This is a genomic window from Streptomyces sp. NPDC088733 (assembly GCF_044751185.1).
Classification (GTDB): Bacteria; Actinomycetota; Actinomycetes; order Streptomycetales; family Streptomycetaceae; genus Actinacidiphila.
This window is the reverse complement of sequence record NZ_JBIVLH010000026.1, coordinates 1-115,343: the sequence shown is the minus strand read 5'-3', so window position 1 is coordinate 115,343 and position 115,343 is coordinate 1. Positions and strand designations below refer to the sequence as shown.

94 protein-coding genes are annotated in these 115,343 nt (G+C 72.1%); 59 read left to right on the top strand and 35 right to left on the bottom strand.

Going from position 1 to position 115,343, the window contains the following annotated elements; translation table 11 throughout:
* Nucleotides 1–45: 45 nt before the first annotated feature.
* Nucleotides 46–342 carry a WXG100 family type VII secretion target gene (locus ACIP64_RS34105; protein WP_360905839.1) on the bottom strand — a complete coding sequence of 99 codons (297 nt, stop codon included), beginning with the start codon at nucleotides 340–342 and terminating at the stop codon, nucleotides 46–48.
* A 40-nt stretch (nucleotides 343–382) separates the two neighbouring features.
* Nucleotides 383–5,548: a hypothetical protein gene (locus ACIP64_RS34100; protein ID WP_401594567.1), complete on the bottom strand. Its 5,166-nt coding sequence runs from the start codon at nucleotides 5,546–5,548 to the stop codon at nucleotides 383–385.
* A gap of 154 nt (nucleotides 5,549–5,702) precedes the next feature.
* Between ACIP64_RS34100 and ACIP64_RS34095 the strand changes: the two genes are divergently transcribed.
* Nucleotides 5,703–7,217: a hypothetical protein gene (locus ACIP64_RS34095; RefSeq protein WP_401594564.1), complete on the top strand. Its 1,515-nt coding sequence runs from the start codon at nucleotides 5,703–5,705 to the stop codon at nucleotides 7,215–7,217.
* 46 nt (nucleotides 7,218–7,263) lie between these two features.
* Here the strand turns inward: ACIP64_RS34095 and ACIP64_RS34090 are convergent, their stop codons facing one another.
* Entirely contained in the window at nucleotides 7,264–8,046 is a 783-nt protein-coding gene (locus ACIP64_RS34090; protein ID WP_401594562.1) for a VOC family protein, read from the bottom strand.
* Nucleotides 8,047–8,172: 126 nt separating this feature from the next.
* On the opposite strand from ACIP64_RS34090, the gene ACIP64_RS34085 reads away from it, so the two are divergent.
* Nucleotides 8,173–9,015 (top strand): sulfurtransferase, encoded by an 843-nt coding sequence (locus tag ACIP64_RS34085; RefSeq protein WP_401594559.1) that lies wholly within the window; start codon nucleotides 8,173–8,175, stop codon nucleotides 9,013–9,015.
* Between the two features lie 153 nt (nucleotides 9,016–9,168).
* Here the strand turns inward: ACIP64_RS34085 and sepH are convergent, their stop codons facing one another.
* The 3 genes from sepH to ACIP64_RS34070 form a co-directional block, all read right to left on the bottom strand.
* The gene (gene sepH, locus ACIP64_RS34080) at nucleotides 9,169–10,245 is read right to left on the bottom strand and encodes a septation protein SepH (protein ID WP_401594557.1); all 1,077 of its coding nucleotides are present in this window, start codon (nucleotides 10,243–10,245) and stop codon (nucleotides 9,169–9,171) included.
* 341 nt (nucleotides 10,246–10,586) lie between these two features.
* Entirely contained in the window at nucleotides 10,587–11,909 is a 1,323-nt protein-coding gene (locus tag ACIP64_RS34075; protein WP_401594554.1) for a D-arabinono-1,4-lactone oxidase, read from the bottom strand.
* Nucleotides 11,866–13,113: an MFS transporter gene (locus tag ACIP64_RS34070; protein ID WP_401594610.1), complete on the bottom strand. Its 1,248-nt coding sequence runs from the start codon at nucleotides 13,111–13,113 to the stop codon at nucleotides 11,866–11,868. Before ACIP64_RS34070 ends, ACIP64_RS34075 begins: the two co-directional genes overlap by 44 nt.
* Nucleotides 13,114–13,298: 185 nt before the next feature.
* Here ACIP64_RS34070 and ACIP64_RS34065 point away from each other — a divergent pair, with 185 nt between their 5' ends.
* Nucleotides 13,299–14,432 carry a ferrochelatase gene (locus ACIP64_RS34065; protein WP_401594551.1) on the top strand — a complete coding sequence of 378 codons (1,134 nt, stop codon included), beginning with the start codon at nucleotides 13,299–13,301 and terminating at the stop codon, nucleotides 14,430–14,432.
* Between the two features lie 35 nt (nucleotides 14,433–14,467).
* Nucleotides 14,468–15,268, top strand: coding sequence for an inositol monophosphatase family protein (locus ACIP64_RS34060; protein ID WP_401594549.1), 801 nt, complete (start codon nucleotides 14,468–14,470; stop codon nucleotides 15,266–15,268).
* A gap of 78 nt (nucleotides 15,269–15,346) precedes the next feature.
* Here ACIP64_RS34060 and ACIP64_RS34055 read toward each other — a convergent pair whose 3' ends face one another.
* The gene (locus tag ACIP64_RS34055) at nucleotides 15,347–15,520 is read right to left on the bottom strand and encodes a hypothetical protein (protein WP_319659104.1); all 174 of its coding nucleotides are present in this window, start codon (nucleotides 15,518–15,520) and stop codon (nucleotides 15,347–15,349) included.
* A 446-nt stretch (nucleotides 15,521–15,966) separates the two neighbouring features.
* Between ACIP64_RS34055 and ACIP64_RS34050 the strand changes: the two genes are divergently transcribed.
* From ACIP64_RS34050 to ACIP64_RS34035, 4 genes are all read left to right on the top strand, one after another.
* Nucleotides 15,967–16,620 carry a response regulator transcription factor gene (locus ACIP64_RS34050; protein ID WP_384287224.1) on the top strand — a complete coding sequence of 218 codons (654 nt, stop codon included), beginning with the start codon at nucleotides 15,967–15,969 and terminating at the stop codon, nucleotides 16,618–16,620.
* A 6-nt stretch (nucleotides 16,621–16,626) separates the two neighbouring features.
* Nucleotides 16,627–17,916: a sensor histidine kinase gene (locus tag ACIP64_RS34045; protein WP_401594545.1), complete on the top strand. Its 1,290-nt coding sequence runs from the start codon at nucleotides 16,627–16,629 to the stop codon at nucleotides 17,914–17,916.
* Nucleotides 17,917–18,324: 408 nt separating this feature from the next.
* Nucleotides 18,325–18,624 (top strand): DUF4193 domain-containing protein, encoded by a 300-nt coding sequence (locus ACIP64_RS34040; protein WP_319659100.1) that lies wholly within the window; start codon nucleotides 18,325–18,327, stop codon nucleotides 18,622–18,624.
* A gap of 15 nt (nucleotides 18,625–18,639) precedes the next feature.
* On the top strand, nucleotides 18,640–19,398 hold the full coding sequence (locus tag ACIP64_RS34035; protein ID WP_401594542.1) for a hypothetical protein: 759 nt from the start codon (nucleotides 18,640–18,642) through the stop codon (nucleotides 19,396–19,398).
* A 16-nt stretch (nucleotides 19,399–19,414) separates the two neighbouring features.
* On the opposite strand, the gene ACIP64_RS34030 is transcribed toward ACIP64_RS34035, so the two are convergent.
* Nucleotides 19,415–19,867: a DUF3093 domain-containing protein gene (locus tag ACIP64_RS34030; RefSeq protein WP_401594539.1), complete on the bottom strand. Its 453-nt coding sequence runs from the start codon at nucleotides 19,865–19,867 to the stop codon at nucleotides 19,415–19,417.
* A gap of 26 nt (nucleotides 19,868–19,893) precedes the next feature.
* On the bottom strand, nucleotides 19,894–20,778 hold the full coding sequence (locus tag ACIP64_RS34025) for an SDR family oxidoreductase (RefSeq protein ID WP_401594537.1): 885 nt from the start codon (nucleotides 20,776–20,778) through the stop codon (nucleotides 19,894–19,896).
* Between the two features lie 96 nt (nucleotides 20,779–20,874).
* Between ACIP64_RS34025 and ACIP64_RS34020 the strand changes: the two genes are divergently transcribed.
* The 14 genes from ACIP64_RS34020 to ACIP64_RS33955 all read left to right on the top strand — a co-directional run bounded on the left by ACIP64_RS34020 (nucleotide 20,875) and on the right by ACIP64_RS33955 (nucleotide 36,578).
* Entirely contained in the window at nucleotides 20,875–21,477 is a 603-nt protein-coding gene (locus tag ACIP64_RS34020) for a PaaI family thioesterase (protein WP_401594534.1), read from the top strand.
* Nucleotides 21,474–21,998, top strand: coding sequence for a dUTP diphosphatase (gene dut, locus ACIP64_RS34015; protein WP_401594531.1), 525 nt, complete (start codon nucleotides 21,474–21,476; stop codon nucleotides 21,996–21,998). The genes ACIP64_RS34020 and dut overlap by 4 nt, the downstream gene beginning before the upstream one ends.
* Before the next feature lies 1 nt (nucleotide 21,999).
* Nucleotides 22,000–22,767, top strand: a complete 768-nt coding sequence (locus ACIP64_RS34010) for a DUF3710 domain-containing protein (RefSeq protein WP_401594528.1) — start codon at nucleotides 22,000–22,002, stop codon at nucleotides 22,765–22,767.
* Nucleotides 22,768–22,900: 133 nt separating this feature from the next.
* Entirely contained in the window at nucleotides 22,901–23,056 is a 156-nt protein-coding gene (locus ACIP64_RS34005; protein WP_401594525.1) for a hypothetical protein, read from the top strand.
* Nucleotides 23,053–23,142, top strand: coding sequence for a K(+)-transporting ATPase subunit F (gene kdpF, locus ACIP64_RS34000; RefSeq protein ID WP_401594522.1), 90 nt, complete (start codon nucleotides 23,053–23,055; stop codon nucleotides 23,140–23,142). The genes ACIP64_RS34005 and kdpF overlap by 4 nt, the downstream gene beginning before the upstream one ends.
* A 9-nt stretch (nucleotides 23,143–23,151) precedes the next feature.
* Nucleotides 23,152–24,813, top strand: coding sequence for a potassium-transporting ATPase subunit KdpA (kdpA, locus tag ACIP64_RS33995; protein ID WP_401594519.1), 1,662 nt, complete (start codon nucleotides 23,152–23,154; stop codon nucleotides 24,811–24,813).
* A gap of 35 nt (nucleotides 24,814–24,848) precedes the next feature.
* Complete coding sequence (kdpB, locus tag ACIP64_RS33990; RefSeq protein ID WP_401594515.1) at nucleotides 24,849–26,954, top strand: potassium-transporting ATPase subunit KdpB; 2,106 nt, start codon at nucleotides 24,849–24,851, stop codon at nucleotides 26,952–26,954.
* Between the two features lie 5 nt (nucleotides 26,955–26,959).
* Nucleotides 26,960–27,589, top strand: a complete 630-nt coding sequence (gene kdpC, locus ACIP64_RS33985) for a potassium-transporting ATPase subunit KdpC (protein WP_401594513.1) — start codon at nucleotides 26,960–26,962, stop codon at nucleotides 27,587–27,589.
* 348 nt (nucleotides 27,590–27,937) lie between these two features.
* Nucleotides 27,938–29,221, top strand: a complete 1,284-nt coding sequence (locus ACIP64_RS33980; protein WP_401594510.1) for a hypothetical protein — start codon at nucleotides 27,938–27,940, stop codon at nucleotides 29,219–29,221.
* 170 nt (nucleotides 29,222–29,391) lie between these two features.
* Nucleotides 29,392–31,935, top strand: coding sequence for an ATP-binding protein (locus ACIP64_RS33975; RefSeq protein WP_401594507.1), 2,544 nt, complete (start codon nucleotides 29,392–29,394; stop codon nucleotides 31,933–31,935).
* A gap of 147 nt (nucleotides 31,936–32,082) precedes the next feature.
* Nucleotides 32,083–34,626, top strand: coding sequence for a DUF4118 domain-containing protein (locus tag ACIP64_RS33970; protein ID WP_401594503.1), 2,544 nt, complete (start codon nucleotides 32,083–32,085; stop codon nucleotides 34,624–34,626).
* Nucleotides 34,627–34,699: 73 nt separating this feature from the next.
* Complete coding sequence (locus ACIP64_RS33965) at nucleotides 34,700–35,383, top strand: response regulator (RefSeq protein ID WP_319659086.1); 684 nt, start codon at nucleotides 34,700–34,702, stop codon at nucleotides 35,381–35,383.
* A gap of 31 nt (nucleotides 35,384–35,414) precedes the next feature.
* On the top strand, nucleotides 35,415–35,813 hold the full coding sequence (locus ACIP64_RS33960) for an OB-fold nucleic acid binding domain-containing protein (RefSeq protein ID WP_360905814.1): 399 nt from the start codon (nucleotides 35,415–35,417) through the stop codon (nucleotides 35,811–35,813).
* 3 nt (nucleotides 35,814–35,816) lie between these two features.
* Entirely contained in the window at nucleotides 35,817–36,578 is a 762-nt protein-coding gene (locus tag ACIP64_RS33955) for a DUF3159 domain-containing protein (protein WP_360905813.1), read from the top strand.
* Between the two features lie 92 nt (nucleotides 36,579–36,670).
* Here the strand turns inward: ACIP64_RS33955 and ACIP64_RS33950 are convergent, their stop codons facing one another.
* Together ACIP64_RS33950 and ACIP64_RS33945 are read right to left on the bottom strand one after the other, a co-directional pair.
* Nucleotides 36,671–37,339 carry a potassium channel family protein gene (locus tag ACIP64_RS33950; protein WP_401594499.1) on the bottom strand — a complete coding sequence of 223 codons (669 nt, stop codon included), beginning with the start codon at nucleotides 37,337–37,339 and terminating at the stop codon, nucleotides 36,671–36,673.
* On the bottom strand, nucleotides 37,336–38,004 hold the full coding sequence (locus ACIP64_RS33945; protein WP_360905811.1) for a TrkA family potassium uptake protein: 669 nt from the start codon (nucleotides 38,002–38,004) through the stop codon (nucleotides 37,336–37,338). Before ACIP64_RS33945 ends, ACIP64_RS33950 begins: the two co-directional genes overlap by 4 nt.
* Nucleotides 38,005–38,141: 137 nt before the next feature.
* On the opposite strand from ACIP64_RS33945, the gene ACIP64_RS33940 reads away from it, so the two are divergent.
* From ACIP64_RS33940 to ACIP64_RS33930, 3 genes are all read left to right on the top strand, one after another.
* Nucleotides 38,142–40,193 (top strand): APC family permease, encoded by a 2,052-nt coding sequence (locus ACIP64_RS33940; RefSeq protein ID WP_401594496.1) that lies wholly within the window; start codon nucleotides 38,142–38,144, stop codon nucleotides 40,191–40,193.
* Nucleotides 40,194–40,267: 74 nt separating this feature from the next.
* Nucleotides 40,268–41,602, top strand: a complete 1,335-nt coding sequence (locus ACIP64_RS33935; protein WP_401594493.1) for a class I SAM-dependent RNA methyltransferase — start codon at nucleotides 40,268–40,270, stop codon at nucleotides 41,600–41,602.
* A gap of 50 nt (nucleotides 41,603–41,652) precedes the next feature.
* Nucleotides 41,653–42,231, top strand: coding sequence for a TetR/AcrR family transcriptional regulator (locus ACIP64_RS33930; RefSeq protein WP_401594491.1), 579 nt, complete (start codon nucleotides 41,653–41,655; stop codon nucleotides 42,229–42,231).
* Here the strand turns inward: ACIP64_RS33930 and ACIP64_RS33925 are convergent.
* From ACIP64_RS33925 to ACIP64_RS33910, 4 genes are all read right to left on the bottom strand, one after another.
* Complete coding sequence (locus tag ACIP64_RS33925; RefSeq protein ID WP_401594607.1) at nucleotides 42,195–42,662, bottom strand: DUF6924 domain-containing protein; 468 nt, start codon at nucleotides 42,660–42,662, stop codon at nucleotides 42,195–42,197. The two genes, ACIP64_RS33930 and ACIP64_RS33925, sit on opposite strands and share 37 nt — an antisense overlap.
* A 26-nt stretch (nucleotides 42,663–42,688) precedes the next feature.
* On the bottom strand, nucleotides 42,689–43,258 hold the full coding sequence (locus ACIP64_RS33920; RefSeq protein WP_401594488.1) for a carboxymuconolactone decarboxylase family protein: 570 nt from the start codon (nucleotides 43,256–43,258) through the stop codon (nucleotides 42,689–42,691).
* A 59-nt stretch (nucleotides 43,259–43,317) separates the two neighbouring features.
* The gene (locus ACIP64_RS33915) at nucleotides 43,318–43,689 is read right to left on the bottom strand and encodes a nuclear transport factor 2 family protein (protein ID WP_401594485.1); all 372 of its coding nucleotides are present in this window, start codon (nucleotides 43,687–43,689) and stop codon (nucleotides 43,318–43,320) included.
* A gap of 224 nt (nucleotides 43,690–43,913) precedes the next feature.
* Nucleotides 43,914–44,591, bottom strand: coding sequence for a TetR/AcrR family transcriptional regulator (locus tag ACIP64_RS33910; RefSeq protein WP_401594483.1), 678 nt, complete (start codon nucleotides 44,589–44,591; stop codon nucleotides 43,914–43,916).
* 241 nt (nucleotides 44,592–44,832) lie between these two features.
* Here ACIP64_RS33910 and ACIP64_RS33905 point away from each other — a divergent pair, with 241 nt between their 5' ends.
* The 5 genes from ACIP64_RS33905 (at nucleotide 44,833) to ACIP64_RS33885 (ending at nucleotide 51,686) form a co-directional block, all read left to right on the top strand.
* Nucleotides 44,833–46,221, top strand: coding sequence for an MFS transporter (locus ACIP64_RS33905; RefSeq protein ID WP_401594481.1), 1,389 nt, complete (start codon nucleotides 44,833–44,835; stop codon nucleotides 46,219–46,221).
* Between the two features lie 195 nt (nucleotides 46,222–46,416).
* On the top strand, nucleotides 46,417–47,028 hold the full coding sequence (gene wrbA / locus ACIP64_RS33900) for an NAD(P)H:quinone oxidoreductase (protein WP_401594479.1): 612 nt from the start codon (nucleotides 46,417–46,419) through the stop codon (nucleotides 47,026–47,028).
* A 182-nt stretch (nucleotides 47,029–47,210) separates the two neighbouring features.
* Nucleotides 47,211–48,410 (top strand): EfeM/EfeO family lipoprotein, encoded by a 1,200-nt coding sequence (locus ACIP64_RS33895; RefSeq protein WP_401594476.1) that lies wholly within the window; start codon nucleotides 47,211–47,213, stop codon nucleotides 48,408–48,410.
* Nucleotides 48,407–49,654, top strand: a complete 1,248-nt coding sequence (efeB, locus tag ACIP64_RS33890; RefSeq protein ID WP_401594473.1) for an iron uptake transporter deferrochelatase/peroxidase subunit — start codon at nucleotides 48,407–48,409, stop codon at nucleotides 49,652–49,654. The genes ACIP64_RS33895 and efeB overlap by 4 nt, the downstream gene beginning before the upstream one ends.
* Nucleotides 49,655–49,868: 214 nt before the next feature.
* Nucleotides 49,869–51,686 carry a phospholipase C gene (locus tag ACIP64_RS33885; protein ID WP_401594604.1) on the top strand — a complete coding sequence of 606 codons (1,818 nt, stop codon included), beginning with the start codon at nucleotides 49,869–49,871 and terminating at the stop codon, nucleotides 51,684–51,686.
* 80 nt (nucleotides 51,687–51,766) lie between these two features.
* Here ACIP64_RS33885 and ACIP64_RS33880 read toward each other — a convergent pair whose 3' ends face one another.
* Together ACIP64_RS33880 and ACIP64_RS33875 are read right to left on the bottom strand one after the other, a co-directional pair.
* On the bottom strand, nucleotides 51,767–52,207 hold the full coding sequence (locus ACIP64_RS33880) for a Fur family transcriptional regulator (protein WP_401594471.1): 441 nt from the start codon (nucleotides 52,205–52,207) through the stop codon (nucleotides 51,767–51,769).
* Nucleotides 52,204–52,671: an ATP-binding protein gene (locus tag ACIP64_RS33875; protein WP_401594468.1), complete on the bottom strand. Its 468-nt coding sequence runs from the start codon at nucleotides 52,669–52,671 to the stop codon at nucleotides 52,204–52,206. Before ACIP64_RS33875 ends, ACIP64_RS33880 begins: the two co-directional genes overlap by 4 nt.
* A 238-nt stretch (nucleotides 52,672–52,909) precedes the next feature.
* Here ACIP64_RS33875 and ACIP64_RS33870 point away from each other — a divergent pair, with 238 nt between their 5' ends.
* Nucleotides 52,910–53,575, top strand: a complete 666-nt coding sequence (locus tag ACIP64_RS33870) for a hypothetical protein (RefSeq protein ID WP_401594465.1) — start codon at nucleotides 52,910–52,912, stop codon at nucleotides 53,573–53,575.
* Here the strand turns inward: ACIP64_RS33870 and ACIP64_RS33865 are convergent.
* The 4 genes from ACIP64_RS33865 to ACIP64_RS33850 form a co-directional block, all read right to left on the bottom strand.
* Entirely contained in the window at nucleotides 53,560–54,084 is a 525-nt protein-coding gene (locus tag ACIP64_RS33865) for an SRPBCC family protein (RefSeq protein ID WP_401594462.1), read from the bottom strand. The two genes, ACIP64_RS33870 and ACIP64_RS33865, sit on opposite strands and share 16 nt — an antisense overlap.
* Before the next feature lie 169 nt (nucleotides 54,085–54,253).
* Nucleotides 54,254–54,646, bottom strand: coding sequence for a PPOX class F420-dependent oxidoreductase (locus ACIP64_RS33860; protein ID WP_401594460.1), 393 nt, complete (start codon nucleotides 54,644–54,646; stop codon nucleotides 54,254–54,256).
* 153 nt (nucleotides 54,647–54,799) lie between these two features.
* Nucleotides 54,800–55,594 carry an SDR family NAD(P)-dependent oxidoreductase gene (locus ACIP64_RS33855; RefSeq protein WP_401594458.1) on the bottom strand — a complete coding sequence of 265 codons (795 nt, stop codon included), beginning with the start codon at nucleotides 55,592–55,594 and terminating at the stop codon, nucleotides 54,800–54,802.
* A 104-nt stretch (nucleotides 55,595–55,698) separates the two neighbouring features.
* Nucleotides 55,699–56,274, bottom strand: coding sequence for a TetR/AcrR family transcriptional regulator (locus ACIP64_RS33850; RefSeq protein ID WP_401594455.1), 576 nt, complete (start codon nucleotides 56,272–56,274; stop codon nucleotides 55,699–55,701).
* 227 nt (nucleotides 56,275–56,501) lie between these two features.
* Between ACIP64_RS33850 and ACIP64_RS33845 the strand changes: the two genes are divergently transcribed.
* The gene (locus ACIP64_RS33845) at nucleotides 56,502–57,497 is read left to right on the top strand and encodes a PHB depolymerase family esterase (protein WP_401594452.1); all 996 of its coding nucleotides are present in this window, start codon (nucleotides 56,502–56,504) and stop codon (nucleotides 57,495–57,497) included.
* 15 nt (nucleotides 57,498–57,512) lie between these two features.
* Here ACIP64_RS33845 and ACIP64_RS33840 read toward each other — a convergent pair whose 3' ends face one another.
* A complete protein-coding gene (locus tag ACIP64_RS33840) occupies nucleotides 57,513–58,052 on the bottom strand; it encodes a DUF1697 domain-containing protein (protein ID WP_401594450.1) in 540 nt (179 codons plus the stop codon).
* Nucleotides 58,053–58,154: 102 nt separating this feature from the next.
* Between ACIP64_RS33840 and ACIP64_RS33835 the strand changes: the two genes are divergently transcribed.
* The 12 genes from ACIP64_RS33835 to ACIP64_RS33780 all read left to right on the top strand — a co-directional run bounded on the left by ACIP64_RS33835 (nucleotide 58,155) and on the right by ACIP64_RS33780 (nucleotide 73,794).
* Entirely contained in the window at nucleotides 58,155–59,381 is a 1,227-nt protein-coding gene (locus ACIP64_RS33835) for an AAA family ATPase (protein ID WP_401594448.1), read from the top strand.
* A gap of 11 nt (nucleotides 59,382–59,392) precedes the next feature.
* On the top strand, nucleotides 59,393–59,797 hold the full coding sequence (locus ACIP64_RS33830) for a nucleotide pyrophosphohydrolase (RefSeq protein WP_401594446.1): 405 nt from the start codon (nucleotides 59,393–59,395) through the stop codon (nucleotides 59,795–59,797).
* Nucleotides 59,798–60,016: 219 nt separating this feature from the next.
* Nucleotides 60,017–60,478 (top strand): DUF6099 family protein, encoded by a 462-nt coding sequence (locus ACIP64_RS33825; protein WP_401594443.1) that lies wholly within the window; start codon nucleotides 60,017–60,019, stop codon nucleotides 60,476–60,478.
* A 166-nt stretch (nucleotides 60,479–60,644) separates the two neighbouring features.
* A complete protein-coding gene (locus ACIP64_RS33820; protein ID WP_401594441.1) occupies nucleotides 60,645–61,568 on the top strand; it encodes an LLM class F420-dependent oxidoreductase in 924 nt (307 codons plus the stop codon).
* A 47-nt stretch (nucleotides 61,569–61,615) separates the two neighbouring features.
* On the top strand, nucleotides 61,616–62,518 hold the full coding sequence (mmuM, locus tag ACIP64_RS33815) for a homocysteine S-methyltransferase (RefSeq protein ID WP_401594438.1): 903 nt from the start codon (nucleotides 61,616–61,618) through the stop codon (nucleotides 62,516–62,518).
* Nucleotides 62,519–62,570: 52 nt separating this feature from the next.
* Nucleotides 62,571–64,043, top strand: a complete 1,473-nt coding sequence (locus ACIP64_RS33810) for a 3' terminal RNA ribose 2'-O-methyltransferase Hen1 (protein ID WP_401594436.1) — start codon at nucleotides 62,571–62,573, stop codon at nucleotides 64,041–64,043.
* Nucleotides 64,040–66,586, top strand: a complete 2,547-nt coding sequence (locus ACIP64_RS33805; RefSeq protein ID WP_401594433.1) for a polynucleotide kinase-phosphatase — start codon at nucleotides 64,040–64,042, stop codon at nucleotides 66,584–66,586. The genes ACIP64_RS33810 and ACIP64_RS33805 overlap by 4 nt, the downstream gene beginning before the upstream one ends.
* 75 nt (nucleotides 66,587–66,661) lie before the next feature.
* Nucleotides 66,662–67,885 (top strand): arginine deiminase, encoded by a 1,224-nt coding sequence (locus ACIP64_RS33800; RefSeq protein ID WP_401594430.1) that lies wholly within the window; start codon nucleotides 66,662–66,664, stop codon nucleotides 67,883–67,885.
* A gap of 303 nt (nucleotides 67,886–68,188) precedes the next feature.
* A complete protein-coding gene (locus tag ACIP64_RS33795) occupies nucleotides 68,189–69,355 on the top strand; it encodes an alanine--tRNA ligase-related protein (RefSeq protein ID WP_401594601.1) in 1,167 nt (388 codons plus the stop codon).
* 239 nt (nucleotides 69,356–69,594) lie between these two features.
* The gene (gene argF / locus ACIP64_RS33790; protein WP_401594427.1) at nucleotides 69,595–70,620 is read left to right on the top strand and encodes an ornithine carbamoyltransferase; all 1,026 of its coding nucleotides are present in this window, start codon (nucleotides 69,595–69,597) and stop codon (nucleotides 70,618–70,620) included.
* 76 nt (nucleotides 70,621–70,696) lie between these two features.
* Nucleotides 70,697–71,524, top strand: coding sequence for an enoyl-CoA hydratase family protein (locus ACIP64_RS33785; RefSeq protein WP_401594424.1), 828 nt, complete (start codon nucleotides 70,697–70,699; stop codon nucleotides 71,522–71,524).
* Nucleotides 71,525–71,526: 2 nt separating this feature from the next.
* Nucleotides 71,527–73,794, top strand: a complete 2,268-nt coding sequence (locus tag ACIP64_RS33780) for a bifunctional salicylyl-CoA 5-hydroxylase/oxidoreductase (protein ID WP_401594421.1) — start codon at nucleotides 71,527–71,529, stop codon at nucleotides 73,792–73,794.
* Nucleotides 73,795–73,800: 6 nt separating this feature from the next.
* Here ACIP64_RS33780 and ACIP64_RS33775 read toward each other — a convergent pair whose 3' ends face one another.
* The 3 genes from ACIP64_RS33775 to ACIP64_RS33765 form a co-directional block, all read right to left on the bottom strand.
* Nucleotides 73,801–74,382: a Uma2 family endonuclease gene (locus ACIP64_RS33775; RefSeq protein ID WP_401594419.1), complete on the bottom strand. Its 582-nt coding sequence runs from the start codon at nucleotides 74,380–74,382 to the stop codon at nucleotides 73,801–73,803.
* 95 nt (nucleotides 74,383–74,477) lie between these two features.
* Nucleotides 74,478–75,290, bottom strand: coding sequence for a PaaX family transcriptional regulator C-terminal domain-containing protein (locus ACIP64_RS33770; RefSeq protein ID WP_401594416.1), 813 nt, complete (start codon nucleotides 75,288–75,290; stop codon nucleotides 74,478–74,480).
* Between the two features lie 4 nt (nucleotides 75,291–75,294).
* On the bottom strand, nucleotides 75,295–76,905 hold the full coding sequence (locus ACIP64_RS33765) for an AMP-binding protein (RefSeq protein WP_401594414.1): 1,611 nt from the start codon (nucleotides 76,903–76,905) through the stop codon (nucleotides 75,295–75,297).
* A gap of 95 nt (nucleotides 76,906–77,000) precedes the next feature.
* Here ACIP64_RS33765 and ACIP64_RS33760 point away from each other — a divergent pair, with 95 nt between their 5' ends.
* Together ACIP64_RS33760 and ACIP64_RS33755 are read left to right on the top strand one after the other, a co-directional pair.
* Complete coding sequence (locus ACIP64_RS33760; RefSeq protein WP_401594411.1) at nucleotides 77,001–78,110, top strand: acyl-CoA dehydrogenase family protein; 1,110 nt, start codon at nucleotides 77,001–77,003, stop codon at nucleotides 78,108–78,110.
* Nucleotides 78,107–78,505, top strand: a complete 399-nt coding sequence (locus ACIP64_RS33755) for a RidA family protein (protein WP_401594409.1) — start codon at nucleotides 78,107–78,109, stop codon at nucleotides 78,503–78,505. The genes ACIP64_RS33760 and ACIP64_RS33755 overlap by 4 nt, the downstream gene beginning before the upstream one ends.
* Before the next feature lie 51 nt (nucleotides 78,506–78,556).
* On the opposite strand, the gene ACIP64_RS33750 is transcribed toward ACIP64_RS33755, so the two are convergent.
* The 10 genes from ACIP64_RS33750 to ACIP64_RS33705 form a co-directional block, all read right to left on the bottom strand.
* On the bottom strand, nucleotides 78,557–79,069 hold the full coding sequence (locus ACIP64_RS33750) for a hypothetical protein (protein ID WP_401594598.1): 513 nt from the start codon (nucleotides 79,067–79,069) through the stop codon (nucleotides 78,557–78,559).
* A gap of 58 nt (nucleotides 79,070–79,127) precedes the next feature.
* Complete coding sequence (locus tag ACIP64_RS33745) at nucleotides 79,128–80,348, bottom strand: RNA polymerase sigma factor (RefSeq protein ID WP_401594407.1); 1,221 nt, start codon at nucleotides 80,346–80,348, stop codon at nucleotides 79,128–79,130.
* An 8-nt stretch (nucleotides 80,349–80,356) separates the two neighbouring features.
* Nucleotides 80,357–80,737, bottom strand: a complete 381-nt coding sequence (locus ACIP64_RS33740) for a YciI family protein (RefSeq protein WP_401594404.1) — start codon at nucleotides 80,735–80,737, stop codon at nucleotides 80,357–80,359.
* 226 nt (nucleotides 80,738–80,963) lie between these two features.
* On the bottom strand, nucleotides 80,964–83,882 hold the full coding sequence (locus tag ACIP64_RS33735) for a hypothetical protein (protein WP_401594402.1): 2,919 nt from the start codon (nucleotides 83,880–83,882) through the stop codon (nucleotides 80,964–80,966).
* Nucleotides 83,882–85,738 carry an HSP90 family protein gene (locus ACIP64_RS33730; RefSeq protein ID WP_401594400.1) on the bottom strand — a complete coding sequence of 619 codons (1,857 nt, stop codon included), beginning with the start codon at nucleotides 85,736–85,738 and terminating at the stop codon, nucleotides 83,882–83,884. Before ACIP64_RS33730 ends, ACIP64_RS33735 begins: the two co-directional genes overlap by 1 nt.
* A 79-nt stretch (nucleotides 85,739–85,817) precedes the next feature.
* Nucleotides 85,818–86,840, bottom strand: a complete 1,023-nt coding sequence (locus ACIP64_RS33725) for a hypothetical protein (protein WP_401594398.1) — start codon at nucleotides 86,838–86,840, stop codon at nucleotides 85,818–85,820.
* A 229-nt stretch (nucleotides 86,841–87,069) separates the two neighbouring features.
* The gene (locus tag ACIP64_RS33720) at nucleotides 87,070–87,318 is read right to left on the bottom strand and encodes a hypothetical protein (protein ID WP_401594396.1); all 249 of its coding nucleotides are present in this window, start codon (nucleotides 87,316–87,318) and stop codon (nucleotides 87,070–87,072) included.
* 164 nt (nucleotides 87,319–87,482) lie between these two features.
* Nucleotides 87,483–89,012, bottom strand: coding sequence for a helix-turn-helix domain-containing protein (locus ACIP64_RS33715; RefSeq protein WP_401594394.1), 1,530 nt, complete (start codon nucleotides 89,010–89,012; stop codon nucleotides 87,483–87,485).
* Nucleotides 89,013–89,026: 14 nt separating this feature from the next.
* The gene (locus ACIP64_RS33710; protein WP_401594391.1) at nucleotides 89,027–89,527 is read right to left on the bottom strand and encodes a methylated-DNA--[protein]-cysteine S-methyltransferase; all 501 of its coding nucleotides are present in this window, start codon (nucleotides 89,525–89,527) and stop codon (nucleotides 89,027–89,029) included.
* A 9-nt stretch (nucleotides 89,528–89,536) separates the two neighbouring features.
* Nucleotides 89,537–91,036: an AlkA N-terminal domain-containing protein gene (locus ACIP64_RS33705; protein WP_401594389.1), complete on the bottom strand. Its 1,500-nt coding sequence runs from the start codon at nucleotides 91,034–91,036 to the stop codon at nucleotides 89,537–89,539.
* Nucleotides 91,037–91,157: 121 nt separating this feature from the next.
* On the opposite strand from ACIP64_RS33705, the gene ACIP64_RS33700 reads away from it, so the two are divergent.
* The 13 genes from ACIP64_RS33700 (at nucleotide 91,158) to ACIP64_RS33640 (ending at nucleotide 115,247) form a co-directional block, all read left to right on the top strand.
* Entirely contained in the window at nucleotides 91,158–91,985 is an 828-nt protein-coding gene (locus ACIP64_RS33700; protein WP_401594386.1) for an isocitrate lyase/phosphoenolpyruvate mutase family protein, read from the top strand.
* 490 nt (nucleotides 91,986–92,475) lie between these two features.
* Nucleotides 92,476–98,091 carry a GH92 family glycosyl hydrolase gene (locus ACIP64_RS33695; protein WP_401594384.1) on the top strand — a complete coding sequence of 1,872 codons (5,616 nt, stop codon included), beginning with the start codon at nucleotides 92,476–92,478 and terminating at the stop codon, nucleotides 98,089–98,091.
* Between the two features lie 421 nt (nucleotides 98,092–98,512).
* On the top strand, nucleotides 98,513–101,227 hold the full coding sequence (gene acnA / locus ACIP64_RS33690; RefSeq protein ID WP_401594382.1) for an aconitate hydratase AcnA: 2,715 nt from the start codon (nucleotides 98,513–98,515) through the stop codon (nucleotides 101,225–101,227).
* A gap of 266 nt (nucleotides 101,228–101,493) precedes the next feature.
* Nucleotides 101,494–102,882: an N-acetylglucosamine/diacetylchitobiose ABC transporter substrate-binding protein gene (gene ngcE / locus ACIP64_RS33685; protein WP_360905853.1), complete on the top strand. Its 1,389-nt coding sequence runs from the start codon at nucleotides 101,494–101,496 to the stop codon at nucleotides 102,880–102,882.
* 100 nt (nucleotides 102,883–102,982) lie between these two features.
* Complete coding sequence (locus tag ACIP64_RS33680; RefSeq protein WP_360905627.1) at nucleotides 102,983–103,915, top strand: sugar ABC transporter permease; 933 nt, start codon at nucleotides 102,983–102,985, stop codon at nucleotides 103,913–103,915.
* A gap of 14 nt (nucleotides 103,916–103,929) precedes the next feature.
* The gene (locus tag ACIP64_RS33675; RefSeq protein WP_401594379.1) at nucleotides 103,930–104,862 is read left to right on the top strand and encodes a carbohydrate ABC transporter permease; all 933 of its coding nucleotides are present in this window, start codon (nucleotides 103,930–103,932) and stop codon (nucleotides 104,860–104,862) included.
* A gap of 213 nt (nucleotides 104,863–105,075) precedes the next feature.
* Complete coding sequence (locus tag ACIP64_RS33670) at nucleotides 105,076–106,272, top strand: ROK family transcriptional regulator (RefSeq protein WP_360905625.1); 1,197 nt, start codon at nucleotides 105,076–105,078, stop codon at nucleotides 106,270–106,272.
* Between the two features lie 144 nt (nucleotides 106,273–106,416).
* Nucleotides 106,417–107,523, top strand: a complete 1,107-nt coding sequence (locus ACIP64_RS33665; protein ID WP_401594376.1) for a sugar ABC transporter substrate-binding protein — start codon at nucleotides 106,417–106,419, stop codon at nucleotides 107,521–107,523.
* Nucleotides 107,524–107,708: 185 nt separating this feature from the next.
* On the top strand, nucleotides 107,709–108,497 hold the full coding sequence (locus ACIP64_RS33660) for an ATP-binding cassette domain-containing protein (protein WP_360905623.1): 789 nt from the start codon (nucleotides 107,709–107,711) through the stop codon (nucleotides 108,495–108,497).
* Nucleotides 108,494–109,798 (top strand): sugar ABC transporter permease, encoded by a 1,305-nt coding sequence (locus ACIP64_RS33655; RefSeq protein ID WP_401594372.1) that lies wholly within the window; start codon nucleotides 108,494–108,496, stop codon nucleotides 109,796–109,798. Before ACIP64_RS33660 ends, ACIP64_RS33655 begins: the two co-directional genes overlap by 4 nt.
* A 135-nt stretch (nucleotides 109,799–109,933) precedes the next feature.
* Nucleotides 109,934–111,883 carry a 1-deoxy-D-xylulose-5-phosphate synthase gene (gene dxs / locus ACIP64_RS33650; RefSeq protein ID WP_401594370.1) on the top strand — a complete coding sequence of 650 codons (1,950 nt, stop codon included), beginning with the start codon at nucleotides 109,934–109,936 and terminating at the stop codon, nucleotides 111,881–111,883.
* Between the two features lie 136 nt (nucleotides 111,884–112,019).
* A complete protein-coding gene (locus tag ACIP64_RS33645) occupies nucleotides 112,020–113,555 on the top strand; it encodes an amino acid permease (RefSeq protein WP_401594367.1) in 1,536 nt (511 codons plus the stop codon).
* A gap of 45 nt (nucleotides 113,556–113,600) precedes the next feature.
* Nucleotides 113,601–115,247: a glycosyltransferase family 39 protein gene (locus ACIP64_RS33640; protein ID WP_401594364.1), complete on the top strand. Its 1,647-nt coding sequence runs from the start codon at nucleotides 113,601–113,603 to the stop codon at nucleotides 115,245–115,247.
* Nucleotides 115,248–115,343: the final 96 nt, after the last annotated feature.

Here is a 115,343-nt window from a genome sequence, read left to right as displayed (position 1 = left end):
GGGCCGGACCGCAGGCATGTCCGGCCCGTCCGCCCCTTCGGGATGTCAGTGGGGGAGGCTGTTGCCGAGCTGGTTGTCGGTCTCGGTGAAGCCCTCGCCGACGCTCTTGACGTACTGGGAGATGCCGGGGAGGCCCTCGATGACGTCGTTGTAGCCCTTGTGGAAGGACTCGAAGAAGGGGCGGAACTTCGTCTCGGCGGCGGGGGTGCGGTAGCCGTCGGCGAGGAGGTTGTCGATATCGGTCTTGATCTTGCGGAGCTGGGCGATGGCCTGGTCGTACTCGTTGGTGACCGTCGCCGACGTGGAGTCGGTGATCTCGGTCTTGACGTCGAACTGGGGCATGGGGGCTGGTCCTCTCCTGTGGTGCGGGCTGGTGGGTCGGTCAGTGGCCCGGGGGCTGACCGCTCTGCTCGGCCCGGATGTGGGCGAGTTCCTCGGGGGTGAGCAACACCGGGCCCTCCGGCTGCGGGGGGTTGAGCAGTTCCCGGTTCTGGTTGTCGTTGGCGGTGTTGATGAACTTCACCGGGATGTCGGTGTAGAGGACCTCCGGGCCCTTGGTGTTGAAGATGTGGCTGTTCTCCAGCTGCTTGTTGGTGACACCGTTGGCGACCGAGGTGCCCACCCCGAGGCCGGCGTTCTCCAGCGCGGTCGTGGGGTCCGCGCCCAGGCCGATCTGGACACCGGCGACGGAGAAGTTCTGGATGACGCCCTTGAGCGCGCCGCGGGCGGCCTCCCAGGCGAACTCCCGGTAGTCGTCGGGCTTCAGGGTGCTGCCCACGTTGAAGTCGTAGTCGTCCACGGCCGAGTGCTGCTCGGTGAAGCCGCCGGCGCCGTCGATGCCGGCCACCTTGGTGCCGCCGGCGTCCCGGACGGTGACGGCGCTGCTGTCGCCCGCGGTGAAGGTGTGCGTGGTGCCGTTGCTGTCCACCGACCCGGTGACCCCGCTGTGGCCGACGTGCAGCGTGGTGGTCTCGCCGTTGCCGGTGTACCGGAAGTCGGCCGAGCCGTGTGGGTTCTGGGTGATGGTCACACCGCCGGCGGGGTCGGTGGTGGTGGCGGTGCCGTGGTCGACGGTGGTGCCGGGGGCCCCGCCGGGCGGGGTGAAGGCGGCGGGACCGCCGAGGGTGGTGACCGTGGTGCCGTCGCTGAGCGCGGCCGTCTGGTGGGCGGGGACCGACGGCCCCTGCTGTCCGGGCGGCGGGGTGACGGCGGGGTGGTCGGTGACATGGACGCCGGGGCCGCCGACGAGGCTGTTGTCGGGCCGTACGGTGACGGAGTCGCCCGCGCCGCCCGGGCCGCCCACCTGGAAGGTCCCGTTGCCGGTGTGGCCGACGTGGAGGCCGCCGCTGGTGACGCTTGAGCCGCCGCCCCAGATCGGCACCTGCACGGTCGGGCCGCCCGGGTGGTTCGCGCCGACGGTGAAGGTCGCGGGCGGTCCCTGCGGGGCGAAGGGGCTGTCCTTGCCGGGCAGGACACCGGACTTCTCGGCCGGGGTGGTCGCGTTGGGGAAGCCGCTGTCGGACTTGGTGACCGTGACGTTGCCGGTGTCCACCGTGGACCGGCCGCCGAAACCGCCGGTGTGATGGATGGCGGGACCCCCGCCGGGCGTCCGCACGGTGATGCCGCCCTGGCCGTCGCCGGTCACGGTGGACACGGGCGTCTGACCCGGTCCGTTGCCGATCGGGGTGCCGCCGGTGTCGACGGGACTGCCGTGCGCGTCGACCGGGCCGTTCGGGTTGGGACCCAGGTGCGTGACACCGCCGGGGCTGTAACTCCCGGTCCCCGCGCCGTGTTCGACGGTCACGTGCCCGTCGCCGTTGTGGGTGACGGTACTGCCGGGCGCGGCGTACGGGTGGGCGCCGTGGGTGGTGACGGTGGTGCCGGCCGCTCCGTTGGTCAGCGTGTTGTCGCCGCCGACGAGCGGGGGGCCGCCGACGTAACCGGGGCCCTTGCCCGGCGGGGTGTGGACCGCCCCGCCGTCGTGCGTGGCCGTGATCGTCGCCCCGCTGGGTGAATTCTCCACGCTGAGCTGCCCGTTGCCGTCGACGGTGTGGCCGGTGCCGGACCTGTCGTCGACCGTCCGCGTGGTGAAGTGGCCGTTCCCGTCCGGGGTGAGCGTGGTGGTGTGGCCGTTGCCTGCCGCCGTGACCGTGCCGTGGGCGCTGCTGACGCTCTGCCCGGAGGCGTTGGTGACGGTGACGGACTGCCCGCCGACCTCGACGGTGCCGTCGGGTCCGGTCACGTGCACCGAGCCGTCGGCGGAGGAGGTCGTGGTGGTGGTCCCGCTGTTGCCCTGCTGGCTGAAGCTGACGCCGTTGCCGCCCGGCCCGCTCTGCACGGTGACGCCCTGTGAGCTGATCCCGTTCGCGCCCACCTGGGCCCGGACCGGGGCGCCCTGACCGTCGGGGTGGGTGATGTCGGCGGTCGGGTGGTGGGCGCCGTCCGTGCCGGGGCGGACGGTGAACGCGCCGCCCTGGCCGTCGTTCACGGTCGCGGCCGCGCCGCCCGCGCCGCTGTCGACGGTGGTGCCCTGCCCGACCGGCGCGCTGGAGACCGTGCCGTCGCCGGTGGCCACCAGGCCGCCGTTGACGTGCGTCGTGGCGCCGTTCGGGCCGAGCGTCGTCGTGCTGCCGCCGACGGCGACCGTGGCCCCGCCGTTGTGGCCGAGCGTCACCGACACCGCGGGCGGCCCGCCGGGAGCCCCCGCCGTGATGCCGCCGGGGCCGCTGTGGGCGGTGAACCCGGGCCCGGTGGCGGTCGTGCCGTTCGGGCCGGTGGTCACGTGGAAGCCGCCGGAGTCGAGGGTCGTGGTGCCGCCGGAGACCGAGGCCGTCGTGGTGACGACATGCCCGCCGCCGTCCACGGTGCTCGTTCCCTGCACGCCGACCGTCGGCGTTCCGTGGCCGTCCACGGAGACCGTGAGGTTGCCGTGGGTCACCGGGTGGCCGGGAGCCGCCTGGGCCGGCGGCGGGGGCTGGGTGGGGACGCCGTCCGGCCCCGGAGGGCCGATCTGGCCGGGGACAGGGGTGATCGCACCGTCCGGGCCGACGTGGTACTGGAACCCGCCCTGGGTGAAGTCGGCGGTGCCGTCCGCGTGGACGGTGGTGCCGCCCGCCGTGATCGTGCCGTCCGCGCCCCGGTCGATGCCGCCGGCGGTGAAGGCACCGTCCTGGCCGACGGTGAAGTGGGCGCCGTCGGCACCGGTGAGCGTGACGCCGTCCGGGGTGAAGAACGCCGTGCCGCCGTCCCCGCCCGGGCCGCCCTGCACGGTCACGATGCCGTCGCTGTCCGTGCTGACGGACGGGCCGTCCTGCGTTGTCACGTGCACCGCGGAATCGAGTCCGTAGTGCCCGGCGCTGCTGTCGAACTGCACGGTGGTGTGCGGGGAATGGGGGTCGGGGACGACCGTGAAGCCGTCGCCGCTCAGGTGCGTGGCCGGTCCGCCGATCGAGCTCACCGTTGCGGTACCGTCCGGATGGAGCGTGCCGGTCACCCCGTTGTCCTGGACCGGGACACCGCCGTCGGCCTGCGGCGGTGCGACGTGCTGGTGGCCCGGCAGGTCGACACCGCCGCCGATGCCGTTCGCGGGAGCCGTCACGTGGTGCCCGGCGAGACCGACGTCGACCGTCCCGCCCGGCCCGGCCCCGGTGTCGTGCGTGACCACCGGGGGATTGCCGGGGGCGCCGTGGAACACCGAGGTGACCTGGCCCTGGTGCTGGACCGAGACCCCGTCCCCGGACACCGTGGTGGTGCCGCCCGCGTCGTGGACCGTGAGGCCCCCGGTGTGGATGTCGCCGCCCGCGCCGACCGTGAAGGCGGGCGGGTTCGGGCCGTGCGTCCCTGCCTCCACGGTTCCGCTGAAGGCGACCGTGCCGTCGGCGCCCTGGGTGACGCCCCCGCCGAACGGGCCGTTGGCGGTGCTGAACCCGTGGTCGGTCAGCGTGGTGGTGAGGTGCGAGCCGTTCCCGGCCGGGGTGTCCACACTGGTCCGGGTGCCGTTGTACGTCACCTTGTCGCCCTGCGGGCTCTCGATCGTGTTGGTGCCGCCCGAGGTCTTGGAGGTGAAGCCGTCCGGGGTGGTGGTCTTCGTCGTGGTCTTCGGATCCGGCGGCGGGTTGCCGTCCGCGGTCGCGGCCGGCTTGGGCGTGGGCGGCTCGGTCTTGGTCTCGGTCGTCGTGCCGTCCGGCGTGGTGACCTTGGTCTTCAGCGCGCCGGTCGTCTGGTCGCCCTCGGTCTTGCTCGTGATGCCGTGGAAGCCGGTCTTCTGCGGCATCTCCCGGCCGTTGACGTGCAGGAGGCTGCCCGGGGTGAAGCTCGACGCGGAGAACGCCTTGCCGATGTTGCTCTTGAACTTGCCTTCCGTGGTGAAGGCGTCCTTGAGGTTGTTGGCGAACTTGGTGCCTCCGAGCACGGCGAAGCCGCCGCCGACGGCCGCGCCCACCGCGGCGCCGGCGAGGATCCTTCCCGCGTCGAGCTGCTTGCCCGCGGCGAGGTCCGAGATGACCGTCGCGGTCGCGCCGAGCGCGAACTCGGTGGTTCCCTCCGCGACCGCCTTCTGCGTCACCACGAAGGCCGGTCTGACCTTGAGTCCGTCGTAGTTGACACCCCGGCCCAGCGGGGTGAGCACCTTGCGGGTGAAGGTCGAGGTCTTCATCCAGCCCTTGACCGCGGCCGACATGGTGCCCGCGCCCCGGCCCGCCGTCGCCAGCGCCTTGCCCAGCGGCGCGAACTTCGAGACGACGTTGCCGAGCCTGCCCAACTGCCCCAGCAGTACCCCGCCCGGGACGATGGTGAGCAGGCCGACGATCAACTCGCCTATCTCCAGATGGCCCTGGGAGACCATCCGGATCACCGACAGGCCGAAGGCGAGGGCGCCGATGAGGATGCCCACCACCGGGAAGAAGATCGCGACGAGACCGGCGAAGATGCCGATGATGATCTCGAAGATGGGATGGTCGGCGAGCCAGTCGCCGATCTTCTGGAAGATGTTCCGTGCCGGAATGGCCTGGTCCGCCGCCTCGTCCAGGGCCCGGGACGCCGCGGCGGACCCGTCCGCGCGCATCTGCTGGGCCTGCTGGGCCAGCGCCGTCGCCGCCGACAGCTCCGACTTGGCGTTGCCGACCTCCGTCACCCGCTCGCCGTGACGGGTCGTCTCCTCGGGCGTGGCGTTCTGCGGCAGGTCGGGGACCACGACGGAGGCGGTCGTCGCGACGGGCCCGCCCTGGTCGATCGCCCGGTCGAGCAGGCTCTGCGCCTCGGTGAGCACACCGGCGTAGACGGAGTACGCGTCGGCCGCCGAGTGGAAGGACGTCCGCGTCTGGTCCAGGAAGCGCGGCATGTCCTTGATCTTGTCCTGCAGGGCGGCCATCGCCTGGCCCTTGCCGTGCCGGATCGCGGCGTCGGTGCCGAGCAACCGGTAGGCCTGGTCCGCCTGGTCGCCGAGGTCCCGGTACGTCCGGGAGAGGGTGCGGATGGCCTCCGGGTCGCCCGGGGTGGGGTCGCTGTCGAAACCGAGCGCTTCCCACCCCGTGGTGTGCCGTCTCGCCATAGCGCAGCCGCCCTTCTCCGATCGTTCACCGCTCGGCCGTGCCAGTAGTAACTCCGGTATGGCTAGGCTCAGTTCACAACTCAACTTTCTCGCGCCCGGGTGAACTGTCCATGACAGCAGTGTTGCGGGCGAGCACTGCTCAGGAGGATGGAGATTGCGCTCCGCACACGATCCGGACACCCGCGCCGCGGCCGCGGCCAGGCGCCCGGTCGCGCTCGTCCTGGCCCTCGGGATCGCCGTCGCCGCGACCGCCCTGCTGCCCGCGCGGACGGCGTCGGCGGCCCCGGCCCGCGCGGCCGTCACGGCGAGCGCCGCGGACGACGTCAGGTACTACGTCGTCACCTCCCCCGAGGAGAACGGCGGGCAGGCGGAGACCCTGCGCACCCTCGCCGAGCGCACCCTCGGCGACGGCGACCGGTTCCCCGAGATCCTCGGCCTCAACACCGGCCGCACGCTCCCCGGCGGCGCCACGTTCACCAGGCCCGAGCAACTGGTCCCCGGCTTCGCGCTGCGCCTGCCCGACGACGCGACCGGTGACGGCGTGCAGGTGGGCCCGCTGCCCGGGGCAACGGCCGCCTCTACGGTGTTGACGTCCCCGGGACGGACCGAGAACGTAACGGCTTCCGCCGGCGCACGGATTCCGGTCGGCCCCCTCGTCCTCGGCGGCGTCGGCCTCGCCCTGCTGACCGTCCTCATCACCGCCCGCCGCCCCCTGGCCCGGTTCGCCCGCCGCGCCGGCACCGCCGTGCGCGGCGCCGCCCGGGTGCTGCGCCCGCGCCTGCCGCGCGCCGCCCAGCGCGCGCTGCGCCGCCGGCGCCGGGCCGCCCTGGGGCGTTCGCTGGTCACCGACACCCGCACGCTCGCGGTCGTACGGCACACCCTGCGCGAACTGCTGGCCGCCCCCGGCACCGGCCACGGCGGCGCGAGCACCCGCGTCTACAGCGTGCTCGCGCTCCCCACCAAGATGCTCGCCGCCGTCTCCTCCGCCGCGCCCGCACCGCAGGGGTGGAACGCCCTCGACGCAACCCGCTGGGAGCGCAGCGGAGTTCCCGCCTCCGTCGAGGACGGCGACCTGGCCGCCGGCCTGCCGCTCCCGCTCCTGGCCCGGGTGGGCGTGACCGAGCGCGGCCACGCCCAGGTCCTGGTCGACCTCGGCCAGCTCAACGGGACCCTCAGCATCCTCGGCGACCTGCCGGTCGCCCGGGACACCCTGGCGGCGATGGTGCGCAGCCTGCTGGAGACCGTCGGCCGGGACGGCGACGCGCTGACGGTGGTGGCCGTCGACCCGGCCCGCACCGTACTGCCCGACCTGCACGCCCAGCACGGACTGCTGCGCGTCCCCGGCCTGGAGGACGTCAGCGGCGGATCCCGGTCCCCGATGGCCGTCCCCGCACCGGAAGTCGGCGCCGGCCTCATCCGCAGCGCCACCCGTACCGGCCCCGTCACCGGGGTTCTCGTCCTGGCCCGGCCGCCCGCCGAGAAGGACCTGCCCGCACTCGCCCGGCTCTCCTCCCGGGACGGCGGCTGGATCGTGCTCGCCGCCGGGGACGTCCCGGGCGCCCACTGGCGGTGGTACGCGGAGGAGGACGGCACCGTCGACACCGGGATCCTCGGCCACAAGGCCTTCGTCCCGGTCCAGAGCGCGCCGGCGCACGCGGGCACGGGGTGACGCCGGGCGCCGTCCGCGCCGTCCGCGAGGCGGCCCGCGGACCGGCTCAGGCCGGCAGCGGCTCCGTGCGGATCACGGTGAACACCGCGCCCTCGGGGTCGGTGACGGTCGCGACCCGCCCGTACGCGGAGTCGCGCGGCGCGCGCAGCACGCTGCCGCCGAGCTGGACCACCTGGCGGGCCGCCGCGTCGGTGTCGGCCACCTCGAAGTACGCCATCCAGTGCGCGCCGCGATCGCGCGGCAGACCCTGGCCGACGCCGTGGATGCCGCCCACCGGGCGGCCGTCGAGCTGCAGGGTGAGGTAGTCGAAGTCCGTCGAGACGATGTGCTGGGTCTCGAAGCCGAAGACCAGCGAGTAGAAGGCGGCGACCATCGACGACTCGCGGGTGACCAGTTCGTTCCACACGGGCGAGCCCGGTTCGCCGGAGGTCTCGATGCCCCGGTGGCGCACGGCCTGCCAGATCCCGAACACCGCGCCCAGCGGGTCCAGGGCGATGGCCAGCCGCCCGGCGTCGTCCGCGTCCAGCGGGCCCACGCCGACCGTGCCGCCGCAACCCCGGACCAGTTCGGCGGTCTTGTCGGCGTCGTCGGCGGCGAAGTACGTGGTCCATGCGTGCGGCAGATGCCGGTCCCGGGGCAGTTCGCCGATGCCGGCCACACTCTTCCCGTCCAAGGTGGCGCGCACATAGGTGCCCAGCGAGGACGGACCGGGGTGGAACTCCCAGCCGAACAGGTGGCCGTAGAACTCCTGCGTGGCCTCGACACCGCGTGCCAGCAGGCTGACCCAGCACGGTGTCCCGTGCGGGTGGCGGTTCCCTACCTCGGTCATCGGTTCTCTCCTGGAAGCGGCGCTCGGGGGTGCGGAGGAGGTACCACAGCAATGCTCGCACCACAGGGCGCGCCGCTACGGGGGCCGCGCCGCAGGGTCCCCGCGCCGGGTGACCACAATGGGCTTATGCATCCTGTCATTACCGTAACCGAATTGGCCGCGCAGCCGAAGGGCGCGTCAGACGGCGGGCCCGTCCTGCTCGACGTGCGCTACCGGATGGGCGGGCCGCCCGGACGCCCCGAGTACGAGGCGGGCCACCTCCCCGGCGCGCACTACGTCGACCTGGAGTCCGAACTCGCCGGGGCACCCGGTGACGCCGGCCGCCATCCGCTGCCGGACGTGGAGGTGTTCGCCGCCGCCATGCGGCGTGCCGGCGTCGGCCGGGACCGCGACGTCGTCGTCTACGACGACTGGCAGGGCTGGGGGGCCGCCCGCGCCTGGTGGCTGCTGCGCTGGGCCGGGCACGAGCGGGTACGGGTGCTGGACGGCGGCCTCTCCGCCTGGACGGCGGCCGGCCTTCCCCTGGAGACGGACGTCCCGGCCGACGAGGACGGGGACTTCACGGCCGTCCCCGGCGGGCTGCCGCTGCTCGACGCCGACGGCGCGGCGGAACTGGCGCGCAGCGGTGTACTGCTCGACGCGCGGGCGTCCGAGCGCTACCGCGGTGAGGTCGAGCCGATCTATCCCGTCGCCGGGCACATCCCGGGTGCGGTCAGCGCCCCCACGACGGAGAACGTCGACCCCGCCACCGGGCTGTTCCTGCCGCCCGGCGACCTTGCCGCCCGCTTCCTGGGCGTCGGCGCCACCGAGGGCACCCCGGTCGGGGTCTACTGCGGTTCGGGCGTCTCCGGTGCCCACGAGGTGCTCGCCCTCGCCGCGGCGGGTGTCCCCGCAGCCCTCTACGTCGGCTCCTGGAGCGAGTGGTCGCACACCGGCCGGCCCGTCGCGACGGGCCCCCAGCCGGGCTGAGGCCCGGGTCTCCCACCTGCCCGCCCACGGCGCGGCACCTCGCGTGGCCCCGCGAGGCACCGGCCCGGGGGCGGGTGGGAGACCGGGCGGCCTTCACGGACCCGCCCGGTGATGCTCCGTCACATCCGGTGCACCGGCGGCGGTGCGGCCGGGTCAGTCCTGCTTCTTGCGCCGGCTCCCGAAGACGATCTCGTCCCAGCTCGGGACCGTCGCCCGCCGTCCCGGCCGCACCCCGTCCGCCTCGGCCTGCCGGTCGGTGGACCCGACCAGCCGGTCCCGGTGGGCGCCCACGGACCGGGGCATGAGGACGTCCGCGTACGCCGACCCCGCGCTCGCGGCGGGAGCCGGGGGCGCGGCCTCCTCCGCCTCGGGGTCGTCGACCACGCCGTCGGTCCCCGCGGCGGCCGCCGGGGGAATCTCCGGCGCCGCGGGCGACGCGGTCTGCGAGGGGACGACCATGTCGCCGCGGAAGCTCGGCACGGCCTCCAGGAGGCTGGTCAGGGAGTCGCGTTCCTCCTCGGCCCGCTCCTCGGCGCCGCCCGCGCGCTCCGGCCGCTCCAGCGCCCGGTCCCGCGGCAGCCGCGCGATCCGCGGCACGAAGGGGTAGCTCGGCTCCTGGGGCTCCTGCGTGGCCTCGCCGATCAGCGCGCGCGCCTCGTCGTCGACGGCCTGGACCAGCCGCCGCGGCGGGTCGTAGGTCCAGCTCGCCGAGTGCGGCTCACCGGCGACGCGGTAGACGAGCAGCACCTCCCAGGTGCCGTCGTCGCGCCGCCAGGAGTCCCAGACGACGGAGTCCTTCTCGGCGCCCCGCAGCAGCAGGCGTTCGGCGACCGCCTCGCCGAGCTGCGGCCCGGTGCTCTCGCCCTGGCGGCGGACCGGGGTCTTGCGCGCCCGCTCCGCCATGAAGGCCCGCTCCGCGAGCACGGGGCCCTCGAAGCGCCGCACCCGCTCGACGGGGATGCCGGCGAGCTGCGCGACCTCCTCGGCGGTGGCGCCCGCTCTTATCCGCGCCTGGATGTCGCGCGGGCGCAGGTGGCTCTCGACCTCGATCTCGATCTGGCCCAGCCGCGCCCGGTCGTTGCGGATGGCGGCACGCAGGCGCTCGTCGATCGGGAGTGTGTACTCCGTGCTGTCGGCAGCCTTGAGCACCAGTCGTGTGCCGTCGTTGCTGACGGCCACGACACGCAGTTCGGGCACGGTTACCTCCCGGGTGGTGCCTGCCGACGTCACGTGCGTCGCTGCTCCCGATGGACGAGTGTGACTTGCCCGGGTGCAGCCTGCCACAACCTTGCTGAGTTTCCCGGCGTGTCGGGCATGTGCCGTGACGCGCCGTTATGGCACGGTTACCTCTTTGCAACGCTGAGTGACTAAATGCATCACTCGGCGTCACGTGTCTCCGGGTCGCTCGACAGCACCCCGGGATGAAGTGCGCCGTCTCCCCCCGGAGCCAGGATTTGTCACAGTACTCCATTTGGGCCACGCCGGTGGGGCGCCGCGCCGTCGAACTTTGAGCGGGTCAAGGGAGTTGGCCGGGGGCCGTTACGAAATCTCCACAACTGGAGGCCTGTGGTCTACACGCCCAGGACCCGCCGCAGGTAGTCGTTGCGGAACAGCCGGTCCGGGTCGAGCCGGTCCCGCAGCGCGGTGAACTCCCCGAAACGCGGGTACGCCCCGGCGAACCAGTCGGCGTCCCGGGTGTGGACCTTGCCCCAGTGCGGCCGGCCCTGATGCGCCGTCATGATCTGCTCCACGGCGGTGAAGTACTCCTGGTACCGGCTCCCCCGGTACATGTGGACCGCCACATAGGCGCTCTCGCGCCCCGAGGCCGTCGACAGCGCGATGTCGTCCGCCGGGGCGACCCGCACCTCCACGGGGAAGCTGATCCGCAGCGCCGAGGAGTCGACCATCGACTTCAGCTCCCGCAGGACCTCCACCGCGGCTTCCCGCGGGACGGCGTACTCCATCTCCACGAAGCGCACCCGGCGCGGGTGGGTGAAGACCTTGTACGGGATGTCGGTGTACGTGCGCGCCGACAGTGCGCGGCTGGAGACCTGCGCGATCCCCGGGATCAGCGACGGCGCGGCCTGTCCCACCGCGCAGGCGGCCCGGAAGACGCCGTTGGACAGGAACTCGTCGTCCAGCCAGCCGCGCACAGGGGGCACCGGCGCGGCGGGTCCCTGGCTGCGGTTGTTGCGCTTGGTGTTGCAGCCGTCGGTGTGCGGGAACCAGTAGAACTCGAAGTGCTCGTTCTCCTCGACGAGTTGGTCGAACTCCCCGAGCACCCGGTCGAAGTGCATCGGCTCCTCGCGCGCGGTGAGCAGGAAGAGCGGTTCCACCGCGAAGGTGAGCGAGCTGACCACGCCGAGGGCGCCCAGCCCGATCCGGGCCGCGGCGAAGACGTCCGCGTTCTCCTCGGCGGAGCAGGTGAGCACCGAGCCGTCGGCCGTCACCAGTTCCAGTGCGGTGATCTGGGCGGCGATGGAGGCCGAGTCGCGGCCGGTGCCGTGGGTGCCGGTGCTCGTCGCCCCTGCCGCCGTCTGCTCCATGATGTCGCCCATATTGGTGAGCGACAGGCCCTCGGCGGCGAGGAACGCGTTCAGGTGCTTCAGCTGGACGCCCGCCTCGACGGTCACGGTCCCGGCGGCGCGGTCGAGTGAGCGTATGGAGCTCATGCGCTCCGGGCGGATCAGGACGCCCGCGGTGGCCGCGGCGGAGGTGAAGGAGTGCCCGGTGCCGACGGCCTTGGCCGGCAGGCCGTCCTCGGCCGCCTTCCGTACGGCGGCGGCCAGTTCCTCCACCGAGGCCGGGGACACCTCGCGTGCCGGGACGGCCCGCACGTTGCCCGCCCAGTTATGCCATGTGGCCTTCCCGGCGGTTCTGTTCGTCGTAGCCATGCGTACGCGATCCCTCCAGCTCCGGCGCCGGCTCCAGCCGGCGGTACCCCAGGAAGGCCGCCACCACGGCGAGTGCCGCGGCGGAGGCGGGTACCGCGAACGCCGCCCGGGCCCCCGCCGCGTCGATCACCCACCCGGCGAGCGAGGCCCCGAGCGCCACACCGACCGCGAGCCCCGTGCTCGTCCACGTCATGCCCTCGGTCAGCTTCGCGCGCGGTACCAACTGCTCGACGAGCGCCATGGTGGTGACCATCGTCGGCGCGATGGACAGGCCCGCGACGAACAGCGCCACGGCCAGGAACGGCAAGTTCCCGACCAGTAGTGGCGGGATCATACTCACGCCCATGGCCCCCACGCCCAGCAAAAAGCGACGCGAGGCCGTACCGCGCGGTCTCATCAGGCCGAAAAGGACTCCCGCGAGGCAAGATCCTGACGCGTACACGGCGAGAACGAGGCTGGCCGCGGCCTTGTGGCCCTGCTCCTGGGCGAACGCGACGGTGGTGACGTCCACCGCGCCGAAGATCGCCCCGGTCGCCACGAAGGTGACCACCAGGACCTGCAGACCGCGCGAGCTCATCGCGGAGCCCCGCGTGTGCTGCTCCCTCGGGTGCGGCGGCGGCTCGGTGGACCGCTGCGCGGTGAGCAGGAAGGTGCCGGCGGCCAGGAAGAGCGCGGCCAGCAGGGGGCCGGCCTCGGGGAACCAGACGGTGCACAGCCCGATGGACAGGATCGGGCCCACGATGAAGCAGATCTCGTCCACCACGGACTCGAAGGAGTACGCGGTGTGCAGCAGGTCCGGCGAGCCCCGGTGGATGGCCGCCCACCGCGCCCGCACCATGGCGCCCAGGCTCGGCGTCAGCCCGGCGACCGCGACGCAGGCGAAGAGCGTCCAGTCCGGCGCCCCCTCCCGTACGCACACCAGCAGCGCGGCGACGGCCAGCACCGTGATGCCGGCAGCGGGGCGCAGCACCTTGCGCTGCCCGTACCGGTCCACCAGCCGCGAGACCTGCGGCCCGAGCGCCGCCCCCGACAGCGCCAGTACGGCGGCGAGCGCGCCCGCGATCCGGTAGCGGCCGGTGACCTGCGACATCATCGTCACGATCCCGATGCCGAGCATGGACAGCGGCATCCGGCCGATCAGGCCGGCGGCGGCGAAGCCCCTGGTCCCCGGGGCGGAGAAGATCGCGCGATAGGGACTGGGCAAGGGGCGCTCCTCGGCCTCGTCGCCGGTGTACGGGTGCGGGGTGTACGGGGTGTGCGGGTAAGGAATGTGGCTGCTCATCACAGCTTACAAATGGAACGCAAGCGATTTTCCCGCCGTCCGGCGCCGCCCTTGGTGCAGTCCGTGCCGTTCCGCGGCCGTCTGCGGGCGGTGGGAGGATCAAAGACATGTCCGATCACACCGAGGCCGACACCGCCGCTCCGTACGACGCACTGCTCCTGCTGTCCTTCGGCGGCCCCGAGGGGGCGGACGACGTCGTCCCCTTCCTGGAGAACGTCACGCGGGGGCGCGGCATCCCGCGCGAACGCCTGAAGGAGGTGGGGCAGCACTACTTCCTGTTCGGCGGGGTCAGCCCCATCAACGCGCAGAACCGCGACCTCCTGCAGGCGCTGCGCAAGGACTTCGCCGAGCACGGCCTCGACCTGCCCGTGTACTGGGGCAACCGCAACTGGGCGCCCTATCTGACCGACACCCTGCGCGAGATGGCCGACGACGGCCGCCGCCGCGTCCTGGCGCTGGCCACCAGCGCGTACGCCTCCTACTCCGGCTGCCGGCAGTACCGCGAGAACCTGGCCGACTCCCTTGCCGCGCTGGAGGCCGAGGGCCGCCCGGTGCCGCGGGTGGACAAGCTGCGCCACTACTTCAACCACCCGGGCTTCCTGCGGCCCATGGTCGACGGTGTGCTGGCCGCGCTCGACGAGCTGCCGCAGGAGGCACGCGCGGGTGCGCACCTGGCCTTCACCACGCACTCCATCCCCACTGCCGCCGCCGACACCTCCGGCCCGGTCGAAGCGCACACCAAGGACGGGTCCGGCGGCGCCTACGTCGCCCAGCACCTGGACGCCGCCCAGGTGATCGCCGACGCTGTCCGCGAGGCCACCGGCACCGACCGGCCGTGGAAGCTCGTCTACCAGTCCCGCAGCGGCGCCCCCCACATCCCGTGGCTGGAGCCCGACATCTGCGACCACCTGGAGGAGCTGCACGCCTCCGGGGCGACGGCCGCCGTCATGGTGCCGATCGGCTTCGTCTCGGACCACATGGAGGTCCGCTACGACCTCGACACCGAGGCCACCGCCAAGGCCGCCGAGCTCGGGCTGCCCGTGGCCCGCTCGGCCACGGTCGGCGCCGACCCCCGGTTCGCCGCGGCCGTCCGCGAGCTGGTCCTGGAGCGGGCCGCGGCCGAGCGCGGCCTCACCCCCGAACGCTGCGCGCTGGGCCGGCTCGGCGCGAGCCACGACGTCTGCCCGGTGGGCTGCTGCCCGGCCCGCAGCCCGCGTCCCGCCGCGGCGGGCGCCGAGTGACCGACACCGACACCATCCGCAGCACAAGGAGCGCCGTGACCGACCAGCTGAAGGACGAACTCCTGGCCGTGGCCGTGGAGGCCGCCCGCAGGGCCGGGGAGCTGCTGCGCGACGGCCGTCCGGCCGATCTCGTTGTGGCCGCCACCAAGAGCAGCCCGATCGATGTCGTCACCGAGATGGACATCGCCGCGGAGAAGCTCATCGCCTCTTTCATCGGCGAACGCCGGCCGGACGACGGACTGCTCGGCGAGGAGGGCGCCAGCGCGCCGGGCACCACCGGCATCCGCTGGGTGATCGACCCCCTCGACGGCACCGTGAACTACCTCTACGGCCTGCCGGGCTGGGCGGTCAGCATCGCCGCCCAGGTCGACGGCGAGACGGTCGTCGGCGTCGTGGAGGCGCCCATGCGGCGCGAGAGCTACCGCGCCGTCCTCGGCCGCGGCGCGTGGGTGGGCGACGTACGGGCCCGGCCGCGCCCCGCGCCGCCGTTCGAGCAGGCGCTGGTGGGCACGGGCTTCGGGTACAGCACCGAGGTGCGCGCCGGGCAGGCCGAGGTGGCGCGCCGGCTGATCCCGCGCGTGCGGGACATCCGCCGGGCCGGGTCGGCCGCCATCGACCTGTGCGACGTGGGCTGCGGCCGGCTCGACGCGTACTACGAGCGCGGGCTGAACATCTGGGACTACGCGGCGGGCGACCTCTTCGCCCGCGAGGCGGGCGCCCTCACCGGGGGCCGCCCGGGGGAGCCGCTGTCGCGGGAGCTGACGGTGGCGGCGCCGACGGGCGTCTTCGAGCCGTTGCAGGCGCTCCTGGAGGAGCTCGGCGCCTGGCACGACTGAACCGGGTGGGTGCCGGGGCGCGCGAACGCCCCGGCACCTTGTGCGGTGTCCGGGGCGCGGCGCTTGTGTCCGGATGCCTCAGGCGATCTTGGGCAGCACCTGTACGCCGTGGTCGGCGGCGAGGCGGCGCAGATCGGCCAGTTCGGCCTCCTCGACTTCGGCCAGGAACTCGTCCCCCGCCTCCCGGGCGGCGAGCAGGTCCGACTCAGTGCTGTGTATGCGCTGCAGGATGCCAGTGGTGAATGCGTCCATCAGGTGGCGCCCCCTCGTCGTCGATAGGTGACACAGGGTGTGGGTGGGTAAGGGTCGATCGGCTGCGGTCAGGTCGTTCCGAGGTCCCCGCGGATCGCGCGACGGCTGCCGCCACAAGTCGACTGCGAACGCCCAGGGGGCGCGATCGGGGGTGTGCAGTCGTCCTCCCCAGGCCTGCCGGAGCGGAAACCTCCGCAACCCGGGGAATTCCGTGCCGTCCTCCCCACCGCGCCGCGCGCGGCCGCGACCGGCGCGGATGCCGCTCCCGGCGGCGCACGATGTGGCCCGCGTCACGTGCGGTGACGCCTCCGGCGCGGGGCGCCGGTTCGCTCCCGCGCGGCCCGGGGACGCGCTCTTACCGCCGGTTTACGGCCTCCAGGTGCAGGATGGAGACGCGTTCGGCCTGCGCACAGGCCGTTGGGAATGTTCACGGAAGGAACGGCGCCTTGCGCGTACTGGTCGTCGAGGACGAACAGCTGCTCGCCGATGCGGTGGCCACGGGACTGCGCCGCGAGGCGATGGCCGTGGACGTCGTCTATGACGGTGGGGCGGCCCTGGAGCGGATCGGGGTCAACGACTACGACGTCGTCGTCCTCGACCGGGACCTGCCCGTGATCCACGGGGACGACGTCTGCCGCAAGGTCGTCGAGCTCGGCCTCCCCACCCGGGTCCTGATGCTCACCGCCGCCGGCGACGTGAGCGACCGCGTCGAGGGCCTGGAGCTCGGCGCCGACGACTACCTGCCCAAGCCCTTCGCCTTCACCGAGCTGATCGCCCGCGTGCGCGCGCTCGGCCGGCGGACGACCGCCCCCCTGCCGCCGGTGCTGGAGCGCGCGGGCATCCGGCTCGACCCCAACCGCCGCGAGGTGGTGCGCGAGGGACGGCAGGTGCATCTGGCGCCCAAGGAGTTCGCGGTGCTGGAGGTGCTGCTGCGCAGCGAGGGCTCCGTGGTGTCCGCGGAGCAGCTCCTGGAGAAGGCCTGGGACGAGAACACCGACCCCTTCACCAATGTGGTCCGGGTCACCGTCATGACGCTGCGCCGCAAACTCGGCGAGCCCGCCGTGATCGTCACGGTGCCCGGCTCCGGCTACCGGATCTGATGCGCCGTGGCCACTTCCCCGGCGTCCCCCTCGCCCCAGTCCTCGTCCTCGTCGCAGGCGTCCTCGCCCGCGGCCCCGCCGCGCGTTCCGCCCAAGCCCACGTGGGAGCCGGCGTCGCCGGCCGGCCGCGGCCCGCTGTTCCGCCCCACGATCCGGATACGGCTGACCCTGCTCTACGGCGGCATGTTCCTGATCGCCGGTGTCGTCCTGCTGTGGATCATCTACCTGCTGGCCGCACAGGCCCTGCACGACGGCAATGAGCTGCCCTTCCGCCTGCTCAGCGGCCATGTGGCCACCACGACGCCCAGCTGCCAGCTGCCGAGTTCGGGGACGACCGACGAGTTCACCGATGCCATCAACGGCTGCATGCAGAACCGGCGCGAGGTCGCGCTCGACACCCTGCTGCGGCGGTCGCTGTTCGCCCTGATCGGTCTCGCCGTCCTGGCCTTCGCCTTCGGGTACCTGCTGGCGGGCCGCGTGCTGTACCCGCTGGGCCGGATCACCCGCACCGCGCAGGCCGTGGTCTCCTCCGACCTCAAGCGCCGCATCCACCTGGACGGGCCGGACGACGAGCTGAAGGAGCTCGCCGACACCTTCGACGAGATGCTGGAGCGGCTGGAGCGGTCCTTCGACGCGCAGCGCCGCTTCGTGTCCAACGCCTCCCACGAGCTGCGGACCCCCCTGGCGATCAACCGCACCCTGCTGGAGGTCCAGCTGTCCGACTCGGCGGCCGGTCCGGAGGTCCAGCAGCTCGGGAAGACCCTGCTGGCCACCAACACGCGCAGCGAGCAGCTCGTGGAGGGCCTGCTGCTGCTCGCCCGCAGCGACAACGAGATCGTGGACCGCAAGCCCGTGGACGTGGCCGAGGCGGCCTCCCAGGCCCTGGAGCAGACCCGCAGCGAGGCCGACGCCAAGGGCGTGGCGCTCCGCAGCGAACTGCACGAGGCGGTGGTGCAGGGCAACGGCGTGCTGCTGGAGCGCATCGCGCTCAACCTCGTGCAGAACGCCGTCCGCTACAACGTCCCCGAGAACGGCTGGGTCGAGGCCACCACGGGCCTCGAACCGGGTCTCGCGGTGCTGACGGTCACCAACACCGGACCCGTCGTCCCGGCGTACGAGATCGACAACCTTTTCGAGCCGTTCCGGCGGCTGCGCACCGAACGGACCGGGAGCGACAAGGGCGTGGGACTCGGCCTCTCGATCGCGCGATCGGTGGCCCGGGCCCACGGAGGCACCATTTCCGCGGTGCCCCGCGAGGGAGGTGGCCTGGTCATGCGGGTCGCCATCCCCGTCTGAGGCACCCGGGAACGGTTCTCCGACACTCCCGGGGCCGTGTTCGCTTTGCGCTGAATTTTGCGGTCTGATCCCGGCGGCGGCATGCTGTGAGCGATTACACATACGATTCCGGCCGCGGGTACGCTCCGTGATCGCAAGTCCGGGAAAAGAGCGGAAAAATCCATGTTTCCGCAGGTCATGATCACGGGAAGTACACGTGGAGGCGTGAGCAAGGTGCGACAACACGGCCCTTTCCGGTCATGACCGGCAGTGGATCCGATCACCTCTTCGGGGGTGCGGTTGGGTGTCGATTGAGTAACGGCACTTGATGTAAGGCAAAATCTCCGCTTCGGGCCGGGCACAAGACCGGCCTCCCATGCGTTACGTGCGCTGGAGACACCGCAGACACCCAGAGGGGGAGAGCGATACATGGCTACTGATTACGACACACCACGCAAGACCGACGACGATGTCAACGAAGACAGCATCGAGGAACTGAAGGCCCGCCGGAACGACAAGTCCACGTCCACGGTGGACGTCGACGAGTTCGACCAGGCCGAGTCCCTCGAACTGCCTGGCGCCGACCTTTCCAACGAGGAGCTCTCGGTCCGGGTCCTGCCCCGGCAGGCCGACGAGTTCACCTGCATGAGCTGCTTCCTTGTGCACCACCGCAGCCAGCTGGCCTCGGAGAAGAACGGCAACCCGATCTGCCGCGACTGCGCGGCCTGACGGGACACCGGCATCGTGGACAGCGACGACGAGCGAGGCCGCGCGGCCTCGCTCGCGGGCGCATCGGAGGAACCGGCGGTCGACGGTGCCCAGGCCGGGCCTCCGAGCCGTGCCGCCCGCGGGCGTGCCCGCGCCAGGGCGGCGCTGACGACCCTCGCCGAGGGTTTCCTCGAGGCGGCCCCGCGGATACCCGTACGGGACCTGGAGACGCTCCGCCGGCACTTCCCCGGGCTCGGGCCCGAGGAGCTGGCGGACAAGCTCGTGAACGCCGCCACCCTGGGCACCGCGACGGTCGGCGCCGGTGTCGGCGCCGCCGCCATGCTGCCGACTCCGCCCGCCATGCCCGCCGAACTGGCGAGCGAGACGATCGGGGTCGCCCTGATCGAGTACAAGCTCATCGCCGAGCTGCACGAGGTCTACGGGCTGCGCGCCCCGGGCACGCTGCGGCAGCGCGCGATGATGTACGTCGCCGAGTGGACCGAGCGGCGCGGGATCGACTTCTCCAAGCCGTCCACGCTGAACGTGGCGCTCGGCGGCCGGATGAAGCGCGAGCTGCGCCAGCAGCTCATGAAGCGCAGCCTGCGCAATCTGCCGACGCTGGCGCCGTTCATGGTCGGCGCGGCCGTCGGCGCCGTGATGAACCGGCGCGACACCAGGAAACTCGCCGAGCAGATCCGCAAGGACCTGCGCGAACGGCAGGTGCCCTGGGCGCTGCTCTCCGCCGAGGAGCCGCCGCCCGCCCTGGAGGCCGGCGAGCCCGGCGCGGACGACTGAGGCCGCCGCGGACGCCTCAGGCGGTCCGCATCTCCCGCAGCGCGGCGGCCAGCCGCTCGGGGGCCCGGGTGGAGAGGTACAGATAGGGCGTCGGATCCGCGGGGTCGGTGACCTCGATCCTCAGCGCGGTCGGCACATACGACCGCAGGAGCATGAACGCGCGCGGATCGGCCTTGTAGGAGCGCCAGGCCAGCGCTTCCTCGTGGTCCAGCACGGTCGCCTCGCCGAGCGCGCCCACCGGGATCCGCGCGTCGCCCGCGACCAGCGACCCGGCCACCACCCGCAGCCGCGCCGAGCCGTACGAGCTCACCGCGACCGCTCCTGCCGCCGTACCCCCGACGAGGCCGCCGAGCAGCGGCAACGCCCCGAAGGGCAGCAGGATCAGCGCCAGGGACACACCCGCGCCGAAGGCGAGCAGCCACCACGAACGCGGCGCGGTCAGCCGCTCGTCATAGGTCATGCCGGTCATGCCACCCAGCTTGTCATGCCGCCCTGTCAGTACCCGCCGCGGGACCGCAGGCGCGACAGGGCCTGCGCGGCACGCGGCGCCGTGCGCAGGCCGACGGCGACCTGCTTGGCCCAGTCGGTGGCGGCGGTGGGCAGGGCGGCGTCCAGGACGGCCGAGGAGCGGGCGTCGCCGCCCACCAGGTAGCGGGGGAGCGGCCGGGGCGCCGACAGCGCCTTGAGGACCGTGCGGGCCACCGGGCGGGGACCCGGCAGCTCGCGTCCCAGCCGGTCCTCCACGGCCTCGTACTGGTCGCGGTACGGCGAGGTGGTGCCCTGCGGCAGCCGCGAGGCACCGCGCTCCCAGATGTCCGTCCCGAAGGACCCGGGCTCGACCAGCACCACCTTCACCCCGAACGGCGCGGCCTCCATGCGCAGCGCGTCCGTGACCGCCTCCAGGCCCTGCTTGCTCGCGCAGTACCAGCCGAGCAGCGGCGTCGAGACCCGGCCGGAGACCGAGGAGATGTTCACGATGCGGCCCGCGCGCCGGGCGCGCATGGTCGGCAGCACGAGCCGGGCGATGCGCGCCGGTGCCACCAGGTTGATCTCCAGCTGCTGGCGCACCTGTTCGTCGTCGACGTCCTCGATCGCGCCGGGCTGCGCGATGCCGGCGTTGTTGACCACCGCCCAGGGACCCCCGTCGGTCACCGTGGCGATCTCCGTGAACGCCCGTACGGACGACGTGGCGTCCGCGACGTCCAGCAGCACCGTGCGCACCGACGCACCGGTCCTGGCCACCGCCGCGCGCAGGGCCTCGGCCTTCTCCTCGGTGCGCACCGTACCGATGACGTCGTAGCCGGCGTGGGCCAGTTCGAGCGTGATCGCCAGGCCGATCCCGCATCCGGCTCCGGTGACGACGACGGACCTGGGGGTCATGGGGTGCTCCAAGGGATGGGGGACACGTGCCGCGTGGCCGGAGGGAGAACGGGCGGGCGGCGGGAAAGGATCCCGCAGGAGGGTAGGGTCTCCCGCGTGAACGGAGCCACACCCGACGTCCCGGCCCGCCCGGGCCTGACGCCGCCGCAGGACGCGTCGCCGCCCCTGCGGCACCCCGACGCGCCCGCGCCCGGCGAACCGCTCGGCGCGCACTACGAGCACTGCTTCGGCTGCGGCGGGGCCCAGCCCCACGGCCTGCACCTGGAGGCGCGGGCCGGCGAGGGCGTCTCGGTCACCGCCGAGTTCACCGTACAACCGGCGCACCAGGGTGCTCCCGGCCTCGCGCACGGCGGTGTGCTGGCGACCGCGCTCGACGAGACACTCGGCTCCCTCAACTGGCTGCTGCGCCGGATCGCGGTCACCGGCCGCCTGGAGACCGAGTACGTCCGGCCCGTCCCCGTCGGCGCCACCCTCCACCTGGACGCGCGCTGCACGGCGGTCGCCGGGCGCAAGATCTACTGCACCGCCACGGGCCGGATCGGCGGCCCCGACGGCCCGGTCGCGGTGCGCGCGGACGCGCTGTTCGTCGAGGTCAAGCCCGCGCACTTCACCGAGCACGGCCGCGCGCGGGAGATCCGGGCCGTCGTCGGGGATCCCGGCCGGGCCGGAGCCGCCCGCGCCGTCGAGGTGAACCCGTGAGCCGCCCGCCGCTGGACGTGCTGATCAGGCGGCTCGACGCGGACGTCCCGATTCCCTCGTACGGGCACCCCGGCGACGCCGGCGCCGACCTCGTCACCACCCGGGCGGCGGAGCTGGCCCCCGGCGAGCGGGCGGTGCTGCCGACAGGCGTTTCGATCGCCCTTCCGGAGGGGTACGCGGCCTTCGTGCATCCGCGCTCCGGCCTCGCCGCGAGGTGCGGAGTGGCACTCGTGAATGCCCCAGGAACGGTTGATGCCGGGTACCGTGGGGAGATCAAGGTGATCGTGGTCAACCTGGACCCGCGCGAGACCGTGCGGTTCGCCCCGGGGGACCGGATCGCGCAGTTGGTCGTCCAGCAGGTCGAGCGGGTCCGCTTCCACGAGGTGGCGGAACTGCCCGATTCGGCGCGGGCGACGGGGGGCTTCGGCTCCACGGGGGGTCATGCCGCGGTGGACGGCCCGCCGGTCGGTCCGTCCGGCCATGGATACGCATCGGTCATCGCTGACCGGGAAGGACAGTGACGTGTTCCGTCGTCGTCGCAAGGAGCGCGAAGACGCCCTCGACGAGCTCGAGGCCGAGAGCCCTGACGAGCTGGCCGAAGACGCCGAGGAGTCGGACGACTCCATGGAGTCCCGTCGGTACAACCTTCCGCCCGCCCCGAGGCCGGACGGTCCGTGGGACGTGAGTGAGGTCGGCACACCCGGCGAGGGCCGGGTCGACCTCGGTGGCCTGTTCGTGCCCGGTGTCCAGGGCATGGAACTGCGGGTCGAGGTGGCCGGCGAGTCCATCGTCGCCGCCACTGTGGTGCTGCGGGACAGCGCCATCCAGCTGCAGGGCTTCGCCGCGCCGAAGTCCGAGGGCATCTGGGGCGAGGTCCGTGACGAGATCGCGTCCGGGATCACCAAGCAGGGCGGCATCGTCGACGAGGTCGAGGGCCCGCTCGGCTGGGAGCTGCGCGCCCAGGTGCCGGTCCAGCTGCCCAACGGCACCAACGGTGTGCAGGTCGTGCGCTTCGTCGGCTGCGACGGACCGCGCTGGTTCCTGCGCGGTGTCATCTCCGGCCAGGGCGCCGTCCAGCCGGAGACCGCGGGCCTGCTGGAGCAGATCTTCCGCGACACCGTCGTCCTGCGCGGCGACACCCCGATGGCCCCGCGCGACCCGATCGTGCTGAAGCTGCCGAACGACGCGCAGATGGTTCCCGAGGGCATCGCCCAGGACCACGACGGCGGACGCTTCTCCGACGGCATCGACCCGATGCGCCGTGGACCGGAGATCACCGAGGTGCACTAGCGCCGCCTAACGACCCGACCGACGTGCCGATCCGCTGAAGCGGATCGGCACGTCGGCGTTTTCGCAGGTCAAACGGGTTGTCGTCAAGGGGCCGTCAAGTCGGCGCCAGGGCCCGTCAGGGAGGCGTCAACGCGTGGGGGCGGCCGGTGGATCGGATGTTTGCTGTCCTGGTCAATGTCCGTTCTGTCCGATTGAGGAGCACGTGATGGCCGATCTGGTCTTCGTGGCCATCACGGTCGCGGTGTTCGCGCTGGTGGCCTTCATCGCCAAGGCGGTGACGAAGCTGTGAGCGCGGAGAACATCGTCGGGCTCGTCGTGGCCGTCGCGCTGCTGGGCTACCTCGTCCTCGCGCTCGTCTTCCCCGAGAAGTTCTGAGGCCCGGACATGGGCCCCGTACCCGCCCAAGTGCTCCAGGTCGTCGCCCTCGTGGCGGCGCTGGCCCTGGTGTACCGGCCCTTCGGCGACTACATGGCCGCCGTCTACAGCTCCGGCAGGCACCTGCGGGTCGAGCGCGTCCTCTACCGCTGCTTCGGCGCCGACCCCGACGCCGAGATGCGCTGGCCTTCCTACCTGCGGGCGGTCCTGGCATTCTCCTTCGTCGGCGTGCTCTTCCTCTACCTGTTCCTGCGGGTCCAGAACCATCTCCCGCTCTCCCTCGGATTCGCCGCGTTCAGCCCCGACCAGGCGTTCAACACCGCGACCTCCTTCGTGACCAACACGAACTGGCAGTCGTACATGGGCGAGAACTCCATGGGGCACGCCGCCCAGGCCGCCGGTCTGGCGGTGCAGAACTTCGTGTCGGCGGCGGTCGGCATGGCCGTGGCCATGGCGCTGGTCCGCGGCTTCGCCCGGTCCCGCACAGGGGACCTCGGCAACTTCTGGGCCGACCTGGTCCGCGGCACCGTGCGCATCCTGCTGCCGATCGCCTTCGTCGCCGCGATCGTCCTGATCGCCTTCGGCGTGGTGCAGAACTTCGCCGGCTGGCACGACGTGTCCACCCTCGCCGGCGGCCATCAGACGCTGACCGGCGGGCCGGTCGCGTCCCAGGAGGCCATCAAGGAGCTGGGCACGAACGGCGGCGGTTTCTACAACGTCAACTCCGCCCACCCGTTCGAGAACCCGGACGCGTTCACCAACCTCTTCGAGATCTTCCTGCTCCTGGTGATCCCGGTCTCGCTGACCCGGACCTTCGGCAGGCTGGTCGGCAGCGTGAAGCAGGGCTACGCGATCCTCGCCGCCATGGGCGTCATCTGGATCGCCTTCGTCGCCCTGATGAGCTGGGCGGAGTTCGCCCACCCCGGCTCGGCGAACCAGATCGCCGGCGGCGCCATGGAGGGCAAGGAGCAGCGCTTCGGCATCGGGGGCTCGTCGCTGTTCGCGGTGAGCACGACCCTGACCTCGACCGGCGCGGTGGACGCCGCCCACTCCTCCCTCACCGGGTTCGGCGGCGGCATCACGCTGCTGTCGATGATGCTCGGCGAGATCGCCCCCGGCGGCACCGGGTCCGGCCTCTACGGCATCCTGATCATGGCGATCGTCGCGGTCTTCATCGCGGGCCTGATGGTCGGCCGTACGCCGGAGTACCTGGGCAAGAAGATCGGCACGCGCGAGATCAAGCTCGCCGCGCTCTACATCCTCGTCACCCCCGCGATCGTGCTCTGCTTCACGGCCCTGGCCATGGCGCTGCCGACCCCGCCGCACTCCATCCTGAACAGCGGCCCGCACGGCTTCTCGGAAGTGCTGTACGCCTACACCTCGGCCGGCAACAACAACGGCTCCGCCTTCGCGGGCCTCAGCGCCGACACGCGGTGGTACAACACGACGCTCGGCCTCGCGATGGTGCTGGGCCGCTTCGTGCCGATGATCTTCGTCCTGGCGCTGGCGGGCTCGCTCGCCGGGCAGAAGCCGGTCCCGGCCACCGCCGGCACCCTCCGCACCGAGAAGCTGCTCTTCGCGGGTCTGCTCGTCGGCGCGATCCTGATCATCACGGGCCTGACCTACTTCCCGGCGCTGGCCCTCGGCCCGCTGGCGGAGGGACTGTCATGAGCCGCGCGGACCGACCCACCCCCGAAGAGGAAGCCATGTCCACCGCATCGTCCCCGCGCGGGTCCAGGGCGGGGACGGCACCGCACGCCCCCGCCGCGGGACAGCGCGGCCGTGTCTCGGGCGGCATGTTCGACCCGGCGCAGTTGCTGAGGTCGCTGCCGGACGCGCTGCGCAAGCTCGACCCCCGGGTGATGGCCAAGTCGCCCGTCATGTTCGTCGTGCTGATCGGCTCGGTGTTCACCACCGTGCTGGCGGCGCTGTCCCCCGCCGACTGGTTCGGCTGGGCGATCACCGTCTGGCTGTGGCTGACCGTGATCTTCGCCAACCTGGCGGAGGCCGTCGCCGAGGGCCGCGGCAAGGCCCAGGCCGACACCCTGCGCAAGGCCAAGACCGACACCGTCGCGCGCCGGCTGACCGACGGCAAGGAGGAGCACGTCCCGGGCGCCTCCTTGCGGATCGGCGACCTGGTGGTCTGCGAGGCCGGCGACATCATCCCGGGCGACGGTGATGTCGTCGAGGGTGTCGCCTCGGTGGACGAGTCGGCCATCACCGGTGAGTCGGCCCCGGTCATCCGGGAGTCCGGCGGCGACCGCTCGGCGGTCACGGGCGGCACCAAGGTGCTGTCCGACCGCATCGAGGTACGGATCACCACCAAGCCGGGCGAGACCTTCATCGACCGGATGATCGCCCTGGTCGAGGGCGCCTCCCGGCAGAAGACGCCCAACGAGATCGCGCTCAACATCCTGCTGGCCTCGCTGACCGTCGTCTTCCTGCTGGCGGTCGTCACCCTGCAGCCGTTCGCGGTCTACGCGGGCGCCGAGCAGTCGATGATCGTCCTGGTCGCTCTGCTGGTCTGCCTCATCCCGACGACCATCGGCGCGCTGCTGTCGGCGATCGGCATCGCCGGCATGGACCGCCTGGTGCAGCGCAATGTGCTGGCGATGTCCGGGCGCGCCGTCGAGGCCGCGGGCGACGTCTCGACCCTGCTGCTGGACAAGACCGGCACCATCACCCTCGGCAACCGCCAGGCCGCGGAGTTCGTCCCCGTGGCGGGCGCGGGCGAGGCGGAGCTGGCGGACGCCGCGCAGCTGTCGTCGCTGGCCGACGAGACGCCCGAGGGCCGCTCCGTCGTCGTCCTGGCGAAGGAGCGGTACGGCCTGCGGGCCCGGAGCGAGGGCGAGCTCGGCCGCGCCGAGTTCGTGCCCTTCACGGCCCAGACCCGCATGTCCGGCGTCGACCTGGAGGACCGGCAGGTCCGCAAGGGCGCCGCGTCCGCAGTCACCGCGTGGGTCACCGGGAACGGCGGCGACGTCGCGGCCGACGCCCAGCACGTCGTGGACTCCATCTCCGCCGCGGGCGGCACCCCGCTGCTGGTCGCGGTCAAGGACAGCGGCGCGGCCCGGGTCCTGGGTGTCGTCCACCTGAAGGACGTCGTCAAGGAGGGCATGCGGGAGCGGTTCGACGAGCTGCGCCGGATGGGCATCCGCACGGTGATGATCACGGGTGACAACCCGCTGACCGCCCGCGCGATCGCGGACGAGGCGGGTGTCGACGACTTCCTGGCGGAGGCGACGCCCGAGGACAAGATGGCGCTGATCAAGCGGGAGCAGGCGGGCGGCAAGCTCGTCGCGATGACCGGTGACGGCACCAACGACGCCCCGGCGCTGGCCCAGGCCGATGTCGGCGTGGCCATGAACACCGGTACCTCGGCCGCCAAGGAGGCCGGGAACATGGTGGACCTGGACTCCAACCCCACCAAGCTCATCGAGATCGTGGAGATCGGCAAGCAGTTGCTGATCACCCGCGGCGCGCTGACGACCTTCTCCATCGCCAACGACGTGGCGAAGTACTTCGCGATCATCCCCGCGATGTTCGCGATCGTCTATCCGGGCCTGGACAAGCTCAACATCATGCAGCTGTCCTCGCCGGAGTCCGCGATCCTCTCCGCGGTGGTCTTCAACGCGCTGATCATCGTCGCCCTGGTGCCGCTCGCCCTGCGCGGCGTGCGGTACCGGCCGACCGGCGCCGACCGGATGCTCCGCCGCAACCTCGCGATCTACGGCCTCGGCGGCCTCGTCGCCCCGTTCATCGGCATCAAGATCATCGACCTGCTCATCTCCCTGATTCCCGGAATCGGCTGACCACCATGAACACTTCCGCACGCCACTCCGCCCGGCTGCTCTGGAGCGCCCTGCGCGCGCTGCTGGTGCTGACCGTCGTGACCGGCGTCGTCTACCCCCTCGCTGTGTGGGGCGTGGGCCAGGCGGCCTTCCACCGGCAGGCGAACGGCTCCGAGGTGACGGCCGGAGGCAGGGTCGTCGGCTCGGAGCTCATCGGCCAGAACTTCACGACCGGCAAGGACTTCGCGCCCGACCCCCGCTGGTTCCAGCCGCGTCCCTCGGCCGCCGACGCTGGGAACGGCGCGGGCCCCTACGACCCGACGTACACCAGCGCCTCCAATCTGGCGGCCACCAGCAAGGTGCTGACCGACCTGGTGAAGGAGCGCAAGAAGGACGTCGCCGCGTTCAACCACGTGCCGCAGTCCCAGGTCCCGGACGACGCCGTCCAGGCCTCCGGCTCGGGCCTCGACCCGGACATCTCCCCGGCCTACGCGGCCCTCCAGACCGCCCGCGTCGCCCGTGCCAACGGCCTGCCCACCGCCGAGGTCGCCAAGCTCGTCAAGGAGCACACCGACGGCCGGCAACTGGGCTTCCTCGGCGGGCCGATCGTCAACGTCCTGGAGCTCAACCTCGCCCTCGAGCGGCTGGCCGGCTGACCCCGCCGCCTCTCCGCCCCGCCCCGTGGCATCAGGGACGCGTCAGGGGCGGCGCCGGCGGCGTACGGAACCCGCCAAGGCGGCGGGCCGGGGCCGCGATCGCGGGAAGAGTGGTGGTCGCGAGGGGGGCCCGAGGAGGCCGCTCCGCGGTGTGCGAAGGGGGGCGCAGCCCGATGGCGATCGCCGTCACTGCTGCGAAAGACCGGGAGGCGCCTGCGGGGGCCGCCGGAACCGGACCCCGGAGGGCGCCACCGCGTCCCACCGGAGGCCCCCACGCGTCGCCCACGGAGGCCGCGCGGCCGTCGCCCGGTCACCGTACCGGCACGGCTGCGCGGCCTCCGCGCGCTCGTGCTGACGGCGTGCGCGGCGCTCGTGGCCGTCCTGGTGACGGGCGGCTTGGCCGCCGACGCTTCGTGGGACGCGGTCAGGGACCACTCCGCGCCCCGCGTGACCAGCGCTACCGGGCTGTACTTCGCCCTGAACGACATGGACGCCCAGATCGCCAACCAGTTGCTGGCAGGCCGCACCGCGTCGCTCGCCGGGACGCGCTCCGACGCGGCTCGCGTCTACGAACAGCGCCGCGTCGAGGCCGCCGGCTACCTCCGCGACCTCGCCGGGGCGGCCGCCGGTGATCCGGAAGGCGAGCGCGCGGTCGCCGCCGCCATCGCGGACTTCGGGGCGTACGAGGAACTGGCCGCTCGCGCCTTGGCGCTGGGCCGCATCGCGGAGTACCGCAATGCCACGCGTTTGATGCGCACACGCCTGCTGCCTGAGGCCGACGCCCTGGTGACGGGGAACGACCGCGCCTTCGAGCACACCTACCGGGACGCCCTCGTGCGGGAGGCGCGGTCGCGCGACGCGCTGCTCGCTTCGGGCCTGGCGCTGCTGGCGGTCCTTGTCGCGCTGCAGATCCACCTCGCCGGGCGTTTCCGCCGCGTGATCAATCCCGGGGCCGCAGCGGCCACCCTGCTTGTGCTCGCCGCGACCGTGGCGGGCGCCGCGGGCGTCGGGGCGCAGCGACACGATCTGGACGTCGCGCGACGGGACGCGTTCGACTCCGTCCTGGCCCTCACCCGCGCTCGCGCCGTCGCCTACGACGCCAACGCGGACGAGTCCCGCTACCTGCTCGACCGGGCCCACGCCGGAGCGCAGGAGGCCGCCTTCCTCGGCAAGAGCCAGCGGCTGCTCCGGGTGCCGGACGCCACGATCGGCACCTATGCCGCCGGGCTCGACGCCGTCCGCGTCGACGACCGTGCGACGGGCTTCCTCGGCGACGAGTTCCGCAACATCACCTTCCCCGGCGAGCGCGCTGCCGCCGCACGCGTGCTCGATCGCTACCGGGTCTACCAGCGCGACGACCGCACGATTCGCGCTCTCGCCCGGTCCGGCCGGCACACCGAGGCAGTGGCCTACGGCACCGGGTACGCCCCCGGTGAGTCCAATCACGACTTCGCCGCCTTCGACGCGGCGCTGCGCGACCTCATCGCCATCAACATGTCCGCGTACAAGCACGCCTCCGCCGACGGCGCGCGCGCCGCGCTCCCGCTGCCACTGGGGCTCGCGGGCGGCGTGGCCGTGGCGGCGGGTCTGGTCCTGCTCGGCCTGCGACCCCGCCTCGCGGAGTTCCGCTGAGCGGCGCCGTCGTCGGCGCGCGCGGTGGCGCCGGTGTCAAGGCGGCGTCAAAGGCCCTCCGCGCGACGTCATGGCTTTGCCAATGCCCTGGGCGGCGGTGACGGCGAGGCGTTTCGCTACCAGTGAGGCGGTGCCACGCACCGCACATCCCGCGCGAGGAGGCGCATCGGATGGCGCAGAGCGTCGTCGTGGACGATCCGCCGGGCCGCGTGCCCGGCCGGCTCAAGGTGTACCTCGGCGCCGCTCCGGGCGTCGGCAAGACGTACCGGATGCTCGACGAGGGCCGGCGGCGGGCCGCGCGCGGCACGGATGTGGTCGTCGCCCTCGCGGAGTGCCACGGCCGCCCGCACACGCTGGAGATGCTGCACGGCCTCGAGGCCGTGCCCACGACGCGGCGCCCGCACCAGGGCGGGGAGTACGCGGAACTCGATGTGGCCGCCGTGCTCGCCCGCCGTCCCGCGGTCGCGCTCGTCGACGAACTCGCCCGCACCAATGTGCCCGGCGGCCGGAACACCGAGCGGTGGCAGGACGTCGCCGAGCTGCTGGCCGCCGGGATCGACGTGGTGACCGCGGTGAACATCCAGCACCTGGAGTCGCTGAACGACGTGGTGCGGGAGATCACCGGCATTCCGGAGCCCGAGACCGTGCCCGACGCCATCGTGCGCGGCGCCGACCAGATCGAGCTTGTGGACATCCCGCCCGAAGGGCTGCGCCGGCGCCTGGCGCACGGCAACGTGTGCGAACCGGGCGGCATCGATGCCGCACTCGCCCACCGCTTCCGGATCGGCAACCTCACCGCGCTGCGCGAACTGGCCCTGCTGTGGCTGGCAGGGCGGGTCGACGAGGCGCTGCAGAGGTACCGCAGCGAGCACGGCATCGGACGGGTGTGGGAGACCCGCGAACGCGTCGTGGTGGCGCTGACCGGCGGGCCGGAGGGCGAGACGCTGATCCGCCGGGCGGTGCGGATCGCCGACCGGGCGGCGGGCGGCGCCCCCGGTGCGGGCCGGGGCTGCGACGTCCTGGCGGTGCACGTGGTGCGGAGCAAGGGCGGCCTCCCCGGCGTCCCGCCCGGCACCCTCGCCGAGCAGCGGCAGCTCGTGGAGGGCCTGGGCGGCAGCTACCACACCGTCGTCGGCGACCACGTCCCCACCGCGCTGCTGGACTTCGCCCGGGCCGAGAACGCCACCCAGCTGGTCGTCGGGGTGAGCCGGCGCGGCCGGCTGGCCCGGCTGGCGTCGGGGCAGGGTGTCGGCGAGACCACCGTCGAGCACTCCGGGGACATCGACGTCCACATGGTCACGCACGGGCGGGCGGGCCGCGGGCGCCTGCTGTCCCTCCGCGGCGGCGGCCTGCCCATCGTGCGCAAGGCCGCCGGGCCGGTGGCGGGCGTTGTGCTGCCGGCGCTGCTGACCGTCCTGCTCGCGCACACCCGCGGGCACCTCAACCTCACCAGCCAGGCCCTGCTCTTCCTGCTCGCCGTCGTCGGCGTCGCCTGCCTCGGCGGGGTGGTCTCCGCACTGCTCGCGTCGGTCACGGCCTCCTTGCTGCTCAACTACTGGTTCATCCCGCCCGTCGGCCGGTTCACGATCAACGACACCAACAACGCGCTGGCCACCGTGGTGTTCGCCGCGGTCGCCGTGACCGTGGCGGCCGTCGTCGACCGGTCGCTGCGGCTGTCCCGCCGGGCGGCCCGCGCGACGGCCGAGGCGGAGACGCTGTCCTCGCTCGCGGGGGACGTCCTGCGCGGCGACCAGGCCGTCCCGCTGCTGCTGGAACGCACCCGCGAGGTCTTCGGGATGGACAGCGCCGAGCTGACGGGAGCCGACGGGCCGCCGGCCGGGGAGGGGCCACCGCCGGTCACCGTGCCGATCGGGGGCGACGCCCGCCTGGTGCTGCGCGGCCGGGGCCTGGCCGCCTCCGAACGGCGGGTGCTGACCGCGTTCGCCGCCCACCTGACCGCCGCCGTCGACCACGCCCGGCTGGCCGAGGCGGCGGCCGAGATCGAGCCGGTCAGGGCGGCCGACCGCATGCGCACGGCGCTGCTCGCCGCCGTCAGCCACGACCTGCGCACCCCGCTGGCCAGCGGCTGGGCGGCGGTCAGCTCGCTGCGCAGCAGCGACGTCGACTTCTCCGCGGAGGACCGCGAGGAACTGCTCGCCACGGCCGACGAGTCCATGGCCCGGCTCAGCCGGCTGGTGGACAACCTGCTCGACATGAGCCGGCTGCAGGCCGGCGCGCTCAGGCTGCGGCCGGTGCCCACGGCGCTGTGCGAGGTGCTGCCGCTCGCCCTCGACAGCCTTCCTGGGGACCGGGCGCCGGTTCTCGCCCCGGAGTTGGAGCGCGCCCCCGACGTCCTGGCGGACGCGCCCCTCCTGGAGCGGGTGCTCGCCAATCTGGTCGCCAACGCGGTCCGCTACGCGCCCGCCGGGAAGCCCGTGCTGGTGACCGCCAGCTCGCTGGCCGACCGGGTGGAACTGCGCGTCGCCGACCGGGGGCCGGGGCTGCCGGAGGACGCGCGCGAGCGGGTCTTCGAGGCGTTCCAGCGCCTGGGCGACACCGACAACAGCACCGGGCTGGGCCTGGGCCTCGCCCTGTCCCGCGGCCTCGCCGAAGCCATGGGCGGCACCCTTGTGCCCGAGGACACACCGGGCGGCGGGCTCACCATGGTGCTGTCCCTGCCTGCCGCACCAGCACCGGAGCGCGCGGCCGCCTGAGCACCGCCGGGGCGGCCGGAAGGCGTCAAGGCCACGTCAACATGACCGGGTGCCGCGCATCGTGTCCCGTTTGTCCATTGCTGGGACCATAGGATTTGCTACGTCGGCGCGCCGGACAGCCGGCGCAATGAAGCGGAACGTGGAGTCATGGCACGCGGCATATTGCGGATCTACCTGGGGGCCGCCCCTGGAGTGGGCAAGACCTACGCCATGCTCTCCGAGGCGCACCGGCGGCTGGAGCGCGGCACCGACTTGGCCGTGGCCTTCGTCGAGCACCACAAGCGGCCCCGCACCGAGGTCATGCTGCACGGCCTGGAGGTGATTCGGCGCAAGGAGATCGAGTACCGGGACACGACGTTCACCGAGATGGACGTCGACGCGGTGCTCGCCCGCCGGCCCGAGGTCGCCCTTGTCGACGAGCTCGCCCACACCAACGTCCCCGGAAGCCGCAACGAGAAGCGCTGGCAGGACGTCGAGGAACTGCTCCAGGCCGGGATCAACGTCATATCGACGGTCAACATCCAGCACCTGGAGTCGCTCGGCGACGCCGTCGAGTCGATCACCGGGGTGCGCCAGCGCGAGACCGTCCCCGACGAGGTGGTGCGCAGGGCCGACCAGATCGAGCTGGTCGACATGTCGCCCCAGGCGCTGCGCCGCCGCATGGCGCACGGCAACATCTACGCCCCCGACAAGGTCGACGCGGCCCTGTCCAACTACTTCCGGCCGGGCAACCTGACCGCGCTGCGCGAACTGGCGCTGCTGTGGGTCGCCGACCGGGTCGACGAGTACCTGCGGCAGTACCGCGCCGACCACCACATCTCCACCACCTGGCAGGCCCGCGAGCGCATCGTCGTCGGACTGACCGGCGGCCCCGAGGGGCGCACCCTGATCCGGCGCGCGGCCCGGATGGCCGCCAAGGGCGCGGGCGGCGAGATCCTCGCCGTCCACATCGCCCGCAGCGACGGCCTGGCGGCCGGCTCGCCCAAGGAGATCGCGGTCCAGCGCACCCTGGTGGAGGACCTCGGCGGCTCCTTCCACCACGTCGTCGGCGACGACGTGCCCTCCGCCCTGCTGGACTTCGCGCGCGGCGTGAACGCCACCCAGATCGTGCTGGGCACCAGCCGCCGACCGGCCTGGCAGTACGTGCTCGGCCCCGGCGTCGGCGCGACCGTGGCCCGGGAGTCCGGTCCCGACCTGGACGTGCACATCGTCACCCACGAGCGGGCCGCCAAGGGCCGCGGCCTGCCCATCGCCCGCGGGGCCCGGCTCGGCCGCTCGCGGGTGATCGCGGGCTGGCTGACCGGCGTGCTCGGCCCGATCGTGCTGTGCGCCGTGCTGACGCATCTGCACAGCGGCCTCGGCCTGGCCACCGACATGCTGCTGTTCATGGCCCTGACGGTCGCGGCGGCGCTCACCGGCGGCCTGTACCCCGCGCTCGTCTCCGCCGTCGGCGGCTCCCTGCTGCTGAACTACTACTTCGCGCCGCCCCTGCACACCTTCACGATCTCCAAGCCGGAGAACGTGATCGCCATCGTGATCTTCGTGGTGGTCGCCCTCGCCGTCGCCTCGGTCGTGGACCTGGCGGCCCGCCGCACGCACCTGGCGGCCAGACTCCAGTCCGAGGCGGAGATCCTGTCCTACCTGGCGGGCAGCGTGCTGCGCGGGGAGCACTCGCTGGAGGCGCTGCTGGAGCGGGTGCGGGAGACCTTCGGCATGGAGTCGGTGGTCCTGCTGGAGCGGGCGGGCGAGCACGAGGCGTGGACCTGTGCCGCCGGTGTCGGCGGCACTGGGTGCCTGCGTCCCGAGGACGCCGACGTGGAGGTGCCGGTCAGCGACAACCTCTCGCTCGCCCTCACCGGCCGCGTGCTGCCCGCCTCGGACCGCCGTGTGCTGTCCGCCTTCGCGGCCCAGGCCGCCGGCGTCCTGGACTGGCAGCGGCTGGAGGACGAGGCCGCCCTCGCCCGCGGCCTCGCCGAGGGCAACCGGATCCGCACCGCCCTGCTCGCCGCCGTCTCCCACGACCTGCGCACCCCTCTCGCGGGCATCAAAGCGGCGGTCAGCTCGCTGCGCTCGGACGACGTCGCCTGGTCCGAGGAGGACGAGGCCGAACTGCTGGCGGGCATCGAGGACGGCGCCGACCGGCTGGACAACCTGGTGGGCAATCTGCTCGACATGTCCCGGCTGCAGACCGGCACCGTCAATCCGCTGATCCGCGAGATCGATCTGGACGAGGTCGTGCCCAAGGCACTGCGCGGCGTCCCCGACGGAAGCGTCACCCTGGACGTCCCCGAGACGCTGCCCATGGTCTCCGTCGACCCGGGACTGCTGGAGCGCAGCGTCGCCAACATCGTCGAGAACGCCGTGAAGTACAGCCCCGAGGGAACCAAGGTGCTGGTGGCCGCCAGCGCCCTCGGCGACCGCGTCGACCTGCGCGTGGTCGACCGCGGACCGGGCGTGCCGGACACCGCCAAGGACCGGATCTTCGAGCCCTTCCAGCGCTACGGCGACGCGCCCCGGGGCAACGGCGTCGGCCTCGGCCTGGCCGTCGCCCGCGGCTTCGCCGACGCCATGGACGCGACCCTGCACCCGGAGGACACCCCCGGCGGCGGCCTGACCATGGTGCTCACCCTCAAGGCCGCGCCCGGCAGCCCTCCCGCGACGCCGGACCTCCCCGCCGAGGCGACGACATGAGCGCGTCGCCCGGTCACATGTCCGTGGCCGCCGCAGCCCCCAAGACCGTTGCAGTGAACGAAAGGCAGGCCCCATGAACCGGGTGCTCGTGGTCGACGACGAGCCGCAGATCGTGCGGGCTCTCGTGATCAACCTGCGTGCCCGCAAATACGAGGTCGACGCCGCCCATGACGGTGCGACCGCGCTCGCGCTCGCGGCCGCCCGGCACCCCGACGTCATCGTGCTCGACCTCGGTCTGCCCGACATGGACGGCGTCGAGGTGATCCGGGGCCTGCGCGGCTGGACCCGGGTGCCGATCATCGTGCTCTCCGCCCGCCAGGCGTCCGACGAGAAGGTCGAGGCGCTGGACGCGGGCGCGGACGACTACGTCACCAAGCCCTTCGGCATGGACGAACTGCTGGCCCGGCTGCGCGCCGCCGTCCGGCGGGCCACGCCCGGCGGCCCCGAGGACGGGGCCGCCACCGTGGAGACTGAGTCCTTCACCGTCGACCTGGCCGCCAAGAAGGTCAACCGCGACGGCGCCGACGTCCGCCTGACCCCGACCGAGTGGCACCTGCTGGAGGTCCTGGTCCGCAACACCGGCCGCCTGGTCAGCCAGAAGCAGCTGCTCCAGGAGGTCTGGGGGCCCTCGTACGGCACGGAGAGCAACTATCTGCGGGTCTACATGGCGCAGCTGCGGCGCAAGCTGGAGGCGGACCCCGCGCATCCCCGGCACTTCATCACCGAGCCGGGGATGGGCTACCGCTTCGAGAAGTGAACCCGGCACCTGGCCCGGTACCCTTCGGAGTATGAGTGGTACCACCCGTTCGGACCGACCCGCCGGCCGTTTTCGCCGGATGCTCGACCGCCTGTCCACCTCCCAGGAGGAGCTGCACTCCGACGAGCTGCGGCGGGACACCGCGGACGTCGGGTGCACACGGATCTGCGACTGCCACGACCGTGACATCGTCACGGTGACGGGTACACTGCGCGCAGTCACGCTGCGTCCCCGTGCCGGCGTCCCCGCGCTGGAGGCGGAGCTGTTCGACGGCTCGGCGGCGCTCGACGTCGTGTGGCTCGGGCGGCGGAGCATCGTCGGTATCGAGCCGGGCCGCAGGATCATCGCGTCGGGGCGGATCTCCATGAACCGCGGCCGTCCGGTGCTGTTCAACCCCAAGTACGAGTTGCGTCCGGTCGGACAGGAGTAGCCGGTGGCGTCGATCGACAAGCGGACCGGGACAGAGCCCGGCACCGATGCCGGGCCGCAGGGCCCGGAGCACGACGCGGCGGCCTCCAGGGCAGCCGCGGACCACGCGCTCCTGGAGGCCTTCGGCGGCGTCTGGGGCATGGTGGACACCACGGTGCCCGGTCTGGTGTTCGTGCTGATCTACACGATCAACCACGACATCAAGACGGCGGCGGTGGCCGCGCTCGGCCTCTCCCTGGTGCTGGCGCTCGCCCGGCTGGTGCGCAAGCAGACGCTCAAGCACGCCTTCAGCGGCGTCTTCGGCGTCGCCTTCGGCGCGGTCTTCGCCATGCTCTCCGGGGACGCGAAGAACTTCTACCTGCCGGGCATGCTCTACACCCTGGGGCTCGCGGTCGCCTACGTGATCTCGGCGCTGGTGGGTTACCCCCTGATCGGGCTGCTCCTCGGCCCGATCCTGAAGGAGAACCTCTCCTGGAAGACCAGGAACCCCGGGCGGCTCGTGGCGTACACCAAGGCCACCTGGGCCTGGGGCATCATCCTGCTGGCGAAGTCGGCGGTGCTCTTCCCGCTGTACTTCTGGGGCAACGCCACCCAGCTCGGCTGGGTCAAGGTCGCGCTCGGCATCCCGCCGTTCCTGCTCGCCGTCTACCTGACGTGGATCTTCCTCGCGAAGGCCCCGCCGCCGATCGACGTGATCGCGGAGATGGAGGCCGCCGAAGCGAAGGAAGCCGAGGAACGGGCCGCCAAGGAGGCCGCGGAGCGCTGACAGCGCCCGCCGGCGACTCCCTCCGCACGGCACGAAGGGGCGCCCGGAACCAGTGGTTCCGGGCGCCCCTTCGTATGCGCCCGGCCCGCGGGTCAGGCGCCGCTGCGGACCGAGAGCAGGTCCTCCAACTGCTCCTCGCGGTGAGGGGCCGCGACGAAGAGCAACTCGTCGCCCGCCTCCAGCGCGTCGTCCTTGGACGGCGTGAGCACCCGGTGACCGCGGATGATGGTCACCAGCGCGGTGTCCTCGGGCCAGCGCACGTCGCCGACGCGGGTGCCGACGAGCGCGGCCTCCTCGGGCAGCGTCAACTCGACCAGGTTCGCGTCACCCTGGCTGAAGCGCATCAGCCGGACCAGGTCGCCGACGCTCACCGCCTCCTCGACCAGGGCAGACATCAGCCGCGGGGTGGAGACCGCGACGTCCACGCCCCAGGCCTCGTTGAACAGCCACTCGTTCTTGGGGTTGTTCACCCGGGCGACCACGCGCGGCACGCCGTACTCCGTCTTGGCGAGCAGCGACACCACGAGGTTGACCTTGTCGTCGCCCGTGGCGGCGATCACCACATTGCAGCGCTGCAGCGCCGCCTCGTCCAGCGAGGTGATCTCGCAGGCGTCGGCCAGCAGCCACTCCGCCTGCGGTACCCGCTCGACCGAGATCGAGGTCGGGTTCTTGTCGATCAGGAGGACCTCGTGGCCGTTCTCCAGCAGCTCACCCGCGATCGAGCGGCCCACGGCACCCGCCCCTGCGATGGCGACCCTCATCGGCTCGTCTCCTCGGGACCCTTGGCGAACGCGGCCTCGACCTGCTCGACCTCATTGGTGCGCATCATCACGTGGACGAGGTCGCCCTCCTGCAGAACGGTCTCGGACGTCGGCAGCATCGCCTCGCCGAGCCGGGTGAGGAACGCCACGCGCACCCCGGTCTCCTCCTGGAGCCGGCTGACCTTGTGGCCCACCCACGCGGTGTCGGTGTGCACCTCGGCGAGCTGCACCCCACCGCTCGGATCGCGCCACAACGGCTCGGCACCCGACGGCAGCAGGCGGCGCAGCATCTGGTCGGCCGTCCAGCGCACCGTGGCCACGGTCGGGATGCCCAGACGCTGGTACACCTCGGCACGGCGGGGGTCGTAGATGCGGGCGGCCACGTTCTCGATGCCGAACATCTCACGGGCCACCCGGGCCGCGATGATGTTGGAGTTGTCGCCGCTGCTGACGGCGGCGAAGGCGCCGGCTTCCTCGATGCCCGCCTCGCGCAGCGTGTCCTGGTCGAACCCGACCCCGGTCACGCGGCGCCCGCTGAAACCCGAGCCCAGGCGGCGGAACGCCGTCGGATCCTGGTCCACCACGGCCACTGTATGACCTTGCTGCTCAAGGGAGTGCGCGAGAGTGGAACCCACTCGCCCGCAACCCATAATCACGACGTGCACGACCGTCCTTCCGGCTGTCAACGATGTGGCCGATTCCCTCTCAGGGTCTCAGACCGCGGCCAAAGCTACACACGCACGTAACCGCTCGATAGGTGGGCGGTGGGTCGGAAACCTTGACGATCCTCTAACATCCTCGGGTGTCCAAACTGACCGACCTTCCGAAACGGATCCTGATCGGGCGGGCGCTGCGGAGCGACAAGCTCGGGGAGACCCTCCTGCCCAAGCGGCTGGCTCTCCCGGTCTTCGCCTCGGACCCGCTGTCCTCCGTTGCCTACGCGCCGGGCGAGGTGCTCCTCGTCCTGTCGATCGCGGGAGTGTCGGCCTACCACTTCAGCCCCTGGATCGCGGTCGCGGTCGTGGTGCTGATGTTCACGGTCGTCGCCTCGTACCGGCAGAACGTGCACGCCTACCCCTCCGGGGGCGGCGACTACGAGGTCGCGACCACCAACCTCGGGCCCCGCGCCGGGCTCACCGTGGCCAGCGCGCTGCTCGTCGACTACGTGCTCACCGTGGCCGTGTCGGTGGCCTCGGGCGTGGAGAACCTGGGCTCGGCGGTGCCGTTCTTCGTCGAGCACAAGGTGATCGGCGCGATCGGCATGATCGTGCTGCTCATGCTGATGAACCTGCGCGGTGTGCGCGAGTCCGGGACGATCTTCGCGATCCCCACGTACGCCTTCGTCTTCGGCGTCTTCTGCATGCTGCTCTGGGGCATCTTCAAGATCGCCACCGGCAGCGAGATGCACGCTCCGACCGCGGGCTACACGATCAAGGCCGAGCACACCGGACTGGCCAGCTTCGCCCTGGTCTTCCTGCTGCTGCGGGCCTTCTCCTCCGGCTGCGCCGCGCTCACCGGCGTCGAGGCGATCAGCAACGGCGTGCCCGCCTTCCGCAAGCCGAAGTCGAAGAACGCCGCCACGACGCTGGCCGCCATGGGTCTGCTCGCGGTGACGATGTTCTGCGGCATCATCGCGCTCGCGCTGTACACGAAGGTGCGGATGGCCGAGAACCCGGCCACCGACCTGCTCGTGAACGGCAAGCCGGTCGGCGCGGGTTACACCCAGGACCCGGTGATCGCGCAGGTCGCCTCCGCGGTGTTCGGCGACGGCTCGATCCCGTTCATCTTCCTCGCGGGGGCCACCGCCCTCGTCCTCTTCCTGGCGGCCAACACCGCGTACAACGGCTTCCCGGTGCTCGGCTCGATCCTCGCCCAGGACCGCTACCTGCCGCGGCAGCTGCACACCCGCGGCGACCGGCTGGCCTTCAGCAACGGCATCGTGCTGCTGGCCGCCTTCGCCGCCGTGCTCGTCTACCTCTACGGGGCCGACTCGACCCGGCTGATCCAGCTCTACATCGTCGGCGTCTTCGTGTCGTTCACCCTGAGCCAGATCGGAATGGTCCGGCACTGGAACCGGCACCTGGCCGACGAGACCGACCCCGCGGTGCGCCGCCACATGATCCGCTCGCGCGCGATCAACACCTTCGGCGCCTTCTTCACCGGCCTGGTGCTGGTGGTCGTCCTGCTGACCAAGTTCACCCACGGCGCCTGGGTCGCGGTCCTGGGCATGGGCCTGTTCTACGCGACGATGACCGCCATCCGCCGCCACTACGACCGGGTCTCCAGCGAGCTCGCGGCCGCGGAGGAACCCGGCGAGGAGGAGGCCAAGCCGTCCCGGGTGCACTCGATCGTGCTGGTCTCCAAGGTCCACAAGCCCACGCTGCGCGCCCTGTCCTACGCCAAGCTGTTCCGCTCGGACTCGCTGGAGGCGCTGAGCATCAACGTCGACCCGGCCGACACCAAGGCGCTGCAGGCGGACTGGCAGCGGCGCGGCATCGACGTGCCGCTGAAGGTGCTGGACTCGCCCTACCGCGAGATCACCCGGCCGATCGTCGACTACGTCAAGAGCCTGCGCCGCAGCAGCCCGCGCGACGTCGTCTCGATTTTCATCCCGGAGTACGTGGTCGGCCGCTGGTACGAGCACCTGCTGCACAACCAGAGCGCCCTGCGGCTCAAGGGCCGGCTGCTGTTCACCCCCGGTGTGATGGTCACCTCGGTGCCCTGGCAGCTGGAGTCCTCCGAGCGCGCCAAGGTCCGGGCCCGCAAGGGCGCCGAGTGGAACGCCCCCGGTTCGGTGCGCCGCGGCGAGGTCGGCCGCCCGCGCAGGCGCCGGGAGCCCAGCGAACGGGCGTGAGAGGAGGGCGGCGGCGCACCGTAGACTGGTGAGCTGCCGTCCTCGTCCCCCCGTTGTCAGGAGCCCGTTCCGAGATGCAGCACCGTACGAAGGCCCCCGAGGCCGACGCCCTCGTCGGCGAGCGCTACGAGGTCGAGGTCGGCCCCGTCGCGCACGGCGGTCACTGCGTCGCCCGCCACGAGGGCCAGGTGCTGTTCGTCCGGCACGCCCTCCCCGGCGAGCGCGTGATCGCCCAGGTCACCGAGGGCGGCCCGGACTCCCGCTTCCTGCGCGCCGACGCGGTGGAGATCCTCGAGGCCTCCCCGGACCGGGTCGAGGCGCCCTGCCCCTTCTCCGGACCGGGCAAGTGCGGAGGCTGCGACTGGCAGCACGCGGCGCCCGGCGCGCAGCGGCGGCTGAAGGTCCAGGTCATCACCGAGCAGCTGGAGCGGCTCGGCGGCCTCACCCCCCAGGAGGCCGGCTGGGACGGCACCGTGGAGCCCGCTCCCGGCGACAAGGTCGCCAAGGGCGAGGTCCCGGCCTGGCGCACCCGTGTCCAGTACGCCGTCGACGCCGACGGGCACGCCGGTCTGCGCCGCCACCGCTCCCACGAGGTCGAGCGGATCGACCGCTGCCTGATCGCCGCCCCGGGCATCTCCGAGCTGGGCGTGGAGTCCCGCGACTGGCCCGGCATCGCCACCGTCGAGGCGATCTCCGCCACCGGCTCCTCCGACCGGCAGGTCATCATCACGCCGCGCCCCGGCGGGCGGCTCCCCATCGTGGAGCTCGACCGGCCGGTGTCGGTCATGCGCGTCGACGAGCAGGGCGGTGTGCACCGCGTCCACGGTCGCGGCTTCGTGCGCGAGCGCGCGGACGACCGCACCTGGCGCGTCGGCTCCGGCGGCTTCTGGCAGGTCCACCCGATGGCCGCGGAACTCCTCGTCGAGGCCGTCATGCAGGGCCTCACGCCCCGCAAGGGCGAGACGGCCCTCGACCTCTACTGCGGAGTGGGACTGTTCGCCGGCGCGCTGGCCGAACGGGTCGGCGAGACCGGTGCCGTCCTCGGCATCGAGTCCGGCAAGCGCGCGGTGGAGGACGCCCGCCACAACCTCGGCGACCTCGACCGGGTCCGCATCGAGCAGGGCAAGGTCGAGACGGTCCTGCCCCGCACCGGCATCACCGAGGCCGACCTCGTCGTGCTCGACCCGCCCCGCACGGGCGCCGGCCGCGCCACGGTCGCCCACGTCGCCTCCCTGGCCCCCCGCCGCATCGCGTACGTCGCCTGCGACCCGGCCGCCCTCGCCCGCGACCTGCGCTGGTTCGGCGAAGCGGGCTATGTCCCGCGCCGCATGCGGGCGTTCGACCTCTTCCCGATGACGCACCACGTGGAGTGCGTGGCGATCCTGGAGCCCGCGCCCAAGGACAGCTGACCCCCGCGCCCCCGGCGGGGGCACGGGTCGGGGCCGTGCAGACTGGTGGCATGCAGACTTCCGAGGCCGGGCCGGGGGAAGCGGCGCCGGCCGCACCCCTGAAGAGGGCGGACGCGCGCCGCAATCACGAGCGGGTCGTCGCCGCCGCGATCGAGGTGTTCGCCGAGCTCGGCCCGCAAGCCACCGTGCCGCAGATCGCGGCCAGGGCGGGGGTCGGCAAAGCCACCGTCTACCGGAGCTTCCCGGCCAAGGAGGACCTGGTCGAGGCGATCGCGCGGCTGCGCCTGGAGGAGCTCCGGCGGGAGACCGAGGTGGCGCTCGGCGAGACCGACCCCGGACGCGCGTTCCACGCCTATGTGCTGCGGCTCTTCGAGACCCTGGCCCGCGACCGGCTGCTGACCGGACGGCTGGCGGAGGCCGCCTCGCCCGCGGCCGGCTCCGTCCTCACCGTGCTGACGGAGTTGATGCAGGCGGCCAAGGCGACCGGGACGGTCCGCGAGGACGCGACGCTGCTGGACCTGAGGGTCGTCCTGTGCGGCGCCGCGCTTCAGCTCATGACCGTGGCGGAACGCGACCCGGCGGTCTGGCGGCGCTACGGGGAACTGGTGCTCCAGGCCCTGCGGCCCTGACGCGTCGAACTTCGGAAACCGCGGAAGACGCCGTCGTCGTCCGCGAACCCGGTGAAGTCCTCCCAGGCCATGTTCGCCAGGGCCAGGTTGTTCTCGATCGAGTACAGCTGACGCGCGACGACGCGCAGCGTGTCGAACCGCCCCTGCTCGCCGACCCGCAGAGCGAGCAGCGGCATCTCGGGGGAGGCGAGCGAGGTCCTGTCGGCCATGACGACGAGCCGGTCCCGGGGCCGCTCCCGCCTCGGCGAGAGCGCCGCGATCCGCGCGGGCGCCAGGTCGCGGCAGGCGGGGTCCTCCACGATGTGCAGGTAGGCGATGAAGCCGTCCTCGGAGGGGGTGGCGAGTGCCCGGCGCATCAGGCGCCAGGCCGCGTCGTCGGAGAAGTCGACACGGACGAGCGGGGTCTCGTCGCCGTCCGGCTCGGGGAGCATGTTCACGGGGACCGCCTCGGGTGGGGTCAGCGGCTGCCGGATTCCGGGCCGGGAGCGTCGTTGAGGACGGGTTCGTCGCCGTACACCTTGGTGATCTCGACATCGAGCACCGTGCACACCCGGCTGAACGACCAGTAGTAGCCGGCCACTTGCAGCACCTCGACGATCTCCCGGTCGCTGAGGAACCGCCGGGCCTCGGCGAAGAGTTCGTCGGACACGTGCGGGCTCCGCACCACCTCGGCGGTGAGGCGGAGGAGGGCCTTGTCGTACGGCGACAGGGCGGGGCTCTCCAGCTCCCGCTCGGCGATGAGCCGGCGCGTCGCTGCGTCGACTCCCGCGGCCTGCGCCATCGGCTCGTGCTGGGCGGTGACGAAGGCGCAGTCGGTGTACTCGGCGACGGTGAGGATCACCAGTTCCCTTGAGCGGGCGGGCAGTTCGAGTGCGGTGAACTGCGCCTTGGCGAGCTCGATGAAGGGCCGCACCGTGCCGGCCGAGTGGGACAGCATCTTGACCAGCGGGTCCGGCGGGAGGAAAGAGAGGAATTCGCGCACGTCGGCAGGGAGGGCGTGCGGGTCCGGGTTCGCCAGGCGGGGCATGGGGGTTCTCCGTTCGTTCGGTGGCTCGGTGGCTCGGTGCTTCTGCTGCTTTCTGCGGGTCAGGGAGCCGGGTCCGGGGCGAGGCTGAAGCCGGTCTCGCTCAAGTGCCGGAAGCGGCCGTCCTCGGCCAGCGTTCCGAAGATCGCGATCTCCCGGTGCTGGGTGGAGCCGTCGGCAAGCGTGATCTCGAAGACGTGCCGTTCGGCATAGACGGAGCCGTCCCGCAGTTCGTCGACCACGGTGACGGTGCCCTTGGTGATGCCGGCGCGGGTGCGCGCGACCATGGCGGCGAACTCGGCGCGGTCGATGGTCCTTCCGTCGCTGCGGTGGGTGTAGTCGGGGGCGTAGTACGTGTCCAGGGCCTCGTCCAGGGGGAGTCGGGGCTCGAACACCAGGGCTCGGAGGGCTTCGCTGATCCGCGCGTGGGTCATCGCTGGCGCCTTTCTGAGGGGCCGGGGAAGATGTGGACTCTGAGGTCCGGATGCCCCGAACGCTACCGGACCCATGAGTCCGGTACCAACGTGAGGACCGTCATACGGGCACGCGAGGGCAGGTGGCGGCACCTGGTGGCCGCGTCGGCGCGGAGCGGTGGCGTGACGGATCTGCGGGCGTCGTGCGCCCGCGGCCGTTGCGGCGGCGCGGTCGCCGCCCCGCGTCAGACGGCGGGGGTGTGCGCGCCGGTGCGGACGCCGCGGATGCCGGCGACCAGGAGGTCGACGCCGCGCGCGTAGTAGACGTCGTCGCTCGCGCACGACGCCAGGGCGGCCGCGGCCGCGACGACGTGCGGGTAGCGCTCGGCGGGGAGCGCCTCCAGGGATGCCCGCTTGGCCTGGACCGCGTCGTCCCGTGCCGGCGCTTCCTCGGCCCGGCCGCCGCCGGGCTCCGTCACGACGAGCGTGACCATCGAGCAGAGGCACTGGCTCGCGATCTCCGCGGCCTGCTCGACCTCGAAGCCCGCGCCGGCCAGCAGTTCCAGCGTCCGCTCCGCGATGGCCAGACCCGACGGCGAGCCGAGGATCCGGGTGGTGACGAGTCCGGCCGCGGCGGCGTGCGGGCGCAGGACGGTGAGCAGCGACGTGAGGACGCCGTGGAGTTGGGCGTCCCAGGGGCGGTCGTCCGGTTCCGGGAGGCGGACCTCGGACAGGAGGCGCTCGGCGACGGCGTCGAGGATCTGGTCCTTGTCGCGGAAGTGCCGGTAGAGGGCCATCGCGGAGACCCCGTGCTCCTGGCCGACGCGGCGCGTGGTCACGGCGGTGAGTCCTTCCGTGTCGGCGAGGGAGAGGGCCGTGGTCACGAGGACGTCGCGGTCCAGGCGCTTCCTCGGTGACTCCATGTGCGACCTCCCTGACCGACCGGGTTTACAGCGTACATGTGCGAGGGCCGATGCGGGGACGCACTTGTTTACGCTGTAATCTCATGCCTATGCTTACGCTGTAAACATCATTCTTCCGGAATCGCCCCGACGCGTTCCGGCCCGGCGCGCGACATTCGGCGACGCGTCAACTTCTCCGCACCATCTCCCTGTTCTGATGAGGAATTCCATGCGGCGCAGCCCTTGGGCGACCCTGACGGTGTTGGCCCTCGCACAATTCATCGTGGTGCTCGACGTGACGATCGTGAACGTCGCACTGCCCCGTATCCAGACGGATCTCGACTTCACCGCCGACGGCCTGCAGTGGGTCATCAGCGCATACACCCTGGTGTTCGGCGGGTTCCTGCTCCTCGGCGGCCGCGCCGCCGACCTGCTGGGATCCCGGCGGGTCTTCCTCACCGGCCTCGCCCTCTTCGGCGTCACCTCGCTCGTCGCCGGCCTGGCCGGCACCCCGGGCGCGCTCATCGCCGCCCGGGCCGTGCAGGGACTGGGCGGAGCCCTGATGTCCCCGGCGGCCCTGTCGATCCTGACGGTCACCTTCGCGCACGGCAGGCAGCGCAACATCGCCATGGGCGTGTGGGGCGGCTTGGCGGGCCTCGGCGGCACGCTGGGCGTGGTGGCCGGCGGCCTGCTCGTCGACTCGCTCAGCTGGCGCTGGGTCTTCTTCGTCAACGTCCCCGTCGTCGTGGCCCTGATCGCGGCCACCCCGCTGATCATCCGCGCCGTCGCCCGCCGGTCCGGTCACGGCTTCGACCTCCTCGGCTCGGTGCTGAGCACCGCGGGACTGCTGGCCCTGGTCTACGGCGTGGTGCGGGCCGAGCCGGTGGGCTGGGGATCGGCCGAGGTCGTCGGCTGCCTTGCGGCGGGAGTGGTCCTGCTGGCCGCCTTCGTCGCGGTCGAGGCCCGTTCCGCGGCGCCCCTCGTGCCCTTGCGGCTGTTCCGCTCCCGGGCACTCAGCTCGTCGAGCGGCGCCCTGGCCCTGAACGGCGCGTCCTTCCTTGCGATGTTCTTCCTGACCGCGATCTACCTCCAGCAGGTCCGCGGTGCCTCGGCGCTGAGGACCGGCATGGAGATCCTGCCGATGGGTGCCGCCGCCATCCTCGTCGCCGTCGTCACGCCGCCGTTGGTGCACCGTTTCGGCACGCGCACCGTCCAGTTGTGCGGCGCCGCGCTGAGCGCGCTGAGCCTGCTGCTCCTCGCCGGGACGGGCGCGGACAGCGGATACGCCTCGCACCTGCTGCCGGGTCTGATCCTGTTCGGGGCCGGTGTCATCGCGGTCGGTGTCCCCGCGCAGATCGCGGCCGTCGTGGACGTCGAACACCATGAGGCAGGTGCGGCCTCGGGTGTCGTCACCGCCTTCTACCAGGTCGGCGGCGCGCTGGGACTGGCCCTCGCGACGACCCTGTCCGTCTCGCGCTCCCATGCCGCGCTCGCGGACGGCATGGCCCAGCAGCAGGCCCTCGTCGAGGGGTTCCACCGCGGACTGCTCGTCGCGGCCGCCTTCGCCGTGGTCAATGTGGTGGTGACGCTCGCCTCGCCCAGGATCGCGCCGAGCGCGGAGCAGATTGCCGAGGCAGCAGCCACCGCCTGACGAAGCGTCAGTTCCTCGCGGCTGTGCCCGGCGCTTGAAGTCGGCGGGCTCCGTGCCGCGGTCGGAAGTCCGGGCCGGAGTGAGACGCGCGCCACTGTGGCCGGACTGGCGGACCGGAGCGGTGTCGTTTAATGTTCAACCATGTGCAGGGCGGCGCCCTGCCCGCAAGATCCGGCACAGCAAGGAGCGAAACACGTGACACGCGTCTCGATCATTTTCTACTCGGCCACCGGCTCGGTGCGGAGCCTGGCGCAGGCGATCGCCGAAGGCGCGCAGAAGGAGGGGGCTGAGGTCCGGGTGCGCCGCGTGGCGGAACTCGCGCCCGAGGCCGCGATCAACAGCAACCCCGTGTGGGCGGAGAACCACCGCGCCTCGCAGGACATCCCCGAGGCCACGAACGACGACCTCGAGTGGGCCGACGCCGTGCTCTTCGGCTCGCCGACCCGCTTCGGCCTCCCGGCCGCGCAGCTCAAGCAGTTCATCGACCAGACCGGCCCGCTGTGGGCCCAGGGCAAGCTGGCCAACAAGGTCTACGCCTCCTTCACCTCCGCGGCCAACGCCCACGGCGGCCAGGAGAGCACCATCCTCGCGATCAACAACACCTTCTACCACTGGGGTGGACTCATCGCGTCCCCCGGCTACACCGACCCGCTGCTCTTCGCGGCCGGTGGCAACCCCTACGGCCCCTCGCACCCCTCCAACAACGGTGCGGACCTTCCCGACGCCGCGCGTCTGGACGCCGCCCACTACCTGGGTGCCCGTGTGACCCGCATCGCCACCGCGCTCAAGCCCGGCGGCTCCCTCTGACCTCTCCGGTCCGGCCGAGGCCGTCGTCCCTCCGGGGGCGGCGGCCTTCGCGCGTTCCCGACGGGGCGGGTGAACCACGAGGGAACTCTTGGTCATCGATTTCTCAGGGAAGCGTTTTGACCTGATTCCGCTGCCTAGCATGAGGTGATCAACGCACCGTACGACACCGGGGGAGGCCCGGAATGCCCTTGTCCGGCCCGGGACTGCGCTCACCCCGTCTGTGGGGCGCCACCGGCATCGTGGTGGTGCTGGCCGTCTTCGCCGCCGTCGTCCTGTGGCAGGACTCACCTCCTGCCGCGCGGGCGGCCGCGGCCGGACCACCGCACACCACCGTCCAGGTCTCCCGCGGTGCCTGCGGCACCGGCTGGGCCGACGCGCGGCCCGGCCTTCAGGTCTTCGACCTGCACAACTCCTCCGACGTGGCCGCCGAGGTCTACCTGGAGGACGCCGCGAGCAAGGCCGTGTACGGCGAGGTCGAGGACATCGGCCCCGGCACGACCCGTTCGCTGACCGTCGACATCGGCAAGGGCGCGTACGCGTTCCAGTGCGTGCCCGACGACGGCGACGCGATCACCGGGCCCACGGTCCGCATCACTTCGGGACAGGGCGGGCCCGCCGCCGCCCCGGTCAGCCGGCAGGACCTTGTCCCGCCGTCGATCGCCTACCAGAAGTGGGTCGCCGGAGGGCTGGACCGCGTGGTGCGGCTCACCGGGGATCTGCGGGACGCCGTCGACCGCGGTGATCTCGCCGCGGCGCGCAAGGCCTGGCTGCCGGCGCACCTGGAGTACGAGCGGCTCGGCGCCGCGTACGACGCCTTCGGCGACGCGGACGGGCAGATCAACGGGACGGACGCGGGCCTGCCCGGTGGCGTGGCCGACCCGTCCTTCACCGGCTTCCACCGCATCGAGTACGGGTTGTGGCACGGCCGGTCCGCGGGCAGCCTGCGCGCCCCGGCGGCCGACCTGGTGGCGGCCGTCACCGCGCTGCGCGACAGCTGGTCGCAGGCCCGCATGGACCCGGCCCAACTGGGCCTGCGGGCACACGAGATCCTGGAGAACACCGTGCAGTTCGAGCTGACCGGACGCACCGACTACGGCAGCGGCAGCAATCTGGCCACCGCCCGCGCCAACCTCGACGGCACCCGTGAGGTCCTGTCCCGGTTGCGCCCCCTGCTGGCGACCCGGTACCAGGAACTGCCGCAGCTGGACCACGAACTGGACGCGGCACAGGACACGCTGGACGGGCTCGCCCCGGACGGCGAGTGGATCCCGCTGGCCCGGCTGACCCGGGCCCAGCGCGAGAAGGTGGACGCCGCCCTGGACGAACTGGTGGAACGGCTGGCCTCGGTGGCCACCCTGTGCGAACCGCGGAGGACGGTGTGAGCTCCGTGGAAGGGCCGGGAACCGGAGGAGTCGGACGGCGTGGTTTCCTGCGGGGCGCGGCGCTTGCCGGAGCCGGGCTCGCCGCCGGCGGAGCGGCGCCGCCCTCCGCCGGTGCGGCGGACGACGGCGCAGCGGCCGCACCGCCCGTCGCCCCGTTCCACGGCCGCCACCAGCAGTCGGTGATCGCGACCGCGCGCCGGGTCACCGCGTTCACCGCGCTCGACGTGACCGCGGGCACCCGCGCCGAACTCACCGACCTGCTGCGCACCGTGACCGACCGCGCCCGCGCGCTGACCTCCGGCGGCACACAGCGGCCGGTCGGCATCACCGGACCGCCCGCCGACTCCGGGCTGCTCGGGGAGCGGGTGCCCGGCGGCGCGCTCGCGGTGACCGTCGGCGTCGGCGGCTCCCTCTTCGACGGCCGGTTCGGTCTCGCCGATCGCAGGCCCCGCCGGCTGACCGCGATGCCCGCCTTCCCCGACGACGACCTGCTGCCTGAGTGGTGCCACGGCGACCTCAGCCTGCAACTGCACGCGGACGACACGGACACCGTGCTGCACGCGCTGCGCGACATCGCCCGGCACACCCGCGGCGGCATGCAGGTCCGCTGGCGGATGGACGGCTTCAGCAGCCCGCCGCGCCCTGCCGGCACCCCGCGCAACCTCCTGGGATTCAGGGACGGCACCGCCAACCCGGACTCCTCCGACGCCCGTGAGATGGACCGCCTGGTGTGGGTCGGCCAGGGCGCCGGCGAGCCGGACTGGGCCGTCGGCGGCAGCTACCAGGTGGTCCGGCTGATCCGGATGCTCGTGGAGTTCTGGGACCGGGTCTCGCTGCCGGAGCAGGAGCGGATGTTCGGCCGGGCCCGCGAGTCCGGAGCGCCGCTGGACGGCAACCACGAGCGGGACACACCCCGTTACGCCGACGACCCCAAGGGCGACGTCATACCCCTGGACAGCCATATCCGGCTCGCCAACCCGCGTACCGCGGGCACCGCGGACCAGCGCATCCTGCGGCGCCCCTACAACTACGACCGGGGCGCGGACGCCAACGGCAACCTCGACATGGGCCTGCTCTTCTGCAGCTACCAGCAGGACCTGGCCCGCCAGTTCGAGACCGTCCAGCACCGTCTGGCGGGCGAACCGCTCGTCGACTACATCAAGCCCTTCGGCGGCGGCTACTTCTTCGCACTGCCCGGTGTGAAGGACGCGGACGACTGGTACGGACGCGCCCTGCTCGGCTAGAGCGCTCGTCATACACCACGCGGGGACCGTACGCACCCCGGGTCAACTGATGGTCAAGTTTTGGCCCGGCTTCCCTGACCGCCTGTTCATCCCGCCGCCACCAACGCTCCGACATCACGCCGCTCCACGGGCGGAGCATCCGAGAACGTACGCCAAGGCAACGATCCTCTGCGGAGCGTGACAGAACATGATCAGCAGGAAGAGACGAGCGGCGATGCGGAGCCTGGGGGCGCTTGCGGGCGCCGCCGCCCTCACCGTTCTCGGCGGCAGCGCGGCCACCTACGCCGCGACGCCCAACTGGCACCACCCCGCCCCCTCGACGGCCACGCCCATCAAGCACGTGGTCGTCCTGTTCGACGAGAACGTCTCGTTCGACCACTACTTCGGCACCTACCCGACGGCCGCCAACACCGACGGCACCAAGTTCAAGGCGGCCAAGAACACCCCGCGTGACATCGACACCCTCGCGAACGCCGGGCTGCTGAAGAAGAACCCCAACCAGTACGCGCCCCAGCGGCTGGCCTCCTCGCAGGCGCTGACCTGCGACCAGAACCACAACTACGGGCCGGAGCAGTACGCCTACAACGGCGGCAAGGCCGACCAGTTCGTGCAGAACACCAATGTCGACACCTGCAGCGGCGGCCTCTTCGGCGAGCCGGGCCTGGTGATGGACTACTACGACGGCAACACCGTCACCGCGCTGTGGAACTACGCCCAGCACTACACCCTGGGCGACCGCTCGTTCAGCTCGGTCTATGGGCCGTCCACCCCCGGCGCCCTCAACCTGATCGCGGGTCAGACACACGGCGTCGTCTCCGTCGACCCGGCCTCGGGCACCGAGCACCCGAAGCAGACGTCCACGCCGGACGCCTACACCGTGCTCTCCCCGAACTCCAAGGGCGTCGGTACGGTCATCAACGACCCGGACCCGGCGTACGACGACTGCGCCGACAAGGACCACACCAGTACCAACGCGCTCGGCGCGATGCAGGGCCGCAACATCGGCGACCTGCTCAACGCCAAGAACGTCAGCTGGGGCTGGTTCCAGGGCGGCTTCCGGCCCTCCACGCCGTGGGACGGCAAGCAGGGCGACTACGCCAAGTGCGACACCACGCACGCCAACATCGGCGGCGCAGCGGCCGTGGACTACAGCCCGCACCACTCGCCGTTCGAGTACTACAAGTCGACGTCCAACCCGCACCACCTGCCGCCCAAGAACGTCGACGAGATCGGGCACAACGGCCAGGCCAACCACAACTACGACCTGACCGACTTCGACGCGGCCCTGAAGGCGGGCAAGCTGCCCGCCGTCAGCTTCGTCAAGGCGCCCGAGTACCAGGACGGCCACGGCGCCTACTCCGACCCGATCGACGAGCAGCACTTCCTCGTCCAGCAGATCAACGCCGTGCAGCAGTCGCCGCAGTGGAGCTCCACCGCTGTCGTCGTCGCGTACGACGACTCCGACGGCTGGTACGACCACACGTTCGTCAAGCCCCGCAACGGCTCGAAGGACACCACGGTCGGCTCGAACGGCAAGACCACCGACAGCCCCGCCTGCCAGGCCGGCCCCAAGGCCGCCGGTGGCTACGCGGACCGCTGCGGCCCCGGCACGCGTCAGCCGCTCCTGGTGGTCTCCCCGTACAGCAAGGTCAACAAGGTCGACCACACGCTGACGGACCAGTCCTCGATCATCCGTTTCGTCGAGGACAACTGGCACACCGGCCGGGTCGGGGACAGCTCCTTCGACGCCACGGCCGGCTCGCTGGCGGGCATGTTCGACTTCCGGCACCCGAACAACAAGCAGCTGGTGCTGAACGCGGACGGCTCGGTCAAGTCCTACGGCCCGATCCGGCACGTGGCGCCCGTCGCCACGAGCATCACGCCGGGACCGGCCATGCGGATTACCGCCGCGACCACCGACGCCCCGGCGTTCCCGGCCCTGCCGGTGGGCCTGGCCGTCGGCGCGCTGCTGGCCGCCGGTGCCACCGGGACCTGGTTCACGGTCCGGCACAACCGGCGTACCGCCGCCTGACGCGGACGTGGCGGTCGGCCTGACGGCCGCCACGGCGGAGGGCCTGCCCCTGGGGGCGGGCCCTCCGTTCGCGTTCGCCGTCAGTCCCGCGTCAGGGCGCAGTCCGGGCACCGGCCCCAGAAAGTCACGGCGGCCTCCTCGATCTCGTAGGTGTCCGGGATCTCGGGGCTCAGGCACGGCGCACGGCCCACGGCGCACTTGACGTTGCGGATGCTCCCGCAGGAGCGGCAGACGAAGTGGTGGTGGTTGTCACCGCGCTCGGTCTCGTAGCGGCCCGGCTGGCCGGGGATCATGGTGCAGCGAACCAGCCCCGCGTCCGTGAGGGCGCGCAGGACGTTGTAGGTGGCCTGCAGGGACAGGCCGCCCGTGACACGCAGGGCCAGATGACGCAGCGCCTCGGCGTCGGGGTGGCCCGGTGACTCGTCCACCGCCATGAGCAGCGCGATGCGCTGCGCCGTCACCCGCAGCCCGGCCGTCCGGAGCCGGGCGGTGGCGGCGGCCATGGGTTCGACGCTGGTCACAGGGTGTGCTCCGCGTGTGTCGGGGACCTGCCGGGACCGCAGTGCAGCTCGAACCACACGGCCTTGCCCGTCTGGTTGGTGTCGGAGCCCCAGCGAGCGGCGAGAAGTTCGACCAGCGTCAGTCCGCGGCCGCTCTCGTCCTCGGAACCCGCCCCCACGACCTGGGGCAGGTCCGGACTGCCGTCGATCACGGCGCAGCAGATGGTGTCGCCCAGGAGTACGCAGTTCAGGGCCAGCGGTGCGCGGGCGTGCCGCAGCGCGTTGCCGACCAGCTCGCTGACCAGGAGTTCGGCTGTGTCCGCGACATCGTCCAGGCCCCATTGGCGCAGCGCTCCGCGAACCGCTTCGCGTGCGTGGTGGCAGGCCTGACTGGACCAGGGAAGCGCCCAGGATCCCGCGGCAGCGGACGGGGTTCCTGCGCCGCCGGAACAAGGCGTCTTGGAGGGCAGCAATGCAGCGCCCATGATCAACACCAGCTCGAGAGAGGTGAATAAAAAGCTCTAATTAGGACAATACTCCACTTCTGGAGTGAGTCAAGTGAAACGACTCGCTCCTCGAAAGATGTCGCTCCAGTCGCTGGAGTGAAGGGGTGGCATCACTCTGCGTCACGGTCGGGGGTGGTGGCCGGGGCCGGGGAGGGGCGGCCTCCGGATTCGCCCGGGCGGGTGCGGGTCGCCCGACGGCATGCTCTTGGATGTGGGCATGACCGTTCACGACATCGCCCGGCGCCTGCCCGGCATTTCCGTACTCCGCGACCACTGCCGCGCGTTGGCCATGCTGGATGCGATCCTCAGCCCCGAGTGGGCCGGCCGGTACCACTCCTACGACTCCCAGTGGTCCGGGAGTGAGGAGATGGCCTCGATGCGCGACGGCTCCGGCAACGAGTACGCGATCGTCTTCTCGCCTGCGGGCGCCTACGTCTGCGGGTTCGCCCACGAATCGCCGATGAGTCCCTATGTGGCGGACGGCCCCTGGCCGGGCGTCCTCGACGAGGTCCCCGAGGTCTTCCGTCCGTACGTCGAGGAGCCGGCGTTCTCGGACGAGGACGGTATGCCGGTGGTGACCGTCTGTATGTGGAGGCAGCCCCAGGACACCGCCTGGCGGGCGGGAGTGATCGAGTTCCCCCAGGACGGGACGGACGACCCGGACGGCGCGGGCTGTCTCTTCGCCCTGCTGGCTGACCGCTCGGCGGAGGAGTACCGGGACTTCGCGGAGGACTACTACGAGACGCCGGTCGACGGGGAGGCCGTCCGGCATGTCCTCGCGCTCCGCCCGCTGACCGCGGAGGTGGTCGCCGCGCTGAATCCGGACGTGGCCCCGGCCGATCTCGCCAAGGACATGGAGCAGATCGGCTATCCCCTCGGCTGAGTGCCCGCTCCGGCGCGTACTGCGCGCTCCGCGGCGGCCTTGACCGCGGTCATCCATATCTCGTGCTGGGCGCGGAGCTTGCCGGGGCTGAACACGAGGCGGACCAGCGGGGCCGCCATCGACTCCTCCACGCGCAGGACGGTCCCGCCGTCCGGCGTCGCCGTGAGCACTTGGCGGTCCACCGCCTTGACGCCCATGGCGACGCCGGTCCAGGTCAGTTCACGCCCCTCGTCGACCACGGCGAAGCGGGACGTGATCGTGGCGCGGCCCATGGCCCAGATGAACTCGGCGTCCTGGGTCACCCCGTTGTCGAGCCGCACGATTCGGCGGCCGGGCAGCACCGACGACCATCCGGAGGGGTCGGCGATGATCTCCCAGACCCGCTCCGGCGGTGCTTCGATCCGCATCTCCGACACGCTCACGACCGGCGCGTCGGCGTCGATCCGGCGCCGCTTGGCGAACTGGTCGTGCAGGTCCTGCCGGTTAGGGCCGCGGTAGAGCAGTTTCATGACGAACCCCATTCGTGACGGGTGAGGCATGCTTCGAACTGTGAGCAATGCTCTCGCAGTGCATTGCTCGGAGTCAAGAGCAGTGCTCTCGCACGAGTGAAATCGAGTTCGTGATGCAACCGGCGGAGGCGCGGAAGCGGTGTGGTGGGAGCGGCAGGGCGCGCCGGGGTCAGACCATGCCGCTGATGCTTTCCGGGACGATCACGAACAGGACGCGCACCTGGTCGCGACCGCCGAACCACGGGTAGGGCCCGCCCAGGTACTTGTGGGACAGCTTCTCGATGTGCTCCGCGGCGCCCTCGGTCCTCACCTCGACGACCCGCCCGCGGATCTGGACGTAGCGGGTCGGGGCGGCGGGGTCCGAGACCGTCACGGCGACGCGCGGATCCCGCTGGATGTTCCGGGTCTTCACGTGCGTCTGGACGCTGTTGACGAGCACGTGCTCGCCGTCGGTGTCGACCCAGGTCTGGGTCAGCTGCGGCGAGCCGTCGGGCATCGTCGTCGCGAGGTAGCAAGTGCTGGGCCGGTCCAGCAGATCGAGCAGTTCGGCGGAGAGCTTCACGGTGATCCCTCGGTGCGGTGGTTCCTGGCGCGCGCAGCCTACGGGGTCGCTCGGCCGGCCCCCGGACGGATCCCCCCCTGCGCCGGCCCCCTGCGCCGCTCGCCGATGCCCCCGCATCGAGCCCTCGGTCAGGGGGCGTTCGCCCGGCGCGGCTCAGATCGTCTTGTTCTGGCCGCCGTCGATGAGGACCTCGGCACCGGTGATGTTGGCCGCGACCGGCGAGGCGAGGAAGAGGACGAGGTCGGCGACCTCGTGCGGCTCGGTGATCCGGCCCGTGCTGATGCCCATGCTCTGCGGCACGACCACGTCGAGTGCCTCCTGCGCCGTGGTGCCCGCGGCGCCGGCGGTCGCGTCGGCGAAGGCGCCCGGGGCCGTCCAGAACGGGGTGCGGACCGGACCGGGGGAGACCGCGTTCACGCGTACGCCGCGCGGTGCGAACTCCTCCGACAGGGCCTTGGTCACGCTGGTGAGCGCGGCCTTCGCCGCCGAGTAGTCCACCACCATCGGGAAGGGCAGGCGGGCGTTGATCGAGCTGATGTTGACGATCGAGGCCCCTTCGGCCGCGAGCAGGTGCGGGAGTGCCGCGCGGCTCGCGCGCACCGCGCTGAAGAAGGTCAGGTCGAAGATCCGGCGCCACTCGGCGTCGTCCACCTCCAGGAATCCGGCCCGCGCGTCCGCCCCGCCCACGTTGTTGACGAGGATGTCGATCCGCTCGTGCCGTTCCGCGGCCTGCCGCACCAGCGTCTCGGCGCCCTCGGCGGTGGACAGGTCGACCGGGACGACCGTGATGTCGTAGGTGTCGCGCAGTGCGTCGAGCTCGGGGGTGGAGGAGCGGCTGCCGGCGACGACACGGGCTCCTTCGCGACCCAGTGCCTCGACGATGGCCAGGCCGATGCCCTTGCTGGCCCCGGTGACGACGGCGACCTTGTCCTTGAGGTGCAGTTCCATGACGTGTCCTTTTCTGGATTGATTGATAAACAATTACGGTACGCGGAGGCGACCACCGGCGCGACGGGAGCGCCGCCGCTGGGGTGAGTGCCTCTGGGGGGGTGTCAGTCCAGGCTGCGCAGAGCCGTCGCGACCGCGTCCTCCGTGAACGTCCGGCCGAGTCGCGCCTGGCCGACGACGCGGAGGCCCTGGACGAAGGTGGTCAGGAAGCGGGCCAGTTCCACCGGATTCTTGTCCGGGGACAGCTCGCCGCGTGACTTCGCCCGCTCCAGGGCGCCCGCGAGGGCCGATTCGACCATCCGCATGGCGGCTCCGACGCGGTCCACCGTGCCCGGGTCGTCGCCGCGCTCGGTGGCGGCGCTGACCACGAGGCACCCCCGGCTGGGGTCCGTGAGGTCGGCCTCGACCATGTCCGTGAGGACCCTGTGCACCGCGGGCCGGATCTCGGTCGCGTTCTCCAGGATGTCCGCCAGGCCGCCTGCCTGCAGTGCGCAGTAGCGCTCCAGGGCCCGGGCGTAGAGCTGCTCCTTCGACCCGAAGGCCGAGTACAGGCTGCCGCTGCCGATCGACAGTTCCTTGAGTAGGTCCTGCAGGGACGTCTCGGCATAGCCGCGGCGCCAGAACAGGTCCATCGCGCGATCGACCGCCTGGTCGGTGTCGAACTCCCGGTTGCGTCCCATGTGCATCACCGTACCACAGTTCTGGATCGATCAATAAACTATCGCCGTCGCCCCGCCCCGTCCGGTCCCTGAATCGGTTGCCCGTAGGGCGCGCCAGGTGTCGGCCCCCCGTCGAGCCGCGGGCGGACACCGTTCCTGACCGCGGCCCCGGACACCACGCCGGAGCCGCGCGCTGTGGTGCCCCGTCCCATGTCGCGCGAGGAACGGGGCACTTACCGTCCGACACCATGACCACTCACGCAGCAGCACATCGCACGGGCCGCCTGCGCGCGGTCCTGCTCGTCCTGGTCGCGGCGCTCGCCGCCGCCTTCCTGCCCTCCACCACCGCCAAGGCCGCGGGCACCATCGAGGAGGTAACCGGCTTCGGCAGCAACCCGGGCGCCCTGAGGATGTACCGGTACGTCCCCGCCGGGCTCCCCCAGGGGCGGCCCGTCGTCGTCGCGTTGCACGGCTGCACGCAGAACGCCCGCGACTACGGGACACAGAGCGGGTGGACGGCCCTCGCCGACCGGTGGGGCTTCTCCGTCGTCCTGCCCGGCCAGACCACGGCCAACAACATCAGCCAGTGCTTCGACTGGTTCCAGCCCGGGGACATCGCCCGCGGCCAGGGCGAGGCCGCGTCCATCCGGCAGATGACCGCTCGCCAGATCACCGACACGGCGGCCGATCCCACGCGTGTCTACGTGACCGGGCTGTCCGCGGGCGGCGGCATGACCGCGGTCATGATGGCCGCGTACCCGGACGTGTACGCGGCCGGAGGCGTCGTCGCCGGACTGCCCTACGGGTGCGCGCAGGCCGCGGGATCGCCCTATGTGTGCATGTACGTCGGTGCGACGCAGACGCCCCGGCAGTGGGGCGACCGGGTGCGCGCCGCCTACCCGGGGTACACCGGGCCGTGGCCGAGGCTGACGGTCTTCCAGGGAACGGCCGACTACACCGTCAAGCCCGTCAACATGGACGATCTGGTGCGGCAGTGGACGGACGTCCACGGCGCCGACCAGACCGCCGATGCGAGCGACACCGTCGCCGGCTTCCCGCACCGCACGTACAAGGACCCGTCCGGCGCGCCGGTGGCGGAGACCTACAGCATCACCGGCATGGGACACGGACAGCCTGTCGACCCCGGTACCGGCGCCGCCCAGTGCGGGACCGCCGCCCCCTATGTGCTCGATGTCAACCTCTGTGCCGCCGGACGGCTTGGACAGAGCTGGGGGCTGGGCTGATCGCCGCCGCCCGGGTCACTCCCCGGCCATCGCCGCCAGCTTGGTGACGGTGTTCCAGTTGCGGGCCGTGGCCGTCAGGCCCAGTCGCCTCTCCCAGAAGGCGTGCGAGAGGCGGGTCTTCTGCACACCGTCGGGACAGTGCACGTAGATCTCCCGTTCGCCCGGGCGGAAGTCGTCCGGGGCGAAGTCCGCCGGGTCGAGGCCGGCGATGCGGTCCGGGTCCACCTGGCTGGACAGGAAGGTGACGAGGAAGCGCGCCGGGTTGACGCCGGTCATGTCGAACGGATTGCGTTCGATCACCGTGCGCAATCCGGCCGCCTCGCGCACCACGCACGGCACGTCGCGGCCGAACTCGCCGCGGATCGCCTTCTCCAGCTCGCGGGCGAGTGTCACCGGATCGGCACGGTCGTGGTCGAACAGCGCGTTGCCGCTCTGGAGATGGGTGCGCACCCCCGTGCCGCCGATGCCCTCCAGCAGCACCCGCAGATCCTGCATGGGCAGCCTGGTCGTCGGCCCGACGTTGATCCCGCGCAGGAGCGCCACGTATCCGGTCACGACGCCACATTAACGACGGGCTCGCGAGAGGTACCCACTTTCGGAGGACCGGTGGCCCGGCGTAACGGTTCGGCACCCCGCGGCACCGATACGTTCGCGAGCATGAGCACGAACAGTCACCGGCCTTCCGTGACCGAGTTGCGGCTGTCCGCCTTCAAGTCGCACCGCGGCGCGAGCTTTCCCCTCGGCCCCCTCACCCTGCTCGCCGGGCCGAGCGGCTCGGGCAAGTCGAGCGTGCTGGAGGCGCTGGGCGTGCTCGGGCAGCTTGCCGCCGGGGAGGAACTGGAAGCGGTCTTCGACGGGGTGCGCGGAGGCGTTGCGGCCTGCGTGCCGGACGGCGCCCAGCCGGACGCCGAGGGCCGGCGCGGATTCCGCATCGGCTGCACGGTGCAGGGCCCCGTCGGTCCGGTGCAGCTCGATGTCGCCGTGCAGACCGAGCCCGAACTGCGCATCGTGGGGGAGCGGTTGGTCGGGGCCGGGGAGACACTGCTCTCCACGGCGCTGCGTGATCCCGGCCGCCGCCAGGTCCAGGCGGCCTGGCACACGGCGGGCCTCGTCCCGGTCACCAGGGCACCCCTTCCGGACGACCGGCTGGCCACCTCCCTGCTTCCGCTGCGCGTCGCGGGGACGACGGAGGGGCAGCGCCTGGTCCTGGCGGCGGCGGAGCAGGTCGTGCTGGCGCTGCGCGGGGTCTTCCCCGTCGATCCGCGTCCCCAGGGCATGCGGACTCCTGCCGCGGTGTCGGACGGGATGCTGCGGGGCGGCTGCGACAACCTTTCCGCGGTGCTGCGCCGCACGCAGGGCGAGTGCCGCACCCGGCACGCCGCGCTGGTGGGTGCCCTCCGAGAGGTGTGCAGGCCGCCCGTGGAAGGACTGACCGTGGTTCCGGGGGAGCGGCAGGAACCGGGCCCCGACAGCGTGCTCGCGGCGATCGACCGGGGGTCGGCCGGACTGGTGACGGTGGACCGGCTCGGTGACGGGGAGCTGCGCTTCCTGGCTCTGGCCCTGGTCCTGCTCACTGGCCCGGGAGTGCTGGAGGTCGACACCAGCGGCGAGGTGCCGGACGCGGTCCAGGTGCTGACCGTCCTCGCCGACGGCCTGGACGCGGGCCTGGACCGCGCGCAGTCCCGGAAACTGCTCGACCTCGCTCGGCAGGTGGCCGAGCGAGGTCACATCAGGCTGGTGGGAACGGTCCACGACGAGACGGTGGCGGAGGGCGCCGAGGGTGTCACGCTGCTGCGCCTCGGGGCCCCGGTGGAGGACCGGGAACGCGTCCCCGTCCAGGGAACGGGGCCGGACTCGGAGCGCACCGGCGCCGCGATGCGGTAGACCTTGCCGGTGTGACCGAGGATCTGCACGCCCTGCAGCGCCGGCTGGCCGCCTTCGCGGCGGCCCGGCACTGGGAGGGCTACCACACGCCGAAGAACCTGGCCGTGGCGCTGAGCGTCGAGGCGTCCGAGCTGCTGGAGATCTTCCAGTGGCTCACGCCCGAGGAGGCGGCCCGGGTGATGGAGGACCCGGAGAGCGCGCACCGGGTACGGGACGAGGCCGCGGACGTTCTCGCGTATCTGCTGCAGTTCTGCGAGGTGCTGGGGGTCGATCTCCTGGCCGCGCTCTCGGCGAAGATCGACAGGAACGAACGGCGCTTCCCGCTGCCGGCCGCCGCGTCGCGGGAGCCGGAACGGCCCGCGGTCGCCAAGCAGTCGCAGAGCGCGCCGCCGGCCGGGGAGGGGCTCGGCGGCTGAGGCGCCCGGGCCGTCCCGGCTCCCGCGACGCTGCTGTCCGCCCGCTGTCGGTGGCGCGCGTGGGACGGAGGCGGTCGCTGGATTTCCTCGATCGGGTGAGCGAGTTTTCCACAGGCGCGATGTTGTCCACAGTTCCGCACCGGGCCCTTTCGCCGAGGACCGTGATCCGTCACGCTGAGTGACACATCGGATTCTCAGGGTCTCAGGCGGAGGTGCGACATGGATGCGGTACGACTGATCCGGGCGACGCGGGACGCGCTGCGGGGCGGCGGGGCGGAACGCGATCTGATGGCCGAGGCATGGCAGGCCCAGGCGCTGACGCAGGCGATCGGCAGCCACCTCGCCCTGCACGGGCCCCCGGAGCTGCGCACACTCGGTTTCTGGGTGTGCGAGGCGAGCGGCCGGGCCTGCGGTTCGACGGGGCCGCCCGGCGCGGGCACCGGTTCCGGTCCGCTGCGGGCCGCGATACTCACCGAGGTCCGCGAGCCGGCGGACGCGCTGCGCGAACTGCGCCAGCTGCTGGCGGAACTCTGCATGGCCCTGGTGTCGGTCGCGTGCACGGCCGAGTCCGAGACCGAGTACTGGCAGTGCATCGAGGCGGTCGACGCCGCCGACGAGTCCAAGGACCGGGTCGGCGCCCTGCTGCGCGCGGTCGAGTCGTCACGGCGGCACAGCGCGTGATCCGAGGCGACGCGCGACCCGGATGCGTGGTGGTAGACGACAGGTATCGCCAACTCCCCTTCTCCTATGGGGAATCAGCAGACATTCACCTCGTCGGGGGCGCGGGTGCGGTGCCGGAGCCGCCGGTCGGCGATCACTTTCGCGGCACGGGGTGCAGGATGGAACCATGGATCTTCGAATCTTCACGGAGCCCCAGCAGGGGGCCACCTACGACACCCTTCTCACGGTCGCCAAGGCCACGGAGGAGCTCGGCTTCGACGCCTTCTTCCGCTCCGACCACTACCTGAAGATGGGCGGGGCGGACGGCCTTCCCGGACCCACGGACGCCTGGATCACCCTGGCCGGCCTCGCCCGCGAGACCTCCCGCATCAGGCTCGGCACGCTGATGACGGCCGCGACCTTCCGGCTGCCGGGCGTGCTCGCCATCGAGGTCGCGCAGGTGGACCAGATGTCCGGAGGGCGCGTCGAGCTGGGCATCGGGGCCGGGTGGTACGCGGAGGAGCACGCCGCGTACGGCATTCCGTTCCCGAAGGCGAAGTTCGCGCGCCTGGAGGAGCAGCTCGCTGTCATCACCGGCCTGTGGTCCACCCCCGTCGGGGAGACCTTCGACTTCGACGGCAAGCACTACACGCTCAAGGACTCGCCCGCGTTGCCCAAGCCGGCCCAGACCAAGGTGCCCGTGCTCATCGGCGGGCACGGCGCCGAGCGGACGCCGCAGCTCGCCGCCCGCTACGCCGACGAGTTCAATCTGCCCTTCGGATCGCTGGAGGACACGGCCCGGCAGTTCACCCGGGTGCGGAAGGCGGCCGAGGAGCACGGGCGCGGCAAGGACGACATCGTCTACTCCAACGCCCTGGTGGCGTGCGTCGGCAAGGACGATGCCGAGGTGGCACGCCGTGCCGCCGCCATCGGCCGCGAGGTCGACGAGCTCAAGGCCAACGGCCTGGCCGGTACGCCCGCCGAGGTCGTCGAAAAGATCCACCGCTACGCGGAACTCGGCGCGAGCCGCTTCTACCTCCAGATTCTCGACCTGTCCGACCTCGACCACCTGGAACTGATCGCCTCGGGCGTCCAGTCGCAGCTGGACTGACCGGGCATCGCCCCAGCACACCGCACCAGCAGGAAGGAGCACCCGCGATGTCCCTACCGACCAGGCCCTTGGCGCAGGCACTCGCCGAGGGGGCCGTGGTCCTCGACGGCGGCCTGTCCAACCAGCTCGCCGAACAGGGCTGCGACCTGTCCGGCGAGCTCTGGTCCGCCCGGCTGCTCGCCGACGACCCGGCGCAGATCGAGGCGGCCCACACGGCCTACGTCCGGGCGGGCGCGCGGGTGCTCATCACCTCCAGCTATCAGGCGACCTACGAGGGCTTCGCCCGGCAGGGCACGGGCCGGGACGCCGCAACCGGCCTGCTGCGGCGCAGCGTCGAACTCGCCAGGGCCGCCGCGGACCGGGTGGAGGAGGAGGTATGGGTGGCGGCGTCGGTCGGCCCGTACGGCGCGATGTGGGCGGACGGCAGCGAGTACCGCGGCCGCTACGGCCTGAGCGTCGCGGAACTGGAGCGTTTCCACCGCCCCCGGATCGAGACCCTGGCCGAGGCCGGGCCCGATGTCCTGGCGCTGGAGACCGTGCCGGACACCGATGAGGCCGAGGCGATGCTGCGCGCGGCCGACGGACTCGGTGTGCCCGTGTGGCTCACCTACACCGTCGAGGGGAACGCGACCCGTGCCGGCCAGCCGCTGGAGGAGGCCTTCGGGATCGCCGCCGGCAGCGACGCCGTCATCGGTGTCGGCGTCAACTGCTGCTCGCCGGCGGACGCGGACCGGGCGGTGGAGACGGCGGCAGCGTCGGGCACACCCGTCGTGGTGTATCCCAACAGCGGTGAGACATGGGACGCGACGGACCGTGCCTGGTACGGCGGTTCGTCCTTCGACCCGGAGCGGATACGCGACTGGGAGAAGGCCGGGGCCCGTCTCATCGGCGGGTGCTGCCGGGTCGGTCCCGGCGCGATATCCGCCCTGGCTGCTGCCCTCGGCCGCTGACCTTCCGGAAAACCGCTGGTAGGGGCGGGCGTGGCACGGTGATACTCGGGTGGTGTTCCTGACGATATCGACCACCGGCAGCAGTGCCGCGCCCGCGACGGACCTCGGCTTCCTGCTGCACAAGCACCCGGAGAAGACCCAGGTCTTCTCGACCTCCTACGGCGACGCCCATGTGTTCTACCCCGAGGCGTCCGAGCAACGCTGCACTGCGGCAATGCTCCTGGAGGTCGATCCCGTCGCGCTGGTGCGGCGGGGCAAAGGCAAGGGCCGCGGCGGCGCACCCGACTCCGCGCTCGCGCAGTACGTCAACGACCGTCCGTACGCGGCGTCGTCGCTGCTCGCGGTCGCCTTGCGCACCGTCTTCGCCAGCGCGCTCAGGGGCGTGTGCGACGCGCGTCCCGAGCGCGCGGCGAACCCGCTGCCACTGCGGATCGGCATCCCGGCCGTTCCGGCGCGCGGTGGCGCCGCCCTGGTACGGCGGCTGTTCGAGCCGCTGGGTTGGACGGTCGAGGCGGAACCGGTCGCGCTGGACGCGCAGTTCCCCGCCTGGGGCGACTCGCGGTACGTACGGCTGGTGCTGGAGGGCGAACTGCGGCTCGCCGAGGCGCTGCGTCATCTGTACGTGCTGCTGCCGGTGCTGGACGACGCCAAGCACTACTGGGTGTCGCCCGACGAGGTCGACAAGCTGCTGCGGATGGGGGAGGGCTGGCTCGCCGGACACCCGGAGCAGCGGCTGATCACCAGCCGCTACCTCGCCCGGCGCTGGTCGCTGACCCGGCAGGCCATGGACCGGCTGGAGCTGGCGCGGCTGGCCGAGGCCGACGACAGCGAGCCCGAGGCACTGGACAACGCCGTGGACGAGGAGGTGGACACCGAGGAGAAGCCGGTTCCGCTGGCCGTGCAGCGGCGCGAGGCGATCCTGACGGCGCTGCGCGCCGCCGGCGCCGCCCGTGTCCTGGACCTCGGCTGCGGGCAGGGGCAGCTGGTCGGCGAGCTGCTGAAGGACGCGCGCTTCACCGAGATCGTCGGCGTCGACGTGTCGATGCGGGCGCTCGGCGAGGCGACACGGCGACTGCGCCTGGACCGTATGGGCGACCGCCGGGCCGCGCGTGTGCGCCTGATGCAGGGCTCGCTCGCGTACACCGACACCCGGCTCAAGGGGTACGACGCCGCGGTCCTCAGTGAGGTCGTCGAGCACCTGGACCTGCCGCGGCTGCCGGCCCTGGAGTACGCGGTCTTCGGCACGGCACGGCCCACGACGGTGGTCGTGACCACGCCGAACGTCGAGTACAACGTGCGCTGGGAGACGCTGCCGGCCGGACACGTCCGGCACGCCGACCACCGCTTCGAGTGGACCCGCGAGGAGTTCCGCACCTGGGCCGGGGAGGTGGCGCGGCGGCACGGGTACGAGGTCCGCCACGTTCCCGTCGGGCCGGACGACCCCGAGGTCGGCCCGCCCACCCAGATGGCAGTTTTCACCACGGCCACGACCGTGACCACGACCCCGAAGGAGGCGGTGGCATGACCGGCAAGCGCACCCTGCCCGTGACCGACCTGTCCCTCGTGGTCCTGATCGGCACCACCGGCTCGGGCAAGTCCACCTTCGCCCGGCGCCACTTCAAGCCCACGGAGGTGATCTCCTCCGACTTCTGCCGCGGCCTGGTCAGCGACGACGAGAACGACCAGAGCGCCACCGGCGACGCCTTCGACGTCCTGCACTACATCGCGGGCAAGCGGCTGGCCGCCGGCCGGCTCACCGTCGTCGACGCCACGAGCGTCCAGCAGGAGAGCCGCCGCCAACTGGTCCGGCTCGCCCGCGAGTACGACGTCCTGCCCATCGCGATCGTCCTGGACGTCCCCGAGCAGGTCTGCATCGAGCGCAACGCCACCCGGCCCGATCGCGCCCACCTGCCGCGGCACGTCGTACAGCGCCAGCAGCGCGAACTGCGTCGCTCCCTGCGGCAACTGGAGCGCGAGGGCTTCCGCAAGGTGCACATCCTGCGCGGCGTCGAGGAGGTCGACGCGGCAGAAATCGTCCTGGAGCGCCGCTTCAACGACAAGCGCGAGCTCACCGGCCCGTTCGACATCATCGGCGACGTCCACGGCTGCAGCTCCGAGCTGGAGACCCTGCTCGGCAAGCTCGGCTACGACGACGGCGTGCACCCCGAGGGCCGCACCGCGGTCTTCGTCGGCGACCTCGTCGACCGGGGACCCGACAGCCCGGGCGTGCTTCGCCGCGTTATGGGCATGGTCGCCTCCGGCAGCGCCCTGTGCGTGCCGGGCAACCACGAGAACAAGCTCGGCCGCTATCTCAAGGGCAAGAAGGTCCAGCACACCCACGGTCTCGCGGAGACGATCGAGCAGCTGGAGAAGGAGGACGCGAAGGACCCCGCCTTCCGGGAGCAGGTCCGGGAGTTCATCGAGGGACTGGTCAGCCACTACGTCCTCGACGGCGGCAAGCTGGTGGTCTGCCACGCCGGCCTGCCCGAGAAGTACCACGGCCGCACCTCCGGCCGGGTGCGCTCGCACGCCCTCTACGGCGACACCACCGGCGAGACCGACGAGTTCGGCCTGCCCGTGCGCTATCCGTGGGCCGAGGACTACCGCGGCCGGGCCACGGTCGTCTACGGCCACACGCCGGTGCCGGACACCTCGTGGATCAACAACACGATCTGCCTGGACACCGGCGCGGTGTTCGGCGGCCGGATGACGGCCATGCGCTGGCCCGAGCGGGAGATCGTCGACGTGCCCGCTGAGCGGGTCTGGTACGAGCCGGCCAAGCCGCTGGCCGCCGAGGCCCCCGGCGGCCACGACGGGCGCCCGCTGGCGCTGGCGGACGTCACCGGCCGCCGCATCGTGGAGACCGCGCACCACGGCCGGGTCGCCGTCCGCGAGGAGAACGCGGCGGCCGCGCTGGAGGTCATGAGCCGGTTCGCGGTCGACCCGCGCCTGCTGGCGTACCTGCCGCCGACGATGTCGCCGTGCGCGACCTCGCAGGTCGAGGGGTACCTGGAGCACCCGCACGAGGCGTTCGCCGCCTACCGCGAGGACGGCGTGCGCGAGGTGCTGTGCGAGGAGAAGCACATGGGCTCCCGCGCGGTGGCCCTGGTCTGCCGCGACGCCGAGGCGGCCCGTGCCCGCTTCGGGGTGGCCGACGGCGTCACCGGCACCCTGCACACCCGCACCGGCCGGCCGTTCTTCGACGACCCGGCCGTCACGGAGGCGGTGCTCGACCGGCTGAGGACCGCCGTCACCGCCGCCGGCCTGTGGGACGAGTTCGGCACCGACTGGCTGCTGCTCGACGCCGAGCTGCTGCCCTGGTCGCTGAAGGCCTCGGGTCTGCTGCGCAAGCAGTACGCCGCCGTGGGCGCCGCCTCCGGCGCCGCCTTCCCGGAGGCGCTCGCCGCACTGGAGGCAGCGGCGGCGCGCGGCAGCGACGTGACCGGGCTGCTGGACCGGCAGCGCGAGCGCGCCGCGGACGCCGCGGCCTTCACCGAGGCGTACCGGCGCTACTGCTGGACGACCGAGGGACTGGACGGGGTGCGTCTCGCGCCGTTCCAGATCCTGGCCGCCGAGGGCCGGAGCCTGGCCGCGCTGCCGCACGACGAACAGCTCGCGCTGATCGACCGGCTCGTCGCGGGCGACCCGACGGGCCTGCTGCGGGAGACCCGGCGGATGCTGGTGGACACCGGCGACGAGGAGTCGGTGGCCGCGGGCACCCGCTGGTGGCTGGAGGTGACGGAGGCCGGCGGCGAGGGCATGGTCGTCAAGCCGCTGCGGGCGCTGCTGCGCACCGAGGACGGCAACCGGCTGGTGCAGCCCGGCATCAAGTGCCGCGGCAGGGAGTACCTGCGGATCATCTACGGTCCCGAGTACACCCGGCCCGACCAGCTGGCCCGTCTGCGCTCCAGGGCGCTCGGCCACAAGCGCTCGCTCGCGCTGCGCGAGTACGCCCTCGGCCTGGAGGCGCTGGACCGGACCGCGGCGGGTGAGCCGCTGTGGCGGGTGCACGAGGCGGTGTTCGCCGTCCTGGCGCTGGAGTCGGAGCCGGTGGACCCCCGGCTGTGACGGGTGAGGGGCGGGCGCACGAGTGCCCGCCCCTCCCAGGCGGTAAACCCCGGCCAAGTGGGAATGTCTAGCCCCATGGCATTCCATGTGGACTCCGAGGCCGGGCGGCTGCGCAGCGTCATCCTCCACCGCCCCGGCCTGGAGCTGAAGAGGCTCACGCCGTCGAACAAGGACGCCCTGCTCTTCGACGACGTCCTGTGGGTGCGCCGGGCGCGCGCCGAGCACGACGGCTTCGCCGACGTGCTGCGCGACCGGGGGGTGGCGGTCCACCTCTTCGGCGACCTGCTGTGCGAGTCGCTGGCCCTCCCCGAGGCCCGGCGCCTGGTCCTCGACCGGGTCTTCGACGAGAAGGAGTACGGGCCGGTCGTCACCGACCACCTGCGGGCCGCCTTCGAGGAGCTGACCGCCGCCGAGCTGACCGAGGCGCTGGTCGGCGGCATGACCAAGCGGGAGTTCCTGGCCCGGTTCGCCGAGCCGACCTCGGTGCGCTTCCACGTCATGGAGCTGGACGACTTCCTGCTCAATCCGCTGCCGAACCACATCTTCACCCGGGACACCTCCGCCTGGGTCTACGACGGTGTGAGTATCAACGCGATGCGCTGGCCCGCCCGCTGGCACGAGACCGTCCACTACGAGGCGGTCTACCGGCACCACCCGCTCTTCGCCGGCGCGGGCTTCCATGTGTGGTCGGAGGGCCAGGCGGCTTACCCCTCCACCATCGAGGGCGGCGACGTGCTGGTGATCGGCAACGGCGCCGCGCTGATCGGCATGAGCGAGCGCACCACTCCGCAGGCCGTGGAGATGCTGGCGCAGCGGCTGTTCGCCGCCGGTTCGGCGACCAGCATCGTGGCGCTCGACATGCCCAAGCGGCGGGCCTTCATGCACCTGGACACCGTGATGACCATGGTGGACGGCGACACCTTCACCAAGTACGCGGGGCTGGGCATGCTGCGCTCGTACACCATCGAGCCCGGTGCGGGGGAGCGTGACCTGAAGGTCACCGACCACCCGCCGGAGCACATGCACCGCGCGATCGCCGCGGCCCTGGGCCTGGACGACATCCGGGTCCTCACCGCCACCCAGGACGTGCACTCCGCGGAGCGTGAGCAGTGGGACGACGGGTGCAATGTGCTGGCGGTGGAGCCCGGGGTGGTCCTCGCGTACGAGCGCAACAGCACCACCAACACCTTCCTGCGCAAGCGCGGCATCGAGGTGATCGAGATCCCCGGGAGCGAGCTGGGCCGGGGGCGTGGCGGTCCGCGCTGCATGAGCTGCCCCGTCGAGCGCGACGCCGTGTGACGCCTCGGTGACGACGTGGCGGTGACCTGACGCCGCGGCCGGTAAATCGTGTGCCCCGTGGGCACCGGTGGGGTTACCCTCACCCCATGAACGTCATGGGCCGAAGCACCACCGCGACCGCGCGAGCGACCAGCTCGCCGGTTGCCGCCGCCTGACGTACGTCCTGCTTCCACCGGCGACCGGAAACGGTCCGCCGCTGGCTCCATGGCTTCCCCGCCCCGGTTCCGACGATCGTGCGGACTGTTGTCCGGTGCCTCCCCGCTGCACACGCGAAGGAGTCATCCCATGCACACCGACCGGATCATGAGCACCGATCAGATCGTCCGCACGTTCCTCGAGTACTACGAGGAGCGCGGCCATCGCCGGATCACCGGCTCGACCCTGCTGCCGCCGCCCGGGGACCCGGTGCTGTTCACCACTTCGGGCATGCATCCGCTCACCCCGTACCTCGAAGGGCGCCCGCACCCGCTCGGCAGGCGACTGGTCAACCTGCAGCGCTGCCTGCGCACCACGGACCTCGACGAGGTCGGCGACAGCACGCATCTGACGGTCTTCGAGATGCTCGGCACCTGGTCGCTGGGCGACTACGAGGGCCCGTCGAGCCTCGAGTGGGGCTACGGACTGCTCACCGAGGGGTTCGGCATCGATCCGGGCCTGCTCCATGCCACGGTCTTCGCCGGCGACGAACGGACCGGCCCGGACACCGCCTCCCTGGAGGTGTGGCAGGGGCACGGGGTGCCGGTGGAGCTCACCGTCGAGGACAACTGGTGGTCCAACGGGCCGACCGGCCCGTGCGGTCCCGACTCGGAGATCTTCCTGTGGACCGGCGACATCCCGCCGCGGTCCACGCCGACCGGGGACGACCGCTGGGTGGAGGTGTGGAACCACGTGATGATGCGGCACCGGCGGCTCGCCGACGGTTCGCTCGTGCCGCTCCCTCAGCGCAATGTCGACACCGGCCTCGGCCTGGAACGGCTGGCCTCGCTGCTGCAGGGGCGGTCGTCGGTGTTCGAGTGCGACGTCTTCGATCCCTGGCGCCGTGCCGTCCCGGCCCTGTGGCCGCTGGACGAACCGTCGCTGCGGCTGACGTACGACCATCTGCGCTCGGCCGTGGTGGTGATCGGCGACGGGACGCTCCCGGGCAACACCGGTCGCGGCTATGTGCTGCGCCGGCTGATCCGGCGGGTGCTCACCGTGCTGCGGCGGGACGATCCGTCGCGCAGCCTGGGCGACCTGCCGGACGAGCCGGTCCGGCACACGCTGGAGCACTTCCGGCAGGACATGGACGGGGACACCGTGCGCCGGGTGCTGCTGGAGGAGGAGCGGCGCTTCGGCCGGCTGCTGGAGCGCGGCCGGCAGGTGCTGGCCCGCCCCCGGTTCCGCGGCCCGCTGGGCGAGGAGGACTTCCGCTACCTCCACGACACCCACGGCCTGCCGCGGGACCTCGTCCTGGGCCTCCGGCAGGAGTGACGGCCCGGGTCGCGGCGGCGCATCCGGGTGCGTGGTCCCGCGGCGGGGAGGATGCGACCCGGCACGCCCTTCGGCGCGGCCGATGCCGTGCCGACACGAGAGGGGGCACGCCGGGTCACAGTGGTGTCACCCACTCTTCATCGCGAGATTCTGTATAAACATGCGAATTTACGTATAGACTTCCATGTCAGCGATGTACGCGTGTTCGGCGCCCGGCCGACGACGACCTAGGAGCCCCCATGGCCATCGACCTCACCGGTCGCCCCTTCCTCAAGGAGCTGGACTTCGCCCCCGAGGAGTTCCGCGGCCTGGTGGAGCTGGCGGGCGAGCTGAAGGCGGCCAAGAAGGCGGGCGCCGAGGTGCGGCGGCTGGCGGGCCGGAACATCGCGCTGATCTTCGAGAAGACCTCGACCCGCACCCGTTGCGCCTTCGAGGTCGCCGCCGCGGACCAGGGCGCCGCCACGACCTATCTGGACCCCGCCGGTTCCCAGCTCGGCCACAAGGAGTCGGTCAAGGACACCGCCCGCGTGCTGGGCCGCATGTTCGACGGCATCGAGTACCGCGGCACCGGCCAGGAGGTCGTCGAGGAACTGGCCGCGCACGCGGGGGTCCCGGTGTGGAACGGGCTCACCGACCAGTGGCACCCGACGCAGATGCTCGCCGACGTCCTCACCATGACCGAGCACTCCGGCCGCCGGGCCGGCGACGCGGCCGGCATCGCGTACGCCTACCTCGGCGACGCGCGCTCCAACATGGGCAACTCCCTGCTGGTCACCGGCGCCCTGCTGGGCATGGACGTGCGCATCGCGGCCCCGAAGGGCCTGTGGCCGGACGCGTCGGTGGTCGCCGAGGCGCACCGTCTGGCCGCCGCCACCGGCGCACGTGTCACGCTCACCGAGGACGTCGCCGAAGGGGTGGCCGGCGCGGGGTTCGTCCACACCGACGTCTGGGTCTCGATGGGCGAACCCAAGGAGGTCTGGGACGAGCGCATCGCGCTGCTCGCCCCCTACGCGGTGACCGCGGACGTCCTGCGGGCGACGGGCCGTGCGGACGTGAAGTTCATGCACTGCCTGCCGGCCTTCCACGACCTCGGCACGAAGGTGGGCCGGGAGATCCACGAGCGGCACGGGCTGACCTCCCTGGAGGTCACCGACGAGGTCTTCGAGTCGCCGCAGTCGGTCGTCTTCGACCAGGCCGAGAACCGCATGCACACCATCAAGGCCGTCCTCGTCGCCACCCTCGGGGGCATCGCGTCTATCGCGTAGTCGTGACGGCAGTCACGGATAAGTGATAACTTCGCGGTGAAGGCAGTCTGCCTCCCCCGCGAAGGAGGACGTGCCCATGAGCCCCTACCGAGGCTCCGCAGGCCGCACCGAGGAATGGCGGCACCTGCGGGTGGACCGGGCCGACGGCATCGTCACCGTCACCCTCGACCGTCCCGACCGGCTCAACGCGCTCACCTTCGGCGCCTACGCCGATCTGCGCGACCTGCTCACCGAACTGCCGCACGACGGCGACACCCGCGTCCTGGTGCTCGCCGGAGCCGGGCGCGGCTTCTGCTCCGGCGGCGACGTGGACGAGATCATCGGTGCGACCCTCGCCATGGGCGCGGGCCAGCTGCTGGACTTCACCCGGATGACCGGGCAGGTCGTCAGGGCCATCCGTGAGGCGCCCTTCCCGGTGATCGCGGCGGTGCACGGCGTCGCGGCGGGCGCCGGGTCCGTCATCGCCCTCGCCTCGGACTTCCGGGTGGTCGAGCGCTCCGCCCGCTTCGCCTTCCTCTTCACCAAGGTGGGCCTCGCCGGAGCCGACATGGGCGCCGCCTATCTGCTGCCCCGCATGGTGGGCCTCGGTCACGCCACCCGGCTGCTCATGCTCGGCGACACCGTCGGCGCCGCCGAGGCCGACCGCATCGGCCTGGTCAGCGAACTCGCCGACGATGGGCAGGCCGACGCGAGCGCCGCCGCCCTCGCCAAACGCCTGGCCGCCGGGCCCGCGCTGGCGTACCAGCAGACCAAGGCGCTGCTCACCGCCGAACTCGACATGCCGCTGGCCGCCGCCGTCGAGATGGACGCCGCCACCCAGGCGCTGCTGATGACCAGCGCCGACTACGCCGAGTTCCACGCGGCGTTCACCGAGAAGCGCAGCCCCAACTGGAAGGGCCGCTAGCCGTGCGCGTGGCCATCATCGGCGGCGGCCCCGGCGGTCTGTACGCGGCCGCGCTGCTCAAGCGCCTCGACCCCGAGCGGGACATCACCGTCTGGGAACGCGGCGCGCCGCAGGACACCTTCGGGTTCGGTGTCGTGCTGTCCGACGAGACGCTCGGCGGCATCGAGCACGCCGACCCGGTCGTCTTCCGCGCCCTGGAGGGCGAGTTCACCCGCTGGGACAACATCGACGTCCACCACCGCGGCCGCGTCGTGACCTCCGGCGGCCACGGCTTCGCGGCCGTGGACCGGCGCCGGCTGCTCACGATCCTGCACGACCGCTGCCGCGCCCTCGGCGTGACGGTCCGCAGCCGCGAACTCGCCCCAGCGGCTGCGGAACTGGCCGCCGCCCACGACCTCGTCGTCGCCGCCGACGGCGCCAACAGCGCCACCCGCGGCGCCCACGCCGCCACCTTCCGCCCGGCCCTGACCGGCCACGGCTGCCGCTACATCTGGCTCGCCACCGACCTCGCGCTGGACGCCTTCCGCTTCGAGATCGTGGAGACCGAGCACGGGATCATGCAGGCCCACGGCTACCCGTACCGGCCGGACGCCGCCACGTTCATCGTCGAGATGCGCGAGGACGTGTGGCGCCGCGCGGGCCTGGACCGCGCGGACGAGACGGAGTCCATCGCCCGCTGCGAGAAGATCTTCGCCGACGCGCTCCGCGGCCACTCCCTGCGCGGCAACCGCTCCCGCTGGGGCGCCTTCACCACGGTCGTCAACGAGCGCTGGCACCACGAGAACATCGTGCTCTTGGGCGACGCCGCGCACACCGCGCACTTCTCCATCGGCTCCGGCACCAAGCTCGCCATGGAGGACGCCCTCGCGCTCACCGCGTCGCTGCGCGAACAGCCGGACATCCCGCGGGCCCTGGCCGCGTACGAGGCCGAGCGGCGGCCCGTCGTCGCCAGCACCCAGCGGGCGGCCCGGGCGAGCCTCGAGTGGTTTGAGCACCTGGAGCAGTACGCGGCCCAGCCGCCGCGGCAGTTCGCGTTCAACCTGCTCACCCGCAGCCGCCGCGTCACCCACGACAATCTGCGGCTGCGCGACGCGGACTTCGCCGCCGCCGTGGAACGGGACTTCGGCACGGACCCGGAGACCCCGCCGATGTTCACCCCGTTCACCCTGCGCGGGCTGACCCTGCGCAATCGCGTCGTCGTCTCCCCGATGGACATGTACTCCGCCGCCGACGGCGTCCCCGGCGACTTCCACCTTGTCCACCTGGGCTCCCGGGCCCTGGGCGGTGCGGGCCTGGTCATGACCGAGATGGTCTGCGTCAGCCCCGAGGGCCGCATCACCCCCGGCTGCGCGGGCCTGTGGAACGACGAGCAGGAGGCGGCCTGGCGCCGCGTCACCGACTTCGTCCACACCCAGCCCGGGGCAGCGGTCGGCCTCCAGCTCGGCCACAGCGGCCGCAAGGGCTCCACACGCCTGATGTGGGAGGGCATCGACCAGCCACTCCCGTACGGCAACTGGGCACTGGCCGCGCCCTCCCCGCTGCCGTACCGCCCCGGCACCAGCCAGATCCCGCACGCCCTGGACGCCGGCGGACTCGCCCGCATCCGCGAGGAGTTCACCGAGTCCGCGCGGCGCGGCGCCCGGGCCGGCTTCGACCTGCTGGAACTCCACTGCGCCCACGGCTATCTGCTCTCCGGCTTCCTCTCCCCGCTCACCAACCGCCGCACCGACGCCTACGGCCGGGGCCTGGCCGGGCGGCTGCGCTTCCCGCTGGAGGTCTTCGACGCCGTCCGCGAGGTCTGGCCCGCCGACCGGCCCATGACGGTGCGCATCTCCGCCACCGACTGGGCCGAGGGCGGCACCACCGCCGAGGACGCCGTGGAGATCGCGCGGGCCTTCGCCGACCACGGCGCCGACGCCATCGACGTCTCCACCGGCCAGGTCGTCCCCGACGAGCGGCCGGACTTCGGCCGCTCCTACCAGACCCCGTTCGCCGACCGCATCCGCAACGAACTCGGCGTCCCCGTCATCGCCGTCGGCGCCATCTCCTCCTGGGACGACGTCAACTCCCTGCTCCTTGCGGGCCGCGCGGACCTGTGCGCACTGGCCCGCCCGCATCTGTACGACCCGCACTGGACCCTGCACGCCGCCGCCGAGCAGGGCTACACCGGCCCGGGCGCGCCCTGGCCGCTGCCGTACCAGGCGGGCAGCCGCAAGCCGCCCACGGGACGTACGGACGCGCCGAGGCCCCGCCTGACGCTCGACGGGTGAGGGGCGTCAGGCGAAGACGGAGGTGTCCAGGGAGAACGCGAACGGCTCGGGCAGGTCGAGTGTTTTGCCGAACAGGACGCGGATGTCCTGGCGGTAGTCCCCGGCGTCCGGCTCGCTGTAGAGGGCGACGGTGCCCTCGGTGCGGTCCACCAGGAGGCAGAAGGGGATCCCGGCCGCGGCGTAGCCGCGCCGCTTCGGGCCGCGGTCCTTGTCCGGGCGGGTCGACGTCACCTCGGCGGTCATCACGACGCCCTCGGGGACGGCCCATGACTCCTTGCCGGCGAACAGTCCCTCGGGACCCACCGTCAGATCCGGGATGAAGCGGCCTGCCGGAGTGATGAGCCCTCTGGTCCCGGACGCGTAGAAGTCGGCGGGGGACTTGCGGATCATCTGGCGGACGAAGCGTCCCAGGATGTCCTCGTGGTCTCCGTCGGACGGCGGGGTCACGACGATCTCCCCCTCGATGAGCTCGGCGCGGTAACCCTCGGGCACCGTGAGGTCGAGGAAGGCGCCGAGAACGGCGTCACCGCCGGAGTCCGAGCGTTCGGTCGCGGGCAGTGCCATCTCGCGTACCTCCTCGATCGTCATGGTTCCGCTCCGGTGCGGTCAGGTTATGCCGCCCGATGAAGGCAGGCGGTGCATCCGTTCCCACGATCACCCGCGGCGCCGGTCACGTCATGCGATCAGCGGACCGCCAGGAACGCCGCCCCTGCGTCCCGGAGCCGGTCGTGCAGGTCGTGGAAGACCGCGGCGCTCCTGCCGCCGGGCCAGTCGCCGGGCAGCAGGGCGGAGGGAAGGCCGGGGTCGGCGTAGGGCAGCCGGCGCCATGAGTCGAGGGCGCGGAGGTAGTCGGCGAAGGCGTCCTGGGCGGGGGTGGTGCGGCGGGCGGCCCAGCGGCGCAGGACGGGCTCGTGGGCGTCGAGGAAGGCGAGGTGGAGCTTGGCGATGCCGTCCAGGTCCCACCAGCGGCGCACCGCGGATGCGGTCGGCTCGAATCCCAGGTGGGTGCCCGTGAAGAGGTCCACGTACGTGTCCAGGCCGAGCCGGCGCAGGGTGTGCCCGGCCTCGTCGTACAGGCGGGCGGGGGCGATCCACACGCCGGGCGCGGCGGTGCCGAAGCCGAGGCGGGCCAGCCGGGAGCGCAGCAGATGGCGCTTGTGGCGCTCGCTCTCGGGGACCGAGAAGACCGCGAGCACCCAACTCTCCCCGGCCGCCTCGTCGTCCGGGCGGCCGTAGATGCGCCGGTCGCCGTCGGCGAGCAGCTGCCGTGCGTCGTCGGAGAGGGTGTACCCGGCGGCCCCGTCGACGCGGTCCGGCGCGAGCAGGCCGCGCCGCTTGAGCCGGGAGACCGCGGAGCGGACCGACTGCGGGTCGACGTCGAGCGCGCCCATGAGCCGGATCAGTTCGGCGACCGGGATGCGGCCGTCCCACTCCCCGGTCCGCCCGTAGGCGCCGAAGTAGGTCACGATCAGCGAACTGGGGGTGTGCTCGGTCACGCGATCACTCTAGGTCGCGGAGGCGGAAGCGTTGCAGCTTCCCCGTGGGCGTGCGCGGCAGGCCCGGGAGGAACCGTATCTCGCGCGGGCACTTGTAGCCCGCGATCTCCTCCTTGACGAAGGCGCGCAGCGCCTCGGCCGTTCCGGTGCGCCCGTCCCGCGGGAGCCCGTCGCGCAGGACGACGAAGGCCCGCACGACCTGCCCGCGGCTCTCGTCGGGGACGCCGATCACCGCCGCCTCGCGGACGTCGGGGTGGCGCAGCAGGGCCTCCTCGACCTCGGGGCCCGCGATGTTGTACCCGGCCGAGATGATCATGTCGTCGGCGCGGGCCACGTAGCGGAAGTAGCCGTCCGGTTCGCGCACATAGGTGTCGCCGGTCAGGTTCCAGCCGTCGCGCACGTAGTCGCGCTGCCGGTCGTCCGCCAGGTAGCGGCAGCCGGTCGGGCCGCGCACGGCGAGCAGTCCCGGTTCGCCGTCCGGCAGTTCGGTGATCGTCAGGGGGTCGACCACGCGGGCCTCGTAGCCCGGCACGGCGACGCCGGTGGTGCCGGGGCGGATGGCGTCGTCGGCGGCCGAGATGAAGATGTGCAGCATCTCGGTGGCGCCGATGCCGTTGATGATGTGCAGCCCGGTCGCCTCGTGCCAGGCCCGCCAGGTCGCCGCCGGCAGGTTCTCGCCCGCGGAGACGCAGCGCCGCAGGGAGGACAGGTCGTGCCCGCCGGGGAGTTGCAGCATCGACCGGTAGGCGGTGGGCGCCGTGAAGAGCACGCTGACCCGGTGGGCGGCGACGGCCCGGGCCAGCTGCTCGGGTCCGGCCTGTTCCAGCAGCAGGGTCGACGCCCCGGCGCGCAGCGGGAAGACGACGAGGCCGCCGAGCCCGAAGGTGAAGCCGAGCGGCGGGCTGCCCGCGAACACGTCGTCGGCGCGCGGTCGCAGGACGTGCGCGGAGAAGGTGTCGGCGATGGCGAGGACGTCGCGGTGGAAGTGCATGCAGCCCTTGGGCCGGCCGGTGGTGCCCGAGGTGAAGGCGATGAGCGCGACGTCGTCCGCGGACGTCGCCACGGCCTCGAAGCGGTCCGGCTTGGCCGCGGCCGACCGCAGCAGGTCGTCGGACGCCTCCCCGCCGTACGTGGCGATCCGCAGTCCCGGCACCTCGGCCTTGGCGAGGTCGTCCACCGACCGGATGTCGCACAGCGCGTGCCCCACGGCGGCGATGCCGCAGATCGTCGCCAGCTCCTGGGCGCGGTGGGCCGCCAGCACGGTGACCGCGACGGCCCCGGCCTTCATCACCGCGAACCAGCACGCCACCAGCCACGGCGTGGTCGGTCCGCGCAGCAGCACGCGGTTGCCGGGCACCACACCGAGGTCGTCGACGAGCACGTGCGCGATGCGGTCGGCGGCGGCGCGCAGGTCGTCGTACGACCACACCTCGCCGCCCGGCATGCGCAGGCAGGGCGCGTCGGGCGCGCCCCCGGCGAGCAGTTCGGCACCGCAGTTGAGCCGGTCCGGATACGCCAGGGAGGGGAGGTCGCGGGAGAGGACGGGCCACTGGTCACGCGGCGGGAGGTGCTCCCGCGGATAAGTGTCCACGTGTGCGGATGGCAGCAGGTCCATGGCGGGTTCGCCCCTCGTTGGCACCTGGTTGCGGACGGATTCAGCGTAACGTGTTTGTGACGGCAGTCAACGGTACGCGATACGGGAGGTGCCCTGTGGCATCGTTCGCGCTCGACCCGGAACAGCTCAAGTGGTGTGCGCAGGTGCGCGAATGGGCCGCGGAACGGCTGCGGCCGCTCGCGGAGGCGGGTGAACCGGGCCGTGTCAACCGGCCGCTGCTCACCGCGCTCGGCGAACTCGGCCTGCTCGACCGCCTGTTCTCCGGCACCGCACTCGACCTGTGCCTGCTGCGGGAGTCCCTGGCCCGCGAGTGCACCGAGGCCGAGACCGCGCTCGCGCTGCAGGGCCTGGGCGCGCACGCCCTGCTGGGGTCACCGGACCTGGCCGGACGCTGGATCCCGCGCGTCGTCTCCGGGGAGGCGGTCGCCGCGTTCGCCCTCACCGAACCCGGTGCCGGTTCGGACGCCGCCGCCCTGGAACTCGCCGCGGAACCCGCCCCGTCGGGCGGCGGCTGGCGGCTCACCGGTGAGAAGTGCTGGATCTCCAACGCCCCCGACGCCGACCTGTACACCGTGTTCGCCCGGACGACCCCCGGCGCGGGCGCCCGTGGTGTCACCGCCTTCGCCGTGCCCGCCGACCGCCCCGGACTCGGGGGGGAACGGCTCGACATGCTCTCCCCGCACCCGATCGGCCGGGTGTCCTTCGACGCCGTCCCGGTCGCCGAGGCGGACGTGATCGGCGAGGTGGACCGCGGCTTCCGCGTCGCCATGACCACCCTCAACCGCTTCCGGCCGAGCGTCGGGGCCTTCGCCGTGGGCATGGCCCAGGCCGCCCTGGACGCGGCCACCGCGCACGCCGCGTCGCGTACCGCCTTCGGCGCCCCGCTGAAGGACCTCCAGTCGGTCTCCCACGGCCTCGCCGAGATGGCCACCCGCACCGAGGCCGCCCGCCTGCTGGTGTACGCGGCCGCCGAGGCGTACGACGCGGGCTCGCCCGGCACGGCGCGCAGCTCCGCCATGGCCAAGCTGTTCGCCACCGAGACCGCCCAGTTCGCCGTGGACACCGCCGTCCAGATCCACGGCGCCCGCGCGCTGGAGCGCGGCCATCTGCTCGAACACCTCTACCGCGAGGTCCGCGCACCGCGGATCTACGAAGGTGCCACCGAAGTCCAGCGGTCGATCATCGCCAAGGAGCTCTTCGCATGACCCTGCAGCGCGTCAACCCGCCCGAACTCTCGCCGCCCACCGGCTTCAGCCACGCCGTGACCGCCACCGGCCGCACCCTGGTGCTCCTCGCGGGGCAGACCGCACTCGACGCCTCCGGGAAGATCGTCGGGGACACCCTCCCGGAACAGTTCGAGCGGGCCCTGTCCAATCTCCTCACCGCGCTGCGCGCGGCCGGCGGCACACCCGCCGACCTCGCCCGCCTCACCGTCCACACCACCGACGTCGCCGCCTACCGGGCGCACGCGCCCGAACTCGGCCGCCTCTGGCGGGACCTGGCGGGCCGGGAGTACCCCGCCATGGCCGTCATCGGCATCACCCGGCTGTGGGACGAGGAGGCCATGGTCGAACTCGACGGCCTCGCGATGCTGCCCTAGAGACGGTCGTGCCGCCGGCGCAGCGGCCTGCCCCGGCGCGCGAGGGCGCCTTCACCGGCACCAGGACCGCCCACCACCCCATCGCCCCGGGCGGTGGGAGGAACGCCTGCGGCACGGCGAGGCCGAAGACCAGGACCGTGGATGCCAGGTCCACGAGGTCGTCGCGGGCCGTCGTGCCCGGTGGCGCAGGCGGCCCGCCGAGCCACGGCCGCCTGCGCGCACCGCCGCCGTAAGGGCCGGTTGCGCCCCCACGGCGGCCGCGACCGTGCCGGAGCGGATCGCGACGGACGCCGGCCGGTCGGCGTACGCGGCCCGGAGCGTCGTGGGGAACGGCATCCGTGCGGCCAGTGCCTGTCCGAGGAGGCTGACGGGCGGCGCCGTGCCGTCGATCTCCCGTACGCCCGGGAAGGTCCGGCGATGCCCCTGCCGCACGGCCGTGATGACCGCGAAACCCAGAACGCAGGCCCGGAGACGGGGCGCCAGGTGGCTCGACGCCTGGTGGCAGCCGGCATCACCGAGCCCGTGAGGGAGCGTGAGGTCCAGCGCCGGCGGGGTCGTGGCCATGGCGCAGACCTCGTCCGACAACGCCAGGAGCCGGTCCGGCCGGGCGCTGTCCACGGCCTCACGACAAGTCGATCTCCGCACGCCTGCGCCGCAGGAAGTCCTGCTCGGCGGCGTTCCCGGTGCGTTCGATCGCCGTCTCGTACGCCCGCGCGGCCTCGGTGTCGCGGCCCAGGCGCCGGAGCAGGTCGGCGCGGACGGCGTGCAGGACGGAGTAGCCGTCGAGCGCCAGGCCGTCCACGAGGGCGAGCGCGGCCGCCGGGCCGTCCACCTCGGCGACGGCGACGGCGCGGTTGAGCGCGACGACCGGGCCGGGGGCGACCGCCATGAGCTGGTCGTACAGGGCCAGGACCTGCGCCCAGTCGGTTGCCGCGGCCGTCGGGGCGTCGCTGTGCACGGCGTTGATCGCGGCCTGGATCTGGTACGGGCCCGGTTGTCCGCGGCGCAGGCACTGGCGGACGAGGGCCTGCCCCTCGGCGACCAGCGCGCGGTCCCAGCGGGCGCGGTCCTGCTCGCCGAGGGGGACCAGACGTCCGTCGGCGGCGGTGCGGGCGGGCCGGCGCGCCTCGGTGAGCAGCATCAGCGCCAGCAGTCCCAGCACCTCCGGCTCGTCGGGCATGAGCTCGGCGAGCAGCCGTCCCAGCCGCAGTGCCTCCGCGCACAGGTCGGCACGCGTCAGATCGTCGCCGGAGCTCGCCCGGTAGCCCTCGTTGAAGATCAGGTAGACCACCGCGAGCACCGGCCGGAGCCGTTCGGGGAGGTCGGCCTCGGCGGGGATCCGGTACGGGATGCGGGCGTCGCGGATCTTGCCCTTGGCCCGTACCAGGCGCTGCGCCATGGTCGGCTCGGGGACGAGGAAGGCCCGGGCGATCTCCGCTGTGGTGAGCCCGCCCAGCAGCCGCAAGGTGAGGGCGACCTGCGCGGCGGGGGCCAGGGCGGGGTGGCAGCAGGTGAAGACCAGGCGGAGCCGGTCGTCGCGCACGGGGCCCTCCTCGGCCGGTTCGTCGCGGTCGTGCAGCAGCGCGGCCTCGGCGTGCCGGTCCTCCCGGGTCGCCTCGCGGCGCAGCCGGTCGACGGCGCGGTTGCGCGCGGTGGTGATGATCCATCCCGCCGGGCTCGGCGGCATCCCCGAGGACGGCCAGTGCCGCAGGGCCGTCGCGAACGCGTCCTGGACCGCCTCCTCGGCGATGTCGATGTCGCCGAAGCGGCGGACCAGGACAGCCACCGCGCGCCCGTACTCCGCGCGGAAGACGCGTTCGACCTCGTCGGAGGGCGCCGGCATGCCGCTCGTCAGTCCCCGGCCCCGTCGGCCCCTGCGGCTCCGTCGGGGGTTCCGGCGAACGGCCGCACCTCGATGGGCAGCGTGGTCGCGCGGGCGAGGTCGCGGCCCCAGGCCAGCGCGGCGTCCAGATCGGGCGCGTTGACGATGGTGAAGCCGCCGAGGTACTCCTTGCCCTCCAGGAAGGGCCCGTCGGTCGTCAGCACCTCGCCCTCCTTCAGCCGTACGACGGTCGCCGTGCCGGGCGCGTTCAGGCCGCCGGAGAAGACCCAGGCGCCGGCGGCCCGCATACGGGCGTTCAGGGCGTCGAGGTCGCGCATGATCCCTTCCAGGACCTCCGGCGGGGGAGGGGTGCCCTCCGGCTGGTAGACGCTGAGCAGGTACTGCTTCATGGCTGTTTCCCCTCGGGTCGGCGTGGTCGGGACGGCCGGCCGCCGGTCTCGTGCCGGTGTCCCACCCTCTGTACGAACGGGCCCGGCCCGGATCGACACCCGCCGCCGGGCGTTCTCCGCGCGGGGCGCCGCCGCGGCCCGCGCTCCCCTCCTCCCCGGTCCCGGGCGCGCCGATGCCCCGCCGGTCGGCCGAACGGGGGACGGGCGGGGCATCGGGGGTGCGGCGTCAGCGCCGCGGGGCGGACACCTCGTCGCGGAGCCTGGACAGGACCTGCGCCGCCTGGGCGAGACCGGCGGCCTCGCAGCGGGCGATGGCGGTGCCGAGCCGGGCGAGGGCCGCGGCGGGCGACTTCAGGCCGTTGGCCTCGATGAGCGCCGCGACGCGGACCGCCTCGGCGCGCGGCGACTCTCCGGCCGGCCCGCCCTCCTCATGGGCGGTGACGGCCCGCTCCATCTCGGCGAGTGCCTCGGGGAAGCGCTCGGCGGCGGCGAGGGCGCGGCCCCGCTGGTAGTGCGTGGCGCCCTTCTCGTACCAGAGGGCGACGTCCTCGCTGCCCTCGTCCACGGCCGCCAGCAGCTCGTCGGCCTCGCGCAGGAAGCCGAGCGCCGTGTCGATCCCGTCCGGACCCTCGGACGCCATGGTGTGCGCGGCGAACTGCCGCATCATGTCGGCGACCATGGGCGGGTGGGGCGCCTTGCCGTGCGAGGCGACGGCCCGGTCGTACGCGGTCCGGGCCGCGTCCGGACGGCCGGCGTCCAGCAGCGCGACCGCGGCCTCGGCGGCGGCGAGGGTGTGCGTGAACTGCTCCTCCCACGGCGCGACCAGGTCGGCCAGGAGCAGGAACTGCTCGGCGGCGGAGCGGTGTTCCTCCAGCTCCCGCAGCCCGCGGCCCAGGCTCAGCCGGGCCTGGGCGAGCACGCGCTCGTCGGCGTCGGCGGGCACGTCGCCGGTGACCAAGGACTCCAGCACGGCCACCGCGTCCGCCTGCCGGTCGGCGCGGGCGAGGACGTCGGCGAGCTCCACCCGCACCTCGACGGCACCGGCGGCATCGTTCTCGCGGTCCAGCCGGGAGGCGCCCTCGGACAGGTGGCGTACCGCCCCCGCCAGGTCGCCGGCGTGCGCGAGGGCATGACCGAGCATCGCGTGGGTGCGCGCCACCGGGAAAGCGGTGTCGCCGTGCGCGGCCGCCGAGGCAAGCGCCCTGCGCAGCTGCTCCACGGCCTCGTCGGGGCGGTGCTGCTGCATCAGGATCTGGCCGAGCAGCCCGTGCGGGCGCTGCGCGCGCCAGGGCGTCCCGGCGCTCTCGATGGCCTCCAGCGCGGCACGCAACTCCCGCTCCGCGCCGTCGAAGTCCCCGGAGCGCGCCGTGAAGTCGCCGACGTACAGCCGGACGTTGATGGCACGCTGCGGCACCCCGAGCCGTTCCGCCTCCGCGACGGCCTCCCGCGCGGCGGCCCGGAAGCGGGACTCCGTCTCCGCGGGGACGTCCGGCAGTGCCGCGGTGGCCTCGGTGTACGCCAGGAAGGCCCGGCACTGCAGCACGACGCAGTACGACCGCCGGTCGTCCTCGGAGCCGTCCTGCGGCAGTTCGCGGGCGCGCGCCAGGACGGCGTCCAGCTCCGTCCAGCCCTCGGCGCTCTCCTCCCCGGGCGTGACCCCGACCGAGGCGCGCCGTGCCCGGGCGGCCAGGGCCCGCCATTCGGCGCCGGCGCGGCCGAACAGCTCCACGGCCTCGGTCAGCGCCTCGCGGATCACGGGCCGGTCCGGGCCCTCGGCCAGGTCCGAGGCCGAGAACGCGCGCTGCTCGGCCAGTTCGCCCCGCAGCACCTCCTCCGGGCCCAGCCGCGGGTCGTGCGCGTGGTCCGCGGCCTCGACGCGCTCGGCGATCGCCTGCCAGAGCCGCTCGTCGCCGGGACGCGCCTGCGCGGCGTGCGCGCGGGCCCGCTCCACGAGTTCCGCGAAGTCCTCGGGGATCTCCTCCACCGGCGCCGCCGCCGGACGCGGCGGGAGGACGGGAGCGTCCGCGGTGGACGGCACCGCGGCCGTGCGCAGTCCCAGCTCCAGCGGCTCGGCGAGCAGCGGCCGTGCGGCGAGCCGGGCCCGCCGCCGGTCGCCCACCGCGGTGGTGCCGTTGCGGTCGTCGAAGGCCGCGGTCAGCGCGTCCGCCTCGGTCCCGACGTGGGCGAGCAGTGTCCGCGCCGTCCAGGTGCGGCCGAGCGGCCCGGACACCGGGACGGCGGAGTGGCCGTCCTCGGTCAGCCGCCGCAGCAGGACCTGCACCCCGGTGAGGAAGCCGAGCAGCGACAGGGGCGCGCCGGTGGTCTCGAACAGCGGGCGGTTCTCCGCGAGGATCTCCAGGGCGCGGCCCTCGTTGCCCGACAGCGCGCAGAACTCCAGGTGCAGCCCCACCTCCTCCGCCATGCCGATCCGGCCCCTCGCCCGCCGGTAGCCCGACAGGTGGTACGAGCGGGCCTCGTCGGTGCGTCCGAGGCGCAGCAGCGGCAGCAGGGCGTGTGCCTGGCTGACCCAGGGCTCCTCCTCGCAGCTCTGGCCGCCGTCGAGCACGGGCCGCCAGGTCTCCAGCGCCCGGGCGTCGTCGCCCGGGACGAGGTGGTGCAGGGCACGGTGCCGGGTCTCGCACGCCTCGCAGTCGCTCAGGGACTCGCGCCGCCGGGTGGCCCACAGGTCGAAGGCGTGCTCGCGGTCCGCCCCGGTGTGGGCGGCGACCCGGTGGCGCATGGCGGCGACGGGCTGCAGGCCCTGCTCCGCGTCGCGGTAGCGGTCGCGCATCCGGTCGATCCAGCCGGTGACCGTGGACAGCGGCACCTCGGGCACCTGGAGCAGTGAGGTCGCCACCCACTTGTGGCGCCACAGGACCTGGCGGGCCTCCCATTCGCTGAAGGAGCCGGGCTCGTCGTCCCACAGCTTCAGCACGCGGGCGAAGACGACCGGCGACTTGCGGTGCTCGGCGGCGTACTCGTACGCCGACATCAGCTCCAGCAGCGCGGTGACGAGGGCGCCCTTGTCGTCGAACTGCTCCGCGGCCTCGACCAGTTCCTCGGCGGTCACGGTGCGGGGCAGTCCGTAGGGCCGCTCGTTGTTCTCGCGCAGGGCCTCGAACACGGCCTCGGGGGTTTCCAGCATCACAGCTCCTTGGCGTCCGGGCCGGGCGCGGGGGTGTCCTGGTCGTGCATGGCGTGGGTGAGCAGGCCGATGAACGCCCGGTTGAGCAGGGCGCTCTCGGAGGCCTTCAGCGGACGGCGGGTGAGCAGCAGGGCCTGCCCGTACAGGGCCTCGGCGGTGGTGACGGCCAGCCCGCGTTCGGTGACGGTGGCGGCCCGGCGCACCAGCGGGTTGAGGTGGTTGAGCACGAGCTGCGCCCGGGGCGCCTCGGTCCTGAGCGAGCCCAGGATGTCCGCCCACAGCCCGTCGGTGGCGTCGGCGAGTCCGGCCCGGGTGCGTTCGTGGCGTGCCTCGCGGTTGTCCAGGAGCAGCGCGGGCGCGGTGACGGGCTGGAAGGCCCGCAGCACCACGTCGCAGTCGTACGTCCCGACGACCTCGCGGGCGACCGCGAGGAAGGCCGCGGCGGCGAGTTCGGCCGCGGTGTCGACGGGGTCGAGATGGGCGGTCACCGTCGCGGGGTCCAGGTCGGTGACGGCGGTGCCGGGACGGATCTCCGGCAGCCGGTGCACCAGGTCCCGGTCGTAGGTGTAACCGCCGTTGACCACGCCGAGGCCGGCCGCCGCCGCGATGGGCGCCACCTGCCGGAACTCGTCGACGCTGCGGGTGACCAGCACCGTCGGGTGGGTGCGCGCGAACTCCTCCAGCGTGACGTTGCCGTCGGTCGTCTCGAAGGGCAGCCAGGGCAGCAGCATCCGCAGCAGGTCGTCGTCGTAGCGGGCGAGCGCCTTGACCGCGAGGTGGTGGCTGTCGATGAAGCGGGCGAGCAGCGCCGGGTCGCTGGCGGCGAGCCCGGTCAGCCAGTCGCGGATGCGCGCGCCCAGCGCGTCGCGGACCGCGGCCAGCGTCTCGTCCTCGTACAGGGACTCGCGGGACGCCGTCGGGCGCAGGCTGGTGACGTCCACCACGCAGCGGACGAAGAAGGCCCACTCCGGCAGGAGTTCGGACGCCTGGTCCGACAGGAGCATGCCCTTGAGGTGCACCCGGTGCCCGGCGCGCTCCGACGGGTTGACGGCGGTGGGCAGGACGTACGCGACACCGCGCAGCCCGGCGACGGGCAGGTCGAGGTCGATGGTGTCCAGCGGCGTGAAGCCGAAGGTGGTGCGGCAGTGCTCGGCCAGCGCCTCGGTGCGGGCCAGCGGCGAGCCGTGGCGGCGCTCCCAGGGCGGGGTGTCGTTGACCCGGGTGGTCCCCCCGCGCGGGTCGACCACGGTGACCTCGTGCCGGAGCATGCTGCCGTAGTGCCGGGCGAGCGAGGTCACCCGGTCCGGCTGCGTCCACTCGGTGCCGTCCGCGCGGGGCGTCAGCGTCACGCGGGTGCCGGGCTCGGGCATCGCGTCGGCGGGCAGGGTGCGGATGGTGTAGCTGCCGTCGGAGCGACCGCGCCATTCGACGGCCGGGGCGCCGGGGGTGGCGGCGTGGCGGCTGAGCACGGTGATCTCGTCGGCCACGACGAAGCAGGCGAGCAGGCCGATGCCGAACTGCCCGATGAAGTCGCCGCGGGCGGCCTCCAGTTCGCCGTCGGCGGCGCGCTTGGAGCTGCGCCCGATCGTGGCGAGGAAGGTGTGCACGTCGGTCTCGCTCAGGCCGACACCGGTGTCGGTGACGGTCAGCGAGTCGCCCGTCCGCACGGTGATCCGGGCCGGGGCGCCGGGCTGGAGCGCCTGCCGCGCGGTGATCGCGTCGACGGCGTTCTGCAGCAGTTCGCGCAGGTAGACGCGGGGGCTGGAGTAGAGGTGGTGGGACAGCAGGTCGACCAGGCCGCGAAGGTCGACCTGGAACGTGTGGGCCGTCTGGGACGGAACGTGGGACTGGGACACCTGGATGGCCTTCTGGATCGGCGCGCGGACGACGTCTGCCGCCCGGCACGGCGCGGTGGGCGGAGTGCGGTGGCGGGGATCAGCGGCGTCCGGCGCCGGAGCGCAGGGCGCGGTAGGGCGCCCGCGGGTCTGCCCCGTTGAGGTACTGCCACGGGAAGCGGGTGACGAGGCCGCCCGTCGCGGCGAAGGCCGCGGCGGCCGCCTGCTTGTCCCCGTTCAGGGCGAACGCCATGGCGAAGGCGTTCCAGCACTCGGGCGCCTCGATCCGGCCGGCGAAGCCGGGGTGGCGGACCGACCGGTCGGCGGCCTCGTGGAGCTCCCGGCGCACGCGGTCCTGGGTGATGTAGGTGCCGTCGGGACCGCTGTCGAGGTGCACCCAGTGCTCCAGGTGCGCGACGGCCACGAGCATGCCGAGGGGACCGCCCTCCGGACCGCTCTCCATGGACTGCCGGGCGAAGGCGTGCATCTCCTCGTGCGAGCCGCCCCACTTGGCGCACACCTGCTGCAATTGCTGCTGGTGCGCCCCCAGATGGCCGGGGTCCCGGCGTACGGAGGCCTCGAAGCGCCGCCGCGCGACGTCCTGGCCGACCTCCAGCCCCCGCCCGCACATCTGGAGGAAGTACCAGGGCGAGGCCCAGCCGGGTTCGCGTTCGGCCGCCCGGTAGAGCAGCTCCTCCGCGATCTCCAGGCGTTCGTGGAAGATGCGGAACTGCTCGCGGGAGACGTGCGAGGCGCTCGCCCCCGTGCGGGCGTCCCAGGCCCACTGCACGGCGCGGGCCCCCGCCACCAGCAGGGCCAGTCCCGAGTCCCCCTCGGCCTCGACGACCTTCGGCATCCACTGCTCGTAGCCGGCGACGTCGCTCGCCGCCCGCAGCAGCCAGCTGCGCTCCCAGTCGTCCGTGACGGCCGACAACTGCTCCCGCATCGCGGGCCAGTCGGCCGCGGCGGCGGACGCGAGCAGCCGCCCGAGCCCCGGGTTCCCGTGGGCCGGGTCCAGCCGGGCCTGCGGGCGCGGCCCCCACCGCTTCAACGAGAACGCGGACGTGCGTTCCGGAATCCCCTCCACCGTTCCCGTGGCGGGTTGCTGACGGACCGATCTCATGAAGAACCCCCTCCTGGCCTGGCCTTTCCCCCTGGGCCATGATCCGGTGACCGCAGCATGCCTATCACGACGGCCGGACAGAGGGCCAAGGGGTTCCGGCCCTTCCGGCACGAGGCCGTGCGCTGCCGCGCCGCGTCACGGCGTGAGCGCCCTGATGCGGGCGTCCACCCGCGTCCGGAGCGATCCGATCCCGCACCGGATCCGTCAACTCACCGGACCCATCGCGAAGTCACTGATCAAGGGGGTCGCGGACAGGATCACCCGCCGGATCCGGCACGAACAGGCGCATCCGGTAGGTGGTCGGGTACACCAAGCGCCCGCAGAACTGGTCGATCCGTATCACCGCATCGCTGTCGAACCGCTGCTCCCCGGCCCGCAGCGCACGGCGGAAGTCGTGCCATTCCGACTCGTCCTGGGTCTCGAAGACCACTTCCCAGTGGCCCGCGCCCAGAGCATCGCGAGCGGCGGTACGCCGCATCTCGTCCCGCTGTTTCCGTTTCCTCTTCCGCTGTCCCGGCACGGGCCCAGCATCACTGCCGAGCCGGACGACGACAAGGTCGTTCCGCGCACCACGGAGATGCCGCCGCCCCCCGCCACGCCCCGCTCACAGCGGGTCGGACAGGGGGCGGCGGCATGGGTCCGTCAGATGTCGCGGAACGTCTCGATCTGCGCGCCGATCGAGTTGAGCCGCTCCGCCAGTTCCTCGTAGCCGCGGTTGATGACGTACACGTTCCGCAGGACCGACGTGCCCTCGGCCGCGAGCATCGCCAGCAGCGTGACCACGGCGGGCCGCAGCGCGGGCGGGCACATCATCTCGGCGCTGCGCCAGCGGGTCGGGCCCTCGACGAGGACGCGGTGCGGGTCCAGGAGCTTGACGTTGGCGCCGAGGCGGGTCAGCTCGGTGAGGTAGATGGCGCGGTTGTCGTAGACCCAGTCGTGGATGAGGGTCGAGCCCTGCGCGGTCGCGGCGATCGCCGCGAAGAAGGGCACGTTGTCGATGTTGAGGCCCGGGAAGGGCATCGGGTGGATCTTGTCGATGGGGGAGCGCAGCTTGGAGGGGCGCACCGTGAGGTCGATCAGCCGGGTGCGGCCGTTGTCGGCCTTGTACTCGGCCGTACGCTCGTGGTCCAGGCCCATCTCCTCCAGGACGGCGAGCTCGATCTCCAGGAACTCCACCGGCACGCGGCGGATCGTGAGCTCGGACTCGGTGACCACGGCCGCGGCGAGCAGGCTCATCGCCTCGACCGGGTCCTCCGAGGGCGCGTAGTCGACGTCCCGGTCGATGTGGGCGACGCCGTGCACGGTCAGTGTGGTGGTGCCGATGCCGTCGACCCGCACCCCCAGCTCCTCCAGGTAGAAGCACAGGTCCTGGACCATGTAGTTGGAGCTGGCGTTGCGGATGACGGTGACGCCGTTGTGCCGCGCGGCGGCCAGCAGCGCGTTCTCGGTGACGGTGTCGCCGCGCTCGGTCAGCACGATGGGCCGTCCGGGGGTCACCGCGGGGGTGACCCGCGCGTGGTACATGCCGCTGGTGGCGGTGACGTCCAGGCCGAAGTGGCGCAGGGCCGTCATGTGCGGCTGCACGGTGCGGGTGCCGAGGTCGCAGCCGCCCGCGTACGGGATGCGGAAGAGGTCGGTGCGGTGCATCAGGGGGCCGAGGAACATGATGACGCTGCGGGTGCGCCGCGCGGCCTCCATGTCCATGGAGTCCAGCTCCAGCGCGGCCGGGGGGACGATCTCCAGGTCGTTGCCGTCGTTGATCCAGCGGGTGCGCACCCCGATGCTGTTCAGCACCTCCAGGATGCGGTAGACCTCCTCGATCCGCGCGACGCGGCGCAGAGTGGTCCGCCCGGAGTTCAGCAGCGTGGCGCACAGCAGTGCCACGCACGCGTTCTTGCTCGTCTTGACGTCGATGGCGCCGGACAGCCGGCGCCCGCCGACGACGCGCAGGTGCATCGGGCCCGCGTACCCGAGGGAGACGATCTCGCTGTCGAGCGCTTCACCGATTCGGGCGATCATCTCAAGGCTGATGTTCTGGTTTCCGCGTTCAATACGGTTCACCGCGCTCTGGCTGGTGCCGAGCGCCTCCGCCAGCTGCGATTGTGTCCAGCCCCGGTGCTGGCGGGCGTCACGGATGAGTTTGCCGATACGTGCGAGGTAGTCGTCTCCCATGGGGCGAGGGTATCTCACATATGAGATGGCAACCCGCGTTCCAGGTCCAGTAGGTACCTCTTGCGGCCCAGTCCGCCCCCGTAACCGGTCAGGCTTCCGGAGGCGCCGATGACCCGGTGGCAGGGCACGACGATGCTGATCGGGTTCCGCCCGTTGGCGAGTCCCACGGCGCGAGAGGAGCCGGGGTTGCCCAGCTCGGCGGCGAGTGTGCCGTACGTCATGACGCTGCCGTACGGGATCTCCCGCAGGGCCGCCCAGACGCGCTGCTGGAACGGGGTGCCGCGCATCGCCAGGGGCAGGTCGAAGTCGGTCAACTCGCCCGCGAAGTAGGCCTCCAGTTGCTCGGTCACCGGTGCGAAAGGGGCCTCCGCGGGGTCGCGGCGCTCGCCGAAGGTCTCGGCCGGCGGCTGGTGCCGGTGCTCGGTCATGTAGAGACCGGACAGGACGCCGTCGGTCGCGACCAGGGTCAGCGGTCCGACCGGGCTGTCGGTCAGGGCGTGTGTGCAAAGGGACATGACGCTTGCTCAGTTCTCGTCGTCGGGAAGGAAGTTGATTGGGTGGTCACCGGTGGCCCACAGGTACTGCACGGCATAGGCCCGCCAGGGCCGCCATGCGGCGGAGCGCCGGACCAGGGCGGCGGGGGTTGTCGGAAGTCCCAGGGAATCCGCCGCGAGCCGTACACCCAAATCGGTGGGGAGGAAGGCGTCGGGGTCGCCGAGCGCGCGCATCGCGACGGCCTCGACCGACCATGGGCCAAAGCCCGGGAGGGCGGCCAGCTGTGCGCGTGCCTTGTCCCAGTCGCTGCCGACGTCCAGGTCGAGCCCGCCGCCGGTGAGCGCGTCCACCAGGCCGGTCAGCGCGGTCCGTCGTGCCCGCGGCATGGCCAGCTGCTCGGGGTCCAGCGAGGCCAGCTCCCAGGGCGACGGGAAGAGGTGGGTGAGGCCGCCGCCGGGGTCGGCCACCGGCTCGCCGTGCGCCGTCACCAGGCGCCCGGCCAGGGTGTGCGCGGCGGCCGTGGACACCTGCTGCCCGAGGACCACGCGCACCGCGAACTCCGCGCCGTCCACCGTGCGCGGCACCCGGCGGCCCGGGCTCCCGTCGACATGGGGGGCGAGCAGCGGGTCCTCGCGGAGCAGCCCGTCGACCGCGACGGGGTCGGCGTCCAGGTCCAGCAGCCACCGGCAGCGGCTGATGGCGTGCGACAGGTCGCGCCAGTCGGTGAGCGACAGCCGGCACCCGATGTGGCCGGCCTCCGGCCGCAGGGCCACGATCCCGTGCCCGTACGGCAGGCGCAGCGTGCGCCGGTACGCGCCGTCCCGCCACTCCTCCACCCCGGGCACCGCGGTCGCGGCCAGGTGCCCGAAGAGATTGCCCGGGGTGAGCGGGGTGCGGTAGGGCAGGCGCAGCGACAGCGTTCCCGATACGTCGGACGGCGGGCCGGACCCCCGGCCGCGGCCGCGCCCGGCCGCCCGTGCGCGCAGCTCGGTCGGCGTGAGGGCGAAGACCTCGCGCACGGTGTCGTTGAAGGTGCGGATGCTGGAGAAGCCGGCGGCGAAGGCGACGTCGCCCATCGGCAGCGCCGAGGTCTCGATGAGCAGCCGGGCGGTCTGCGCCCGCTGCGCCCGGGCCAGTGCCAGCGGCCCCGCGCCGAGCTCGGCGAGCAGCTGCCGTTCCACCTGGCGGGTGCTGTAGCCCAGCCGGCCCGCGAGGCCCGGGACGCCGTCGCGGTCCACGACCCCGTCGGCGATCAGCCGCATCGCGCGGGCGACCAGGTCGGCCCGCTCGTTCCACTGCGGCGAGCCGGGACTGGCGTCCGGGCGGCACCGCTTGCAGGCCCGGAACCCGGCCTGCTGCGCGGCGGCGGCGCTGGGGTAGAAGGTCATGTTCTCCGGCTTCGGCGGGTGCACCGGGCAGCCGGGACGGCAGTAGATACCGGTGGTCAGCACCGCGGTGAAGAACCACCCGTCGAAACGGGAGTCCTTCGACTGCACGGCGCGCACACAGCGCTCGAAGTCCTCATGCACATCACCCAGCATCCGTGCGCCCGGGGCCGAAGGCTAGCGAGATTCCGACATCGAGGGGGCGGGACGTCCATGTCGGAAATCCGCCGGACGGGCACCCCGCGCGCCTGATGGACTGCCCTGCGTGAATCCCGAACTCAAGGCCAAGGCCGAACTGTTCCGCTCGCTCCATGTCCCGGGCCGCCCCCTGCTGCTGGCCAACGCGTGGGACGCCGCGAGCGCCCGCGTCGCCGAGCGCGCGGGCGCCGCCGCCGTCGCCACCACTAGCTCCGGCGTCTCCTGGACGCTCGGCACCGCCGACGGCGACCATGTCGAGCCGTCCCTCGCGCTGGCCCTCACCGCCCGGGTCGCGGCGGCCGTCGCGGTCCCCGTGAGCGCGGACATCGAGGGCGGCTACGCGGCCGACCCCGAGGGCGTCGCCGGCACGGTGCGCGCGGTCCTCGCGGCGGGCGCCGTCGGCGTCAACATCGAGGACTCGTACGACGGCGGCCCGCGGCCGCTGCGCGACCCGGCCGACCAGGCCGCCCGCATCGCCGCCGCGCGCGGCGCCGCCGACGAGGCCGGGGTGCCGCTCTTCGTCCACGCGCGCACCGACACCTTTCTGCGCGGGCCCGGCGACATCGCCGAGACGCTGGAGAGGGCCGCCGCCTACCTGGCCGCCGGCGCCGACGGGATCTTCGTCCCCGGCGTCACCGACCCGGCGCTCGTCGCCGAGCTCGCGGCGGGTATCGACGCGCCCCTCGGCGTCCTCGCCGGCCCGGGCGCGCCCCCTGTCGCGGACCTCGCCGCTGCCGGTGCCGCCCGGGTGAGCCTGGGCAGCGCGGTCGCGGAGGCCGCCTACGCGCTCGTCGACCGGGCGGCCCGCGAGCTGCTGACGACGGGCACCTACGCCGGCCTCGCGGGCGGCATCCCCTGGGGCGAGCTCAACGCCCTGATGCTCCCGGAGGGCTGAGCGGAGGTACGGCCGGGCCCCGGGCCCGGTGGGCCGCGTGCGGTCACGAAGTGCCTGATCAGCGACCGGGAGTGAGTGCGCGCACCGGGCGGACGCCGCGTCGTCCGCCCGGTCGCGCCGGGTGAACGGGGAATGAGAACGCGCTCTTTCGACCAGGTTACGCCATCACCCTTGACAACGTTGTCTGTTAAGGAACAGGCTAACCGCGATCTACCGCCGGGTGTGCCCTTCCACGAGTCCACCATCCCCGTATGGAGCTTCCGCATGGTTCACGGCATACGCCCAGACTCGCCCGATTCCGCACTGCGGTTGCCGCCCCCCGACGGCAACCCGCCCGGCACCCCCGCTCACTGAGGACCCCTGCCCGCGGCAGGCCCGCCGAGTGCCCGTCAGGCGCACTCGCGCCCCCCCCCGCGGCCGCTCCGCCACGCCGGCCAGGTCCCTCGTCCCGACGTGATGCTCACGGCCTCCAATGACGAAAGGTCTCCCCGTGTCACCCTCCTCCTCCGCACGCCATTTGTCCCTGCGAAGATGGATCAGCGCGGCCGCGGCACTGTCGCTGCCCGTGGGAGTGTTCGCCGTCGCGCCCGTCGCGAGCGCAGCGGCTCCTCCCGGCAGCTTCAGCTCCTCGTTCGAGTCGGCCGACCCGCAGCCCGCCGCGAGCACCGTCGAGGTCGACAGCAGCGGCAAGCCGGTCCAGGGGAACCTGAGCGGCGCAAGCTCCACCGGACTGCCCGGCAGCCTGCTGGACCAGGTCAGCGCGGTGACCGCCAGCGCCGAGAACGCGCCGGGCGAGGTCGCCTCGAACCTCAAGGACGCCAATCCGTCGACCAAGTGGCTGGCGTTCGACAAGACCGGCTGGGTGGCCTACCGGCTCGCCAAGCCCGCGGCGGTGGTCAAGTACTCGTTGACCTCCGCGAACGACGCGCCCGGCCGCGACCCCAAGAACTTCACCGTGCAGGGGTCGGACAACGGCAACTCGTGGACCGACCTGGACACCCGGACCGGTGTGACCTTCAGCGGCCGGTTCGCCACCAACACGTACAGCTTCACCAACACGACGGCCTACACGTACTACCGGCTGAACGTGACGGCGAGCTCCGGTGACTCGATCACCCAGCTCGCCGACTGGAACATCAGCGACGGCTCGGACGCCCTGCCCCCGGCCACCCCCATGGTCGGCGTCGCCGGCTCCGGCCCGGTCAGCGGCTTCAACATGAAGTCGGGCGCCGGATTCACCGGTGTGGCCTCGCTGCGCTACTCGGGCGGCGCCCGGGTCGACGGCCGCTCCTACGCGACGGACAAGCTGTTCGACGTCAACATCCCGGTCGGGCCGCAGACCCGGCTGTCGTACAAGATCTTCCCCGAGTTCACGGCCAAGGACACCCAGTACCCGTCCACCTACGCCGCCGTCGACCTGCACTTCACCGACGGCACGTACCTGAGCGGGCTCTCCCCCGTGGACCAGCACGGCTACGCGCTCACGGCCGCCGGTCAGGGCGACTCGAAGGTGCTCTACGCCGACCAGTGGAACGCGGTGCAGTCCGACATCGGCGCGGTCGCCAACGGCAAGACGATCGACCGGGTCCTGCTCGCCTACGACGACCCCAAGGCGACCGCCGCGACCCGCTTCCAGGGCTGGCTCGACGACGTCGCCGTGACGGGCACGCCCGCGGCGATCGACGGCTCGAGCCGGACTAACTACGTCGACACCCGCCGCGGCAGCAACGCGTCGGGCTCGTTCTCGCGCGGCAACAACCTGCCGATCTCGGCGGTGCCGAACGGCTTCAACTTCTTCACGCCGGTCACCAACGCCACGTCCAACTCCTGGGAGTACGACTACCAGCAGGGCAACAACGCGGCGAACCTGCCGACGTTGCAGGGACTGGCGATCTCGCACGAGCCCAGCCCGTGGATGGGTGACCGCAACCAGATGTCGGTCATGCCGGTGGCGGCCGGCGGTTCGCTCACCGGGGCGCCCAGCTCCCGTGCGCTCGCCTTCAGCCACACCGACGAGACCGCGCGGCCGGACCTGTACCGGGTCACCACGCAGAGCGGGCTGACCGCGCAGATGTCGCCCACCGACCACGGTGGCATCATGCAGTTCACCTTCCCGTCCGGCGGGAACACCGGAAGCCTCGTCTTCTACAACGGCACGTTCACCATCGGCACGGACGGCACCTTCACCGGCTGGGTGGACAACGGCAGCGGGCTGTCGGCGGGCCGCAGCCGGATGTTCGTGTCCGGTGCCTTCGACCGGGCGCCGACGGCGACCTCCGCGACGTCCGCGACCTTCGACACCTCTGCGAGCCGGCAGGTGACGCTGCGCATCGCGACCTCGTTCATCTCGGTCGACCAGGCGGGCAAGAACCTCGGCTTCGAGGTCACCGGCAAGAGCTTCGACGAGATCCGCGACGCCGCCACCGCGGCGTGGAACGACCGCCTCGGCCGGATCGACGTCAAGGGCGCGACCGAGACGCAGATGGTCACGCTGTACTCGAACCTCTACCGGCTGAACCTGTACCCGAACTCGCAGTCGGAGAACACCGGCACGGCCGCCGCGCCGCGCTGGCAGTACGCGAGCCCGGTGTCGGCGCCGACCGGCACCTCCACCGCCACGCAGACCGGCGCCAAGGTCGTCGACGGCCAGATCTACGTCAACAACGGCTTCTGGGACACCTACCGCACCGTGTGGCCGGCGTACTCGCTGCTCTACCCGGACGTCGCGGCCAGGATCGCCGACGGCTTCGTCCAGCAGTACCGCGACGGCGGATGGATAGCCCGCTGGTCGTCGCCCGGCTACGCCGACCTGATGACCGGCACCAGCTCGAACGTCGCGCTGGCCGAGGCCTACCTCAACGGCGTCAAGGTGCCCGACCCGCTGGCCGCCTACAACGCCGCCGTCAAGGACGCCACCGTCGCGTCGGGACGCAGCGCGGTCGGCCGCAAGGGCATCGAGAACGGCCTGTTCCTCGGGTACACGCCGACCTCCACCGGCGAGTCGGTGTCGTGGGCGCTGGAAGGCTTCATCAACGACTACGGCATCGGCAACATGGGTGCGGCCCTGGCCAAGGACACCTCGGTGCCCAAGGACGACCGCAAGCGCATCAAGGAGGAGTCCGACTACTTCCTGGAGCGCGCCCGCAACTACGTGAACCTCTTCGACAAGGACAGCAAGTTCTTCGAGGGCCGCGACGCCAAGGGCAACTTCCTCACCGCCAACCCGCTGGACTGGGGCAACGCCTACACCGAGACCAACGGCTGGAACTTCGCGTTCACCGCGCAGCAGGACGGCCAGGGACTGGCGAACCTGTACGGCGGCCAGAAGCAACTGGAGCAGAAGCTCGACCAGTTCTTTGCCACCCCGGAGAACGCCGACCACCCGGGCGGCTACGGCGGCACGATCCACGAGATGCTCGAGGCGCAGGCGGTCCGCCTGGGCCAGCTCGGCATGAGCAACCAGCCGTCGCACCACATTCCGTACATGTACGACTACACCGGCGCGCCGTCCAAGACGCAGGCGATCGTCCGCGAGATCCTGCAGCGCCTGTACGTCGGTGACGAGATCGGCCAGGGCTACCCGGGCGACGAGGACAACGGCGAGATGTCGTCGTGGTACGTGCTCAGCTCGCTGGGCATCTACCCGCTCCAGGCCGGCTCCTCCAACTGGGCCATCGGCTCGCCGCAGTTCACCGGGATGACGGTCCACCGCGAGAGCGGGGACATCGTTGTCAACGCGCCGGGCAACAGCACGAAGAACGTCTACGTGCAGAGCGTGAAGGTCAACGGGAAGTCGCAGCGCGGGGTGTCCATCGACTCCTCCGTGCTCGCCAACGGCGGCACGATCGACTTCCAGATGGGTGCGAGCCCGTCGTCCTGGGGCACCGGCAAGAACGACGCCCCGCCGTCGCTGACGCAGGGCACGGACGTGCCCAAGCCGTTCCAGGACACCACCGGTCCGGGCCTCGGCACCGCCACCACCAGTGACGGCCAGGACGCGTCGAAGCTGTTCGACGACTCGTCGACCACGCAGATGACCTTCGCCGGCGACGAGCCCCAGATCGACTGGGTCTTCCGCGGCAGCGGGCAGACGCCGTCGTACTACACGCTCACCTCGGGGGCGAGCCAGGGCGACCCGTCGGACTGGAAGTTCCAGGCCTCCAACGACGGGATCACCTGGACCACTCTCGACTCCCGCCACCGCGAGGTGTTCCCCTCGCGCAACCAGACCCGGGCGTTCAAGATCGGCAACCCGGGCAAGTTCACGCGGTTCCGCCTGGTCGTGAAGGAGACGGCCGGCGCCGCGCAGACCAACCTCGCCGAGGTCGAGCTGCTCGCGGGCGGCGACGTCCAGCTCGGCGGCGGCGACCTCACGGTGACCGCCGCGACCGGCGGCGTGCACGCGACCTCGGGCCTGTCGGCCTCGGCGTCGCTGGCCACCGTCACCGGGGGCACCGCGAGCGGGTACCAGGCCACGGTCGACTGGGGTGACGGCACGCCGGCCACCACGGGCACCGTGACCCTGAGCTCGCGCGGCGTGTACGGCGTCACCGGCACGCACACCTACGCCAAGCCCGGTTACTACCAGGCCGGCGTCACGGTGACCGACGGCAGCGTCCAGGGCGTCGCGACGGTCGGGGCGGACGTGGACTACGCGCCGAGCTCCGGTCTCACCGCGGCCTTCGACAGCCAGTGCATCGGCGACGAGGGCGTCCTCGCCGCCAACTGCGACAGCAAGTCGTGGGCGTACTCGCGCTCCGCCCTCCAGGCGGCCGGCGTGACCCAGGGCCAGGAGCACGGCGTCCCGGGCACCGGGCTGAGCTTCACCCTGCCCGCGATCCCGGCGGGCCGGCCGGACAACGCGACCGGCAACGGCAGCACCATCGCGCTGGGTCTGCCGGACGACGCGAAGAGCATCTCCTTCATCGGCGTCGGCACGCAGGCCAACCAGAACACCACCGCCACGGCGACGTTCAGCGACGGCAGCACCGCGGCCGTCCCTGTCCAGCTGAGCGACTGGACGCTGGGCGGCAACCCGGGCGGCACGCCGGCCTTCGGCAACATCGTGGTCGCCAAGGCCGCGTACCGGCTGCTCGGCACGAGCCGGGACGGTGCCCAGCCGTTCCTGTTCGCCACCACGCCGTACCAGATCCCCGCGGGCAAGACGCTGGTCTCGGTGACCCTGCCGAAGCAGACCGGCGACGCCGGTTCCGCGGGCCGGATCCACGTGTTCGCCATCGCGCACGACGGCACGCCCGACGCCGCGCTGGTGACCACGGCCCCCAAGGACCGGACGGCCACCGCGGGCGACGCCTTCACGGCGGACCTCGGTTCGGTGACCGGCGGTGTCCCGGGTGCGACGGGCTACCAGGCCCGCGTCCAGTGGGGTGACGGCACGGTTCCCGCCGACGCCGTGGTCGACGCCTCCGGCGCGATCAGCGGGGAGCACACCTATGTGCAGGCGGGCACCTACACGGTGCACGTGACGGCGTGGGACTCGCGGTCGAGTGCCACGAGGACCTTCACCGTGACCGTGGGGACGGCGGATCTCCAGCCGTCGATCTCCGCGTCGTCCGGGGTCCTGGCCGGTGACCCGATCACCGTCAACGGCAGCGGGTTCGCCGCCGGTGAGCGCGTGACCGTCAAGCTGGGCACCAGCCCGGCGCGCACGGTGACGGTCGCGGCCTCGGGGACGGGTGCGGTGCACGCGTCGATCGAGTCGTCCGACGACGCCGAGCCCGGTCGGTACTCCCTCACCGCCGCCGGCACGTCCTCCCGGACGCCGGCGACCGCCACCGTCAAGGTGACGGACGAGGCGGTGGCGCCGGAGTACCGGCCCGAGGTGCTGCTGTCGACGAACTCGGGACCGAGGGCCACGGCGATCACCGTCAACGCCTCCGGGTTCGCACCCAACGAAGCCGTCGCCATCGGCTTCGGTGACGGCCTGTCCTCCCTCACCGTGCACGCGAACGGTGACGGCGTGATCTCCGGCGTGACCATCAGCGTTCCGGGGACGGCCAAGCCGGGGACGACCGGCGTCACGCTCGCCGGCGACGAGTCGGCGACCCATGTCCGGCTGCGCTTCGAGGTCACCGACCCGAGCTGAGCCGAACAGCAGTGAGACCGCCGGTGGGCGGGGCCGTGACCACGGCCCCGCCCACCGGCGCTTTTGCGCAACGCCCCCGCGGCGCGGCCTGACGGGCGTCCCAGGGGGCTGCGGGCCTCTCCCGGGCCCGGGAGTCCGGGGCGGGCCCGTGGCGCCGTCCGCGGCGGGCTGCCGTCCCTCCAGGGGCCTCGGCGACCGGGCGGGCGGCATGGCGGCCCGTCCGCGACGGTGGCGGGGGCGGCCCAGCGCATGACCGTGCGGCGGTGATGTACTAGAGTTATCTCGACATCGAGATATCTGCCGAGGCGCACCGCTGCCGCCACGGGTAAGGCAACCCTAACTAAGTCTTACCTTAGCGGATCGGCCATGAGTCGAAGCGGCAGCATGCGGTGGTACGCGCAAAGTTACGAAGGAGACTGTCGTGTCGGCGAACAGCTTCGACGCCCGCAGCACCCTGCAGGTGGGCGACGAGTCGTACGAGATCTTCCGGCTGGACAAGGTCGAGGGCTCCGCGCGCCTCCCTTACAGCCTGAAGGTGCTGCTGGAGAACCTGCTCCGCACCGAGGACGGCGCGAACATCACCGCCGCCCACATCCGCGCGCTCGGCGGCTGGGACTCCCAGGCGCAGCCGAGCCAGGAGATCCAGTTCACGCCGGCCCGTGTGATCATGCAGGACTTCACGGGCGTGCCGTGCGTGGTCGACCTCGCCACCATGCGCGAGGCCGTGAAGGAACTGGGCGGCGACCCGTCCCGCATCAACCCCCTGGCGCCCGCCGAGCTGGTCATCGACCACTCCGTGATCGCCGACAAGTTCGGCACCCCGGACTCGTTCGCGCAGAACGTGGAGCTGGAGTACGGCCGGAACAAGGAGCGCTACCAGTTCCTGCGCTGGGGCCAGACCGCGTTCGACGAGTTCAAGGTCGTCCCGCCGGGCACCGGCATCGTCCACCAGGTGAACATCGAGCACCTGGCCCGCACGATCATGGTCCGGGGCGGCCAGGCCTACCCCGACACCCTGGTCGGCACCGACTCGCACACCACCATGGTCAACGGCCTCGGCGTGCTGGGCTGGGGCGTCGGCGGCATCGAGGCCGAGGCCGCGATGCTCGGCCAGCCGGTCTCCATGCTGATCCCGCGCGTCGTGGGCTTCAAGCTGACCGGCGAGCTGCCGACCGGCACCACCGCCACCGACCTGGTGCTGACCATCACCGAGATGCTGCGCAAGCACGGTGTCGTCGGCAAGTTCGTCGAGTTCTACGGCGAGGGCGTCGCCGCCACCTCGCTCGCCAACCGTGCCACGATCGGCAACATGTCGCCGGAGTTCGGCTCCACCGCGGCGATCTTCCCGATCGATGCAGAAACCATTAACTACCTGAAGCTGACGGGTCGTTCGGAGCAGCAGCTCGCTCTCGTCGAGGCGTACGCCAAGGAGCAGGGTCTGTGGCTGGACCCGGCCGCCGAGCCCGACTTCTCCGAGAAGCTGGAGCTCGACCTCTCCACGGTCGTACCCTCCATCGCCGGCCCGAAGCGCCCGCAGGACCGCATCGTCCTCGCGAACGCCGCCGAGCAGTTCAAGAGCGACGTCCGCAACTACGTGGACGACGCCGACGAGGCGGGCAAGGAGTCCTTCCCGGCCTCCGACGCCCCGGCCGCGACCAACGGGGTCCCGTCCCGCCCGACCGTGGTCACCGCCCCCGACGGGTCCACGTACGAGATCGACCACGGCGCCGTCACCGTCGCCGCGATCACCTCGTGCACCAACACCTCGAACCCGTACGTCATGGTCGCCGCCGCGCTGGTGGCCAAGAAGGCGGTCGAGAAGGGCCTGAGCCGCAAGCCGTGGGTCAAGACCACGCTCGCCCCGGGCTCCAAGGTCGTCATGGACTACTACGACCGCGCCGGCCTCACCCCGTACCTCGACAAGATGGGCTTCAACCTCGTCGGCTACGGCTGCACCACCTGCATCGGCAACTCCGGCCCGCTGCCGGACGAGGTCTCCAAGGCCGTCAACGAGCACGACCTGGCGGTCACTTCGGTGCTCTCCGGCAACCGCAACTTCGAGGGCCGGATCAACCCGGACGTCAAGATGAACTACCTGGCGTCCCCGCCGCTGGTCGTCGCGTACGCCATCGCCGGCTCCATGAAGGTGGACATCACCAAGGACGCCATCGGCACCGACACCGAGGGCAAGCCGGTCTACCTCCAGGACATCTGGCCGTCCGAGCAGGAGGTCAACGAGGTCGTCGCCTCCGCGATCGGCCAGGACATGTTCGCCACCTCCTACCAGGACGTGTTCGCCGGCGACGCCCAGTGGCAGTCGCTGCCGATCCCGACCGGCAACACCTTCGAGTGGGACCCGCAGTCGACCTACGTCCGCAAGCCCCCCTACTTCGAGGGCATGAAGCACGAGCCGGACCCGGTCACCGACATCACCGGTGCCCGCGTGCTGGCCAAGCTGGGCGACTCGGTCACCACCGACCACATCTCCCCGGCCGGCGCCATCAAGGCCGACACCCCGGCCGGCCAGTACCTCACCGGGCACGGTGTGGAGCGCCGCGACTTCAACTCCTACGGCTCCCGCCGCGGCAACCACGAGGTCATGATCCGCGGCACCTTCGCCAACATCCGCCTGCGCAACCAGATCGCGCCGGGCACCGAGGGCGGCTACACCCGCGACTTCACCCAGGACGGCGGGCCGGTCGCGTTCATCTACGACGCCTCGCAGAACTACCAGGCCGCCGGCACCCCGCTGGTCATCCTGGCGGGCAAGGAGTACGGTTCCGGCTCCTCGCGCGACTGGGCGGCCAAGGGCACCGCGCTGCTCGGCGTCAAGGCCGTCATCGCCGAGTCCTACGAGCGCATCCACCGCTCGAACCTCATCGGCATGGGCGTTCTGCCGCTGCAGTTCCCCGAGGGCGCCTCGGCGGAGTCGCTGGGCCTCACCGGTGAGGAGACCTTCTCCTTCACCGGCGTCACCGAGCTCAACGAGGGCACCACCCCGCGCACCGTCAAGGTCAGCACCGACACCGGCGTGGAGTTCGACGCCGTGGTGCGGATCGACACCCCCGGCGAGGCGGACTACTACCGCAACGGCGGCATCATGCAGTACGTCCTGCGTTCGCTGATCCGTAAGTAAGGATCAAGACGCACGCAAGGCCACGGTGGGCCCGCATCCCGGCACGGGATGCGGGCCCGCTCGCGTTACCGCGAGGTCTCAACTAGGGAAAGCTGTCCGCCAAACGCGCGTATGACCTTGCCCACTTCGCGGGAAGTGGACTATACCTGTGCGCGTCCAGGGGGCCCGCCAACACGGGCTCGCGCGGGGGGAACGGCGGGCGTGTGGCCCGTGCTTGGAAAAAAACTCCGCACTGCCTGGGTCCTGGAGAAGGTGAGGACTTGAGCATGGGATCCGACGTCAACCGGCGCGATCTGATCAAGCGGGCAGCGGCCGTGAGCCTGCTGGCCGCCCCGTCCGCGGGACTGCTGAGCGCGTGCGCGTCCAGCGGTGGCGGCAGCAACGCCCCCGAGAAGGGGGAGAAGTCCAAGGACAATCCGTTCGGCGTGGCCAACGACGCCGCACTCGATGTCGTGATCTTCAAGGGCGGCTACGGCGACGACTACGCCAAGCAGTTCGAGAAGCTCTACCAGAAGAAGTTCTCCGGGGCGAAGGTCAGCCACCTGGGCACCCAGGAGATCACCGGCAAGCTCCAGCCCCGCTTCAACGCCGGCACCCCGCCGGACGTCGTGGACGACTCCGGCGCCGCGCAGATCAAGCTGGACGTCCTCTACAAGAGCGGTCAGCTCACCGACCTCACCCCGCTCCTCGACGCCCCGTACATCGACGACCCGACCAAGAAGGTCCGCGACGTCCTCCAGCCGGGCACCATCGAGACCGGCACCTTTGACGACGGCAAGATGTACCAGCTCTCCTACATCTACACCGTGTGGGGCCTGTGGTACTCCGGCAAGCTCTTCAAGGACAAGGGCTGGACCGCGCCGAAGACCTGGGCCGACTTCATGTCGCTGTCCGCGGAGATCAAGAAGGCCGGCATCGCCCCCTTCTGCCACCAGGGCAAGTACCCGTACTACATCAACATCGTGGTCATGGACCTGATCGCCAAGCAGGGCGGTCCCGACCTGGTGAAGCGGATCGACAGCCTCGACCCGACCGTCTGGGACGAGCCCGCCGCCAAGGCGGCCGTCGAGGCCGTCTACCAGATCCCGGACAAGGGCTTCCTGCTGCCGGGCACCAACGGCATGACCCACATCGAGTCCCAGACCGCCTGGAACGAGGGCAAGGCCGCCTTCATCCCCTGCGGTTCGTGGCTGGAGAACGAGCAACTGAAGGCCACCCCCTCGGACTTCGAGATGACCTTCATGCCGATCCCCTCCCTCGACGGCGACAAGCTGCCCTTTGAGTCGATCCGCGCCGGCGCCGGTGAGCCCTTCATCGTCCCGAAGAAGGCCAGGAACCAGGCCGGCGGCCTGGAGTTCCTGCGGCTGATGCTCACCAAGGAGGGCTCCAGCAAGTTCGCCCAGACCGCGAACTCGCTCACCGTCCTCAAGGACGGCGTCGGCTCCGACGTCGAGCTCCGCCCGGGCACCAAGTCCACCGTGACGGCGCTCAGCGCGGCCGGCACCAACGTCTTCAACTACAACTACCCCAACACGCAGAGCGCCTTCGACACGGACGTGCAGAACGCCAGCGCCGAGCTGATGGCCAAGCGCATCAAGCCGGCCGACTGGCTCAAGCGGGTCAAGGCCGCGGCCGAGAAGGCCAAGAAGGGCTAATCGTCCACCAGCCCTTGCGCACCGGGAGTCCGGCCCCCCTCATGGACGAGGGGGGCCGGGACCCCGGTGCGACGGTCTGTCCGATGGCAGGAGCAGTGCCATGCGATACCGCAAGTACCCCTTCATCGTGGGGTTTCTCTTCTTTCCGCTCGTCCTGTACATCGTCTTCGTGATCTGGCCGTACCTCCAGACCTTCGGCTATTCGCTGACGGACTGGTCGGGTCAGTCGCAGACGATGAACTTCGTCGGTCTGAAGAACTACACGACGCTTTTCACCGACCACGTGTTCCTGCAGGCGCTGCAGCACAACGCGCTGCTGCTCGTGTTCCTGCCGGTGATCACGATCCTGCTGGCGCTGTTCTTCGCCTTCATGCTCAATGTCGGCGGCCGCGGTGGCACGACCGGCGTCCAGGGAATCCGCGGCTCCGCCTTCTACAAGGTGGTGTTCTTCTTCCCCCAGGTGCTGTCGGTCGCCATTCTCATCGTGCTCTTCCAGGCGATCTACCGCAGTGACGGATCCGGCCTGCTGAACGGCGTGCTGATCAAGCTGCACCTGGAGAGCGCACAGAATCCGATCGAGTGGCTGAACAGCCCCGACCTGGTGATCTGGTGCCTGCTGGGCGTGCAGATCTGGGCCGGCGTGGGCTTCTACCTGGTGCTTTTCTCGGCGGCCATGCAGTCCATTCCCAAGGACATCTACGAGGCCGCCCTGCTGGACGGCGCGGGCCGTCTGCAGACGTTCTTCAAGGTGACGCTCCCACTGCTGTGGGACAGCGTGCAGACCGCCTGGGTCTATCTCGCGATCGCCGCGATGGACTTCTTCGCGCTGGCCTCCACCCTCACCCCGGGCTCGAATTTCGGCGGCGGCCCGGACTACCACGGTGAGGTCATGGCGACCTATCTGATGAGGAACTTCCTCACCTTCGGAAAGAGCGGCTACGCCTGCGCCATGGGCGTCGTCATCCTCTTCCTCACCCTGATCCTTTCCGCTATCGCGCTGCGGGCCACCCGCCGCGAGCGCGTCGAATTCTGAGCGGGGCCCATCCCATGGCCACTCCCATCAAGCAGCCCACGCCGGTGCCCCTGATGAACCCGCTGCCGGCGACCGGCCGCAGGGACCCGGACCGGACGCGCTCCGCCGAGGGCGGCACGACGCTCAACGTCTTCTCGCACGGCTTCCTCGTGCTGTGGGGCGTGATGATCCTGCTGCCGCTGGGCTGGATCGTCCTCGGTTCGTTCAAGAACAATTCGGAGATCGGCGCGAGCGCCTGGTCCTGGCCCGCGCACTGGTCCTTCGACGCCTTCTCCCGGGCCTGGGAGAAGGGCATCGGCGAGTTCTTCGTCAACACCGTGATCGTGCTGGTCTTCTCGGTGCCGCTGACGATGCTGCTCGGCGCGATGACGGCGTACGTGCTGGCGCGCTACGAGTTCCCGGGCAACCGGGCCGTCTACTACCTGTTCGTCGGGGGCGCGATGTTCCCGGTGTACCTCGCCCTGGTGCCGTTGTTCTTCATGGTCAACAACCTGGGCATGCTCAACACCTACCAGGGCCTGATCCTGGTCTACATCGCGTACTCGCTGCCGTTCACGGTCTTCTTCATGCACTCGTTCTTCCGGACGCTGCCGACGGCGGTGCACGAGGCGGCGATGATCGACGGCTGCTCGCACACCCGGGCGTTCTTCCAGGTCATGCTGCCCATGGCGAAGCCGGGTCTGATCAGCGTCGGGATCTTCAACGTCCTCGGCCAGTGGAACCAGTACATCCTGCCGATGACCCTCATGCAGCAGCAGAGCAGCAGCGACCCGGACCGCTCGATGCTCGCCCAGGGCCTGGTGAACCTGGCCCAGCAGCAGGGCTACTCCGGCGACTACCCGGCGCTCTTCGCCGGTATGACGGTCGCCATGCTGCCCGTGCTGGTGGTCTACCTCAGCTTCCAGCGCCAGGTCCAGGCCGGCCTGACCGCCGGCACCCTGAAGTAACCGGACCGGCACGCTGCGCTGCCGACCCGTCCGAACCGGAAGCGGTTCCGTCACATGACGGGGCCGCTTCCGGAGTTTTCGGGCATACCGCCAGCTGTGTTGTTCTCCCCCTTGACGGGAAGTAGGCCCAAAGGCTCAAGTTAGAGTTCACATGTTGTAGACGACGGGGTCTCATCGGTGCGGTCCCGTCCGGTCGTCGGGAGTGGGATGGTCGTGGAGACTCCGGGATCGCAGTCGTCGCTGCACCGGGCCAACCTGGAGCGGGTGGTCCGGGCCGTGCGCCTGGCGGGCTCGCTGACGCAGGCGGAGATCGCCCGGTCGACGGGGCTGTCCGCGGCAACGGTCTCCAACATCGTTCGTGAACTGAGGGACAGCGGGACGGTCCAGGTCACGCCGACCTCCTCGGGCGGCCGGCGGGCCCGCGCGGTCACCCTGTCCGGCGACGCAGGCATCGTCGTCGGCGTCGACTTCGGCCACTCGCACCTGCGCGTCGCCGTCGGCAACCTCGCCCACCAGGTGCTCGCCGAGCAGTCCGAGCCCTTCGACGTGGACACCGAGGCCTCCGAGGGCTTCGACCGGGCGGAACAGCTGGTGACCCGGCTGATCGAGTCGACCGGCGTCGGGGCGGACAAGGTGATCGGGGTCGGCCTCGGCGTCCCGGGCCCGATCGACGTGGAGACCGGCACCCTGGGCTCCACCGCGATACTGCCGGGCTGGGGCGGCCTCAACCCCCGGCAGGAGCTCGCCGAGCGGCTGGGCATGCCGGTGCAGGTCGACAACGACGCCAACCTCGGCGCGCTGGGCGAACTGGTCTGGGGCAGCGGCCGCGGCGTCAAGGACCTCGCGTACATCAAGGTGGCCAGCGGCGTCGGCGCCGGCCTGGTGATGGACGGCCGGATCTACCGGGGCCCGGGGGGCACCGCGGGCGAGATAGGTCACATCACGCTGGACGAGTCGGGCCCGGTCTGCCGCTGCGGCAACCGGGGTTGCTTGGAGACCTTCACCGCGGCCCGCTATGTTCTGGAGTTGCTGCGCGGCAGTCACGGACCGGACCTCACGCCGGCGCGGATGGTGCAACTGGCCCGCGAGGGCGACCCGGGGTGCCGCCGCGTCATCGGCGACGTGGGCCGGCACGTGGGCATGGGGGTGGCGAGTCTGGCCAACCTCCTCAACCCGAGCCGGGTCGTGCTGGGCGGTGACCTCGCCGAGGCCGGTGAGCTGGTCCTGGGGCCCATACGGGAGTCCGTGGCCCGGTACGCGATCCCCAGTGCCGCCCGCCGTCTTTCCGTGGTCTCAGGGGCCCTTGGGGGCCGCGCGGAGGTGCTCGGGGCGCTGGCGCTGGCCCTCAGCGAGGTCGGAGATTCGTCCCTTTTGGACGCTTCTGTACCCCTGGTTGCGGGCGTGTCCTAGGGATCACGCTGCGTTCATCTACATAACGAAACGCACCGTTGCCATCTCGTTAAGTATTAACTTCTTGACGTCAAGTCTGTTGCCGAGTTGACTCACGTCCACCTCGGCCGCAGTGTTGCGGCCCAGTCAGGGAGGCAACCCCACATGAACGCAATGATGCGGCGCGTCGTGATCGGCACCGCGGCTGTTTCGATGGCCCTTTCCGTGGCCGCGTGCGGCAAGGCCGGCGACGACAAGAAGGACGACGCGAGCGGCAGCAGCAGCGCCGGCGGCTCCAAGACCATCGGTCTGCTGCTCCCCGACAGCGTCACGGCGCGGTACGACAAGTTCGACCACCCGCTCTTCGAGGCGAAGGTCAAGGAACTCTGCGCCGACTGCGACGTCCAGTACGCGAACGCCGCGGGCGACGCCGCCAAGCAGGCGCAGCAGGTGAGCACCATGATCACCAAGGGCGTCAAGGTCATCGTGATCAGCTCGCAGGACGCCGCGGCCATCAAGTCCTCCGTGCAGGCCGCTGTCGACAAGGGCATCAAGGTCGTCGCCTACGACCGCCTCGCCCAGGGTCCGGTCTCCGCCTACGTCTCGTTCGACAACGAGAAGGTCGGCGAGCAGCAGGGCCAGGCGCTGCTCGACGCGCTCGGCTCCAAGGCCACGCCGTCGGCGAACGTTGTCATGATCAACGGTGACGACGCCGACCCGAACGCCGCGCTGTTCAAGCAGGGCGCCCACAAGATCCTCGACGGCAAGGTCAAGATTGCCTACGAGCAGAGCGGTCTGTGGAAGGACACCGTCGCCAACCAGAAGGTGACGGCGGCCATCACGCAGCTCGGTGCCAAGAAGATCGCCGGCGTCTACGCCGCGAACGACGGCATGGCCGGCGGCATCGCCACCGCCCTCAAGGGCGCCGGCATCAGCGGCATCCCGCTGACCGGTCAGGACGCCGAGCTCGCGGGCATCCAGCGCATCATCGCGGGCACGCAGTCCAGCACGGTCTACAAGCCGTTCAAGCCGGAGGCCGACGCCGCCGCCCAGCTCGCGGTCAACCTGCTCGAGGGCAAGGACATCACCTCGCTCGCCACGACCACGCTGACCAGCGGCTCCGGCGACAAGGTCCCCTCGCAGCTCGTGCCTTCGGTCTCCGTGACCAAGGCGAACGTGAAGGACACGGTCATCAAGGACGGCCTCTACAGCGCCGCCGAGATCTGCACCGCCGAGTTCGCCAAGGCCTGCACGGCCGCCGGCATCCAGTAGCACGGCCGGCCCTCCCTCCGGAGGCCGCCGCACAGACCTGTCCGGTGCCCGCCCCGTCCACAGACCCCGCTGACGGGGCGGGCACCGGACAGACGCTCTGTTGTCATCATGTAAGGCAGTGCAACTCGCACAAAACTCCGCGCCTGTCCAAGCGCGGCATCCCCGCCGGTCAGGCGGCGAAGGAGATGGTTCACGTGTCCGCTACGCCCGTGCTGGCGTTGCGCGGAGCCTCCAAGCGATTCGGTGCGGTCCAGGCACTCACCGATGTCGACCTGGAGGTTCACGCCGGAGAGGTCGTCGCGCTCGTCGGCGACAACGGCGCAGGTAAGTCCACCCTGGTGAAGACGATCGCCGGTGTGCACCCCATCGATGAGGGCGTCATCGAGTGGGAGGGCAACGCGGTCAGCATCAACCGGCCGCACGACGCCCAGGGTCTGGGCATCGCGACGGTCTACCAGGACCTCGCGCTCTGCGACAACCTGGACGTCGTCGCCAACCTCTACCTCGGCCGGGAGCTCAAGCGCGCCGGTGTGATCGACGAGGTCACGATGGAGAAGCGGTCGCGGGAGCTGCTCAGCACCCTGTCGATCCGCATTCCGAGCGTCCGCATCCCGATCGCGGCCCTGTCGGGTGGTCAGCGGCAGGTCGTCGCCATCGCCCGCGCGCTGATCGGTGACCCCAAGCTGGTGATCCTCGACGAGCCCACCGCGGCCCTCGGCGTGGAGCAGACGGCCCAGGTCCTCGACCTGGTCGAGCGGCTGCGCCAGCGCGGCCTCGCCGTCATCCTCATCAGCCACAACATGGTCGACGTCAAGGCCGTCGCCGACCGCGTCGCCGTGCTGCGTCTCGGCCGCAACAACGGCGTCTTCGACGTCAAGAGCACGTCCCAGGAAGAAATCATCTCCGCCATCACGGGTGCCACGGACAACGCCGTGACCCGCCGTCAGGCGCGGCGCACGGAGGTTGCGAAGTGAGCGACACGTCGAAGACCGTCAAGCCGGAGAACGAGACGGTTGCGTCGGTCGAGGACCCGTCCTCGGCGGCCGTGCCCGTCGTCGACCCGCGACTTCTGGTCCGTGAGGAAGGCTTCAAGGGCTACCTCACGGAGTTCAAGCGCAAGGTGCGCGGCGGTGAACTGGGCTCGCTCCCGGTCATCATCGGCCTGATCATCATCTGGACCATCTTCCAGACCCAGTCCAGCCAGTTCCTCACCGCGGGCAACCTGGCCAACATCGGCTTCTTCCTGGCCGCGACCGGCATGCTGGCCATCGGCCTGGTCTTCGTGCTGCTGCTCGGCGAGATCGACCTGTCGGTGGGCTCCGTCAGCGGTCTGGCCTCGGCGGTCTTCGCCATCTTCGTGACCAAGCACGGGATGGACCCCTGGCTCGCCCTGGTCCTGACCGTCGTGACCGGCGTCCTCATCGGTTCGCTGCACGGCTGGTTCTTCGCGAAGATCGGCGTCCCCGCCTTCGTCGTCACCCTCGCCGGCTTCCTCGGCTGGAACGGCCTGATGCTCCAGCTGCTCGGCGACAGCGGCAGCCTCTCCATCCCGGACAACGGCCCGCTGCACATCCTGGGCCAGCGCTCGTTCTTCCTGGACCAGGACGTCGCGGGTGCCTACCTGCTCGCCGGCCTCGGCACCGTGGCCATGCTCGCGGGCTCGCTGATCGACCAGCGCCGCCGCCGCGCGGCCGAGGTCCCGTTCCGGCCCACCAGTGAGATCGTGCTCCGCGTCGGCGCCCTCGCGGTGGTCTCCTTCGTCGCCGCCTACGTGCTGAACCAGGCGAGCGGCGTGCCGAACGCCCTGGTGGTCTTCCTGGCGGCCCTGGTCATCACCGACTTCGTGCTGCGCCGCACCTCCTACGGCCGCAAGGTCTTCGCGGTCGGTGGCGGTATCGAGGCGGCCCGCCGTGCCGGTATCAACGTCGCGCTGGTCCGCATCTCGGTGTTCGCCATCGCCGGCGGTTTCGCGGCGCTCGGCGGTCTGTTCTTCGCCGCGCAGACCTTCACCGCGACGCTGGGCGCCGGTGGCGGCAACGTCCTGATGCTGGCCATCGCGGCCGCGGTCATCGGTGGCACCAGCCTCTTCGGCGGCCGCGGCAACGTCTGGTCCGCCCTGCTCGGCATGCTGGTCATCCAGTCCATCCAGACCGGTCTGGACCTGCTCAACATGAACACCGCACTGCAGTACATGATCACCGCGGCGGTCCTCCTCGCCGCCGTGGTCATCGACTCGGTGTCCCGCCGGAGCCAGAAGGCGGCCGGCCGCGGCTAGTCCGCACCGCGTACCAGTGGCGTGACGTGCCCGGCGCAGGGAAGATCATCCCAGCGCCGGGCACAGGTGTGTGCGGGCCCGGAACACGACCACATACACTCGGGAAACCCGGCAAGCGACAGCAAGGAGGCACGGGTGGCGCTGCTGACCCGTATCAAGGGACCGCGCGACCTCGACCGGCTCGCTCCAGAGCAGCTGGTGGAGCTGGCAGGCGAGATCCGTGACTTCCTGGTCGACGAGGTCTCCAAGACCGGTGGGCACCTGGGCCCGAACCTGGGTGTGGTCGAACTGACCATCGCCCTGCACCGCGTCTTCGACTCGCCCAAGGACAAGGTGCTCTGGGACACCGGTCACCAGAGCTACGTCCACAAGCTGCTCACGGGCCGTCAGGACTTCACCAGGCTCAAGGGCAAGGGCGGCCTGTCCGGCTACCCGTCGCGCGCCGAGTCCGAGCACGACGTCATCGAGAACAGCCACGCCTCCACGGTGCTCGGCTGGGCCGACGGCATCGCCAAGGCGAACGAGCTCCTCGGCAAGCGCGACCACACCGTCGCCGTGATCGGTGACGGCGCCCTCACCGGTGGCATGGCCTGGGAGGCGCTGAACAACATCGCCGCCGCCAAGGACCGCCCGCTGGTCATCGTCGTCAACGACAACGAGCGCTCCTACGCGCCGACCATCGGCGGCCTCGCCAACCACCTCGCCACGCTGCGCACCACCGACGGCTACGAGCGCTTCCTCACCCGCACCAAGGAACTGCTCGAGCGCACCCCGGTCATCGGCCAGCCCCTCTACGAGACGCTGCACGGCGCCAAGAAGGGCTTCAAGGACTTCATCGCCCCGCAGGGCATGTTCGAGGACCTGGGCCTGAAGTACGTCGGCCCCATCGACGGCCACGACATCGCCGCCCTGGAGTCCGCGCTTCAGCGGGCCAAGCGCTTCGGCGGACCGGTCATCGTGCACTGCCTCACGGAGAAGGGCCGCGGCTACACCCCGGCCCTGGAGGACGAGGCCGACCGCTTCCACGCCGTCGGCAAGATCCACCCCGACACCGGTCTGCCGATCGCCGCCTCGGGCGCCGACTGGACCTCGGTGTTCGGCGAGGAGATGGTCAAGCTCGGCAAGGAGCGCAAGGACATCGTCGCCATCACGGCCGCGATGCTCCAGCCGGTGGGCCTGGACAAGTTCGCCAAGGCCTTCCCCGACCGCGTGTACGACGTCGGCATCGCCGAGCAGCACGCGGCGGTCTCGGCCGCCGGTCTGGCCACCGGCGGCCTGCACCCGGTCGTCGCGGTCTACGCGACGTTCCTCAACCGGGCCTTCGACCAGGTGCTCATGGACGTCGCGCTGCACAAGTGCGGGGTCACCTTCGTCCTGGACCGCGCGGGCATCACCGGCACCGACGGCGCTTCGCACAACGGCATGTGGGACCTGTCGATCCTCCAGGTCGTGCCCGGCCTGCGGATCGCCGCCCCGCGCGACGCCGACCAGGTCCGCGCCCAGCTGCGCGAGGCCGTCGAGGTCGACGACGCCCCGACCGTGGTGCGCTACTCCAAGGGCGCGGTCGGCCCGGCCGTCAAGGCCGTGGGCCGTGTCGGCGGCATGGACGTGCTGCGCGAGGCGACGCCCAGGACCGACGAGCCGGCGGGGGAGACGGACGCCCCGGCGCACGACGTGCTGCTGGTCTCCGTCGGCGCCCTCGCCCCGATGTGCCTGGAGATCGCCGACCTGCTCGACGCCCAGGGCATCACCACCACCGTCGTCGACCCCCGCTGGGTCAAGCCGGTCGACGCGGAGCTGCCGGGCCTCGCCGCCCGCCACCGCGTGGTGGTGACCGTCGAGGACAACGGCCGCGCCGGCGGCGTCGGCTCCGCGGTCTCCCAGGCGCTGCGCGACGCCAACGTGGACGTTCCGCTGCGGGACTTCGGCATCCCGCAGCAGTTCCTGGACCACGCCGCCCGCAAGGAGGTCATGGCCGAGATCGGCCTGACCGCCCCGGACATCGCCCGTCAGGTGACCGGACTGGTCTCCCGGCTGCAGGGCCGTTACGCCGACGAGCCCACCCCGCAGCCGGCCGGCGACTGAGGCACCACCGGCGACGGGCCGGGCGGCCATCCTTACGGGTGATCGCCCGGCCCGTCTGCGCAGGTGTAGGCGCGCCTGTTCCGGTCACAAGCACCTCCAGGTGCTGTGATGCAGGAACAACCGTGGAGGTGCGCCGGTGGATCTGGGCGATGACGGCGGCAGGACAACCGGAAAGCGGCAGAACAGTTTCTTCCGCACGAAATCGGTCGAACAGTCCCTCAAGGACACCGAGGAACCGGAGCACGCGCTCAAGAAGTCGCTGTCCGCGCTCGACCTGACGGTCTTCGGCGTGGGTGTCGTCATCGGCACCGGCATCTTCGTGCTCACCGGCAAGGTGGCCAAGGACAACGCGGGCCCGTCGGTGGCGCTCGCCTTCGTCGTCTCCGGCATCGTGTGCGCCCTCGCGGCCCTGTGCTACGCGGAGTTCGCCTCCACCCTGCCGGTCGCCGGCTCCGCGTACACCTTCTCCTTCGCCACCCTCGGCGAACTCCCCGCCTGGATCATCGGGTGGGACCTCGTACTGGAACTCGCGCTGGGATGCGCGGTGGTGTCGGTCGGCTGGTCCGGCTACATCCGCTCCCTGATGGAGAACTGGGGCTGGCAGCTGCCGACCGCCCTGTCGGGCAGCACGGACACCGCGTTCCACTTCGACCTGCTGGCCTTCCTGCTGGTCCTCGTGCTGACCGGCATCCTGGTGGCCGGCATGAAGCTCTCGGCCCGTGTCACCTCCGTGATCGTGGCCGTGAAGGTCGCCGTGGTGCTCGTCGTGATCGTCGTGGGCGCGTTCTTCATCAACGCGGGCAACTACAAGCCGTTCATCCCGCCCGCCAAGGAGGTGACCGGCCCGGAGGCCGGTCTCGGGGCGCCCCTCATCCAGTTGATGACCGGCTACCAGCCCGCGCAGTTCGGCGTGATGGGCATCTTCACCGCGGCCGCCGTCGTCTTCTTCGCGTACATCGGCTTCGACATCGTCGCGACCGCCGCCGAGGAGACCCGCAACCCCCAGCGGGACGTGCCCCGCGGCATCCTCGGGTCGCTGCTGATCTGCACGATCCTGTACGTCGCGGTGTCCGTGGTCGTCACCGGCATGCAGAGGTACACCGAACTGTCCGTGGACGCCCCGCTCGCCGACGCGTTCAAGGCGGTCGGCCACCCCTTCTGGGCCGGGCTCATCAGCTTCGGCGCCGCGGTCGGCCTGACGACCGTGTGCATGATCCTGCTGCTCGGCCAGAGCCGGGTGTTCTTTGCGATGAGCCGCGACGGGCTGCTGCCGCGCTTCTTCTCCCGCGTGCACCCCAAGGCGGGCACGCCGTACCGCTCGATCCTGCTGCTCGGCGTCGTCGTCGCGGTCGTCGCCGGCTGCACGAGCATCTCCGAACTGGCCGAGCTGGTGAACATCGGCACGCTCTTCGCGTTCATCGTCGTCGCCATCGGCGTGGTCGTGCTGCGCCGCACCCGCCCCGAACTGCCCCGCGCCTTCCGCACCCCGCTCGTGCCGTGGCTGCCGGCCGTGTCGGTGCTGGCCACCTTCTGGCTGATGCTGAACCTGCCCGCCGAGACCTGGCTGCGGTTCGCGATCTGGATGGCGGCCGGCTTCGTCGTGTACTTCGCCTACGGGCACCGGCACAGCCGGCTGGCGGCGCCGCGGCAGGACCGCCGCGAGGCAGCCTGAGGCGGGCCCGGGGGGCGGCCGCACGCGTGGGGTAGCTTGGGGCGCGTGCCCAGCCGTTCCCGCAACGCCCGACCCGCCGCGCCGGCACGGGCCTTCCCGGGCGACCGGTTCTGGCTGCCGCTCCTCCCGCTGCTGACGCTCCTGGCCGCGCTGGTGCACCTGCCGTCCTTCCTGCGCCCGGTCTGGAACCCTGACGAGGGCTTCCTCGCCACCCAGGCCCGGATGCTGGCGGCGGGCGGCGTCCTGTACGACACCGTGGTCGACCGCAAGCCCCCCTTGCTGCCGTGGCTCTACCAGGGGGCCTTCGCGGTCTTCGGCGACGACTCGCTCCGGCCCCTGCGCTGCGCCGCCGTCGCCGCCCATGTGGTGACGGCCGCGCTGCTCGCCGCCCTCGCCCGCCGCCGCTGGGGCGACCGGTGGGGCGCGGCGGCCGGCGCCGCCTATGTGCTGCTCTCCGTCGGCCTCGCCCCCGAGGACACCCAGGCGGCCAGCTTCGAGGTCTTCGCACTGCCCTGGACCGCCGCCGCCGTACTGCTGGCCGACCGGCGGCGGTGGGGACTCGCTGGGCTGGCCGTGGCCGGGGCGGCGCTCACCAAGCAGACGGGGGCGGCGGTGCTGCTGCCCGTCGCCTGGTCGCTCTGGCAGGCCGGGCGTGCGGCCCCGTCTTCGTCTTCGTCCTCGGGGCTCCGGCTGCGCACACTGACCCCGTCCTGGGCCGCGGGCCGCGCGGACGGCATGCTGCTGCGCGCGGCGGCCGGCCCCGGCGCCCTGCCGCGCCCGGGGCGCGGAGCTGCCGGCGGCGGAGCCCTCGGCAGGTACGCCGCCGGGACGGCCGGCGCCTGGGGGCGCCTGCTGGCGGGCTGCGCGCTGCCCGTCGCGGTGGTCGCCGCGGCGACCGGGACGCGGCATTTCGTCTTCTGGACGCTCACCGGCTCCAGCACCTACATGTCGCCGCAGGGCGCCTGGCTCCTCGGCGCGGGCCGCGGGCTCGGCAACGCCGCGATCCTGCTGGCCGCCGGTGCCGGTCTGCTGGTGCCCGCGCTGTGGTGGGCGCTGCGCCGGCGGCGCTTCGCCGACGCGGACCTGTGGGTGTGGCTCGTGGGCTCGGTCTGCGCGGTCGTCGCGGGCTTCCAGTTCTACGGCCACTACTACCTGCAACTGCTGCCCCCGCTGGTGCTGATCGGCATCGCGGCGGTGCGCGCGCTGCCCTCGCGGGGGCCGGCCCGCCGCCTCGCCGCCGCCTGGACGCTGCTGGCGGCGGCCGTCTTCACCGCCTGGGGACTCGCCGCGCCGCGCGCCGAACTGGACCACGCCCAGGCGGTCGCCGCGGCGGTCCGCGACCGCAGCGGCCCGCGGGACACCGTCCTGCTGTGGGGCATGCACCCGGAGCAGTACTGGCTCGCCGACCGCGCCCCCGCCTGCCGCTACCTCACCGCCGGCTTCCTCACCAACTTCAGCGGCGGCCGCGGCGGTGCCCGGGTCGGCGCCCGCTATGCCGTCCCGGGCGCCTGGGACGTGCTGCGCGAGGAATTCGCCGGGGCGCCGCCCGCCCTGGTCGTCGACGACTCCCGCGGCGCTCCGTACGGCGCCGCCGCCGTCCCCGAGTTCCGCGACCTCCTCGCGCAGGGCGGCTACACCCGGGTCGGGACCGTGGACGGGGCGGTGCTGTACGCGCGCCGCGGCCGCGGCTAGATGTATTGATCACGAGCGTTGTTGACATCTGCGGGGTCTTGATCACGGCGAAGACCTCCGGTGTGGTGGAGCTGTCTAGGACTGCACCGCACCGGA

Coding starts and splice junctions, on each gene's coding strand:
- ACIP64_RS34105 (WP_360905839.1), bottom strand. CDS start 342: ATGCCCCAGTTCGACGTCAAGACCGAGATCACCGACTCCACGTCGGCG.
- ACIP64_RS34100 (WP_401594567.1), bottom strand. CDS start 5,548: ATGGCGAGACGGCACACCACGGGGTGGGAAGCGCTCGGTTTCGACAGC.
- ACIP64_RS34090 (WP_401594562.1), bottom strand. CDS start 8,046: ATGACCGAGGTAGGGAACCGCCACCCGCACGGGACACCGTGCTGGGTC.
- ACIP64_RS34085 (WP_401594559.1), top strand. CDS start 8,173: ATGCATCCTGTCATTACCGTAACCGAATTGGCCGCGCAGCCGAAGGGC.
- ACIP64_RS34075 (WP_401594554.1), bottom strand. CDS start 11,909: ATGGCTACGACGAACAGAACCGCCGGGAAGGCCACATGGCATAACTGG.
- ACIP64_RS34065 (WP_401594551.1), top strand. CDS start 13,299: ATGTCCGATCACACCGAGGCCGACACCGCCGCTCCGTACGACGCACTG.
- ACIP64_RS34055 (WP_319659104.1), bottom strand. CDS start 15,520: ATGGACGCATTCACCACTGGCATCCTGCAGCGCATACACAGCACTGAG.
- ACIP64_RS34040 (WP_319659100.1), top strand. CDS start 18,325: ATGGCTACTGATTACGACACACCACGCAAGACCGACGACGATGTCAAC.
- ACIP64_RS34030 (WP_401594539.1), bottom strand. CDS start 19,867: ATGACCGGCATGACCTATGACGAGCGGCTGACCGCGCCGCGTTCGTGG.
- ACIP64_RS34025 (WP_401594537.1), bottom strand. CDS start 20,778: ATGACCCCCAGGTCCGTCGTCGTCACCGGAGCCGGATGCGGGATCGGC.
- kdpA (WP_401594519.1), top strand. CDS start 23,152: ATGGGCCCCGTACCCGCCCAAGTGCTCCAGGTCGTCGCCCTCGTGGCG.
- kdpB (WP_401594515.1), top strand. CDS start 24,849: ATGTCCACCGCATCGTCCCCGCGCGGGTCCAGGGCGGGGACGGCACCG.
- kdpC (WP_401594513.1), top strand. CDS start 26,960: ATGAACACTTCCGCACGCCACTCCGCCCGGCTGCTCTGGAGCGCCCTG.
- ACIP64_RS33975 (WP_401594507.1), top strand. CDS start 29,392: ATGGCGCAGAGCGTCGTCGTGGACGATCCGCCGGGCCGCGTGCCCGGC.
- ACIP64_RS33970 (WP_401594503.1), top strand. CDS start 32,083: ATGGCACGCGGCATATTGCGGATCTACCTGGGGGCCGCCCCTGGAGTG.
- ACIP64_RS33965 (WP_319659086.1), top strand. CDS start 34,700: ATGAACCGGGTGCTCGTGGTCGACGACGAGCCGCAGATCGTGCGGGCT.
- ACIP64_RS33960 (WP_360905814.1), top strand. CDS start 35,415: ATGAGTGGTACCACCCGTTCGGACCGACCCGCCGGCCGTTTTCGCCGG.
- ACIP64_RS33950 (WP_401594499.1), bottom strand. CDS start 37,339: ATGAGGGTCGCCATCGCAGGGGCGGGTGCCGTGGGCCGCTCGATCGCG.
- ACIP64_RS33935 (WP_401594493.1), top strand. CDS start 40,268: ATGCAGCACCGTACGAAGGCCCCCGAGGCCGACGCCCTCGTCGGCGAG.
- ACIP64_RS33930 (WP_401594491.1), top strand. CDS start 41,653: ATGCAGACTTCCGAGGCCGGGCCGGGGGAAGCGGCGCCGGCCGCACCC.
- ACIP64_RS33925 (WP_401594607.1), bottom strand. CDS start 42,662: ATGCTCCCCGAGCCGGACGGCGACGAGACCCCGCTCGTCCGTGTCGAC.
- ACIP64_RS33920 (WP_401594488.1), bottom strand. CDS start 43,258: ATGCCCCGCCTGGCGAACCCGGACCCGCACGCCCTCCCTGCCGACGTG.
- ACIP64_RS33915 (WP_401594485.1), bottom strand. CDS start 43,689: ATGACCCACGCGCGGATCAGCGAAGCCCTCCGAGCCCTGGTGTTCGAG.
- ACIP64_RS33910 (WP_401594483.1), bottom strand. CDS start 44,591: ATGGAGTCACCGAGGAAGCGCCTGGACCGCGACGTCCTCGTGACCACG.
- ACIP64_RS33895 (WP_401594476.1), top strand. CDS start 47,211: ATGCCCTTGTCCGGCCCGGGACTGCGCTCACCCCGTCTGTGGGGCGCC.
- ACIP64_RS33885 (WP_401594604.1), top strand. CDS start 49,869: ATGCGGAGCCTGGGGGCGCTTGCGGGCGCCGCCGCCCTCACCGTTCTC.
- ACIP64_RS33875 (WP_401594468.1), bottom strand. CDS start 52,671: ATGGGCGCTGCATTGCTGCCCTCCAAGACGCCTTGTTCCGGCGGCGCA.
- ACIP64_RS33870 (WP_401594465.1), top strand. CDS start 52,910: ATGACCGTTCACGACATCGCCCGGCGCCTGCCCGGCATTTCCGTACTC.
- ACIP64_RS33865 (WP_401594462.1), bottom strand. CDS start 54,084: ATGAAACTGCTCTACCGCGGCCCTAACCGGCAGGACCTGCACGACCAG.
- ACIP64_RS33855 (WP_401594458.1), bottom strand. CDS start 55,594: ATGGAACTGCACCTCAAGGACAAGGTCGCCGTCGTCACCGGGGCCAGC.
- ACIP64_RS33850 (WP_401594455.1), bottom strand. CDS start 56,274: ATGGGACGCAACCGGGAGTTCGACACCGACCAGGCGGTCGATCGCGCG.
- ACIP64_RS33845 (WP_401594452.1), top strand. CDS start 56,502: ATGACCACTCACGCAGCAGCACATCGCACGGGCCGCCTGCGCGCGGTC.
- ACIP64_RS33835 (WP_401594448.1), top strand. CDS start 58,155: ATGAGCACGAACAGTCACCGGCCTTCCGTGACCGAGTTGCGGCTGTCC.
- ACIP64_RS33825 (WP_401594443.1), top strand. CDS start 60,017: ATGGATGCGGTACGACTGATCCGGGCGACGCGGGACGCGCTGCGGGGC.
- ACIP64_RS33820 (WP_401594441.1), top strand. CDS start 60,645: ATGGATCTTCGAATCTTCACGGAGCCCCAGCAGGGGGCCACCTACGAC.
- mmuM (WP_401594438.1), top strand. CDS start 61,616: ATGTCCCTACCGACCAGGCCCTTGGCGCAGGCACTCGCCGAGGGGGCC.
- ACIP64_RS33805 (WP_401594433.1), top strand. CDS start 64,040: ATGACCGGCAAGCGCACCCTGCCCGTGACCGACCTGTCCCTCGTGGTC.
- ACIP64_RS33800 (WP_401594430.1), top strand. CDS start 66,662: ATGGCATTCCATGTGGACTCCGAGGCCGGGCGGCTGCGCAGCGTCATC.
- ACIP64_RS33795 (WP_401594601.1), top strand. CDS start 68,189: ATGAGCACCGATCAGATCGTCCGCACGTTCCTCGAGTACTACGAGGAG.
- argF (WP_401594427.1), top strand. CDS start 69,595: ATGGCCATCGACCTCACCGGTCGCCCCTTCCTCAAGGAGCTGGACTTC.
- ACIP64_RS33785 (WP_401594424.1), top strand. CDS start 70,697: ATGAGCCCCTACCGAGGCTCCGCAGGCCGCACCGAGGAATGGCGGCAC.
- ACIP64_RS33775 (WP_401594419.1), bottom strand. CDS start 74,382: ATGACGATCGAGGAGGTACGCGAGATGGCACTGCCCGCGACCGAACGC.
- ACIP64_RS33765 (WP_401594414.1), bottom strand. CDS start 76,905: ATGGACCTGCTGCCATCCGCACACGTGGACACTTATCCGCGGGAGCAC.
- ACIP64_RS33755 (WP_401594409.1), top strand. CDS start 78,107: ATGACCCTGCAGCGCGTCAACCCGCCCGAACTCTCGCCGCCCACCGGC.
- ACIP64_RS33750 (WP_401594598.1), bottom strand. CDS start 79,069: ATGGCCACGACCCCGCCGGCGCTGGACCTCACGCTCCCTCACGGGCTC.
- ACIP64_RS33745 (WP_401594407.1), bottom strand. CDS start 80,348: ATGCCGGCGCCCTCCGACGAGGTCGAACGCGTCTTCCGCGCGGAGTAC.
- ACIP64_RS33740 (WP_401594404.1), bottom strand. CDS start 80,737: ATGAAGCAGTACCTGCTCAGCGTCTACCAGCCGGAGGGCACCCCTCCC.
- ACIP64_RS33735 (WP_401594402.1), bottom strand. CDS start 83,882: ATGCTGGAAACCCCCGAGGCCGTGTTCGAGGCCCTGCGCGAGAACAAC.
- ACIP64_RS33725 (WP_401594398.1), bottom strand. CDS start 86,840: ATGAGATCGGTCCGTCAGCAACCCGCCACGGGAACGGTGGAGGGGATT.
- ACIP64_RS33720 (WP_401594396.1), bottom strand. CDS start 87,318: ATGCGGCGTACCGCCGCTCGCGATGCTCTGGGCGCGGGCCACTGGGAA.
- ACIP64_RS33715 (WP_401594394.1), bottom strand. CDS start 89,012: ATGGGAGACGACTACCTCGCACGTATCGGCAAACTCATCCGTGACGCC.
- ACIP64_RS33710 (WP_401594391.1), bottom strand. CDS start 89,527: ATGTCCCTTTGCACACACGCCCTGACCGACAGCCCGGTCGGACCGCTG.
- ngcE (WP_360905853.1), top strand. CDS start 101,494: ATGGGATCCGACGTCAACCGGCGCGATCTGATCAAGCGGGCAGCGGCC.
- ACIP64_RS33680 (WP_360905627.1), top strand. CDS start 102,983: ATGCGATACCGCAAGTACCCCTTCATCGTGGGGTTTCTCTTCTTTCCG.
- ACIP64_RS33675 (WP_401594379.1), top strand. CDS start 103,930: ATGGCCACTCCCATCAAGCAGCCCACGCCGGTGCCCCTGATGAACCCG.
- ACIP64_RS33665 (WP_401594376.1), top strand. CDS start 106,417: ATGAACGCAATGATGCGGCGCGTCGTGATCGGCACCGCGGCTGTTTCG.
- ACIP64_RS33660 (WP_360905623.1), top strand. CDS start 107,709: ATGGTTCACGTGTCCGCTACGCCCGTGCTGGCGTTGCGCGGAGCCTCC.